The sequence below is a fragment of the Thioalkalivibrio sp. ALMg11 genome (assembly GCF_000377905.1).
In the GTDB taxonomy this organism is placed as follows: Bacteria; Pseudomonadota; Gammaproteobacteria; order Ectothiorhodospirales; family Ectothiorhodospiraceae; genus Thioalkalivibrio.
This window is the reverse complement of the sequence record NZ_KB898871.1, coordinates 427,554-528,228: the sequence shown is the minus strand read 5'-3', so window position 1 is coordinate 528,228 and position 100,675 is coordinate 427,554. Positions and strand designations below refer to the sequence as shown.

Genomic DNA, 100,675 nt, shown 5'->3' with positions numbered 1-100,675 from the left:
GGCGACACCCAGGAAGGCCAGTCCCTGTTCAGCGAAACCCAGTCCACCCACGATGGCAGCCTGCGCTTCGCAGTGCCGGAACCGGGCACCCTGGCGCTGATGGGCCTGTCCCTCCTGATCCTGGCCGGCTTCATCGGGGTCGGTGGCATCCGCCGCCGCTCCGCCTACCGCCAGGCGGCATAACCGACGCTAGAACGATTTCTAGTCTTGATGGCCCTCCCCCCGGGGCATCGAGTTGAGGGCTCCCTTCGGGGAGCCCTTTTTTTGTTCCGCAATCCGGGCCCGGAACTACAGCTCTCACTGACCCTCGCGCGAACCCGGCGCTGCCCTTACGGCACCGCCGCCAACCATCCGGCGACCGCGCATGTTCGGACTCGCGCCACCCCGGACCGGTGCTCGACCCCCTTCGGATGTCCGCCGGGCCTACTGACGGATACGCCCTCTCGAGCCTGAGGCCCTTTTGCTCGCTGACAAGGCGCGGTGAGCGATGCGTAGCCAAGCTTCATCCGCGAACTGCAACGCCGTCAGCAAGCAAAGCCGCCTCAAGCCCCGTCGCTCGATGGCGTGTGGGGATGGTGCCCCATCCCCCATCTTTCCGAGCACCTGCGGCGCCCCGAAGAAGACGAAAAGGGACTGGCAACACCACGACCGGACTGCGCCGCCGAGCCGGGTCGGAATACACAGGGCATCAACGCGATGCCGGCACATTCATGAACCTCTCCCAGGCACCTACGGAGACTCCAGGGGTGCGGCAATGGGCCGTAGTCGAGGGGACGGATAACCCGGCCCCGAAACAGAGGCATTGGCTCACCCTCGCCGACATCCGGTAGCGGGCCGGGCCGACCGCCGCGAGCGAGTCCCCCGTCCGGACGCAGCCGTCAGAAACCATACATCGAAGCAATGCCCGGGCCGGCCCGGGATTACAGGGCAGGCCGGACGGATGGATGTGCGGCGGCCAGGCTGACGCACACAAAAAAGGGGCTGCTCTCGGCAGCCCCCTTGATCGACCGGTTCCGCCGGGCCTACAAGCGACCGAGCAGCGCCTCGGCATCCGTCCGCTGGGGGAACTGGTCGTGCGCCTCCAGCAGGCGACGCAGGCGTTCAGCGGCGGCTTCGCGCTCGCCCTGTTCGCTTTCCGCCCAGGCCAGGTGGTACTGAATGCCCGGATCATCCGGGGCAAGCCCGCTGGCACGGCCAAGGATGTCCGCGGCCTCTGCAGGCTCACCGGCGTGGATCAGTACCGCACCCAGGGTATCCAGCACCGGAGCCGCCTCCGGTGCCAGCTCGGCGGCCCGGCGCGCATGCTCCAGCGCCTGCCGGGTATCACTCTCGCGCAACGACCATGCGAGGTTGTTGAGCGCAATCACATCGTCGCCATCCTGCTCGACGATCCGACGGTACGAATCCACCGCTCCGGGCCGGTCGTCCGCCGCCATCTGCTGCGCCGCGTGGATATGCCATGTCGCCAGGTCCTGCGGATTTTCGTCCAGCCAGGCGGCCAGCGTGGCCCGTCCGGCATCGCCATCCCCGGCTTCGCGCTGCGCCTCCGCCAGTGCATGCACCCAGTCCCGACGCTGCGAACCCGGGTCCGCCAGTGCAGCCCGGTAATGCTGCACAGCGGCTTCCGGGTCGCCCCGCTGCATGGCCGCGCGGCCCAGCAAGGCCTGGACCTCGCTGCGGTCCTCGTAGCGATCTTCCAGCCGCGCCAGATGCGGCTCGGCATCGCTCATGCGCTCCTGGTTGACCAGGCCCCGGGCCAGCAGAAGGCGCGCCCGGTAGTGGTCGGGCTGCTGCTCCAGGAGCTCGCGAAGCGTGCTCTCGATCGCGGCATCGTCACCGACCTGCGCATGCGCACGGGCCAGGGCGAGACGCAGGGTCACGTTGTCCGGCGCCTGCTCGACAGCCGCCGCGAGACTCTCAACCGCGGCATCCGGACGATTGAGGCTCTGCTGGACGTCCGCCAGCGCGTACAGCAGGTCCGGATTCCCGGGATGATGCTCGCGCGCGGCCAGGAGCGTCTCCAGGGCCTGTTCCGGTTCGCTGGCCTGAAGCTGGATCTGGGCCAGGGTGAGATGCGGCGGCAGCAACTCGGGCTGCGATTCGATGGCCGTTTGCAGCCAGTGAGCCGCCCCCTGTTGGTCGCCGTCCTGCAGGCTCATGCTGGCCAGGCGCTGGGCCGAGCGGGCATGCCCGGGGTGGCGCTCCTGAAGCTCTTCCAGCACCTCGCGCGCCGCCCCGCGGTTGCCGACCTGGAGTTCCAGGCCGGCCAGGTTCATCGCCACGGATATATCGTCCGGGTCCAGCGCGGCGCCCTCACGAAACGCCGCCCGGGCCTCGTCGATTCGCCCCAGCCCCATCAGGGCAGCGCCCTGCAGGCTCAACGGACCGGCCGCTTCCGGCTGGAGCTCCTGCAGACGCTGTGCGCGCTCGAATGCCTCGTCGTAGCGTCCTGTCTGCAACAGGTACAGCACCAGCGTGGTATCCACCTGCTGGGCCGAGGCCTCGCCGCCTCCGGCGGCGCGCAGCGCATCCAGACCTTCTTCGGTCTCGCCGCCCCGGAGCAGCGCCACCGCCAGCAATTCCTGGAGGCCCTGCGAACCCGGGCTCGACGCAGCCGCGTCGCGCAACGCGTCGATACCGGCTTCGGAATCGCCGGCAACCAGCAGCAGTCGCCCGCGCAGCTCGGCCATGTCGGCCGGCTCACCGGTGTAGTCGCGGCTTGCCCGCTCGACGAACTGCAGGGCATCCTCCACGCGATCCTGTTCCAGATAGATCGCCGTCAGCGTACGAATGCCCTGCAGCGATCCGGGGCTCTCCTGAACATGACGGTTGAGGTTGTGTTCGGCCTGCTCCATGTTGCCCAGACTGCGATGAGCCAGGCCGAGGCCCAGAAGCGCCGGGCTGTAGGAGCGATTGCTGGCCAGGGCCTGTTCGAAGCTCGCCCGCGCTTCGCTATGCCGCTCCTGCTCCATCAGGAGCATCCCGTCCAGATAATGCACGCCCGGATGGGACGAGCCGCCTTGCTTCAGGCCGTCGACATCCGCCCGCGCACCCTCGTGATCGCCGGCATTCAGGCGCACCATCGCCCGCGCCATGTGATCCCGCCCCGAGGCCGGGCGCACTTCGATGGCCCGGCTGAAGGCCTCTTCCGCACCCTCCGGATCGCCGGCGATGCGCCGATAGTCACCCAGGAGGCTCCAGGCCTGTCCCAGCTCGGGCTGCAGGTCGAGCGCCTGCTCCAGGGATGCGATCGCGTGCTCGGCATCGCCCTGGGCCATCGACAGGTGGGCCTGCGCCAGGGCCTGTAGCGGTTCCTGCTCGCGCTCTCCAACCTGCGCCAGTTCGCGTTCCGCCGCCTCGCGCTCGCCAACCCCCGCGAATGCGACGGCCCGCAGTGCGTGCAGCCGCGGCCGCTCCTCCGCCGCCAGGTCCTCCGGCACATCCTGCTCGCGGATGCGCGCAAAACGATCGGTCGCGAACCATGCCTCGGCCAGCGGCAACGCCACCTCAGCCTCCGGGATCCCGAGCGACTGCGCGCGCTCCAGCTGACGCAGCGCCTCCTCGGGGTTGTTCAACTGCAGGTACACCACCGCGAGCCTGTGCCGGGTGGCGGGGGCATCGGTATTCAGTTGCAGGGCATTGCGGTACTCGATGCGTGCGCCCTGGTAGTCGCCCCTCTCCTGCAGGGCCTGGGCGCGTTCGAGGTAGTCCTGTTCGCTGCCCGCCCCGATCTGGTCGCAGCCGGCCAGACCCACCCCGGTGGCCAGCACCACGGCCAGGGCCAGGGGCTTCAAACGCCCGTTCGGTATCCGGATGGGACGGGGCCGGGCGAGCCCGGAGTCTTCTTGCATATATCGGGTAGTCACTATGGTGCTCCTCATCTGAGCCCGTACTTGTCGAGCAGGCCGTAGAGCGTTGGACGGGTAATGCCGAGGGTGTCGGCTGCCTGGGCGATGTTGCCGTTCGTGCGGCCCATCGCCTTGATTACGGATTGGTATTCGGCCCGGTCACGGGCCTCGCGCAGGCGCTCCGGCGCCGGATCCTGATCCCGGTCCTGCAAGCCGAGGTCTTCCGCGGTCACCAGATTGCCGTCGGCCATGATTACGGCGCGCCGGATCAGGTTCTCCATCTCGCGCACGTTGCCGGGCCAGTCGTGGCCCTCGATCGCCCGCAGCGCATCGGCGGTGAAGCCGCGGCGCGGCTTGCCCTGCTCGCGGGCGAAGCGTTCCAGAAGCGCGTGCGCCAGCAGGGTTGCGTCACCCTGACGTTCACGCACCGGGGGGATGTCGATGGCGATCTCGCTGATGCGATAGAACAGGTCCTCGCGGAAGTCGCCCGAGCGGATCAGCGCCTGGAGGTCCTGATTGGTCGCACCGATGATGCGCACGTCCACCGGGATCTCGTTGCGCCCGCCCAGCCGCTCGACCGTGCGCTCCTGCAGAAAACGCAGGAGCTTCGCCTGCAGGCTCTGCGGAAGGTCGCCGATCTCGTCCAGGAACAACGTGCCCTTGTCGGCGTGTTCGATCTTGCCGATGGTCTGGCGGGTAGCACCCGTGAAGGCGCCCTTCTCGTAGCCGAACAGCTCGCTTTCCAGGAGGTTCTCGGGGATCGCGGCGCAGTTGATCGCAACGAAGCGCTCCTTGGCGCGGTTACTCAGGTCATGGACGGCGCGCGCCAGGACCTCTTTGCCGGTGCCGCTGTCACCCAGCAACAGGACCGTCGCGTCGGAGGGCGCCACGCGCTCCACCATGCGGCAGACCTGAAGCATGCGCGGATCCGCGGTGATGAGCCCGGACAGCGAAGAGATGCCGCCACGGGCCAGGCGCCGATTCTCCTCCTCGAGCCCGTACAGCCGCGCGGCGCGGTCCACGATCAGACGCAGGAGTTCGGCGTCCACGGGCTTGATATAGAAATCGTAGGCCCCCAGGGCGACGGCCTTCAGCGCGTTCTCGCGATCATCGTTGCCGGTGACCACGATCACCTTGACCCCGGGATTGAACGCCAGGATCTCCTCCAGGAGTGCCAGGCCCTCGGTGGCGTTTGCGGGGTCGGGGGGCAGACCCAGGTCCAGCGTGACCAGCTCGGGCTCGTGGCGGCGCATGTGGGCCATCGCGCTGGCACGATCCTGGGCCTGGAGGATCTCGTAGCCGTCCAGACACCAGCGCAACTGGCTTTGCAGGCCGGTGTCATCCTCGACAATCAGAAGCTTCAGCATCGACTCCATTACATTGCACCCGGCCCAGGGAGGACGTGATGGTGGACGGCAAGAAGGATCGTCATGTGCTGTACTGCGGCAGGCGAAGCGTGAAGGTGGTCCCCTCGCCGACGCGGCTGGAAACATCGATCCGACCGCCCATTCGGACCACCAGGTCGCGGGCCTCGTACAGCCCAATACCCATGCCGGCGTTTCCCTTGGTGGTCTGGAACGGACGGAACAACCGCCGACGAACGAAGTCCTCGTCCATGCCGGACCCGTTATCCTTGATTCCGATAATGACCCATTGGTCCCGGGTTTTCAGGGTCAAGGTTATATCGCCGTTATCCGGTGTAGCCTCCTGCGCGTTCCGCACCAGATGCAGCAGCACATTCCTCAGCGCATCGCGGTTTCCAAGGACTTCGGCCGGGGCCTCGATCGCCACTCGGGGCACCGGATGGATCTCGCGGCTATCACCAGCGACCTCGTGCAGCAGGGCGTCCATGACGATCGCCTGACGCGGGCTGTCAGCACCCGGTTGCGCCTTGCGCAACTGCGCCAGGGTGCGCTCCAGACGCTCGCGCGCATTGCCGACGGTGCGGAAGGCGTCCGCCACGAACTCGGGGTTGTCGCGGTGACGCTCGGCGTTGGAGCTGATCAGGGACAGCTGGGCCGATACGTTCTTGAGGTCGTGGACCAGAAACGCCGCCAGCCGGTGGAAGGTCTCGAACTGGCGCGCCTCCAGCAGCGCCTCGTCGGTCTGCACCAGGGCCACGTAGACCGCCAGCTGGCGGCCCGCGGTCTTCAGCAAGTCGCGCTCCTCCCAGTCGATGCGATGCCGGGCCCGCGGCTGGGCGAGCACGACAAAGCCCTCCAGTCCGTCGCTTTTCAGGAGCGGCACCACGGCCCAGTGGCGCGGGTTATCCACCAGCCACTGCGGCAGCTCGAGCCCGTGATAGAACGCCGGATCGCGGCGGAACTCGTCGATATCGATCACCCAGCCGGACTGGGTCAGAAACGCCACCAGCGGGTCGTCCGGTTCCAGCGCCGGGTAGTCGGGCTCGCCCAGATTCAGCACCCCGTCGAGGGCGAAGGTGGTGTCGTCACGACGAACCCACAACAGCCCTCCGGGGCTCTCGACCAGCTCGCCGATGGCCTGGATGGCGCGCTGGCGAAACGGGGTCTCGTGGTCGGTCTGCGCCAGGGTGCCGGTAAACCGCAACCACTCCTGGCGGTAGTCGTAGCGATAGTTGAAGAAGTGCTTGGCCAGCCAGACGCGCAACTGGGCGCGGACGCTGCCGGAAAAGAGCACGATCGCCAGGAGCAGCACGGCCCCGAACAGCAGGGTGACCTGCAGCAGCGCGCCCAGATCGCCCCCGTGGTGACGCAGGTAATACCCCGCGCCCCCGACCGCCAGCAGATACAGCCCGGCCCCGAACAGCGATGCGGTGTGAAACAGCAGATGGCGGGACAGCGTGGGCCCCTCGCGGTGCGGCAGGCGCCGACTCACCGCAACCCCGAGCAACGGGACCACCAGCGCGTTGACGAACCCGCGGGCCTGCCAGGACGGGCTGTCGATCGTCTGGAACAGGACCAGATCCGCAAACAGGAACAGGTCGAACGCGAACAGGCCGCCCAGGCCCAGACAGAGAAACTTGATCTCCCAGCGATTCTGCGGCGGCGTGTTGCGGTAGACCTGCTCCACCAGCACCAGTCCGGCAATCGCCATCAACAGGGTTGCCAGCCCCGGCCAGATGGCGCCCAGCAACTGCGGCCACAGCATCGGCACCAGGATGAACAGCAGGAACGCCGTGGTGGCCGCCCCCCACCAGCGCAGCGCACGCGGCTCCACCCCGGGGCGGCTGCCACTGCCGGCGAGCAGCGCCAGCAACACCGCAAACCAACCGGCATTGCGCGCCACCTCCATCACCCCACCGGAGATCGCAGCGCTGGTCCCGTAGTGCCAGGCGAGAAAGGCCAGATATCCGGCCCATCCCACCGACAACAGCGAGGCCAGCACTACCCACAGGGCCGAGGGGCGATTGCGCCAGCGCACCACGGTCACAACGGCCAGGACCAGGAACGCAAGTGCCGCCGTCAGATAGCTCGTCGCGGCCAGGGGCATCAGCATCGCGGATTCAGCGGGCCCCGCGGCCGAACAGCACAACCTTGACGGTCTCGAACAGGATCAGGATGTCCAGAAACAGGGTGTGATTCTTCACGTAGTACAGGTCGTACTGCAGCTTCTGCCGCGCATCCTCGACCGAGGCCCCGTAGGGATACCGCACCTGAGCCCAGCCGGTGATACCCGGCCGGATGGTGTGGCGCGCGGGAAAATAGGGGATCTGCTCGGTGAGCTGCCCGACGAATACCGGCCGCTCCGGGCGCGGTCCGACGAACGACATGCTGCCCTCGAAAACGTTGATGACCTGCGGCAGCTCGTCGATACGCAGCTTGCGGATGAGGCGCCCGACGCGGGTGATGCGGTCGTCGTCATGCACCGCCCAGCGCGCGACGCCATCGACCTCGGCATCCTCGCGCATGCTGCGGAACTTGCAGACCTCGAACGGGGCATTCCCCCGGCCCACGCGGGTCTGCCAGTAGAACACCGGGCCACGACTCTCCAGCTTGATCGCCAGGGCGGTGGCCAGCATCACCGGCAGGGTCACCAGCAGCAGCGTGGCGCTGGCCAGCACATCGAACGTCCGCTTCACCGCGTTGCGCGTCCAGTGCTGCCGGAAGCCTTCGCCGAAGATCAACCAGCTGGCGTTCAGCGAATCCAGCTGGACCTTCTGCAGTTCACGCTCGAAGAAACTCGAGACGTCGGTAACGGCAACCCCATTGAGCTTGCACTCGAGCAGCTGCCCGATCGGCAGGTTGTGGCGTCGGTCGCGGATCGCGACCACGATCTCGTGCACTCGGTGCTCGCGCGCCATGTCCAGCAGGCTGGCATCGCGCCCGAGCTGGAAATGGCGCCCCGGATCCCGCGCGTAATCCTTTTCGCCCAGGGTAGCGATGTACCCGATAACCCGGTACGGCAACTCTTCCGAATACTTGTCCGGATGGATCGTGTCGATCGCGCAGGCCCGGCTGCCGGTGCCCAGGACCAGGACCCGGCGCTTGAAGGCATCCGCCTCGGAAAAGTTGCGCCAGAGCGTCCTTTCGGCGACCAGACCGGTCAGCAGGAGCAGCACGCCGCCGCCGACTGCGGTCGGCGAAAACAGCGCAGCCGGGACCATGGCGCCATAGGCCAGCAGCAACCCACCCACAACCAGGATGGCCGGAACCAGGCGCAGCAGCGACCGCAGCGTGCTGTGGGTCGCGAGGTAGTCGGATTCGTACAGGCCGGCCAGAGTCAGTACCACCAGGACGACCAGCGTCGCCACCATCAGCTGGGGGTCCAGCAGACTGAGAGCCTCCGGCTGAAAGGGCGGCAGGGTCAGCACCGCATAAAGGCACAGATACGCCACCAGCAACTCCGCGCCCGCGAGCATCAGGACGCGGCGGCGGATGTAGTGGCCGAAGATGCGCACGACTAGCCCCCTCGCCGAGGCGCGTACACAGAAGAGTTGTTCATCCTTTTCAGGGAATCCATTGCTACCGTCCCCGAGCCCGATCAATGGGGGCGGTTGTTCCCGGGCGGCGCCTCAAAGGCCCACCCACCCGGAAACCGGCCCCCCGTTCCGGGTTCGTCAGAAGCGTCGTTCAGGAATGATCAGCGTGTCACCGGGCAGCATGTCCACGTTGGCCGAAATATCGCCACCGTTGACCAGGTCGTCCAGGCGCACCCCATATTGCTTGCGCTCGCCATTCTCGTTGCGCACGATCACCGCGCGATTGCCGGCGGCAAAATCGGTAATGCCGCCCACCGCGATCATCACGTCCATCACGCTCATGTCTTCGCGGTATTGCAGCGCCTGCGGCGCGGCGGCCTGCCCGATCACGCGGATCTGGCGACTATAGGGCCCGGCAAAACTGGTCACCATCACCGTGACGATCGGGTCACGCAGGAAACGGGACAGCTCCTCCTCCATCACTCGGGCCAGCTCCGTGGGCGTCTGCCCGCTCGCCTGGATATCCTCGACCAGCGGGGTCGTGATTTGCCCGTCGGGGCGTACCGACACACCGGTGGAGAGGTCCGGGTTGCCGCGCACGGATACCTGCAGGGAATCGCCGGGACCGATGATGTACTGCTCGATCACCGTGCGCTCGATGGAGGTCGGGGCCTCCGGATAATCCGTCGTGGCACAGCCTGCCAGCAACAAGGCCGGCAGCAGGATGACGAAGCCAAACCTTGGCCCGGACTTCGACCCGGCCTTTGGAGCATTGATCAGGGACATCACGACTCCCCCTTGGAGATTCTGGCGGTTGTTAGAGGCTTCACCCGACCGGGAACGGGGCCCGCACCGCACCCCAAAGGTCGCGGAAACTGGCTACGCTTACCGGGGATACCGGATTCCACAAGCAACTTGATGTTAGGCCTCGAGTGTGAACAGAGTCCACGTAAGGTCTTCATTCCCGGTGCTCCCGGACTAACGTTCGTGTTACGGCGAAGCCGGGCCGTCTACTTCCGCCAAACAGGGGTGTTCCGTGGAGTTTCTGTCTCTCCGTTTCCTTGCCGACTGGTTTCTGCTCCCGCCCAGCGGGCCGCTCCTGCTGGCCCTGGCGGGCCTGCTCCTGTACCGGACCCTGGCGGGCAAGGCCCTGTTGACCGGCGGGCTGCTCCTGACCTACGCGTTCAGCATCCCGCCCGTCAGTCACGCCCTCATGGCCCCGCTGCAGGCCGCCTACTCGCCACCCGACACGGCGGCACTGGAACGCGCCGAGGCCATCGTCGTGCTCGGCGCCGGGTATCGCAGTGGTGCGGTGGAATTCTCCGGCGAAACGGTCAACGACCTCGCCCTGGTGCGACTGCGCTACGCCGCCGCCCTGCACCGGCAAACCGGCCTCCCCGTGGTCGCCACGGGGGGCGGCCCGGAGGACCGGGAACCGGAAGCCCGCTGGATGGCCGAGGTCCTGGAGGAGTTCGGCGTCAGTCCGGTGTGGCAGGAAACCCGTGCGCGCGACACGGAAGGCAATGCCCGGCACTCGGCCGCGCTGTTGCACGAACGCGGCATGCAACGCGTCCTGCTGGTCAGCCACGCCCACCACCTGCGGCGCGCCACAGCGGCGTTCGAACGCGCCGGGCTGGAGGCCATCCCGGCCCCGACCTGCGCCTTCGTGGCCCATGACACGAGCCTCTCGTTAGGCGCCTTCAAACCGCAGGCTAACGCCATGCGCACCAGCTGGCTCGCCATGCACGAGTACCTCGGTATTCTGTGGTATCGCTGGCAATACGGCCGTCGTCCGGCACCACCGGACACCTGACGCGCCCCGCCAGCCCCAACCCATAGAAACCCGGGGGCGACGGATGAAACTGCTGGTAACAGGCGGCGCCGGCTACATCGGCAGCCACGTCACGCGACACCTGCGAGAAGCGGGGCACGCGGTTACGGTGTACGACAACCTCAGCACCGGCCACGCATGGGCCGTCGGGGATGCCGAACTGGTCGAGGGTGACCTGGCTGAGACCGAGCGCCTCCGGGAACTGCTGGAGCGCGGCTTCGACGGCGTACTGCACTTTGCCGCGCACATCGTCGTGCCAGAATCGGTCACCGACCCGCTCAAGTACTACGGCAACAACACCCGCAACACCCTCAACCTGCTGGAGGGCTGCGCCGCCACCGGCGTGCGCTACTTCGTGTTCTCCTCCACCGCCGCCGTCTACGGCATCCCCGACACCGTCTCGGTCGCGGAAGACGCACCGCTACAGCCGATCAACCCCTACGGCGCCTCCAAGATGATGTCCGAACGCATGCTGATGGACCTGGGCGCCGCCTCCGACCTGCGCTACGTCAGCCTGCGCTACTTCAACGTGGCCGGCGCCGACCCAGAAGGTCGCCAGGGCCAGGCGACCCCCGACGCCACCCACCTGATCAAGGTCGCCTGCCAGGCCGCCACCGGCCAGCGCGACGGCATCACCGTGTTCGGCGACGACTACGACACCCGCGACGGCACCTGCGAACGCGACTACATCCATGTCGAGGATCTCGCCGCCGCCCACGTCCGCGCCCTGGAACACCTCGACCGCGGCGGCACCTCCCAGGTGCTCAATTGCGGCTACGGCCACGCCTACAGCGTGCTCGAGGTCATCGACGCCGTGAAACGCGCCAGCGGCGTGGACTTCCCCGTCACCCTCGGACCGCGCCGCGAAGGCGACCCGCCCGCCCTGATGGCCGACGCCCGCCGCATCCGCCAGACCCTTACCTGGGAACCGCAATACGCCGACCTCGACCTCATCGTCCGCCACGCCCTCGCCTGGGAACAGAAAACCGCGCCGCAGCCAGCCTGATCCGCATCGCCCTCGCCGTACTCCCCGGCAGGGAGGTTTCCATCAGCGACTGGGGCCGACTCCGCGAGCACATCGAGAACCTGCGCACCCTCTACACCTTCGACCTGGTTGACATGACCGAGGTCCGCGACGAGTTGCGCAAGGAAATCGAAAGCGAGGGAATCCCGCTTTGAACGCGGTCCAGCGCAACCGCGTTACAGGACGGTCCGACGGGCGAGGTGCAGGAGCCGGGCGGGCAGTTCGTAATCCAGCTCCCAGACGATGCTCATCGGCTTGCTACCTTCGTGGTTCTGGTAGCGAACCGGGCCACAGAAGGTGAATGGCTCGCTGAGGCCCGTCACATCACGTTTAGCGCGCCGAATGAACAGCATGGGGGTGTAGCCGAGCTCTTCGTGATGGATGTAGCGCTGCCCGGTTTCCGAGCTGGGCGAGGTGGCGGACTGCGACTGCCAGTGGAACCGCCGCTCGTTGAGAGCGTAGTCCTCGTACATGGTGGTGGGGGAGAACTCCTGCTCGGATTTTTCCAGGGTGACGAACAGCGCATCCACGCGCTTTTCCGGTACGTGCCGGACACCTTCCTGCTGGGTGATGGGCTTTTCCAGGCTCCCGAGCCCCAGCGCCAGCAGGATCTGCTCGCGGGTGTAGGACGCATGCAGCTCCAGCGGCCCCGTCTGCTCAGAGAAGGTGATGCCGCTGGCGGGCACGATGCGCTCGTGTCGCCAGGCGGCGACCTCCTGGAGATCCCGGTAAAGGGGGCGCTGTTCGCGGACGAAGCCGTCCACCGCGGAGAGATCCCCATCCCCCGGTCGTGTCTTGCCCCATAGCGTGCTGTGGACGAGGGCCAGTCGGAGCCGATCCTCTTCGGCAAGCTGCTCCACGTTCGCCGCCGGCTGCGCCAGATGGGTCTGCAGGGTTTCCAGCAACTGCCGGTCGTCACACCGAGCCAGGCGCTGCAGCCCGCGTTTGAGGCTGCTGGCATAGGGCCCCAGCGCCGCCGCCGATTCCCCTCCGCAGTCCGCGCGCAGCCGGGAGGGCAAGTCCTTGCGCAGCAGGTCTTCGGCATCATCCATATGCAGGCAGTCGAGCATCTTGGGCAGGCTCGCGGAGTCGATGTCCTCCTGGAAACAGGCCTTCAGCTCGCGCACGATCTGCGGGCGCTGGCGGTTGATCTGTGCACGGATGTTGTCGAGGACCCGCTGGGTGGCCAGGCGGTCGAGGTGGATCAGGCAACCGCTGGGCAGCCAGGGGAAGCCCTCCTGGATCTGGTGATCCACCCGCTTCTCCGGCCGCGCGCTCAAGGCCCGGAACCGATCGGCATAACGAAAACGCCGATCCTGCGGCGCCACGAAATCCAGCACAGTCAGGTGCGGCTTGCCCTCGTGCAACCGCAGGCCGCGGCCCATCTGCTGCAGGTAGACCGTCAGGCTCTCGGTCGGGCGTAGCAGCAAAACGGTGTCGACCTCGGGCAGGTCCACGCCCTCGTTGTAGAGGTCCACGGTAAAGATGAAGCGGATGCGCCCCTCGCGCAGGTCGCGCTGCACCGTTTTACGTTCGTGGTCCGGGCTCTCGCCGGTCAGCACCGCGCTGGGCACCTGCTTGGCCGAGAAATGCTCGGCCATGAACCGGGCATGGGCGCGACTGATGCAAAAGCCCAATCCTCGGACCGAGCCGAGATCGGTGGCGTGTTCCTGGGCCTGCTGCAACACCCAATCGGCCCGCGCCCGGTTACCGGTAAACACCCCTTCCAGCTCTTCGGCGTCATAGCCCCCGCGCTGCCAGCTCACCCGGCTCAGGTCCACGGACTCGTGGTCGGCCACGCCGAAGTAATGGAACGGTACCAGTAGGCGCCGTTCGATGGCGTCTGGCAGGCGGATCTCGTGGGTGTAGCGGTGGCCGAAGTGTTTGCGGATGTCGTCGGCATCCGTGCGCTCCGGCGTCGCGGTCAGGCCCAGCAGGCACTTGGGCCGCACATGGTCGAGGATGCGCTGGTAGCTGCCGGCGCTACTGTGGTGCGCCTCATCCAGCACCACGTAATCGAAATGCTCCGAGGCCAGCCGGTCGAGGTCCCGAGCATTCCAGCTCTGCACCGTGCAGAACAGGTGGCGGTCCTGACTCGGACGCGTCCCGCCCACCAGCACATCGCCAAACTCGTGGTCCTGTAGTACCTGCCGGAAGCTCGCCATCGCCTGACGCAGGATCTCCTCGCGGTGGGCGATGAACAGCAACGACGGGCGCCCTTGATCCGCCTGCTCACGCGCAAAGCGCCGATAGTCGAAAGCGGCGATCATGGTCTTGCCGGTCCCGGTGGCGGCGATCACCAAATGGCGGTCGATGCCCGAACGGCGCTCGCGCTGGATGTCCTCCAGGATCTCCTGCTGAAAAGCGTAAGGACGCAGATCGAAGAACGCCGTGGCGTCTTTCTGAGCCCCAGGCCCCGAGCGGGATTCCGACTCCAGCGCCTGCTGCAGGCGGGGGAGGTCATCCGTTGTGAGCGGTTCGAACTCCGCTGGGTCTGCCCAATGCGCCTCGAACGAGGTCTGGATCTGGCGCCACATGTGCGGCAGCTCGTATTCACTGACCTTGGCCGTCCACTCCAGCCCCTCATCCATCGCCACCCGCGAGACATTCGCCGACCCGATATAGGCACTACCGAACCCCGTGCTCCGATGGAACAGGTAGGCCTTGGCATGCAGGCGCGTGCGGTGCGTGTCGTAGGAGACCCGAATCTCCGTGTTCGGCAGGCTTAGCAGAAACTCGATCGCCTTCAGATCGGTGGCGCCGAGGTACGAGGTCGTCGCGATCCGCAGCCTGGGCGATCCATCCCCCGTCGGAGTCTCCGTAAAGCGCTTCAGCGTCTCGCGCAGGGCGCGAATCCCGCTCCATTTGATGAACGACACCAGCCAATCGGCCCGGTCCGCACTGGCCAGCTCCTTTTCAATCTGCGTGACCAGGCTGGGAGTACGATCCGAACCGGTGAGCAGGCTGGATAGGGCAAGCGGAACGTCCGGCCTTGGCGTCTCCTGCTGCCCGACCTGGTCGGCGGCCGGGGAACGCACCTCCAGCAACTGCCGAAATGGCGGCTGCGGAAGGTCTTCCTCGATCCCGGACAGCGGATGCCCCGCCGCCGCCAGCGCATCCGCCAGCCCCTGCACGGCCCGGGTCCAGTCTTCGTGTCCCTTTTCGCGCAGCTCACCCGCGCGCTCCGCGAGCCGCTGGGCCAGCTCGGCGACCAGGCTCATCGCCAGATCGTCGCCCTCCAAACCCTGCCCCCAACGGGCGTGGTCCTCCAGCCCCAGGGCCTCCAGCGCCTGTCGTACCCGCGGCGTATCCAGCCGTTCATGCAAGCCGACCCATTGCACCCCAGACAGGGATTTGGCGGCGTCCTCTCGGCTCATGCGGGACGTCCCGCAATAAAGGCTTCCAGCAACGGGATATCGGCGGGCGCGAGCTCGAGCCCGCGAGCCTCCAGTGGCGACACCCAGCACCAGCGATCGTGCACCGTCAGCACCGGGCTCTCGTCATCCGTCCACGCGCGCAGCGCCACCAAATCAAGGCTTCCGTTACCCGGAATCGCCGTGCGCCCGATCTCCTCCCCCACCCGGAGCTCCATCGTCAGCTCTTCACGAAATTCGCGGCACAACGCCGCCTCCAGGCTCTCGCCCGGCTCCGCCTTGCCGCCGGGGAATTCCCAATACCCCGCCACCGCTTGATCGGCCCCGCGACGCGCCAGAAAGATCCGCCCCTGTGCATCCTCCAGAATGCCGCAGACCACCACCACCTGATTCGCTTCCTTGAGCGTCTCCAACACCGGCTCCCGGTTCGCCTCTGGCCGGATCGTACCAGGGAACGACGCCACAGCTCCCGCAGGAAGCTCCTTTCTCGGGCCACGCGTGGTGTCTCCGGCCATCACGCCACACTGCGATCACGGTGATATACCGATTCTGTATAGCACCGCGCTCTGTCACGCTCGTGCCGCCGATCTCCTCGTCTCAACCCAACTCAGTCCACCCGCAACCCTTTAAGGTCGGCCCCTCCGTCTCACCCACCTTGGACCGGAGGCCCCATGTGAGTCCTTGACCAAAATCCGACCATGTTCGTACAAGCGGGCGGGCCCCCTGCCACTCGACGCGAAGCCTACTACGATGATAAAAGAAGGGTTTGTCTTCAACGCTGTATCAGCGACAAGCGAACGCGCGCACAATATGCAGAATCTGCATATGATCAATATCACATATTCTGTCGAATCCACTGTTATGCATCGAAGCGGAGTGTGTGATGGCATTTGATCGACAGCAGTGGCTTGATCGACTCCTCTTGTCGAGTATTCCCCTGCGCAAAATCGACGGCAACGGGAATCCGGTCGGCATCGCGTCCGGATGCCTTATTGACTACCTCGGAGTTCGGATCATCTTGTCAGTGTTTCATGCCACAAAACGTGACGGAAACTGGGCGATCGAAGTCGGCTATGAGGCGGGAAAGGGAACTCAGCTATATAAACCCGGCGGATTTCACCATCTCGGCAAGATGAAGCTAGGTGATACTGAAATCGCGGAAGTAGATTTCTCGTACCGGGAGGTGGCGGGAGACCTGCTATCGTATTTTCAGGAAATTGTCCCGCCCGGAGCAATAAAACGCCAGGCTCTTCGAGAAGTATTTCAACCCGATTTCGATATCGCCCCAGGAGCGGAAGAGATGTATGGATTCGCCGGCCAGGTTCTCCCCGAGTTTCATGAGCCGTCGTCACTGGTTACGGAGATGCGGGTGTATCCGGGCCTGAAATATGTTGGCACCGAAGGGGACTACCACGTGTTTGAGCTCCCTGTACCACACCCGGGGCATGAGCATTTTCAAGGATGCAGCGGAGCACCGATTCTGGACACACAAGGCAACCCCGTAGCGCTCGTTTGCAGTGGCGATACGGACAGAAACGTGATTCTCGGGATTTCACTTAAGCAGTAGAAGATGGTCCTCGACATCACATATGGGTTACCGGGGAATGCATAACAAGATGCTCAAGCCGACGCTCGCAAGCTCGCGCGGCTTAGCCTCGCGTTCAATTTCTAGGGAGAGTGTGTGAGCAAACTGATAGCTTACAAGTCCAGAGGCGAATACAAAGGTGAGCCTATATATCCACACAGACATAAAGACGGAACATATGTGGCTAGCCCATCGCGATTTGAAGTTGACTATGTTCATGTAGATACGGTAGAGGAACTTGAAGCATTAGTACGGTCTGGCCTAGGGACAAGAATGTCCAGTCCTGATATCAATCAGGCGGCATCACTAATTACAGCTGATAACATCGAGTTTACTGATTCCACCTCGCCTCCGGTCACAGCGAAAAGCGTACTTCCAAGATTGAGCGAGGAAGCGGAGTTAGATTTTGATTCGATTACAAAATCAAGAAAGGAGCAAGCATTTCTTCGCGCCCACCTTTCACGCGGTCGAACCAAAGCTAAATGTGTGCTTTGTGAAAACGAGTACCCATTAGAGTTCTTGGTCGCTGCACACATTAAGAGAAGATCGGAATGTTCTAAGTCAGAGAAGCTAGACTTCGATAATATAGCTGCCTTAATGTGCAAGGCGGGCTGTGATGATATGTTTGAAAAAGGTTATGTATTTGTTTCCGGCGGAGTCGTCAAGAATAATGAAAAGCGCTCTACCACTCCTGCCTTGGATTTACTCATAAGAAAAATCGAGGGTAATATTGTGTCAAATTGGGCGGGCAGCTCAGTATATTACAAGAACCATGAATCACAATTTAACAAATAGTTGCACCGGACTCGCTATCGCTCGCTCGGTGAGCTAGGCGTCGATGAACGACCGGTTCAGCCCTTCTCCATGGCTGCCGGAGTAACCTTTGACCGCTGCCAGGAGGGGGTCTAGCGTCAAGGGAGAGGGGCAGGGAACGACCCGGCGAAATCCGTTGCAACCTCGCGGAATCGCGAAGGAGGCACATCATGCGCAGCGTAGACAACATGCCGGTCCTCGACTGGCAAGACGGCAAGAACGCCATGCGGGCGAAGCTCCAGGTGATGCACGAGGGACCGGTGGTGTTGAAGATGCCGGCCGACATGGACTGGTCGGTGAACGGGGGCGAATTCGGCTGCACGCTGGACGACAACGGCATCCCGCGTGACTGCGAGGGCGGCAGCCTGCTGCATCGTCTGGCGGAGCTCAATGACATGCCGGGGCCAGGGAAACACTGATCCATGTACACACTCGCGTTGGTACCCTAGGTTTTCCGAGACAAGGCGCGGTGCGCAGCCGGTAGTGGTTCTACCGGCAAGGGCCGCAACGCAGGATCGGGGAGCCTGGGGTGCCAACCCCACAAGCGATTGAATGCAGCGGCTCGGCCGCTTTTGCGCGCGCACGGCGTTGCGGCTCCTTTGTGCAGAATGACTGCACGGCAGTCACCGCGCCTTGTTCGCACGCAAAAGCGACTCGAGCGCGAGCGTGTACATGGGTCAGTGTTTCCCTTTAGGACATCGCGAAGGCCTGCGCCTACTCCAGCTCCCGCGTGGATATCGACGCCGCGGGCTCCCGCATCATCGTGCACGACTGACTGGGCCTAGGGCGCCGGGTCCACCCGGCGGCGATCCTGCAACCCGGAGCGGTGGTTGATGTCGGTGATCCACCACGAGATGGAGATCGACGCTGCTCCGGAGGCGGTGTTCGAGTTGATGGCCCGGGTGGAGGCGTTCGCCGCCTACAGCGAGGCCATCGAGTCCATCACCTGCGTCGGGCCCGAGCGCTACCGCTGGCGTGTGCGGGTGGCCGGGGTGCCGCTGGCGTTCGACGTAGAGGTGCTGGTCGCGGTCCCGCCGCGTCTGCTCGGCTGGCGCGCGCTGGCCGGGTTGTCCTGCGAGGGCTGTTACCGGCTGACTCCGAGTGGGCGTGGTACGCATCTGCAGCTGGCCGTGCGCTGCGGCGGCGAGAATCCTCTAACCGATGGCCTGCTCGGCCTGGCTGCGCACCCGCTGCTGGACGCGCTGGGAGCAGAGGTAGTGCGCAACGCCTGGCCGTGCCTCGGCCGGGCGTGAGGCCTACGCTTCGGCGTGGAATTCGCGGTATTCGTCGAGGAAGGCGAGGCGCGTGGTGTCGGTGAGGCGGTCGATGTAGAGCTTGCCGTCGAGGTGATCGATCTCGTGCTGGAAGACGGTGGCGAGAAAGCCTTCGGGCTCCAGGTGGCGGGGCGTTCCGTCCGGCTCGCGGTAGTCCACGGCAATGTGCCGCGGTCGCGCGACTTCGCCACGCAGGCCGGGTACGGAGAGGCAGCCTTCCCAGTAGCGCTGCGGCGTCGGGTCGAGCACGGTCACGGCCGGGTTGACGAGAACCAGGCGGCCGGTGGGCACGGCATCGGGGTAGCGGCTGTTACCGGGCTGGATCTCGATCACGGCCACGCGTTGCGGCACACCGATCTGGGCGGCGGCCAGGCCGAGCCCTTCGTTGGCGTGCATGGTGTCGACCAGGTCGTCCACCAGGGCGTGCAGCCGGGGGCTGTCAAAATCGGATTCGGGTACCGGGTCGCAGGTGCGACGCAGGTCGGGGTGTCCCATGCGCAGGATACGGCGAACGCTCATGGGGAGATGGTGCCACAGGGGGAATAATGGTGGCCGGGGACAGAATTGAACCGTCCTCAGAAGAAGAGGTAACGCACCTTTCTAGCTGCCACCTTGCCGTATTCGGAACCCGCGTCGGGATGTCGAACTTGACATACCATATTTAGCATACATACTTTATTTAGTATGTGGGATGTCTATGAGCACATGCGGGTGGAGAAGAACCTTGCAGCGGCCCCTGCTGAAGTTCAGAAGCGGTATGAGAAGTGGAAGGACATTGTCACCATCTCCGGTCCGCAGGGGTTGCGGCAGATTCGGGGCTTCAACGACGAAGCTTTATCGGGCAAGTGGAAGGGCTTCCGGTCGTCTCGTCTGAACCTCCAGTACCGCGTCATTTACCGGGTGGAGAAGAACAAGGTTCTTCTAGCTCGGATGTTTCATGAATTCGCGTGATGATCGCGCAGGATATTGGCCACACAAGGGATTTCCCGAAGGAATGCCGTATTGGGCGATACGGCCGACTGAGGAAAATTCCTTGTGTGGCCAAGAGACAAGCGAGAGCGCGTGCAATTCATGAAATATCCGGGCTCGAGGTCGAGAAGGTGACTCCCCACGACTACGGGAGGACGTGACATGAGTGATTATCGCAAGGTAAAGAAAAGGGTCGAAGTTTCGGTTGGCGAGTCGGTTCGGATCCTGCGTGAGCTTCAGGAAATGAGCCAGAACGACCTCGCGAAGGCCTCCGGCATCCCGCAGTCCACCATTTCGGCCATCGAGAATGGCCGTGTACGTCTCGGTGTTGATCGCGCCAAGGTCCTGGCAAGGGCACTGCGCTGCCACCCCGCCGTACTCGTATTCCCGGGCTGGGATGTCGAGCATGAATCGGCCGCATAGCCATCAGGCGGTTCAGAGACATTCAACGTCGGATCAAGTACCCGATCACATGCAGACGCGACGCAGGTCGGGCGGCCCATACACAGACACGGCCAACGCTTATTGATGGGGCGGATGGTGCTACGGGAAAAATAATGGTGGCCGGGGACGGAATCGAACCGCCGACACGGGGATTTTCAATCCCCTGCTCTACCGACTGAGCTACCCGGCCATACTTCGGGGGATCGTCCTGCGGACGAAGGGCGGTATTAAAGCCGTCCGGCGGCTCCACGTCAAGCGCACCGGACCGCAAGATCGATACGAGCCGCTGAAAACCGCGACTCAGGAGGCGTTCGGGTCGACGAAGCCGTCCGGCTTTTCCGAGCCGTCGCCGAACAGGAACTTCTCCATTTCTTCTTCGAGGAACTTGCGCGCCTTGGGATCGACCGGGGTCAGGCGGTATTCGTTGATCAGCATGGTCTGGTGGCTCAGCCAGGCCTGCCAGGCCTCCTTGGACACGTTCAGGTAGATCTTCTTGCCCATCTCGCCGGGATAGGGCGGGAAGTCGAGCCCGTCAGACTCTTTGCCGAGTTTTACGCAGTTAACGGTTCGTGCCATTGCCGGAATCCTTGTCGTCGTACAGATAACGCTGGATGGGGGCCGGGATGCCGACCGCCCGTGATGTGCCGGGTTTATACCAAATCACCCTGTCGCCTTCCATGATCCCACACGCGCCAACCGGGAGGTCGAAGGGCCGGATGCGCAGATCCAGGCGGTAGTGGCTGAAGCTGTGCTGGAGCCCGTGATCGGTCGCGGACGGGGTGGCACCGGGCCACTGGACGAACACCCAGTCTTCCAGGGCCTCGGCGGTTTCGGCCTCGGGCAGGCTGTAGAGCCCGCCCCAGATGCCTGCCTGTTGGCGCTGGATCAATGCGATACCCTCCGGCGCACGCAGACAGGCGGCCCAGCGCGTGCGTGTGGGCAGGTCGCGACGCGGCCGCGGCGAAGGCAGCGTGTTGGTCAGGCCCTGCTGCGCGGCGCCGCAATCCTCGTGCACCGGGCAGGCTTCACACGCGGGGCGGCTGCGAGAACAGAGCAGGGCACCCAGGTCCATGATCGCCTGAGTGTAATCCGCGCAGCGTGTGGCAGGGGTACGCGCCTCGGCCTCGCGCCACAACTCGCGCTGGACGGTGGTACCACCCGGCCAGCCGTGGATCGCCGCGTGACGGGCAAGTACGCGCTTGGCATTGCCGTCCAGAATGGCCTCGGGCGCGTCGTGCGCCTGGGCGATGATGGCGGCGGCGGTGGAGCGCCCGATGCCCGGCAGTTGTTCCAGGCCCTCGCGGTCGGCGGGGAACATGCCAGCGTGGTCCTCGACGACCACCTGAGCGGCGCGGTGCAGGTTGCGCGCGCGGGCGTAATAGCCAAGCCCGGACCATTGGTGCAACACCGCGTCCTGCGGCGCGGCCGCCAGGCTTTCGACGTCCGGGAACTGCTCCATGAAGCGGAGAAAGTAGGGGACTACGGTCTCCACCCGGGTCTGCTGCAGCATGATCTCGGAGACCCACACCCGGTAGGGCGTGCGCGGGTGCTGCCACGGAAGGTCAGTGCGGCCGTGGTGGTCGAACCAGGCAAGTAGCCGCTCGGCAAACGGATTCATGGTCGGCAGGGTTCGCGACCCCGTGCGGTACACGGGGGCGCAATGGATCAGCGATTGCGCAGACGATCAAGAAGGCCTTCGGACTCCTGATCGATGCGCTCGCGTACGCGATCTTCTTCCTCGTCGATGCGCTCGCGGGCTCGATCCTGTTCCTCGCGCACGCGCTCCCGGGCCTCGCCCTCGTAGCGCTCGCGCACGACGTCCTCCAGGTCGAGGCGGAAGCTCGGATCGGTAAACGCCCCGGTAATACGGATCGGCAGGGTCACGCCCCGCAGATCATCCAGTTCGCGGCCACCCTGGCCCTCCAGCGTGCCGACAATCGTGGTGTTTACACGGTAATCCAGCGTGTCGTCGTTCAGGTCGGCCTGGCCCTGGCCGCCTACCCGCAACAGCGGCGAGCTGGCCTCCAGATCCTCGTTGTGCACCACGCCGTCGCGAATATTGAAGCTGCCGGTCAGTTCGCTGAAGTCGGTCTGGTTGGGTTCTTCATCTTCCAGCTGCTCGCCGCGCAGGCGGGCCTCGGCCCGGCGGATGATCTGCGCCACATTGATACCGCGTACCGCACCATCCTCGAAGCGCATGTTGCCGCTGCCGTTCAGGGCACCCTTCAGCTGGCTCAGGAGTTCACCGCGGGTGGTGATATCCAGTTCCAGGTTGCCGGTACCCATCAGGCGCGCATCGTCACCCTGAAAGTCTTCCAGCAGGGCACCGATATCCAGGCCCTGCAGATCGGCCGCCAGCTCGTAACGCGGAGCGTCGTGGCGGGCATCCAGGCGCAGACGGCTGGTCAGTTCGCCGTCGTAGGCCTCGGCATTCAGGGGCTGGATATTCCAGTCACCGGCCTCGGCGCGGATCTGCAACTCGATGTTGCGCAGGACCATGCCCATCACGTCGAGGCGGCCGAGTGCCGCGCTGCCATCCACATCGACGCTGCGCAGGGCCTCCAGCGGCAGTTCGATGGCGATGTCCTCGTCGGCATCACGCTCGCCGTTACCGTTCTCCGTGCGCGCCTCTTCCAGCTCCGGCGGCAAGTAACGGTCGAGGTTCAGGCGCTCGCCGGAAACATCGAAGCGGATCAGGGGCCGCTCGCCGCTCCCGTCCCAGCCGGCGGAGCCGCTCAGCATGGCGTCGTCCACGGTGATCAGGAACGGGTCCATGTTCAGTTCCTGGAAGTTGCCCCGCGCGGAGAAATCGAGCGCGATGCGGGACAAGGCATCGGGGTCATTGGTCGCGGGCGCGTCCATCCCCAGGTCTGTCAGGACGTCCTTCAGGTTGAAGGTGTTGGTTCGCATCTCGGTGCGAACCTGCGGCTGCTCGCCCCCCAGATCGGACAGTTCGGCAAACCCGGTCATGCGCACGCTGGAAACCCCCAGTGTGAGGCGCTCCAGGCGCAGGGACATCGCGTCGGCCATCTCCAGGGCAACGTCGGTCTCCAGGGTCATGCCCACGGCGCGCGGCAGGCCGCCACCATCAAGGCCAAGGGTCGCGTTCAGGCGGCGCACGGAGTAGCGCTCGTTGAGCAAATCCACGTTCAGCAGGCCGCCGAGATCGAGCGCGAGCTCCACCGGTTCGGCCAGATCACCGCCCTCGGCGCGCACGACCGCTTCCAGATCCAGCCGCGTCTCGATGCCCGGACGGAAGCGACCAATCTGCAGCTCGAACGGCTCCAGGGTGGCCTGCATGCCGGTCTCGCGGTCATCCCAGCGCACACGGGCATTGGTCAGGGAGATCCCGGCCACATCGATGCGCTGCAGCGCCAGGCGCGTCTCGGTCTCGGTGCGCTCCTCATCATCCGCACCCACGGCGTCATCGCGCGCTTCGCCGGCGTGCTCCAGCAGGTCGTCCCAGTTGTTGCGGCCCTGCTCGTCGCGCGCCAGATTCAGGCGCACGCCGTCGGCCTCCACGCGTTGGACCTCCAGCTCGCGGCGCAGCAGCGGCATCACCGCCACCGCGACGTCCACCACGTCGATCTCGGCGAACGGCTCGTCGCCAAAGCCCTCGGCATTGCCGAAGCGCACCTCTTCCAGACGCAGCCCAAGGCTGGGGAACAGGGTCAGGCCGATCGGCCCGGAGAGGGTCAGCTCGCGACCGGTCGCTTCCTGCACCTCGGCTTCGATGCGCTCCTTGTAATCATTCGCATCGAAGGTGATCAGCAGGTAGGCGGCCACGATCACGACCAGCAGGATCAGTACGGCGATCAGGCCCAGCAGGCGCTTGATCCATTTCATTCGGAATCTCCTTTCGGTTCGGCCTGCCAGGTGCCACTGCGGCCCCCACGTTTCTCCAGCAGACGTACCCCATCGATTTGCATGCCGCGATCCACGGCCTTGCACATGTCATAAACCGTCAGCAGCGCGGTGGACACGGCGGTCAGCGCCTCCATCTCCACCCCGGTCTGGGCGTGCACCTCGCAGGTGGCCTGCACGCGCACGGCGGTGTCTTCCGTCTCCAGCTCCAGGGCCACCCGGGTCAGTCCGATCGGGTGGCACAACGGGATCAGGTCACCGGTCTTCTTGGCCCCCATGATGCCAGCCACGCGGGCAATGCCCAGGACGTCCCCTTTCGCATGACGGCCTTCGCGGATGCGCTGCAGGGTATCCGGTTGCATGTGAATGCGGCCCTCGGCGATCGCCACGCGATGGGTGACGGACTTTTCGCCGACGTCGACCATGTGCGCATGGCCTTCGGCATCGAAGTGAGTGAATTCGTTCATGCCGGCTATAATGCTTGACTCGCAGTCATCTTTACAGGGGCCGGTATGACCGTAAGCGTTCACTATTTCGCGCGATTGCGCGAGGAACTGGGCCGCCAGGGAGACGAAGCGGAGCTGCCCGGAGACAGCCTGACCGTGGGCGAGCTGTGGCGGCACCTGCACCAGGATGCGCCCCCCGAGCGCCTGATGGCCGCGGTGAACCAGGAGCAGGCGAACCTGGACACCCCGGTACGCGACGGCGACGAGGTCGCCTACTTTCCGCCGGTCACCGGGGGTTAGGATGGCGGTCGAGATCCTTCCTGGCGACTTCGACCCCTGGGAGATCGTCCGTCAGGCCGAGCAGGCCATCCCGGCGAATGCCCGCGGCGCGGCCAGTGTATTCGTCGGCCGCATGCGCGACTTCAACGAGGACGAGGACGTGACCGGCCTGTTCCTGGAGCACTATCCGGGGATGACCGAACGCGAGCTGGAGCGCATCGTCGCCGAGGCCGAGGCGCGCTGGCCGCTGCTGGGCTGCCATGTGGCCCACCGCGTCGGCGACGTGCGCCCCGGCGATGCCCTGGTGCTGGTGGCCACTTGGTCCGCCCACCGCATCGCCGCCCGCGACGCCTGCAGCGACATCCTCGAACGCCTGAAGCACGAGGCCCCGTTCTGGAAGCGCGAGACCCTGGCCGACGGCACCGACCGCTGGGTGGAGAAGAACACCCCGGGTTTCTAAACCCCTCCACCCTGTTCGCACCCCTTGTAGGAGCCTGCTTGCAGGCGAATGCCCCTGCCCGCGTCCGACTTTGGCAGGAGCTTCGCCTGCGAGCAGGCTCCCACGGGGCCCAGCTCAGGACATCGGGCATCCCGGCCGCCCCCACATCGTCATCCCGGAAACCGCGCAGCGGTTATCCGGGATCTCCACCGCCGGAGATGAGCCGGGCGTCCGCGGAGGCTCCAGCGCGGGAGATCCCGGCTCTCCGCTTCGCTGCGGCCGGGATGACAGCACGAGGGTAGGCTGCGGGCCGGGATGACAGAACAAGGGAAGGTTGCAGCCGGCACTGCGAGAACAGCGCGGGCCCTTTAACGCAGGGTGAGGTAGAGGGTCTGGTTGCCGCGACGGAGTTGCAGCTCCAGGGTCTGGTGGGCGGCCAGTTGTTGCGGCAGGTCGGACAGGCGCTGGATGCGCTGGCGATTGATGGCCAGCAGCACGTCGCCCGGGCGCAGGCCGGCGCGCGCCCCGGGGGTGCCGGGCTCCACCGCAATCACCGCCACGCGACTGCCCCCGTCACGGGCGCTGGCCTCTGACAAGCGAACACCATCCAGCCGCGGGTGCACCGCCGCGCCCTCGATGCGCCGCTCTTCCGGGCGAGCCAGGCGGGCGACGATGCGCTGTTCGGTCCCGTCGCGCAGGACATCCAGGCGCACATCGGAACCGGCGCGCAGCATGCCGAGGCGGTTGCGCAGGTCGCCGGCGCTGCGCACCGGCTGGCCGTCCACCCGCAGCACGATATCCCCGTGCAGGAGGCCGGCGCGGTCAGCAGCCGAACCGCGCACCACCCGCGTGATCACGGCGCCCTGGGAAATGTCCAACTCAAAGGCCTGGGCCAGCGCCGGGGTCAGATCCTGCATCTCCACGCCCAGCGCACCGCGTTCAACGCGACCATCCGCCAGCAGGTGGTCGCGGATCTGGCTGGCCATGTTGGCGGGGATCGCGAAGCCGATGCCGATGTTGCCGCCGCCGCGCGCGAGGATGGCCGTGTTGATGCCCACCAGCTCGCCACGCAGGTTGACCAGCGCCCCGCCAGAGTTGCCGGGGTTGATGGAGGCATCGGTCTGGATGAAGTCCTCGAAGCCGTCGCCGCCCAGCCCGCTGCGGCCCAGGGCACTGACGATGCCGCTGGTCACCGTCTGGCCGAGGCCGAAGGGGTTGCCGATGGCGACCACGAAGTCGCCCACGCGCAGGGCATCGGAGTCCGCCAGCGGGATCGCCTGCAGGTCCTCGGCGTCGATGCGGATCACGGCGACGTCGGTGGCCGGGTCGGTGCCCACCACCTCGGCCTCGTACTGGCGTCCATCGTAGAGGGTGACCAGGATCGCGTCTGCGCGCGCGATCACGTGGCTGTTGGTCAGGATGGTGCCGGCCTCGCCATCCACGATCACGCCGGAGCCCAGGCCCTGGCGTTCCCGCTCGCGCGAGCGCTCGGGGATATCGAAAAACCGGCGGAAGAAGGGGTCGTCGAACAGCGGGCTGACCGACTCCACCACCCGCGCGCGGGTGGCAATGTTCACCACCCCGGGGATGGTGCGCTCGAGCATCGGCGCCAGCGAGGGCAGGGGCTGACCGTCCACCGCGGCCGGGAGCTGGGCGGAGGCCGGTGCGGCCCCGAACAGGGCCAGGGCCAGGATCAGAAGGGGAACCAGCCGACGCATGGGCGATGCTCGATCAGGGCGCCAGGTTGGCGCGCGGGGCGAAGGACGACTCCTTGGCCATCTTGCGGTACCAGTCGCCGGCCTCGTCCTCCGGCGGGAGCTGCACCATCAGCTTCAGGTAGAGATCACCCGGCGGCTTGCCCGGCAGCCCCTTGCCCTTCAGGCGCATCTGTTTGCCCGACTGGGTGCCGGCCGGGACCTTCAGGTTGACCCAGCCATGCGGGGTGGGGACCTCGATGGTCGCGCCCAGCGCGGCCTCCCACGGGGTGAGCGGGATGTCGCGGTAGAGGTTGCGGCCGTCCAGGGTGTAGCGGCTGTCCGGCTTCACCCGGATCTCCAGCAGCAGGTCGCCGGCGCCGCCACTGCCAACGCCCGGGTCGCCCTGGCCGCGCACCCGCAGGCGCGAGCCGTCCTTGGCCCCGGCGGGGATGCGCACGCGCTGCACCCGGCCGTCGGCATCCTGGACCGAGACCTCGGTGCCCTTGAGCGCCTGATCCAGGCTGATGTCCACGCGCCCCTCGCGGTCGGCGCCGCGCATGTTGAAGCCGGCCCCGCCACCGCGGCGACGACCGCCACCCATGCCGCCACCGCCGAAGACCGAATCGAAGAAATCCGAGAAGCCGCCGGCATCGGGACCCCCGCGGGCACCGCCGTATTGTGTCCGGCCGTCCCAGCCCGGCGGCGGACGAAAGTCCTGCCCCTGACGCCAGTCGGCGCCCAGCTGGTCGTAGGCCTTGCGCTTTTCCGCGTCGCCCAGGGCCTCGTAGGCCTCGTTGACCTCCTTGATACGGGTCTCGGCGTCCGGGTCCTTGCTGACATCCGGGTGGTACTTGCGCGCCAGCTTGCGGTAGGCCTTCTTGATCGTATCCTGGCTGGCGTCGCGGCTCACACCGAGGACCTTGTAGTAGTCCTTGTATTCCATTGCTTTCCTCGAGCGGTTGCGGCTGCGTCCTCGGGTGACACCCGGATCCCGCCAGTGGTCATGATAGCCGGGATGCGGCTGTCACCCCGGGAGACACGGGCCGCAGAAAAGATCCGTGTCTCCCAAGGCTTAAAAAGACGGGGCGCCACCGCGGGCGGAACCCGGGGCAGCGCCCGTGTCTCGCCCGGTGGGGATACTCCCCGCCGGGCACGTGGTGCCGGATCAGTTCTCGATCTCGATCTCGATCCGGCGCGGCTGCACGCGGGCCTGCTTCGGGATGCGGACCTCCAGCACACCGTTTTCGCTGCGCGCGGAGATGTTTTCGGCATCCGCCGTATCCGGCAGCGAGAAACGGCGGAAGAAAGAGCCACGCACGCGTTCGATGCGCTTGTAGCCTTCCTTCTCTTCCTCGCTTTCGTGCTTGCGCTCGCCGCGCAGGGTCAGCACGCCGTTCTCCATGTTCAGCTCGATGTCCTTCGGGTCCACCCCGGGGATATCGGCATGCAGCACGTAGGCATCGGTCTCTTCGCGGATATCCACCGCGGGGGCCCAGTCGGAGGTCGCGGAAGAGTCCTCGGAGCCGGGCATATCCGGCATGCGACCGAGTTCGCGCGACAGTTGACCGAGCAGGCTGAACGGTTCGTAACGGGTCATGGTCATGGTGTTCCCTCCTGTGTGGGCGTCATCTGACTCACCCATAGAAGTAGGGGACACTTCCCGCGTTTTCAAGGGCCTGGGGAAGACGCGGATCACGCTACCCGCTTGCGCTCGAGTCAATTGTGCACAGTGATCAGTCTCTCCCCTACAGGCGCCGAAACTCCTTCAGCTTGTAGTCGTCGTCGGTGATTAGTTCGAACACGCCATGCACGCCGCGCTGATCCAGATGACTGCGCAGCAGCCGCGCCGGGAATTGCACGCTCTCGCCACTATCCGCCTGCGCAAAGACCACCGCGGCACGCCCGGTGTAGTAGTCCTCCATCTCCTGGCGCGAGATCGCCAGGCGCAAGCGAAACCGGCGCATCGGCTATTCCAGGTTCTGCACCTGCTCGCGCAGCTGCTCGATCAGGACCTTCATCTCCACCGTGGCGCGGGTGATCTCCAGGTCGTGCGACTTGGAGGAGATGGTGTTGGCCTCACGGTTGAACTCCTGCATCAGGAAGTCGAGCCGACGCCCGCTGGGCCCGCCCTGGTCCAGGATCTCGCGCACGGCCGCCACGTGGCCGTCGATGCGGTCCAGCTCCTCGGCGATATCCATACGCTGGGCCAGCAACGCGACCTCCTGCTCCAGGCGCTTCGGGTCCAGATTCAGGTCCAGTTCGCGGATGCGCGCCAGGATACGTTCGCGCTGCTCGTCGAGCATCGGCTGACGCCGCGAGTGGACTGTCCGGGCATGCCCCGCCAGGGCCTCCAGGCGCGTGCGCATGCCGTCGGCCAGGGCCGCACCCTCCGTCGTGCGCATCGCGACCATAGCCTCCAGCGCGGTATCGAAGCCAGCCAGTAGCGGTTCCGCCAGGACCTCGCCGGCATCCGAGGCGCCCTGCAGGACGCCGGGCCAGCTCAGCACGTCCAGCGGCGAGACCGGGGCCGGATTGCGCATTCTTCGCTCAATCGCCGCGCAGGCATCGATCAGCGCCTGCACGCGCTCCTGATCGAAGGTCTCCGGGGCGTTGTCCGCCTGGCCTCGGTCGCGCAGCACCACGTCCACCTTGCCGCGCGCCAGGTGGCCCTTGAGGCGTTTACGCACCTCGGCCTCCAGCGAGCGCAGGTGATCCGGAAGGTGGATCCGCAGCTCCAGGTAGCGGTGATTGACGCTCTTGAGCTCCCAGTCGAACACGCCCCCATCCAGGGTCATGGCGTGCCGCGAAAATCCGGTCATGCTGGTAATCATTGTTCCCCCCGTTGCGGTCCCTGCTGCGCAAGGCACGAGTGTAGTGCGTCGCTCACTTGGGCGACGCACTACACGCATGGCCCGTATACTGCGCCCCTCTCAAATCTAGCAAGGATCACAGCATGCGACCCAGTGGCCGAGCAGCCGACGCGATGCGCCCCGTGCGTTTTACCCGCCATTTCACCCGTCACGCGGAGGGTTCCGTACTGGTGGAATTCGGGGACACGCGCGTGCTGTGCAACGCCACGGTGGAGTCGCGCGTGCCGCCGTGGTTGAAGAACAAGGGCCGCGGCTGGGTCACCGCCGAATACAGCATGCTGCCGCGCTCCACCCACGAGCGCATGGTGCGCGAGGCCGCCCGTGGCAAGCTGGGCGGCCGCACCATGGAGATCCAGCGCCTGATCGGCCGCTCACTGCGCGCCGCGGTCGACCTCGAGGCCCTCGGCGAACGCCAGATCATCGTCGACTGCGACGTGATCCAGGCCGATGGCGGCACCCGCACGGCCGCGATTAGCGGGGCCTACGTCGCGCTGCGCGACGCCATTCGCAAGGCACGCGAACAGGGCCTGATTCGCAAGGACCCGCTGCACGGCCATTTGGCTGCCGTCTCGGTGGGCATCTTCAATGGCACCCCGGTGCTCGATCTCGATTACGACGAGGACTCCCAGGCCGAGACCGACCTGAACCTGGTGATGAACGAGGCCGGCGGGGTGATCGAGATCCAGGGCACGGCCGAGGGCCACGCCTTCCGCCGCGACGAGCTGGACCAGATGCTGGATCTGGGCGAGAAGGGCATCCGCGAGATCTGCGAGGCCCAGAGCGCCGTTTTGGCCGAAGGCTGATTTGGGCATGGCGGGCGAACCGCGGCGCGTGGTGCTGGCCACCGGCAACCCCGGCAAGCTGCGCGAGATCCGCGCCCTGCTGGAACCACTGGGCCTGGCGGTCGAGCCACAATCAGAGCATGGAGTGCCGGAGGCCGAGGAGACCGGCCTGACGTTTGTGGAGAACGCCATCCTGAAGGCGCGCAACGCCGCCCGGCACACCGGACTGCCGGCGATCGCCGACGACTCCGGGCTGGAGGTGGAGGCCCTGCGCGGCCAGCCGGGGATCTACTCCTCGCGCTACGCCGGTACGGACGCCGACGATGCCGCCAACAACGCGCGGCTGATGGAGGCGTTGCAAGGCGTGCCACCGGAACAGCGGGGTGCGCGTTTCCGCGCCGTGGTGGTGTACCTGGAACACGCCGAGGACCCGGCCCCGATCATCGCCGAGGGCGTGTGGCCCGGTCGCATCGCCGAGCAGGCCAGCGGCGCCGAGGGCTTCGGCTACGACCCGTTGTTCCTCGTTCCGGAGGAAGGCTGCACCTCGGCCGAACTGGACCCGACAACCAAGAACCGCCTGAGCCACCGCGGCCAGGCCCTGCAACAGCTCGTGGCCAGCCTGCGCAACCGCATCGGCAACCCGCCGGCCTGACATCCTGCCCCACCCGGCGCCGGGGCCCACCCAGGGAGATCGCCACGGCCCCTACGGGGCCTCGCAACGACGGGGACAAAAGCACCGTCATCGCGAGGGGCGCAGCGCCGTGGCGATCGGCGTGAAAAGCCCCGACATGGGGTGGCGCAATGGCGGGACTGGGTGCTTTCGACGCCATGCGGACCCTCGCCTATGCTTCGCACATGAACTCCGCCCTGACCCATCCGCCGCCACTCGCGCTGTACGTGCATCTGCCCTGGTGCGTGCGCAAGTGCCCGTACTGCGACTTCAACTCCCACGAGCCCCGTGGCGAGGTGCCGTTCGACGACTACGTGGCGACGCTGCTGCGCGACCTTGAGGGCCAGCTCCCGGATGTCTGGGGGCGACGGCTGGAGAGTGTGTTCATCGGCGGCGGGACCCCCAGCCTGTTCCCGCCGGAGGCGCTGGACGAACTCCTGTCCGGCCTGCGCGCCCGGCTACCACTGCGTCCGGACTGCGAGGTGACCCTGGAGGCCAACCCGGGCACCGCCGATCGCGCCTACTTTCGCGGCTACCGCGAGGCCGGGGTCAATCGGCTGTCGCTGGGCGTCCAGAGCTTCGACGATGCGATGCTCGCCCGGCTGGGTCGCATCCACGGCGCCGCCGAGGCCCGCGCGGCGGTGGAGCATGCCCGCGCCGCCGGCTTCGAGGCGATCAATCTGGATCTGATGTTCGGCCTGCCGGGTCAGTCAGTGGCGGCCGGGCTGGCGGACCTGCAGGCGGCCATCGAACAGGATCCGGGGCACATCTCCTGGTATCAGCTGACCCTCGAGCCGAACACCTTGTTCGCGGCGCGCCCACCCGAACTGCCGGAGGACGTCACAATCGAGGAATTGTTCGCCCGCGGCCAGTCCCATCTGGCGGCGGCTGGCTATACTCGATACGAGGTGTCCGCCTATGCACGTCCGGGGCAGGAATGTCGCCACAACCGCAATTACTGGACCTTCGGCGACTATCTCGGCATTGGCGCCGGGGCCCACGGCAAGCTGACGCAGGTGCACGATGGCACGATCCTGCGGCGGATGAAGCCGCGCCAGCCGGAGGCCTATCTCGCCGGGCCGCAGCAGCACAACGATCAGACCGTGCCGGCGGCGGAGCGGCCCTTCGAGTTCATGCTGAACGCGCTGCGACTGGTGGAAGGGGTTCCCGCCACGAGCTTCGAGGCGCATTGCGGCCTGCCGCTGGCGGTGCTCGAGCCGGCGCTTTCCGAACTGCGCGCGGACGGGCTGCTGGTCGCGGATACGGAGCGCCTGCAGGCCACGGAACGGGGCCTGGCGTTTCTCAATGACGTGCTGGAGCGTTTTCTTCCGGAAGGGACTCCGCAGGACTCGATCGCCACGCCGATAGCCTGGCCTGCGGGCCGGAAGGAGGGTCGATGATGCGTCCCGTCGAGTTTGTCGATTTTACCTGCCCCTGGTGCGGCGAGCCCGGCGAGATCACGGTGGACATGGTCAGCAATGACCGCGAGTGGGTCGAGGACTGCGCGGTGTGCTGCTCCCCCATCGTGTTCCGCCGCGAGGATGCCGGCGACGAGGAGATTCCGCGCGTCGCCGCCCAGCGGGAGGGCGAGTGAGCGCAGCGCCACCGTATACCCCGATCGACTGCGAGCGCTATTCCGAGCTGGAGCTGGCGATCCTGCGCGGTCAGTCCCTGCGCACGCACTGGTGCCGCGGGGAGATGGACCGGATCGCGATCGTGCGGCCGCTGGACCTGCGCACCCGACGCAGCGCGGAATACCTGATCCTGCGTGACGCCGAGGGCCGGCGGCAATGGTGGCGCCTGGACCGGCTGATCAGCTTCGAGCCGGTGTCGGGCTGAACGCCATCCGGGCTGGCTACGACGGGTGAGGTGGCTCGTCGTATCACCGCACCACAGAGTGCACAGAGGACACGGAGAAAGGTGCAGGGATTTTCGGGGGCAGTAGACACCGCTGGATCATGCACAACGCAGAAGGCGTAGACCCTTTGCGGGTACGCCCGTAACCGGGCTTCAGGCAACTTGCCATCCCCTGCGAATCAACAGCCCTGCAATCCCGCTGGACCAGGATTGTCCTTCTCTGCGTTCTCCGTGCCCTCTGTGGTGCACAAACCCAACAAACCGGGCACGGAGCGTCAGGCGGGCAGGAGCCAGGTCAGCTGCGCTTCATCTGGTCGAAGAACTCGGAATTGGTCTTGGACGACTGCATGCGGCCGAGCAGGAATTCCATGGCCTCGATGTCGTCCATGCCGTGCAGGAACTTGCGCAGGATCCAGAGCTTTTGCAGCTCGTCGGGTGCGGTCAGCAGCTCCTCGCGGCGGGTACCGGAACGGTTCACGTTGATCGCCGGGTAGATGCGCTTCTCCGCGATGCGCCGCTCCAGCTGGAGCTCCATGTTGCCGGTGCCCTTGAACTCCTCGTAGATCACCTCGTCCATCTTCGACCCGGTCTCGACCAGCGCGGTGGCGATAATGGTCAGGCTGCCGCCCTCTTCCACGTTGCGCGCGGCACCGAAGAAGCGCTTCGGGCGGTGCAGGGCGTTGGCATCCACACCACCGGTGAGCACCTTGCCGGAGCTGGGCGAGACGGTGTTGTAGGCACGCGCCAGGCGGGTGATGGAATCCAGCAGGATCACCACGTCGCGCTTGTGCTCGACCAGCCGCTTGGCCTTCTCGATCACCATCTCGGCGACCTGCACGTGGCGCTGGGCCGGCTCGTCGAAGGTGGAGGAGACGACCTCGCCCTGGACCATGCGGTCCATCTCGGTGACCTCTTCCGGGCGCTCGTCGATCAGCAGGACGATCAAATAGCACTCGGGGTAGTTGCCGGCGATGCTCTGGGCGATGTTCTGCAGCATCAGCGTCTTGCCCGCCTTGGGCGGGGAGACGATCAGGCCGCGCTGGCCCTTGCCGAACGGCGATACGATGTCGATGATCCGCGCGGTGATGTCCTCGGTGGAGCCATTGCCGCGCTCCATGCGCATGCGCTTGTTGGCATGCAGCGGGGTGAGGTTCTCGAACAGCACCTTGTGCTTGGCGTTCTCCGGCGGCTCGAAGTTGATCTCCGAGACCTTCAACAGCGCGAAGTAACGCTCGTTGTCCTTGGGCGGGCGGATCTTGCCGGAGATGGTATCGCCGGTGCGCAGCCCGAAGCGTCGGATCTGGCTGGGCGAGACATAGACGTCATCCGGCCCGGCCTGATAGGAGCTGTCGGCACTGCGGAGAAAGCCAAAGCCGTCGGAGAGGATCTCGAGGACACCGTCGCCAAAGATGGCTTCGCCACTCTTCGCGTGAGCCTTGAGCAGGGCGAAGATGATCTCCTGCTTGCGGGCACGGGACATGTTCTCGATGCCTTGTTCTTCGGCAAAGGCCACGAGATCGGCAGCGGACATCCGCTTCAATTCGGTCAGATTCATGCGTGGGATGCTGTGTTCAACGTGGATGATCGGCGACCGGGGGTGGTCACTCGGATTGACTGGAAGGAGGCAGGGAATGGCCTGGCGGCCACTCGAACTGGTTCGATGGTAAGCGAGGCGGCGGCGCGGGGCAACCCCGGAGAAACCGGACGCCTGCGAGGCCTGGCGGTTAACCGCCAGGCCCAAGCATCAAAGGTGCTGATCCAGGAACGCAGTCAGCTGCGACTTGGACAGGGCGCCGACCTTGGTGGCCTCGACATCGCCGTTCTTGAACAGCATAAGCGTCGGGATCCCGCGGATGCCGTATTTCGGCGGCGTGGACGGGTTCTCGTCGATGTTCAGCTTGGCGACCTTGACCTTGCCGGCGTATTCTTCGGCGATTTCGTCCAGAATGGGGGCGATCATCTTGCAGGGCCCGCACCACTCGGCCCAGTAGTCCACCAGGACCGGCTGATCCGCCTTCAGGACGTCCTCGTCGAAACCGGCGTCCGATGTGTACACAATTTTGTCGCTCACTCCGAGCCCTCATGACTTGGGTTGGGGGAGCAGCCCGCACCGCCGGCTGCACGGCCCTTACTATCGACCATCAACGCCGGACAGTTCAAGTAATACGCAGGAACCGAGGAACCCCATGACCGAAACCGTGCAGGACACACCCCGCTTCGACCAACTCGATCTACCCGAATCCGTCCGGGCGGGCATTCGTGCAACCGGTTTCGAAACCTGCACCCCGATCCAGGCGCAGACCCTGCCGATCGCGCTGGCCGGCCACGACGTCGCTGGCCAGGCACAGACCGGGACCGGCAAGACCGCGGCCTTCCTGATCGCGACCTTCAACCGCCTGCTGCGCCAGCAGCCGTCACCCAACCGACAGCCCACGGACGTGCGCGCCCTGATCCTGGCCCCGACCCGCGAGCTGGCGATCCAGATCCACAAGGATGCCGAATCACTGGGTGCGGAAACCGGGCTGAAGCTCGCGTTGGCCTACGGCGGCACCGGCTACGACAGCCAGCGCGAGCAGCTGGAGGCCGGGGCCGACATCCTGATCGGCACGCCGGGGCGCATCATCGACTACTACAAACAGAAGGTTTTCGGCCTCAAGCAGACCGAGGTGGTGGTACTGGACGAGGCGGATCGCATGTTCGATCTCGGCTTCATCAAGGATGTGCGCTTTCTGATGCGCGGCTGCGCGCCGGCCAGCGAACGCCTGTCCATGCTGTTCTCGGCCACGCTGTCCTTCCGCGTGATGGAGCTGGCCTACGAGCACATGAACAATCCGGAAAAGGTCCAGGTCGAGGCCGAGACCCTGACCGCCGAGCGCGTGCGCCAGGTGATCTACTACCCGGCCAACGACGAAAAGATCCCTTTGCTTCTGGGACTCGCACGCGACCTTAAGCCGGAGCGCGCGATCGTGTTCGTGAACACCAAGCACGGTGCCGAGAAGGTCTGCGACTGGCTGAACGTGAACGACCAGAAGGCCGCGCTTCTGTCCGGCGACGTGCCGCAGAACAAGCGCTCGCAGCTGCTGGAACACTTCGCCGCCGGCGAATACACCTACCTGGTCGCGACTGACGTGGCCGCCCGCGGACTGCACATCCCGGCGGTCACCCATGTCTTCAACTTCGACCTGCCGCAATCCGGCGAGGACTACGTGCACCGTATCGGGCGCACCGCCCGCGCCGGCGCCGAAGGCGATGCGATCAGCTTCGGCTGCGAGGACTCGGCCTTCTACCTGCCGGATATCGAGAGCTATCTGGGTGAGCGCATCCCCACCGCGAGCGTGGACCCGGCGCGACTGTTCCAGGATGCGGTCAAGCCAAAGCCACGCCCGCGCAAGCCGCGCGACGATCGCCGCGGTGGCCCGCGTTCCGGCGGAGGCGGCCGCCCCGGAGGCAGCCGCCCGCAGCGCAGCGGCAACCGGAGCTGAGCGGACGCGGGAAAAGCCACAGAAAAGATGGTGCCGGCGAGAGGAGTCGAACCTCCGACCTATCGATTACGAATCGGTGCCGGTGACCAAACAATGTAGAGGGCGTTACGTCAGGTGACCCGTGAGGACTGGTAAACACACCAGTACCAAGGGGCTCCATTATGACAGTCCGAATCACGACCACCTCAACCAAGGGCGGTGTGGGCAAGACCACCGTCACGGCCAATCTCGGCGCCTACCTCGCGGACCTCGGCTACAAGGTCCTGCTGATCGACGCCGACATCCAGCCCACCCTTTCCAGTTACTTTCCGGTGGACCCGGCCCTGATCGCCGCCGGGGGGCTCACGGAACTCATTACCAACGGCGACACCGACGGCACGATCACTCCGATCGACATCCCGCTCGACGGCGAGCACGACGGGGCCCTCGACATTGTGCTGTCCAACGACCCCCAGGGTCGGCTGCAGCAATGGATCCTGCACACGCCGGACGGCCGCGTGCGACTCAAACACATCCTCGCGGATTACGACGACCTCTATGACGTCGTCCTGCTGGATACCCAGGGGGCTGTCGGCCCCCTGCAGGATGCCGCCGTCCTGGCGGCAGACTTCCTGCTCTCCCCTATTCCCCCGGAAATCCTCTCCGCCCGCGAGTTCGCGCGCGGGACCGTGTCGATGCTTGATCGGCTGCGACCGATGGCGGCCATGGGCGCACCGGTCGGTCCACTTCGCGGCCTCCTCTATCGGGTAGACCGAACCGGAGACGGCCGCGCGATCGCGGACGAACTCCGGCGCGAGGCCTGCGGCGAAAGCCGAGGCCAGATCACCATCCTCGATACGTTCATCCCCTCCGCCGTGGCCTACCGAGAGGCGGCCACCCAGCAGGTGCCCGTCCATCGATGGGAGCCCCACCGACAAGGGCCCACCCTGTCCGGTGCCGAGACCATGCGCCGCCTCACCGAGGAGCTGTTGCCTCACCTGATCCGGGGAGGGGCACAACATGGGTAAGAAACAGCTGAGTTCCGAGGAGTTGCGCAGCCGCCTGACCGTCGGCCATTTCGGCGATTCGGCGGCGCAGGATCTGCCGCCAGGCGACCCTCTGACCGTCACACAGATGGTGTTGGAGATCGACCGGATCCGGCCGTATGACGGAAACCCCCGGCGGCAGCGCAACCCGCAGTACGACGAGATCAAGGCATCCATCCGGGCGCAGAAGCGGTTGAACAATGCCATTGAAGTCACGCGTCGCCCGGACGACGACCTCTATATGGTGCGCGCCGGCGGGAACACGCGGCTGCAGATCCTGCAGGAGCTGTACGAAGAGACCGGCGACGAGGCGTACCGCAAGGTCCATGTGCTGTTCCATCCCTGGACCTCGGACCAGGATGTGTTGGGTGCACACCTGATCGAGAACGAAATGCGCGGCACGATGACGCTGATCGATCGCGCCCTCGCGGTCGATCGACTGCGCGAAATGTTCGAGGCGCAGGCCGGCGAGAGTCTGAGCCGAAAGGAGTTGCAACGGCAACTGCAGGACATTGGTTACACCGCCTCCCTGAAACTACTGCGTCGATTTGAATACGCAGCAAAGACTCTACTGCCGTCCATCCCCCAGGCGCTCCATGGCGGCCTGGGTGGACAGGCCATCGAGAAGCTCCGTGATCTCCATAGGTCGGCCCATGCCGTAGGCGAGTCCCATGGGCACACCCAGGATGCGGTGGACATGGTGTTTGAGGAGGCCCTCACCGCCACCGATGCGCCCGATTGGGACCCCGGTGCCGCGCGGCAGGAACTGGAGCGGCGTCTGGCCGAAGAACTGTCCCTCGATCTGCGCACCGTGCGCATGGAACTCGATACGCCGCCGACGCAGGACCCCGAGGGGACGACGGACCCAGCCGACATGCCCTCGGACGCCGATCCCGGCGCAATGGTCCAACAGACACCGCCCGTCCACGATGCCTCACCTACCGGGACACCCGGAGCGTCCCCCGGACGTTCCGGGGCCGCAACGGATCCAGTGATCGGTGATGGGGCCGGTGCGGGTGACCCACCTCCTTCCAGCCCACCGGCCGCGGCACCGACTGAGCCCGCGCCCACGCCCGCAGCCGCGCCAACCGTGGCGGATCTGAGGCGTCGGATCTGCACGTTGGCCGAGCAGATCGCCGCTCGCTACCACTACGCCGATCAGATCCAGCCCGTAGACATCGGCTATGGCTACGTCCTCGACCTGCCGGGCGAGACGGCCGAGGAGGCGGAGGCCCGGATGAACGCGGTGGAGAACGACTATCGGCACTGGACCTGGTGGCTACTGGTCAGCTGGTCGCAGATCGGCCTCCACCCGGACCGCGTCCTGCAGACATGCCCCACCCATCGCCTGGCCTCAGCCATTCACCGAGGCGACGAGGAGGAGGTCATCGCGCGGCACATCGCCGAGCCACCCTGGCGCGGGCTGGGCTGGATGGTCAGTTCGTGCCTACGCGAGCGCGATTTCGCCGACTTCGTCGCCCTCGTCCAGGCCTGCCGGGACCTGCAGCACCAGGCGGACGCGGACGGTCTCGATCCGTGGGAGGGCTGAGCCATGAGCAGCACAACGGATCTCACCCTCCATGTCCTGCGCTACGCCATGTCCCGGCTGCAGGACGCCGACATGAACGCCCTCAGCGTATTGGGCCTCACACCCGACCAAGCCTCGACCCTCGCCGACATGACCTTCGACGAGCTGGTCGAAATCTCGCGACTCGGGCATCTGTTCATCGACCTCCAGATCGACGCTGATCGGTTCGATCAGCTCCTCGAACGCGCGCGGGACGAGGTCCAGTCGCGGCAGGTCCAGGACGAGCTGCTTAGGCACCAGGCAGACGCCCGGATGATGGAGGCGCTATTTGGCATGACCACGACGGATGTGGCCCGACGTCGGCGAGTGCTCGGACTGCCCTCGCAGCCCGGTCGGCCGCGATCACCCACGTCCGAACAGGCTCAGGCGATGTGGGACGCATGGCGGGCCGCCCCGAAGGACCTACCCGATCCGGATCGCTATCTCCACGTCGCGCGCAGCACGGGGGCCTCGGCCTCTGCGGTCTACCGGCTCGTCGCGGAGTGTCAGCACACGCTCACTGATCGGGCCCCAACGTATCCCGCCAAGACGGCGCGGCCCGTGGTCGACCTGGTGCATCACCAGTTCGGGACCCACCTCTATTCCGCCGGGGGCTCGTCATGACTGAGGAGATCACACCCCGCATCCGAGGGCTCAAGGCGTACCTGGAGGACGCCGCGCGCCAGCTACGGGATCGACCGCCGGACCCCGGCGGCGACGAGGAAGGCGCGGTCCTGTATTTCGGCACTTGGCATGACTCCCACCCCCGGGCGCTGCTATTCGCGGACGAGCTGGGGCCTACCGACAAGCTCGCCTGGATGGTGATCCAGGCGAACTCCGATCCCAAGGCCCCCGCCGGATTCCCGTCGTATGACGAGTTCGGCCGCGCGGGGCTTGGGTCCCGGCCCACCATCGCCGCCGCGATCGCCATGCTGCGCATCACGCGTTGGATCTCGCTGTGCGATCGCGTCCGTGACGGTCAGGGCCGATACCGGGGGAGCGTCTACGCGATCCACGACGAGGCGGTATCGGTCACCGAGGCGATGTACCTCGATCCGGAGTACATCACCTATCTGGAGAGCCTGACCGATCACGGCCATCGACGGGTGCGCGAGACTGCGCAGCAGGTGCTGTCCACGATCCATCAGCGCCTCGATGCCGACCGCGACCTCACGGATCCCGTGGACACCGGCGGTCGCTTTGAGCGCCGCCTCGCCACCCATAACCCCGACCCGGCCGTGCGGGCCGCCGCGAGCCCTTGGGGTCTCGCCGGAAGCGGCCAAGTTAACGAGGCTAACTCGGGTGAGCGCCAAGTAAAGAATCTTAACTCGGTCGCCGATCACCGAGTAAAGAATCTTAACTCGGTGGACCATCCCGTAGAAACTCCTTCAAAAACAGAAACTTCGTACCAAGTAAAGAATCTTAACTCGGCTCGCGCGCGCGGGGGTAGTAGTGGTTTATATAAACCTACTACTACAAAACCTACCTCTGATACAAAACCTACCTCTGAGGTATTGGAACAACCGGGCGCGCGCGGCAGTGAGGAGTCGGCCGACGCGCTGCACTATCCCGAGAGCTTCGGCGCCGATCACCGCAAGCTGGCTGATCGGTGTCTGCAGGGATTGCCCGCCGACCAGGCCCAGCAGGTCCTGGACGAGGTCGCCGGTGCCATCCGGGATCGCGCTCAAACGGATCCGATCCGCAACCCCTTGCGCTACCTGAGTGCCGTCGCCAAGCGGGCGCGCAGCGGCGATTTCCTGCCGAGCTACGCCGTGGACGCGGCCGAACGACGCCGGCGCAAGGCCGAGCAGGCGGAGCGCGAACGACGGATCGACCAGGCGAGCGTCCAGCAGGCCGAGGCGCAGGTGGTCACGGTCGAGCCCGACGCGAACAACGAACTGGTGCAGCGATTGGAGAAGGCCCGCAGCCGAAGCACCCACCGATCCAGGGAGCCAGGGGCATGATCCTCGACGAACATGACATGCCGTTCAGCCACGGCCGCGCTCGCGTGGTCCGGGACGCGCTGAATCGCGAGACGGATAAGCGATACGAGCTGGTGCCAGTGCATTGGGGCGGCCAGCAGGCGGGCTATGGCGTGGAGCAGGTCGATCCCGACGCACCACCCGAGCCCCCGCCTCGGCCACCTGACGACGAAGAACCGAGCGAATCACTGCGACAGGCCGCACGGGAGTATCGCGCGCCGGCGTCGGCCGGGGAGCCACCCCGGGACCACCCCGCCGACGCGGACGCCGAGGTGCCGACCTACACCTTGCGGCCGGCGCTGCGCAGCGTATGGCCCACGGTGCTCAAGTTTGTGCTGCTCCTCGCCGTACTGGCCTGGACGCCGGAGATCGTGGCTTGGCTGGGGCAGTTGCCCGATCCAGTAGGGGCGAACATTGCCGAGTGGCGCATGACCATCCCGGGCATCGGCGAGCTGCCCATCGTGCAGGCAGCACTGTCGATGGTCCTCGGTATCTGGATGGTGCTCACCGCGATCCGCATCGTGTTCGCGATCTACTACTACCGATTCACCCTCGACCCCGACCGCGTGACGGTCCAGACCGGGATCATCGCGCGCCATCGCCGCTCTCTGCGCTATGCCAATGCCCGGATCCCAACCCTGGAACAGGGCTTCATCGATCGCCTGATCGGCATCGGCGAGGTCCGGCTGTCCTCGGCGGGCGGTGGCGAAACCGGCGAGATCCGGTTGCATGGCGTGAGACGACCGCTGGAGGTGAAGGAGGAGATCCAGCGCCGCGTGGACGCGGTTTGGGATCGCTGAGCCAGACCAGAGGGGGGGGACACTGTCCCACCCCCCTGAGCCAGACCAGAGGGGAACGGCCGTGCCGAGGATTGCCACAGTAGACGCGGATCAGGCCCTGGATCGACTGCTGGACGTTGCGCTGAACGACAGCGGGCAGGCGCGCTCCGTCCGTCGCGTGCTGCTGGCCTGCTACAACGCGCCGGAATGGCCGCTCGACCTGTCCGATCTACGAGGACTCGATCCGGATCTCCAGGCGTCCGCGCTCACGGCAATCGGACTCTATATCGCTGGCTCCGATCTGTACGAATACCGCCCGGAAGCCCCCTGGCAGGCGATTTGGGATTTGGCCTGCCAGGAATCCGAGGGCGGTGATAGAACACGCTGACCGGGATCTCCCGGCACTCACGACATTAGGAGGCGACCATGGCCGACACGAAACCCATGCCCAACGAGGCCGACCCCATCGTGGACTGGCGTACCGCCAGTTCATCACCCGGAGGCCTGCGCGGGTCCGCCGCGATGGAGATCCAGACGCGCCAGGCGCAGCGGCTGGTGCACGGACGCGGAGCCACCGACAAGAAGGCACCCATCATCGGACTCGTGCGCTTCGCGACCACGATGCGGCGGATCTGGCGAGCCGCAGCCCTGGACGATCCGTGGGCCGACTGGAAACTGCTGCAGACCTATGAGTCCCTCACGGAGAACCGCGAGGGCATCAATGCCCTCCGGGAACAGACCGAGCGCCTCCTGGCCTCGATGCCCGGTATCGAGATCGATGTGGCTCAGAGCCAGAGTCCGTGCACCGTCCCACTGGAGTTCTCGAACCCCTACGGCTTCATGGGGGCCTACCTGATCGCCGACTTCGATCGGACCGCACGCGCCATCCTGACCGCGCGCCACGTCGGGCTCATGGGCCGGGACGAGAGCGAGCGGATGCTGTATCAGGGTGGCCGACTGGTCCGCAGTGCGTTCAACGCTCCGCAGGGATTCCAGTATCAGGGCGTGACCCGAGACGAGGTGGCCGCTGGCACAGCGAAAGCCCGGCAGGCCATCGAGACCCTCGGCCTGCCGCCGAAGGAAGTCCTGGAGGGGACGTTGCGCGCACCGGTGGCACCCGACATTCGGGACCCGAAGGCTCGCAGCGAGCCACCCCCGGGGCTCTATGACGACGAGGACGACGATGAAACCGATGCCCCTGCAGGAGAACGCGCCGAGTCCTACGGCTCGCCCGTGGCTCAGGAAACCGGGACCTGATGGACCGGCTGGCTCAGATGCACGAAGGGTAGTTATGGCCGGAGGCCTGCCACGTAGTTACGGCCTAAAGGGCCCTTTAAGGGTAAGGGGGGGGGGCACAGGGGTCATTGGAGAAGGAGACGCATGAAACTCGCCGACGCACGTAAGCGAATGCAGGTTCTCGAAACCGAGCTACGGCAGATCGATCATCAGATGGACCAGCTGGTGCAGGAGTTCAAGAACACGTACCAGCGGCCCTGGGTCGCGCATCCTGCGATCCATCGCTCCCGGCGCGAAGGCGGGTCCGTGTTCCGGTGGCGTCTACGTGGATTCGACGGCATCGGCCAGTCCTGGCTGATGTTTACGTCGGACATGCTGCAGGAGGCACTTTCCCGCGAGGGCGTACCCCTGCGAACGCGTCTGGCGTGGCTGAAGATCGAACGTCGAGGGCGGATCCTCACGTTCGAGCACCGTCGGCGGAACTACGAGCGGCTGCGCCTCAAGGACCTGGTCACCCAGCTACAGGGCTTGAACGCGCTGGAAGACCGATGGAGCCATATAACCGGTCAAGGTTCGACGAACGGCACAGACTAATAGTCCGAACCGCTCGAACCTCAGCTAACTGCGTGCGCCTCGCTTGGGGTTCCGAACCTACCCCTATGGTCACAGAACAAGACGCGCTCCACAGTTAGGGCACGAAGGCCGAGAAATCGTAGGTATCGGCACGCTCGGGTTCACCTAGGTAGTAGCCTTGCGCCGCATGAACACCAATGCATAACAGCGCCTCCAGGTCGTGTTCGTTCTCGATCCCTTCCGCGACAACCTTCGCCCCTATCTCGTCCGCGAAGCGAGCCATGGCCACTGCCAGTGCTCGCAGTTCGGCATTGGTGGCAATGCCATCGATCAGAGTTCGATCGAGTTTGATCATGTCGGGGCGCAATCGAACGATGTGGCGAAAACTGGCGTACCCAGCGCCGGCATCGTCGATGGCCAAACGGACACCACCGTCACGCAGCCCCGAGAGCGCCTTGTGGAGCAGGTCATAGTCCTCCACCGCAGCTTCCTCCGTGACTTCCAGCATGATCCGATTCAGCGGGTACTGGCACAGCAGGTCGTACAATCGCCCCGACTGGATGACCCGCGGCGAAGCGTTGAGTGAAAGGTAATGCTCTGCAGGGATATCCTTTAGATGGCGAAGCGCCTGCGCTATCAAAGCGAGTTCGAGCTCCTCCCTTAAACCCACGGTGTGGGCCTCATCCAGCCACTGGTCTGGTCCGCGCCGCGGTTCACCGCCGAAGCGTGCGAGGGCTTCGAACCCCAAGGCTTGTTTGGTCTTCAGGTCGTAGATCGGTTGAAGGACGACGTGGAACTCCTGCCTATCCAGTACCTGCTCAATGCGTTTTCGTCCTTTGAGCCACTGCTCGTGACGAGCCTCCTCTCGCTCTATCTGTTTACTCACGAAGCTCGCGAACGTGCGCATCAGGCCCAGGTCGCGTTCACTTAGGGTTTCGTCGGCCTCGCGATCGAAACAGCAGAGCGTGCCGAAGATACGGCCATCGGAAAAACAAATCGGCACGCTGATGTGAGCGCCAACGGGTATATCTTGCGTAGCCTGGATCTTGCGCGCCTCGGGTAGTTCCACCGCATTCTGGATCAGTTCCGGAAGCCGCCCGTCGAGTACACGTTTACAGTAACTTTCCTCCGCTGGATCCGAGTCTCCAACGTTCAGTTCCAGAGCACCATTCTGCTGCTCGATGTACCGGAAGAAACGGCGATCATCCTTGACCTCCGATATGAAGGCCACTTCCATCCCCATATGCGTACGTACGGCATGTAGGGCCTCTTCTAAGAGCTCGTCCGCGCTGCTCACACCCCAAACGCTTGAATGATCAAGAACTTGGTCCACCAAGGGTGGAGTACTTGGCAAATGACTCGGCTCGCTCATCGCGGTTCCTTGTGGTTCCTTCGGGTCGTGGAAGAGTCCTGGTGCAGAGTGGGCAACTTCAGCCGAAGATGTCCACCCCTGGACGAGTAATCTCCCTCCATTGCGAAGCCAATGACCGCCGTGCCACTCCAAGCCTGGGTCATGCGGTCGGGAAACGACACTTCGAGACTCGCAGAAACTTAAGGCTGCAACAAGCGAGATATGAACCAATCAGGCATCCCCGAGGCTAGGCGACGGGTGCTATACGCTGAACGAACGGATCTTCGAGATCGCTATTGTGGTCGTCGCTTTACCGACTGCATTTTGACCAGCGTCATACTTCGGGATGGGTCTTCTCGCCGGGCGGAGCGTTAAGAGGGAGGGTCACCTGTCTTCCCGCAATGACACCTCCACAGTCAGCGAATCCGCCCTTTCGGGCTAAGTGGCTCACTGCATGGACTGCGTTAAACCCCTTGTCCATCAGTGAGGATTTCCACTAGATCCCTCGACTGGCGCACCGCACTCTGACACCGAACCCACGCTAGGTGCGAATCATGTCCAACACCTTTTTCGGCCGCGGCAACCTGGGCGCGGCGCCCACGCTCCGCCATGCCGAGCGAAGCGGCGAATCGACCCCCGTCACCAACCTCCGCATCTTCTTTGATCGACCGAAGCCCGACGGCAACGGCGACTTTGAAGACAAGGGCGGGTTCTGGCTGGACGTAGCCCTGTGGGGCCCCCGTGCCGAGCAGGCCGCGCGCCTGCTGCCGAAGGGCGCTCGGGTCCACGTCGAGGGAGAGCTGTTCGAGTCCACATGGAGTGACCGCGAGACCGGCGAGGAACGATCCCGCCTCGAAGTCCGCGCGTCCGCTGTCGATCTCGACCTTGCGCGCGTCGAGGACGTGACGTTCCGGCGACGGAACGAGAGCGCGGGAGCGACCGATGCCTGAGACCCCGTTCGCCCGTGCACGCTGCGATGCCTGCATCTACTGGCACCGCCTGAGCACCAATGAAGGCTCCTGCCGACGCCACCCCCCGGGACTGCTGCAACCCGTAGGCGAGAGCGACGGACCGTTCCCCCTGACGAAGGCGATCCACTGGTGCGGCGAGTGGACGCATCCCGACGAGGCCCGCTGAGGCATGCCCTTGTATCAGGCCCAACTGGTGGAACTCGGTCGCGTGGTCGCCACGACCCGTTTCGAGGCGCACAGCGACCAGGCGGCCGGGAAGGAAGCCGACGAAAGCGCCGACTGGCGCAGAGGGCAATGGGCGGCGGTCACCCGTGTACCCACGGAGCCAGAACCCACGGTCGCCTCGCGCGTCACCGCCGATGACCCAACCAAGGAAGAAGGAGACACTCCATGACGAACGGCACGATCACCCGCACCCTCCTCGCCGGTGCCGCAATCGCGGCCCTGTCCGGCTGCATCGTGATTGAGGAGACGCGGCCGACGACATCCAGCAGCTCCACGGCTGGATCCAACAACCAGGCCTCCGGCCAACAGCAGTACGCGAACGAGGTCCTCAACTTCGAGGTCGCCACCGCGACCGACGTCGATACCGCCTTCAATCGCATCCGCCGCGAGTTCGGGTATCTGCCGCTGGAACAGCGCACCAATCGCGCCGGACAGGCGTGGCTGGAGGCCTCGGATGCGTACCATTTCCATGAAAACCCCGGATCCTTCTACTCCGTGCGGGACTACCGCGAAATCCTCGGTCACGCCGGCGTGGTCCAGATGGACATTTCCCGTGACGGCAACGGCAGTCACATCGCCGTGGAGTATTACGAAGGTACGGACCAGGTAGACGGCTTCCCCGCCACGGACGCGTTCATGGACCGCTTCCGCGCGAAAGTGCGTTCCACGGTCGAGTAGGTCCGGTCGTGCGACTGTTTCTTGCGGAAAAGCCCTCACAAGCCCGCGATATTGCGCGCGTACTCGGCGCATCGCGCAAGGAAAATGCGTTTATTCGCGGGGATGGGGTGACAGTCACCTGGTGCTTCGGGCACCTGCTGGAAATGGCCCCGCCACCAGACTATGACCCGGCGCTCAAGCAGTGGCGCGTGGAGACGCTTCCCATCCTGCCGGACCAGTGGCGGATGAACGTGCGACCCAAGGTGAAGGGGCACTTTTCCAGCATCCGGTCCCTGCTGAAACAGGCCTCCGAAGTGGTCGTCGCGACGGACGCCGACCGGGAAGGCGAGACGATTGCGCGCGAGGTGCTGGATCTGTGCGGCTACCGGGGGCCCATCCAGCGGCTCTGGCTCGCCGCGCTGGACGAGGCCAGCGTGCGCAAGGCCCTCGCCAACCTGCTACCGGGGGATCAAACCTTCCCCTTGTACCGGGCCGGCGTGGCGCGCGCCCGTGCCGACTGGCTTGTGGGCATGAACCTCACGCGGGCCTACACCCTCGCGGCTCGGGCCCGAGGCTATGACGGCGTTCTGTCCGTGGGGCGAGTCCAGACGCCCACCCTCAAGCTCGTGGTGGACCGCGACCGCGCGATCGAACAGTTCAAACCGGTGCCGTACTACGAGGTAACGGTCCGCTGCGGCCATACGAACGGCTCCTGGGAGGCCCGATGGGTGCCACCCGAGGGAGTGAGTGACTCCGAAGGCCGCTGTACCAGTCAACAGGCGGCCGCCTCTGTGGCGCAGCGTGTACAGGGGGTGCAAGGCACCGTGACCCTGGCGCAGACCGAGCGCAAGCGCGAGAACGCGCCGCTGCCCTACGATCTCTCGACGCTGCAACAGGAGGCATCGAAACGGCTGGGGATGGGGGCGCAGGAGGTCCTCGATACCGCACAGTCGTTGTACGAGAAACACAAAGCCACCTCCTATCCCCGGACCGACTGCCGCTACCTGCCCGTCAGCCAGCACGGCGAGGCACGCGACGTCCTGCAGGGACTGATGCAGAGCGACTCGACCATCGAACACCTGGTCGAAGGCGCGGATGCCGCCGTACAGGGACGCTGCTGGAATGACGCGAAGATCACGGCGCACCACGCCATCATCCCGACCACCGCCGTCGCGGATGTCCACGCGATGTCGTCGCGGGAACAGGCGGTCTACGACCTGATCCGACGCCGTTTCATTGCGCAGTTCTATCCCGCCTACGAGTACGACCAGACGCGACTGGAAGTCGCGGCCGAAGGCGAAACCTTCCGCACACAGGGACGCGTCAATCGCCGAACCGGTTGGCGTGTACTGATCCAGACGGACGCTTCGGCCGAGGAGCGCGCCGAAAGCGACCAGGCTCTTCCCAACGTACAGAAAGGCGACCCCGTCTCCCTGGCCGGCGCGCAGATCCGCGACAAGGAAACCACCCCGCCGGAACGCTTTACCCAGGGCACGCTGCTCGCCGCCATGAAGAACATCGCCCGCGAGATCGCGGACGAGCGGCTGCGGCGCGTCCTGAAAGAGAACACGGGCATCGGCACGGAGGCGACGCGCGCCGGGATCATCCAGACCCTCATGGATCGCGGTTACCTGGAGGAGCACAAGAAGAAACTCACCTCCACGTCCGCCGCCCGGTCACTGATCGACGCGCTTCCGGATCCGGTGAAGGACCCGTCCACCACGGCTCTGTGGGAACAGGCGCTGGACCAGATCGCCAAGGGAGAAGGCGAGATCAACGGGTTCCTGCAGCGGCAGTCCGAATGGGTCAAGCGACTGGTGCAGAACGTTCAACAGCAGGGCGCCGACGCGGTTCAGGTCGAGGCGCAGGCCCAGCACGCCTGCCCCGCATGCGGTTCGCCCATGCGCCGCCGCAAGGGCGGGTCCGGGGCGTTTTGGGGCTGTACCCGCTATCCGGACTGCACGACCACGCTGCCCGACCAGGGCGGGAAACCCGGCAAGGCCCCGAAACAGGGGTCAGTCGGGCAGTGCGGCTGCGCCCAGCAGGGCAGCATTAAGGAATCACCCAAGGCCTGGCAGTGCGAAGCGTGCAACGCCATTGTCTGGAAGCAGGTCAGTGGCAAGAAGCTGACCGAGACCCAGGCGCTCACGCTGTTCGCGGGGGGCCTGGTACAGCTCAAGGGTCTCAAGAGCAAACGTACTGGCAAAACCTTTGATGCCGGTGCGAGACTAACGGAAGGCAAGGTGCAGCTGCAGTTCGACTGACTGCGCCAGACTACAGGAGAGCCCATGGCGATCATCCGATTCCCCATCGAGCGCCGCGATCACTGCGCCTCCGGCGCCACTGTTCAGCACCCGGAACACGGGGTCTGCGAGGTGCTCGACATCCCGGACGACGCCCCGATGCAACGCCTGCTTTACCGGGAGCGGGATCACGCGTGGGTGGAGGCCAATGTGCGGGAGCTGCGCCAGATCGAGCGCCCGCTCGAACCGCATGAATTGACAGACGATTATTGGGAAGGATAAAACTAGAAGCGTCACACGGCTTTACCGCCCGCCTGAGCGCATCAGGCCCCTGAAAGCACCGCCCGGACCGGGTAGCGGTGCGCTGGCCCAGCCAGTCGGTCCTGCTGTATTCCATCCACCCACGCCGGGGAGAGCCTCCCCCCGGTTGGGCGCGTCTCCTTTGGCTATTCTCGAAGGAGGCGCCTTTGTGAAAAGACCCCTTATCTACATCCAGACCGTCAAGGAAGATTCGCGGAAAATGGGCGTCGGCATGATCGTCGCCAGTATCGTCGCGTTATTCCTGGAGGCGGTGCCGCTGGCCAGCGTGCTCTACGTGATCACGCTCGGAGTGATGCTCCTGGTCATCGGAAACATCCAGCTCAACGAGGAGGAGTCGTGATGGAGCCGTTCGCGCTGATCGCCACTCTAATTTTCATCGTCTTTGTCATCCTGAACGTCATTGCCTGGCGCCAGGAACGTCGCAGCAAGAAAAAGTAGCGCCTGACGCTACCTTCACCCTCCCGGGGAAACCAATCCCCGGACGGGCATGGTTTCTCCGAATTTCACTGAAACAGGAGAACCACCATGTCTGAGAACAAATACTTCGATCTTCACATCACCGGCCTTGGCTACCTGAATCGGGTGCGCGAGGTGAGCCCCAAGAAGGGGGCGTCCTTCTATGCGTGCGACATCGTCGCGCTGCATGGATCCGCCGACGCCCCCGACAAGACCCGGTTCGATTGCCGGGTCAGCGGGGCGGAAGCCGAGCGGCTGATCAAGGCTGCCAAGACCTACATCGATGAAGATCGAAAGGTCCTCATCGGGTTCAATCTGGGTGATCTGTACCCGGATCTGTTCGAGTATCAGAAAGGCGAGAAAGCCGGTCAGACCGGCGTTTCACTGAAGGCTCGGCTGCTCCGGATCGCCTGGGTCAAGGTGGACGGCGAAACCGTCTACACCGCATCTGCGGACTCGACTCAGGAACCGGAAAGCTCGGCCGCCTGAATCCGACCGACCGTTCGCCAGGGGGTCCTCTCCCCCCTGGCTGCGGGGCGTCTCCGTTGTGGGGCACCACCGATCCCTCTTGTTGCGGCAGGAGGGATCGGGGTGTCCCACAACTGACGGAGAAGCCCCATGAAAGCTCGCACCACCATCACCAAGCTCTTTCGTTCGCTCGACTCGGTTTCCGAGGCCCTCAAGTGCGGTTTCCAGGTACTGGATAGCCGCACCCTGGAGCCCATTACGGATGCCGATCTGGAACAGCTTTCCACGTCCGATCTTCACCATCTGGAAATGCGGATCGGTTGATCGAGCCGGCGCCCCTTCGGGGGCGTCATTCCCGAGGGTCGCGCGCGATCCTGGGGAATGACGGCTTTACCGCCCGCCTGAGCGTATCAGGCCCCTTAAAACCCTTCCGGATCGGGACGAAGGGTGCCGGCACTGCCGGTCGATCCATTTCCTTTACCCACCACGGGGACAACTGACCCCGTGGGGGCGGTCTGTCCCCATTACTCGGAGACAGACTCATGCGAGGACTTCACATCAGCCGGAAACACGAAGGCATGGCATTCAAGCGCGCGGGCGAACGAGTGGACCTTCGGTTCACTCAGCCCGAGTACACCAAGCGCCAACCGGCCCGGGTGACTCCACCTCCGCGTCACTGGTGCCTTGAAGCACCCTGCTGACCGACCGATGCGCCGATCCCCAAGACTTTGTCCTGGGGATCGGCTCTTCTTTCGTGGCGTCATTCCCGAGGGTCGCGCGCGCCCCTGGGGAATGACGGCTTTACCGCCCGCCTGAGCGTATCAGGCCCCTGAAGCACCCCCGGATCGGGCAGGGGTGCGCCGGCTTCGCCGGTCGATCCATTCCTTCACCCACCACGGGGAGAGCACTCCCCTGTGGGGCGCTCTCCGTTCACAGACAGGAGAGCATCGATGGACAAGGAAACCATCAAGGCGTTTATCGCCTGGCTGGAAGCGGCGACCGAACAGGAGATCCTGGACCGGCGTCAGCAAGCATTGAACGCTCAGGTGAGCACTCGGGAGGGCCGTGCCGACATCAATCTTGCGCTTCGTCTGATCGACGAGGAGCTGCTGGCACGTCTCGATCTGAAGTCGCAATCGCACTGAGCTTTACCGCGCGCGGTTTGAGTTGATCGTTGATCTGCTCGAACCGCTCGGTTTCGCCCCTGAACAAGGCGCGTGTCAGCGCCTGTTCCAGGGTGGAACGTTGACCTTCAATGACCTTCATCACCGGCGCCTCGCTGCTCGCGTGAGGACGGTCAACATACCATTTCAACCCCCGTGGGGCAGTCAGATCCCACGGGGATCGGTCTGTCCCCATTTTCATGCGCAGGAGACAGACCATGTCCAAGAAAGAAGCCTCCAAGGACCTGTACCAGGAAGTGACCGATCAAATCGTTACGGCCCTGGAAAACGGTGTCGTGCCCTGGGTCAAACCGTGGGATCGCGACAAGGCGGCACTGGCGAGTGGAATGCCGGTCAATGCCGCGACCAACCGCCCCTACCACGGGGTCAACGTCATGCTCCTGTGGATGCAGGAGGTGGCACACGGGTACTCCACCAGTCGGTGGATGACCTTCAAGCAGGCGAAGGATGCCGGCGGATCGGTGCGCAAGGGCGAGAAAAGCACGCTGGCCGTGTTCTTCAAGCCGATCGAGCGGCAGAAGACCGACCGCGATGGCAAGCCGGTGACGGACGAGAAGGGCGAGCCGGTGATGAAAACCGTGCCGATCCTTCGGGCCTTCAAGCTCTTCAACGTGGACCAGATCGATGATCTGGAGGACCGGTATCGCGTGGGTCCCACCGGGGACGCCCCGGAACCGAACTTCACGCCCATCGAGGCCGCGGAATCGGTGCTGGAGTCCTCCGGGGCTCTGATCCGACACGGGGGCGACCGGGCGTTCTATGCGCCCGAACTGGATTACATCCAGTTGCCCCCGAAGGCGTCGTTTCGGGAAGAGGCCGGTTATTACGCCACGGCACTCCACGAACTCACGCACTGGACGGGGCACGAGTCCCGCCTCGCGCGCGAGGGGATCGTGGAGTTTGACCACTTCGGATCCGAACGCTATGCGTTCGAGGAGCTGGTCGCCGAGCTGGGCGCTGCCTTCCTGTGCGCCCAGATCGGTATCCAGGGGGATCTTCGCCACGAGGGCTACATCGGCTCCTGGGTCCGGAAGCTCAAGGAGGACAAGCGGGCCATTTTCCGTGCAGCCAGTCAGGCCCGGAAAGCCGCTGAGCACCTGCGGCCGGAGGCCGAGGTGCAGTCCGAGGAGGCGGTATGAATCCCGCCACCCTGGAAGCCCTGAACCAGCTCGCCGACGCGGCGGAGTCACCGACGGGACAGGGACGGCACGTCCGTCTCTTTCTGCTCGGTCTCTTCAACGGCCAGGAATTTCCGTTCGACCTTACCCGACTCCGGGTAATCGATCCGGACCTTCAGGTCGCTGCGCTGCGCGTACTGGCGTTCGACATGCGTTCCGGAACGGAGATCGACCACTGGATCTCCGGCGGAGCCGAGCGTCTCGCCCGTTGGGTGAGGCTTGAAATCCACTCTCAACCCTGACGGCCTTCGGGCCGTCATTCCCGAGGGTCGCACGCGGCCCTGGGGAATGACGGCTTTACCGCCCGCCTGAGCGCATCAGGCCCCTGAAGCACCCCCGGATCGGGCAGGGGTGCGCCGGCTCGCCGGTCGATCCATTCACTTCACCCACCACGGGGACACCGACCCCCGTGGGGGCGGTCTGTCCCCTCCTTGCAGGAGATAGACCATGACGTTTTGCACTGAGACGGATCTTGCGATTCACCGCCACCGCGTCCCCGACCTCGAACGGATCCGGATCCTGCCGAGGTATCTCGGGGCACATGCCCTGGCATTTGAAAATAGCGTCTTCGATTCGCTGGGAACCCTGGCGGAAGCCTACAGGGGCGGCTTTTGGGAGTTCTACGAGCTTTCCAACGGCGGTTTCTACATGGCACCCGAACAGGAACGGAACCTGCGGATCGTGGTGCCCGGTAACGGCTACGAGGGCGAATTGAGTGCGGACGCGGCGGGCATTGTTGCCTGTCTGTTCGCCTTCAACGCGATGGCCTGGCGCTTTCGCGAAGATCGGCACGTCAACCTGTACCACTGGTTGAGGGATTACGCGCTGGACCACGACGAGTCCGGCGAGATCCTTCGCGCGATCGACTAGCCAACGGCATTCCATTCCCCGAAAGGGCGACGGCCCCTTTGGGGTCGGTCGCTCCTCTACACAGGAGACTGACCGTGGAATCTCGACATCACTCCATTCTTGGGGACCTGGTCCCCATGGACCGAGGGCTGTACGCCCTTGGCTCGGACGCGACCCGGATCATGGTCTGCCATGGCCCGGGCGTATTCCTGCTCAACTCGCACGCACTGGAGCCGATGGACACGTCGCCCGGCGCCCTACGTGCTCAGGCACTCGAACACCTAGCGTTTCTCGCCGAAATCGAGCCGATCGAATCGCTGGCTTTGGCGGTTGCGACCGGCAAGCAAGCCGCTTGACCACACGCCCCCCTTCGGGGGCGTCATTCCCGAGGGTCGCGGGCGATCCTCGGGAATGACGGCTTTACCGCCCGCCTGAGCGTATCAGGCCCCTGAAGCACCCCCCGGATCGGGCAGGGGTGCGCCGGCTCGCCGGTCGATCCATTCCTTTACCCACCACGGGGACACCGACCCCGTGGGGGCGGTCTGTCCCCTCCATGCAGGAGATAGACCTATGTCGATCAAACCGATTGCCCATGCGCGCATTGCCGATCTGAAGCCGATTTCCCGGGGACGATTCGAGCTGTGTCGTTCTGGCACTCGATACCGCATCGGTATTCAACCGAACGGAGCCATTCGGCTCCTATCCGTCTCGTCCGCCCGCGCGGCCTGACGGCTCTCAACCCACCACGGGGACACCGCTCCCCGTGGGGGCGGTCTGTCCCCTCCATGCAGGAGACTGACCATGCACACCTATGAACTCGCGGAGCTGTATCGGGACCCGCTGTACCAGAAACGACTGGTGGAGTACGGCACCCGTGCCGAGCTTCTCGCCTGGGCGGCGTGGAATGATCCCAATGGCGTATTTCTCGACATGGACTGCGATGCCGAGGGCCTGCCGCGACTGAATCGGGCGCAGGCCGTCCACGCGGTTTCGGGGATGCTCAATTTTCCCCGAGTCGCCGGGACACCACTCACGTCGCCGGAATATCGCACCCTGCGGGTGTCCGACGAGGGCACGCCGCTGGTAGGCGACTACGTCGCCACGCTTGCTGTTACGGACGCTCTCGGGAAACTGGAAGCGCTGCGGCAGGAAGCCATCGAGAATGGCGGCAACACTTGGGCCAACGCCCGCGCGGATGTCGTGGAGCTACCGCTCGCCGAGGGCGAGCGGATGCAGCACGTCTTCCGCTGGATCTAACCCTGACGGCCTTCGGGCCGTCATTCCCGAGGGTCGCGGGCGATCCTCGGGAATGACGGCGGAGATTCAACATTTGCAGTCTGGAGGATTGCCCAAATCGGGCCCTTGAGTTTGAATGCGTATTACACCGCCCGCCTGAGCGTATCAGGCCCCTTGCCGACGCCCGTCGGCAAAAGCCCCTACGCGCCGAGAGTGGGGGTGCCGCATTTGCCCCTTTGCGGCCCGGCGCTGTCGGCTGATCCAATTTTGTCCCTGGCTCGGGTCAGTCGATCAATACCGATCCTCGGTGGAGGTTCACAAGTCAACTCGTTGGGCCCTCCGGGCCCGGCACGAGTTCTTCTCGAATGGTTTAGGGGGGTCTCCCCACGGTCGGTGCGTAGCGCCCGCCGTGGGGAGACTCTGGTCTCCGTGATTCAAATCACTGGCCGCCCACCGCCAGATGCAGCGTGGGTCCCTTTGTGCGGTACTGCCGCGCCATTCGAGATAGATCCATCCCCCCAAAACCATGGATCGCCGGAATACGACTCGCTACTGCAGGAGGGTGAGATCGATCCGCCCTGGGGACGACTCCTATTCGACCGGGCCCTCGAACAATCGACGCGCCCGGTCCTGAAGCACCTCAATCGAAGTCAACTCGCGGATCAGCCACCCCCGACCCAACCGGGGTGGCTGGTTACGTTTTGCCCACGCCTGGCAAGTCCTTGTTCCCTCGCTTTCTTGCCCCTCCTTCCCATGCAGTTATCCCCAGTTTTTGTGGATAACTCAAAAACCCATCGCGCTCGCTTCAGGATTTTTCGTAGCCGCTACACGCGGGACCCGGAGAATTGGCGACGTCCGTTGCCTTGGCAACGGGCAGCCCATACCCCCGTAGGGCTGGTGCCCGCGCCTTCGTTGGCGCGGGCTTTATTCCAAGCAGGCGAGGCAAGACATGCGAAAACGGTTACCCGCACTCCTTGTGGCGCTGGCGTTCACCTCCTGGGGAACCGCTGCGGCCAGTGACATTCAGGTGGGTCGATACCTCACCGCTACCGATGCGCCCGCACCCGAGCAGGAGCAGCCCCTTCAGGTCACGGTCCAGATCGATTTCCCGTCGGACGTCCGGCACGTCGGCTCCGCGCTCACCTACCTCCTGACACACAGCGGGTATCGACTGGAGGACCCGGCCGAGGCGGACCCGGCCATGCGGGTGCTCCTGACCCGACCGCTTCCCGAGGTGCATCGAGAGCTGGGGCCCCTGAGCCTTGAGAATGCGCTTACCACCCTCGCCGGCCCCACCTGGCGCCTGGTCGTCGATCCCGCCATGCGGGAAATCTCCTACGAGCCGCGTGCGCCTTATGCCGAGGCCGCACGGGCGCGAGGTCACGCGATCGAGGCCAACACCGTGCGCGATGTACTCGCGCCGCAACCCCCAACAGCCCGCCTGTATGGCCCGGTTCAGCGCGGCGAGACCCTCGGTTCCGTCGCCGAGGCGATTTCGCCGGGGCAACCGGCGCGCATGGCCGCCGCGCTGTTCGAGGCCAACCCGCACGCCTTCTTCCCGACCAATGCGCCGAATCCGAATCAGCTCCGCACCGGCATCGAGCTTGAGATCCCCAGCGACGAGGTGGCCGCCCGGTACAACCCGTCCCGCGCACGGTCGATTCTGCGAGGTGATCAATGAGCACCCACGAGAAGTCTGAAAATAGTCCATCGCCTCAGCCCGTTCCTCGCTGGCTCAAGATCGCGGGGCCGGTCGCCGGCCTCGCCGTCGTGACGGGGTTGCTCCTGATGTTCCTGGGAGGTGGCGGGGCCGAAACCGAAGAGCCCGAACCCGTGTCGGCCGAACCGGTCGCCGAGGTCGATCAAGGGAACCTCAACGAACTGGAAATACTGCTCGCCTCCCTGGAGGCACGGGTCGCCAGTCAGGACGAGGATCTGCGCGCGCTGCGCTCCGAGCAACGCGACTTTCGCGAGAAGCTCGACGGGCTGGAGTCCGCGCTCGACCACCAGGGACCGGATCAGGCCGTGACCGACCGACTGGAGGCCCTGCAGGGTGAACTGATGGACCTGCGCGCCGAGGTGGAATCCTCGGAGGCCATGGAGCCCATCGAGGCGCTGAGGGGCGATTTGAACGCCACGCAGCGCCGCGTCGCCCGCCTGGAGAAAACGCCTGAAACGCCGGAACCGAACGCCACCCTGACGGGTATCGAACACTGGGGGTCTCGCCACTTCGCCATCCTGGAAGGCGCGAGTGGCCGCGAGCGTATCCGCGTGGGCGGGAGCTACGGGCAATGGACGCTGGAAAGCCTCGATCCGGATGCAGGTGTCGCGGTCCTCCGGCACCCACGCGGGTTCATGCACGCCCTCGCCATCCACGACGAGTAGGAGCAGGAGACCATCATGGGTGGAGCTGTCGTTTTGCTGTTGATTGGGGTCGGCGTCATCGCGGCCACGCACGATCCGGAACCCGAGGTGGCACCCGATCCGCCCCCCGTCGAGCCCGTCGCGATTCCCGAGCCACCCCCGACCTGCCTTGACCGGGTCGCCGAGCGGACTCGGGTCGAAGCCGATCTTTCGTCCAAATGGGAACAGCGGGTCTATTTCATTGATGGGCGACCCTGCATGCGGGGGCACCCATGACCCGGCCTCGCTACTCCGTGATCGCGTTGCTGGTCGCGGCCGGACTCTCCGGCACCGTTCAGGCCAGTTCGGTCGAGTCCGACGCGACCCGCGCCGAGGCCCGAGCGTCCGAAGGCGTCGAGACGGCGCCGGCCCGGACCCGGCATTGGGATCTCTCCGACGCCGAGTGGGAACGCTACGACGCCATCATGGAGGGTCCACGGGGACTCTGGTCGCCGGGTCTGGACCCGATATGGGTCCTGGGGATTCATGCGGAGTCGGACCGAGAGCGCCGGTACTACGCCGAACTGGCCGTGGAGCAGGAGCGCAATCGCGTCACCGGCGAACTGGCCTTCCAGCATGCCTACGATGCCGCGTGGGATCGCCTCTACCCGGATCGGGTGCTGATCGAGCCGCGTGATCGGTCCGGCGCTGCGGACGGTGCCGAACCGAGAATCAGCGAGCCGAGGCCCCCCACCCTGGACGACCTCGGTGCGGATGATCGCGTGGTTCTGGTCGCCGCCCGCGACTGCGGCCGCTGCGGGGACATCCTGGAACGCGCCGTGGAGCGCTTGCAGGACGGGGCACAGTGGCGGCTGGACGTCTTTCTGACGGATACCGATGCGGATCAGGAGGTGCGCCGATGGGCGGCGGAGAACACGGTCCCGATCGACCTGGTGCGAGCCGGTCGTATCACCCTCAATCACGACGACGGCACGCTGGCCGATCACGACACGCCCTCGCTGTTGCGGCAATCCGGGCAGCGCTGGCAGCCGGTCTTGCCCTAACGCTCGCGACCCAGGCGGCAGCCGGCGTCCCTGAAGGCTACCACCGCGTCGCTCAGGCCGAGGGTGTTCCGGCCGATGTCCTGTACGCCCTCGCCGCCGCCGAATCCGGCGCACGGCTTTCCACGGGTGCCGCGCGGCCGTGGCCCTGGACCCTCAACGTGGGTGGGCGACCGGAGCGATACCGCACGTACCGGGAGGCGCTGGACGCCCTGGAGCGCCACCTCGCGGCCGGGAAGCGGAACATCGATATAGGCCTCATGCAGGTCAACTGGCACTGGCACGAGGAGCGCCTTCAGGACCCGGCGCGGGCCCTCGACCCCTATCGCAATCTCCGCATCGGTGCCGCGATCCTGCGCGAGCAGTACGAACGCAGCGGCCACTGGCTGGAAGCCAGCGGCCTCTATCACGCGCCCTCGAACACCACCAACGCCGCCCGCCACCGGGCCCGCGTCCAACACCATCTGGAGGCTCTGCCGTGATCGTGAAGTCCCCCCTGGCCGCCCTGCTGCCCCTTCTCTTCGTCTCTGCCTCTGCGCAGGCCCTGGAGGTGATCCTCGATACGGGTGAGGGCCGTTCGGCGGCCCCCTACCTGGAACGCCTGGAGGGCGCCGAGAAGCCCACACCTCGCAATACGGCCGCACTCCCCCCGTTGAACGACGCGGCCGAGCGCATGCTGCCCATCGAACCCTCCCGCTTGCGCGTGGCACCGCTGCAGGGACAGCCGCCGGCGCATGTCCGCGAGACGCTTCAGCACATGCCACGTCCACTCTGTTTGGTGGGCTCGGATCCGCAATCGCTCGCCTGGCTGGAACACCACCGGGTCGCGCTCATGCAGGCGGGGGCCGTGTGCATGCTCGTTCAGGCGGAGGCCCCCGAGGACCTTGAACGGGTGCGCGACACCGCGCACGGGATCCCGGTCCAGCTCTCGCACGGCGATGATCTCGCCGAGCGGTTGCAGCTCGACGTCTACCCGGTCCTGATCTCGCGCGAGGGGATCGAACAATGAGCCAGCTGCCCGTCGAGGCCCTGCTACGGCCGCCGGTCGAGTTCTACTCCGCCTTTGTGGCCGGCGCCGCCGCCGTCATCGCGGTCGCCGCGCCCTGGGCCCTGATGATGACCCCCTCGATCGCCTGGGTCGCGGCGGCGATGCTCGGGGCACTGGCCGTGCACCGGGCGCGACAGGGGTGGCGGATCGTGCGGTATCACCGCCACCTCCGACAGCTGCCCGAGTTTTCCATGAGCGCGAAACAGATCCCCGTCTCGCGCCGCAAGCTCTACCTCGGACGGGGGTTCCGCTGGACACAGAAGCACACGCAGCGCCTGCGGGACACGATCCGACCGGAGGTCCAGCATTACGTGGATCCCGGCCACCTGTACCGCTGGGCGCGGCGCAAGGAGGTCCAGTGGGAGTCCACCCCCGGGCTGCGCGGCATTGCGCGCGCACTCGGGAAACGGTCCTGGTGGAACCCCCTGGCCCCTCTGCCTCCCGTGGGGGGAAAACCCGCGCTGCACGCCGTTGAGCCGGATGAGGAAGATGCCTGGACGGATCTCGGTGAGCGCGTGGGGCACACCCTCGTACTGGGTACGACCCGGGTGGGCAAGACGCGGCTGGCCGAAGTGCTGATCACTCAGGACATCCGGCGCGGCGACGTCATCATCGTGATCGACCCCAAGGGGGATGCCGAGCTGCTCAAGCGTATGTATGCGGAGGCCCGGCGCGCGGGGCGCGAAGACCAGTTCTATATGTTTCACCTGGGCTACCCCGACCACTCGGCACGCTACAACGCCGTCGGGTCATTCAGCCGCATTACCGAGGTCGCCACCCGTGTCTCGAACCAGCTCCCGAGCGAAGGCAACAGTGCCGCCTTCAAGGAGTTCGCGTGGCGATTCGTGAACATCGTATCTCAGGCGATCGTGGCGCTGGGCCGACGCCCGGATTACCAACAGATCCTCCGGCACATCACCTACATCGAGCCGCTGCTGATCGAATACTACGAGCACTGGCTCCCCAGCGTGGCACCCGAAGGCTGGAAAGAGGAAGTGGGGCGGCGCGAGGCCAACACCAACGAACGCCAGCTACCGCGCAACCTGCAGGGTCGGGACAAGCGTGCCGTCGCCCTGATGCTCTACGCCAAGGAGCAGGGGCTGTTCGACCCGGTCGCCGACGGACTGCGCAGCGCCTTCGAGTACGACAAGACCTATTTCGACAAGATCGTGGCTTCGCTGCTCCCCCTGATGGAAAAGCTGACCACCGGCAAGACGGCGGAGCTGATCGCCCCCGACTATCTCGACACCGACGATCCGCGCCCGATCTTCTCCTGGCGGGAGATCATCCGCACCGGCGGCATCGTCTACGTGGGCCTCGACGCGCTCTCGGATGCCGACGTGGCGGCGGCCGTGGGCAACTCGATGTTCGCGGATCTCTGCTCCGTCGCGGGTCAGCTGTACAAGCATGGGCAGGACGACGGGCTACCGGATGGTGGTCGGTCGGGGCTCCCGACCGTCAACGTGCATGCGGACGAGTTCAACGAGCTGATCGGCGACGAGTTCATCCCTCTGCTGAACAAGGCCGGTGGCGCGGGGTTCCAGGTCACGGCCTATACGCAGACCTGGTCCGACGTCGAGGCCCGGATCGGATCCAAGCCCAAGGCCGGCCAGGTGGCCGGTAACTTCAACACGCTGGTCATGCTCAGGGTGAAGGAGTACGAGACGGCCGAAATGCTCACCGAGCAGCTTCCGCAGGTCGAGATCAACACGCTCATGCAGGTATCCGGCACCAACGATTCGGCCGATCCCGAATCCGACCAGCACTTCTCCAGCCGCAACGAAGACCGCATCACGGTAACCGAGGTCCCGCTGCTCACGCCGTCCGACATCGTCACCCTGCCCAAGGGTCAGGCGTTCGCCCTGATCGAGGGGGGGCAGCTCTGGAAGATCCGCATGCCGCTCCCGGACAGTAAGGCGGACCCGGTGATGCCCGGGTCGCTCACCGACATCGCCGAGCGCATGCAGCGCGATTACACCACCGCCGAGCACTGGTGGCAGGACACCGCCATGCCGGTCGCCCCGCAGGAACCCGCCTGATGGCGAGCGCACGCCGGCAGACATCGAGTCACCCCGCGCAGCAGCGCGACCCGGGGCTGATCGGGCGAACGCTGAACCTCGCGGGCCAGATCGTCCTGTGGTTGCTCGCGGCGTTGCTGTTTTCCCTGGTGGCGGAATGGGTCGGCATGACCTGGATCTGGCCGGAGCAAGGCATCCAGCACAGCCAGCAGATGCTCGAACGCGAGATCGGCTACCTCAACGAGGACTTTCGTCAGTCCATGTTGACCGCGGATCCAGGGGGCTACGCGCGCAGCTTCGCGGAGGTGTCCTATCGCTTCCTGTTTGAGTACACGGGGATCCACTCGCTCGTGGAGTGGCTGTCGATTCCCGCGCACCCCGAGGATGGCCGGATCGTGCACTCTCTGCGCAACGGGTATCACTCCATTGAGCCTTATGTCCTGGCCGGCATGGCGATCACGCAGGTCTTCGCCCTCCGCCTGGGGGTGCTGACCCTCGCCATGCCGGTGTTCGTCCTGTTCGCCATGGTCGCCCTGGTCGATGGACTCGTGCAGCGCGATCTGCGCCGCTGGGGGGGTGGCCGCGAATCGTCGTTCGTCTACCACCACGCGAAACGGCTGATGGCGCCCTCGATCGCCATGGCCTGGGTGGTCTACCTCGCACTGCCGTTTTCGGTCCACCCGAATTGGGTCATTCTCCCGTTCGCCCTGCTCAATGCGATCACCATCGCCATTACGGCTTCGAGCTTCAAGAAATACCTCTGAGAACCCCACCCGCCGCTGCGAGTGTCACGAGCGCATAGCGTTTCTCCACCCCCGGACGGCCGGACGCCAAACCCCTTACCACCGACGTTCGACGCCGCACTCCCGCTCGGGCTTGCGATGCAGTCTGCTCGGCCCACCCACGTTTCACCCTCGCCAAACCCGCCCTTTCCGAAGGCTCGAATAGCACGGCGCAGGGGCTCAACCCTGGCGTCCGAAAAACCCTCGCGATCGGTTTGAGGATTTTTCGTAGTCGCCACGGCCGGGAATCAGAAGACTGTGGCTCACGCTAACGCCTCGGAGTCACACGCCATGCACAGGACCCTTGTCGCGCTCGCTACGGGCGTGGTGATGATCACCCTCACACCGGCGGCCCTGGCCGACCGCGATGCGGAACGCGAGAGCCTGAGCCGACTCGCTCACGAGATTCAGGCCCTGCACGCACTGGTTGATCAGGCGGAAGCCCATGCCGACCCCGACGCACGGATCCGCTTCCAGTACGACTGGCTGCGCCACGACCTGGATCGGGTTCAGGCCGGCATCGAGGAGCACCTCCGGGCACCGCGCGCCCAACCGCGCCGGGTCGAGCCCCTCAGTGGTGATTACCGCCGGTGAGCGGCGATGCCTCCAGTCAGTTCGAGCAGTGGGCCGGCGCGAGTGGCGCCGACCTGGGGCTCGCGATCGCGGCCATTGTCGCGGTCACCTATCTGATCTGGCTCATGTGGGTCGTGATGGGCCAATTCCGCGCCTGGAGCGATCGCGAGACACCCATGTTCGACCTGCTTTGGGTCTCTGTACGGGCCGCCGTCGTGGTGATGCTCGTGGGTTACTTCATCCGTCCATAGGAGGACTTTCCGATGCTCAATACCTGCAAACGCCAATGGGCCCGCGCCCGCCACATCCTCATGACTGGAGTCGTGGTCGCCCTCCACTCCACGCCCGCTTGGGCGCAGAACCTGCCGACGGCACCCGAGCCCGACGGAGGGTTCGAGGACGGCAACTGGATCGACCTCATGCGCGGCTACATCTTCGAGGGGGCGATCGTCCTCGGCACGCTGATCGCCGTCGCCTCCTTCCTGTGGGTGTCCTGGACCGCGCTGACCAAATTCAATGAGGCCCGCCAAGGCAAGGCCGAATGGGGCGAGGTGGGTCTGCTTGGCGTGGTGGGTGCCGTGGTGCTCCTCGTCCTGAGCTTCTTCGTCAATCAGGCCATTTCGATCATGGAGTAATGCCGCGTGGCGACACCCGGACTCGAAAACCGAATGGCCGAGCGGCTCAACGAGGAGCCGCCCATCTTTCGCGGCTGCTCCTCCAGTGAGCTGCTCGCCATTCTCGTGCTCGCCGTGATCGGCTGGCTACCCGTCGGGATCCTGCTCGGTTTCGTGGTCGGCGCTCCGATGATGGGCGTCGGATTCGCGGCGGTCGCCGTGCTGGGGACCGTATTCATCACCGCCACGATCTTCCAGAAGATCAAGCGGGGCCGCCCCACCGGCTACTACCAACAACGCGCCATGCTCGCCCTTCACCGGAGCGGCCTGCGCAAGGTCCCGGTGACGCTACGCAGCGGCACCTGGGACCTGGGGAGACGTTCGTGAGATACCGCAAGGAACTCGACAGCGCCCGATCGCACATCAACACCCTCCGGGGCGTCATTGGCGTCATGGCGCTCGTGGCCCTCGGCCTCTGGTTTGGATGGCAGCAGGCCCCCGACCGCCTGACGGTGCACATCCCCCCGGAGCTTCGCACCGGCGGGGTTCTGGAAGCCGGAGAGGTGCATCCCGCGTCGGTGTACACCTTCGCGTTCTATATCTGGCAGCAGCTCCATCGCTGGCCCGAGGACGGGCGCGCGGACTACCCGGACAACCTGTGGTCGCTGCAGGCGTTCCTGACGCCACGGTTTCAGCAAACCCTCGAAGCCGACCGCGAACAACGCGAGCGGCGCGGTGAACTGCGGGATCGCAGCCGGTTCATCCGGGAGATCGACGGCCTGCGCTACACCCCGGACCGCGTGCAGGCCACGGGGGACGGGACGTGGACGGTATGGCTGGACGTGGAGGTCGAGGAGCGCATCGACGGCGAACGCGTCAAGCAGGTCTTCATCCGCTACCCCCTGCGGGTGGTCGCCTACGACATCGACCCTGAATCGAACCCCTGGGGGCTCGCCCTCGCGGGCTTCGCCCAAGATCCCTATCGCATCGACCCGGAGGAGGAGCAGTAATGCGCCCGATCCTCGCCATTGCCCTTATCGCGGCCCTCGCGGGCCCGGTGTCGGCCACCGCCGACGACAGCTCCGACCGCATTACGTGGGACGGCTCGCCCGTTCAGGTCACCCTGCCCGTGGGGCAGGAGCGGCTGATTCGCTTCCCTGCAGGGCACGTCCGCGTGGGGCTTCCACCCCACATCGATGAGCAGGTCCGCGTGTTCTCGAACGACGGGATCGTGTACCTCAAGGCGCAATCCTCGTTCGGCCCCACCCGCGCCGTCATTGCCGACGTCGAGTCCGGGGCGACGTTCATGCTCGACCTTTCGGCCGAAGACGGGGCGCGCGCCAATGAGGTCGTCATTCATCGACCGGGGAGCCGCCGGGACCGCGCGACGGACGTCCCCGACGCCGAACCCGACCACCAGAACCTGGACTACGTGGCGCTGACGCGATTCGCGTCCCAATCCCTGTATGGCCCCAGCCGGCTCGCCCCGCAGATGCCTGGCGTGCGCCAGGTTTCGCTGAACCGGGAACCGGTCCGGCTGGTCCGGGGCGCGGCCGTCACCGCCGAACCGCTCGCGGCCTGGCGTGGCGGGCGCTGGTATGTCACCGCCGTCAAGCTGCGCAACGCTACGGAATCCGCGGTCACGCTCGACCCCCGCGACCTGCGGGGCGACTGGCTGACGGCCACCTTTCAGCATGCGCGGCTGCACCCGGCCGGCCACGAAGCCGACACGACCGCCGTGTATGTCGTGTCGGACCGCCCCTTTGACGAGAGCTTTTGGGGGGTGCGCTGATGGTTTCCACCAAGGGCAATCGACTCCTGCCGATCATCGGCCTGGCCGTCGGGGCATTGATGATCGTGGTGATGCTGCGCTCATGCGGCACCGAGCCGGCGTCCGGGGCACCGGACTCGTTGGACCAGCGGCAGGCGGCGGCGCAACCGGACGCGGACACGGCCACCGACACCATCCGCACCCTGACGGCCGAGCAGCGCGAGACGCGCCGACAGCTGCGCGAACTGCGCGAAGACAACCAGCGGATGCGCGAGCAGCTGGCCGAGGAAGCACGGCAGGAGCCGGACCCCGAGCGCCAGAGCCACCTGGAGGGACTCCTCGGGCGCATGGACCAGCTCAGTTCCCGCGTACAGGACATGGGGCAGCAGCTGGAGCAGCGCGACGAAGATCCCGACCTGGTGCCCGGGAGCGACATTCCGATCGGTCTAGGCATCCGGGAAGACGAGGCCCCGGTCATTCAGGACCGCACGCGCACGGCCGAACCCGAGTCCGCCGACACCCTGCGCTGGACGAATCCCGTGGGCTATGACCCCGAAGAAGAAGGGGGCGGGCTCCTCGATCGCAGCCGGTCGGTGGCCGGCACCATCCGGGATCGCGGCGCCGCTGGCGTGGAGCACGCCCGCGACACGGCGGCGCGCGCCACCGGCACGGATACGCCGGAGGAAGATCCCCGGTACACGGTGCCGCGCAACTCGACCCTGATGGGCTCGACCGCCATGACGGCCCTGATCGGTCGCGTACCGCACGGCGGGACGGTGGAGGACCCGGTGCCATTCAAGGTGATCGTGGGCGAACGCAACCTGGCCGCCAACGACATCGAGATCCCCAACATCGAAGGCATGATTTTCTCCGGCACCGCCATTGGCGACTGGACGCTGTCCTGCGTCCGTGGGTCGCTGGAGTCGGTCACCTTTGTCTTCCAGGACGGCACCGTTCGCACCCTGCCGGACCCCGACGGAGATTCCGGCGACGCCCTCGGCTGGATCTCCAACGAGCGGGGCGTGCCCTGCATTGCGGGTGATCGCATTTCCAATGCAGCGGCCTATCTGGCGCAGTCCACCGGCATCGTCACGGCGCAGGCCGCCGCCGACGCAGCCGCAGCCGCTCAGACCACGCAGATCGTCGGGCAGGAGGGATTCACGCAGAACATCGTCACCGGCGACACCGGGGAGTTCATCGCCGGCCGCGCGGCATCCGGCGCCGCTCGCGAACTCGCCCAGTGGCTGCGGGAACGCCAGGAAAGCCACTTCGACGCGGTCTTCGCCCCCGCCGGCGAAACGGTCGCCATCCACCTCGACCGGGAACTGAGGATCGATTATGAACTTGAAGGCAGAAGGGTCTCCCATGAAGCGTTCGAGCGCCGCTCTACCCATCGCACTCTTGATTAGTGCGGTCCTGACCGCCGGCTGCGCCTCCACTTCGGCGGACAAGGTGATCCCGAAGGACGGCCCCACGATGAACGAGGTGTATGAAGGACACTTCGAGTCCATGGGGCGCACCGATGTCGATGCCGCGCGTCAGGCGCTGCAACAGCCGATCGGCCGAGACGTCCAGGACGGCACGGCGGATCTCGCGGGCTACACCCGGTCCGCTCACGACGAAATCGAAACCCGTTTCAGTCGGGTCCCCAATCCGACCCTGGTGATGTTCGTGTACCCGCACCTGGCCGGTCGCGACGAGGTGCCCGTGCCCGGGTATTCGACGTCGTTCCCGATGTATGACCGCCACCACTATGCACTCCCCGGAGAGGCGGGAGCCCGATGATGCTGAAGATGCTCACCTCGCTCCTCCCCGGCCGTTCGGCGAGGGAGGAAGACGAGAACCAGGGGCCCGACCCGAACCTGGGCGGGTCGCGGCCGGTGACACAGGCCGAGGTCAAGGATCTCTACCGCCGGCCCAACTCGTTCACGGACCTGCTCCCGTGGACGGACTACGACCCGGCGACTCAGGTGTTCCTCCTGGAGGACCAAAACAGCGTTGGCGCCCTGTTCGAGCTGACCCCGGCCAGCTCCGAAGCGCGCACGCCCGAATACATGGAGGACCTGCGCCAACAGATCCAGGGTGCGCTGACCGACTCGGTCCCCGAGGTGGACGGTTCGCCGTGGGTGCTACAGGTCTTCGTGCAGGACGACCCCGCCCTGGGCGGGGTCACCGACCATATCCGGGCCTACGCCCGCGAGCGGTCCGAGGACAATCCGTTTCGGGACGCCTACCTCGCGGAGGTGGACGACCATCTGCACCGGATCTCGCAGGAGGGCGGTCTCTTCGTCGATCAGCAGGTCACCGGGGGCGCGTGGCGCGGGCAGAAACGTCGCGTGCGCGCCTGCCTGTACCGCCGCTCGATCTCGGGCGACCTGTCACCCGAGGAGACCCTCAACCAGGTCGCCGCCCAATGGGCGACCTCCCTGGAAGCCGTCGGGGTCGGCGTGAAGCGCTGCAAGGCGCAGGATCTGTATGAGTGGCTCGTCCCGTGGTTCAACCCGCGTCCCGAGGTGGCCGATGGCGACCCGGAGAAGCTGCTGAACGTCGCCCCTTACCCGGGTGACGAGGATCTCCCGTTCGGTCGCGACCTGGCCGAACTGTTCACCTATTCAATGCCGGTGTCGGATGCCGAGGCCGGGGTCTGGCGCTTCGACGGGATGCCCCATGCGGTCCTGAACGTCCAGAGCCTGCGTCAGGCGCCCAAGACGGGGCATTTCACGGCGGAACGCCAGGCCGGCGAGAACATCTATGCGCTGTTTGATCGCGCCCCCGAAGGCACGATCCTCTCGGTCACCATCACCATCCAGCCGCAGGACCAGGTCTCCAATCACATCGGGCAGATCCACGCCGCGTCCCGTGGGGACAACATCGAATCGCGGCTGGCACTGGAGGAGGTGGAGACGGCGCAGGAAGAACTCGCGCGCGGCAACAAGCTCTACCCCACCCAAATCGCTTTCTATATCCGCGCGGAGAACGACACGCAGCTGGTGCGCCGGCGCAACGAGCTGGCCTCGCGTCTGGTGGCGAACGGCCTCCAGATCATCGCCCGAGAGGCCGAGCTGCTCCCGCTGGACACCTATCTGCGAGCGCTCCCGATGGCCTATGACCCGGCCCTGGAGCGCGTAACGCGCCGGAGCCGCTACGTGTACGCCGACCACCTCGCCGCCCTGCTACCGCTCTACGGGCGCACGAAGGGGACGGACCACGCCGGGTTTCTGTTCTACAACCGGGGCGCCGAGCCGCTGATGTTCGATCCGCTGCATCCCTCGGACCGGAAGAAGAACGCCCACGCGTTGATCCTCGGCCCCACCGGGGCCGGCAAATCCGCCCTGCTCACCTATCTGATCCTGCAGATGGTGGCGGTCTACCGGCCCCGGATCTTCATCATCGAGGCGGGCAACTCGTTCGGTCTGCTGGGACAGTACCTGGACCACCGGGGCGTCTCGGTCAATCAGGTCTCCCTGAACCCCAAGGAGCGGGTCAGCCTGCCGCCGTTCGCGGCGGCGACCCAGCTCCTGGACGACCCCCTGGTGGACAAGAAGATCGAGGAAGAGGCCTCCGACGAGGACGACGAGGACGACATCGAGGAGGGGCGCGACCTGCTCGGCGAAATGCAGATCGCGGCGAAGATCATGATCACCGGGGGTGATCCGCGCGAGGAGGCGCACATGCGCCGCCCGGACAACACAGCCATCGCCAACGGCATACTCCGTGCCGCCAAGAACGTCCGCGCGGCGGGGCGCGAACAGGTCCTGACCGAAGACGTGGTCGCCGGGTTGCACGAGGTCGCGAAGGAAGAAGATTCCCCCGAACGCCGCAAGCGCGTCAGCGAAATGGCGCAGTCCATGGAGGTGTTCTGTCACGGGTTCGCCGGCAAGGTCTTCAACCGGGCCGGCGAGCGCTGGCCGGAGGCCGACGTAACGATCGTCGATATGGGGATCATGGCGCGCGAGGGCTACGAGGATCAGCTCACGGTGGCCTATGTCGGCCTGATGAACCATATCAACGACCTGGTCGAGCAACACCAGCACTCCGAACGCCCGACCCTCGTGCTCACCGACGAGGGCCACATGATCACGACCAATCCCCTCCTCGCGCCCTACGTCGTCAAGATCACGAAGATGTGGCGAAAGCTCGGGGCCTGGTTCTGGATCGCCACGCAGAACCTGGAGGACTTCCCGGATGCGTCCCGGAAGATGCTCAACATGATGGAGTGGTGGATGTGCCTGGTGATGCCGAAGGAGGAGATCGAGCAGATCGCCCGCTTCAAGGACCTCACCAGCGAACAGAAGAGCCTGCTGCTCGGAGCCCGCAAGGAACCCGGCAAGTACGTCGAGGGCGTGGTCCTGGCCGACCAGGTGGAAACGCTGTTCCGCAACGTCCCACCCCCGATCGCCCTGGCCCTGGCGATGACCGAGAAGCACGAAAAATCGGAGCGCCGAAAGATCATGGACGAGCTGGGGTGCTCGGAAGTCGAAGCCGCCGAAGAAGTCGCGCGCCGGATCGGAGGGGACGCATCGTGATCAATCAACACACCCTTTGGGCCGGCGACTTTGCCTGGACCGAATGGCTGCTGGTCGCCGGGGGGCGCAAAGGCCTGTTCCTGATGCCCGAGAACAAGGGTGGCCCGGAACGACTGGAGATCCACACCCTCCCTCTGCAGGGCGAGGGACAGCTGATCCACAAGGGCGGCTGGCTCACCGATGCTCAGCGCGACGTCGTTCTCATGGAACTGACGTTGCACGGGCATTCGGCCGTGACACTGGCCCGCGAGTTCGAGCAGGGCGAGGTGCTCGCGGGCCCGCTGCGGAATCTGGCGATCCGACTGGCTGAGGCAGAAGGCCGCGTGTGCGAGCGCATGCTGAACGACCCCCAACGCCGCTTCCGGGCGCAGCTTCACCTTCCCTCGACATCCAGCGCAGGAGGCCGCTCATGCGACGAATGATTGCCGTGCTGCTCCTGGTGGGGATCAGCCCCGCCAGTGCCGACCCGGGGCAGATCGAGGTCTTCGTGACCACCGGTACGACCGTGTCCACCACGCCGGCCGACCGCCGGGGGATCCCCGTCGAGATCCATCATGTGGACGCCGTGGACCGGGCAACGGAGGCCCTGAGTCAGGGGCTTCCAGCCGACCCCGAGGCCGCGGCCGCGATCGCCCAGGAGCGCCTGGACGCCCGGGCGCATCGGGATCTCGAAGACGCCTACGAGCCGCTGCTGCGCGCCTATCGTCTGAACATTGAACAAGTACCGGCCATCGTCTTCGACGGCCAGGCCGTGGTGTATGGCACAACGGATCTCGCGCGCGGCCTGCGCGAGTATGAACGGTGGCGGCCATGATCCGGGGGTCCATGCGCAGCACCGGCGCCGGAATCGTGGCCGCGCTCTGCCTGCTGGTGGGCAGCCCCGCGAAGGCCGAGGATCCGGACACCATTAGTACCTCCGAGATCACTTCACAGACGAGCAGCGCCCTCTCGTCCTGCCTGAATTGGGAGATCATCGGGGTCTGTCTGTGGCTGCGCTGCACCATTACCGGGTGCAGCGTGGTCACCACCGAACGGATCCGGCACTACGTCCCGGACGCCGTCATTTCGGCCTACCAGAACACCGGCGAAAACCCGTGGGCGGAAATCCGGGGAGCGCTGGGGTCCGCACAGGAATCCGCCGCCGAATCGATCCTGTCGTTCGATGCTTTTGTCGGAGGCGGAAACACGCTGGAGGGGCGCCATTCCCGCGATGCCCGTCAGCTTCGATTCAAGGAAGCGGATGTAGTCGGGCACCCCTTCATGGAGATCCTGGAGTACATCGACGTCCCGTACATTTGTCCGGGCGCGGCCACGGCCGAAGCCTTCCACCCCTACTACCAGTCCGCGACCAGCGTACTCGCCTGGCGCTACGCGGTGCCCGAAATGTTCTACCTCGAATCCCTCCAGGAGGGTGAACGGGAGATCGGAGAGTGGGACGACTACACCTGGGGTGCGGTGTACCCCCGGTCGGGTTATGTCTCCCAGCCGGAGGATGCCAAGGCGGCCGCGATCGTCGCGCAGCGGGCGGGCGACATTACCACTCGGGAAGACCAGTCGGGGCATGTCTACGAGCAGCTCCCGGGCGACGACGTGGTGCATGAGGACGGTTACCGCGTGTGGCTTCCCCCCGAACTGGTGGAGCGGGACGAAGAGACCGGCACGTTCCAGATGCACATGCCCACGGACACCAACGCCTGCGAGGTGTTCGGGGAGGATGACACCGAGGACAAGGAGGGCTGGTCCAGTGACAAGACCAACCTCAAGGGCAACTACGTGTGGACCCTATGGCGTCCCTACAACTGCTGCGAAATCGGGGGCCAGGTCTACCTCGGCTCTGTCACGTTCTAGGAGACGGATCATGCGGATGCGGAAAACACTGATCGCTGCTACAGCCTGCGCGGCGCTTTGGGGACCTACCGCCGGCCATGCCCTCGTGCCGTCCGAAGACGGGTTCTGGTACTACGAAGTGGGCGGTGCCGAGCCCATTTCCAATGCCCCGAATCCCAATGTCACCACGACCCGGCTGGCCTTCGGCGCGGAGGCCAGTGCGGGGTATAGCTGTGGCAGCTTCGATCCCCTGCTGAGCATCGAGAACACCCTGAACGAAGTCGCTCAGGGCATGGAAGACATGGTCGATCAGATGGTCCAGGCCGCCACGAATGCGATCGCCTCCCTGCCGGCCATGGTGCTCCAGCGGTCCAATCCGGGTCTGTACGACCTGTTCCAGAACAACCTGCTGCGCGCCGAGGCAGAGCTGTCACTCGCCACGCAGAGCTGCGAGGAAATGGAGGCCGCCATCGCCGACGGCCGCAACCCCTATCAGGAGTGGGTCACGCTCTCGAAGGGCGATGACTGGCGCGCGGCCATGGGCTCCGGGGGCGACATCGTGCAGGTCCAGGAGGAGATTGATCAGAACGCCGGGAACGATGGGGCCGAATGGATCGGGGGCCGCCGGGGCGGACAGGGGCAGGAGCCGATTGACGTGATCAGCGATACCGTCAAGGCGGGCTACAACATCACCCTGGACCGGCCCCCGAACGCCGGAACACCCTATGCAGGAGGCGGTGATACGCCCCTCCTCGCGCGGACCTGGAGCAGCCCACAGGAGGCACAGGAATGGGCAACCCGGGTGCTCGGGGACAAGCACATCCGCACCTGCCAGGGCTGCGAGAGCGAGACCACCCCCGGCGTGGGCCTCCTGCCCATCCTCGAAGAAACCAACCAGCAGGTCCGCGAAGACCTGATGCAGCTCGTCTCGGGAGCGACCAATCCGACACGGAGCAATCTGCGCGACGTCTCGGCCCCCGGCGTGGGTGTGTCGCGCGGCCTGATCGAGGCACTGCGTGAACTCCCGGAATCCGACCGGATGGTGGCGGCGGGACGGCTGGCACAGGAAGTCGCGACCGCGCGCACGATGGAGCAGGCCCTTCTGACCCGTCGCATGCTGCTGAGCGGGCGGAAGGCACCGGAGATCGACGCGGCCGGCGTCGCCCGCGAAGACATCCGGGACGGCGTCGAGGAGATCACCGCCGAGATCGACACGCTGATGATGGAGATCGAGGCGCGTCAGGCCGTGGTGTCGAATACGGCCGGGTCGATCCTGCGTGAAGCGCAGCGCCGCACCCGCTCGTCCCAGGGTACGCCATCGCCTCACCCGCTTGAGACCGCTCCGATGCGTGGCGGCGTGGTGCCACGGCCATGATCTCGCGAATCCCGCGCCACCTCCTGATCGGGGTCATCGCGGCCTTTGCGGTCGTCATCGTGGCGGGCCTCGCGTGGAACATGATCGAAGGGGCGGAGGTGGTACGCGCCCGACTGGATCGGGCTGAATGGCTGCTGGCCGGTTGGCGTTGGCTGCTGATCGCGGCGGTCGTGCTGGGTTGGCGGTACTGGGTGACCTGGCTTGGCGGGCACCTCCCGCCGGAGTCGCAACGGCGTCTGGTGGACGCGCGCTGGAGAGTCGCGGGCTGGCTCATGATCCTGGAAATCCTGCTGGGACAGAACCTGCTGGGCCGTGCCGTGGAGTTAGTGGTATGACCGTTGGGCATCCCCTCGAAGCATTCACCACCATTTTCGGTTGGATGCAGTTTCAGAACCTGTGGGACATCCTCGTGTTCTCGGGGATCGCGTTCATCCCCTTCCTGATCATCGTGATCCGGGCCTTCGTGGACAACTACACGGGACAGGAGGCCAAGGCCGGGAGCCGGAAATCCGTCCACATGATGGAGGTCGAGATCGTAAAGGCGCTCTCGGTCGTCGTACTGGCTGCGCAGCCGATCTGGCCCCTCTCGCTCAGTGAGCTGGAGTTTGATAACAGCTGCGATCAGATACCGGATGTTTCCGACATCGAAGACACCACGTACTCGGACACCTTCAACCTCACGAACGCGTCGGTCCCGGTCTGGTGGTACGCGACCATGGCGATCTCGAAGGGGATCACGGGCGCGGCGATCGCGGGGATCGGGTGCCCCGAGGATATGGTGCGGACCCGAATCGAGCTGGACCTCCAGCGGATTTCGGATCCGGAGGTGGCGCAGAACGTACAGCGCTTTATGAACGAATGTTTCGTCCCGGCTCGGTCCCGCTTCCAGAAAGACCGGCCGGACGTCTCGGCCCTTCTCGAACAGCACGGCCAGGACGATCCGGAGTTCATCGGTTCCCGGGTCTACCTGCAAACCGAAGGATTCTATGACCGCTACAGGGCCGATAGCCCCGTACACGGCTTCAACTACGTCCCGGAACGCGACGATCCAGATTACAACGAGGGCGCGGAACCGGATTTCGGACGCCCGCACTGCGCGGACTGGTGGAGCGGGAACGGAGGACCCGGTCTGCGGCAGCAGATCCTGGGCGAAATGGAGCCGACGTTTTGGGAGGGCGCTCGGGATAGCATGTCCGGCTGGTTCGGAACGCCGGACGAGGAACTAGAGGACCGCATGATCCGGCGGCTGGTCGAGGAGTCCGCAGTCCGCGCACCGCATGTGACGAGTGGCCTGGTCAACTCCGATACCAATGCCGGCCTATTCTCCCGCCTGACGGCTTCGTTCGGAATCGCGCGACAGGAAATGTTCGCTCACGGACCTCTGATGCTCACGATCCGCGAAGCGGCCCCGATCGTACAGAGCTTTCTCCTGATGGGGATCTACATGCTGCTGCCGATCTTGCTCGTGGTGTCTCTGTATTCCTGGGGGCCCGTGTTCGTCGCCACCATGGCAATCCTGACGATCACCTTCTGGAGCTACCTGTGGGCCGTCAGTCGTTGGCTGGAGGACAACATGACGGCCGCGATGTATCCGGACGGCGCAGGTGGCTTCATAGGTCCGGCGTTCGGTTCGCTGATGTCACCAGACCTGGGCATGAAGGACAGCATGATCACCATGGCCGTCGGATTGCTGCACATCGGCCTGCCCCTGATATTCAGCATGATCGTGGGATGGGCAGGGTTTAAGCTGAAAGACAGCCTGAACGCGAACAGCCAGACCACCGGATCGATGGCCGATAAGGGATCCGCCGCAGGGTCAGCCGCCGGTGGCAAACTTATGGAAGGTAGCCGACGCCGCTAATCAATAAGTAGGAGAGCGTCAGCTACCGCCATTGCGCGCAGACCACGCTCCAGAAGCGTGGGAGCCGAGAGCAGCCGCCCCGCGATAGAGCAGGCTAATCGTCTTCCTCGAAGATCGAGTCGTGCCAGAGATTGGTCGGATGCCTCCACAGATCCCTGGTCTCCTCGTAGGTGTAGAATCCCGGGATCTTCGCATCGCCGGGCATCGCTGACGTTGTCACAGAGTCATCCTGACTAACCGGCCCATCGGGTGCATCGCCGCCCGACGTATCGCTATCGGCATCACCGGTGAAACCAACAGCCTGCGCCGCGCCCGCACCCAAGCCGGCCAACCCTGCGCCATAGCGCCGTACACCCTGCGCCCAGCCATGTTGGCGCACGGCGGTCCCTACACCTGCGACCAGGAATAGAAGGATCAGAGTTAGAAGGAGGCCCATAAGCTACCCATTGTTTCTTGTGGCTATTACTACACGTTTAGCGCAGCCGAGCCATGGACGCAAGCGCGGCACACGCAGTTGATGCTCAGGCTCCGGATTCAGTAACCCGCCTCTTTCTGGTGCCGGAAGGCGAGGACATACACGGCATCGTCGGCCGGTTCGTGTCGGTACAGAGCCACAAATCCGGAGTCGCCGAAGGCAATCACCAACTCACGCAGTTCGGGGACTTCAGGATCCGGTCGCCCCATATCGGGGGCCGTTTCCAGCAGCAGGAATTGCCGCTCGATCGCCTGGCCCGCGCGCCTGGCGGCATCCGGGGCTTTAGTGGCGAGAGCGCGCCTGCATCGCTCCAAACCTTCTGCGGCGCCTGCGGTGACGATTACTCGTGGCACTCGGGCGCGGCTCCTTCAACGTCAGTGCCCCATGTACTCAACCAGTCGCGGGCTTCCTGCCCGGTCAGGTGCTGCCCGGTTTCCCGGTAAGCCGACCAGGACGCCAGGGCTTCCTGCCGGAAACTCTCGCGGGCTTCCTCGCGGTCAACGTACTGGCGGATGGCTTCCAGCATGATCCAGTGAGGCGACCTCCGGCGTTGGGCGGCGAGATCCTGGAGGCGATCTTTCAACGCGTCATCGATTTTCAGGGACGTTGCCATGGTGGCCCTCGTATTACGTGGTATTACCTTATATCAAGTTAGCGCGGTACCCGGCCCCGCGTCCACCCCGCCGATCACCGAACAGCCAGTATCAAAAACGATCGTTTTCGAGAGGGTCAGACCGAATCCAGCGATGCCACCCCATTGCTTGTGGTCAAGCATCTCAAAACTGTGTCTTGAAACTCTTTGTCGCAGAACCTAGCATGGAGACGAGTTTCGAGAGACCAAGCCTATGAAAGTCGGGTACGCTCGCGTTTCAACCCGTGACCAAGACCCATCGCTCCAGACCGATGCTCTGCGGCAGGCCGGGTGCGATCGGATCTACGAGGACCGCGCATCGGGAGCCCAGCGTGATCGCCCGCAGCTTCGCGAGGCCCTGGACTACATGCGGCAGGGCGACGTCCTGGTGGTCTGGAGACTGGATAGGCTTGCCCGATCCATGCGGCAGCTCATCACCACTGTCGGGGACCTGGAGGAGCGCGGGATCGAGTTCCAGTCCCTGACGGAATCCATCGACACCACGACACCCGGCGGCAAGCTCGTGTTCCACGTCTTTGGCGCAGTGGCCGAGTTCGAGCGCTCCATCATGCAGGAGCGGACCCGTGCGGGTCTCGATGCAGCGCGCCAGCGTGGCCGCACCGGGGGTCGTCCTCCCGCGCTCAGCGAAGAGCAGGCAGGTCTTGCACTGACCCTGATGCTCCATACGGATACATCGGTCCGAGCGATCGCGAAGCAGCTGGGCGTTTCGCCCGCCACGCTCTATCGCCACTTTCCCGGCGGCCGGGCAGCACTCCGTGACCATGCCGCTGACTGAGATTCGCCTACTCAAGGTCATCCCTGACCGAAATCAGTACCGGTTCTACCGGATGTTAATCCGTCGCGGCCTTCTCGGAGAGTTCGCGTCGACGCGTGAGTGGGGGGCGAATCGGCTACCCTGGCACGGTGCGCGACGTACTGGTGTCCGGCTTTCAAGGCAGCAGTGACTCAGCTGGAGGAAAGGGCACGCGAGAAGCCCCGTGGTGGGTATTGTGAAGGTTCCGCGTCGGACTTGGCGGTGAAATGGTAAATGAGGGGAAGGGAATGGAAGGTGAACGGCAAGGGACTTATCCAGAAAGGGAAGAAAGGGCTAGCCCCCAGGAGTTGGACGGATCAGCGAATCGTCCATCGAGCCGGATCCGTCGGCCCAGGAGCGCTGGATGAACCGGGCGCGGTCGGACAACCCCGGGGGGGACCTTCACACCGCGGGCGCCCTGTCCCCGGCCGCGCTGATGGCAGGACCAAGCGCATCCCGCCTGGGCCCCGAGGACGAACCAGCCGTGAGCGTGGCAGGCTGCCGGAACCGCGCGAGCACCCAATCGGTGCGGTGACCCCGGGAAAGGCTCCTGAGCGTCCTACAGGGGCCTGAGGGACGATCGCAAGGGTGGCCGGATGTGCCGGGTAAACCGCTCGCAAGCGGACTCTGGCAGCGAGGGCTGCGGCGGGCTTCAGAAAGGCCCATGGAATCACCGCCCTGGGCAGCGAGGGCTGAAACTGCAGAAGCTGCCAGGACGGTTCGGGGTCAACGATGCTGGCACGGCGCACCTTGGCGGCACCGTATGCAAGCGGCGTGACGGACGATCCGGAAGCATCTGCTACGCTTCGGTGTGTTCTGTCGGTCACCTATCCCTCGACGATGCGTCTGATGTAGTCGTAGTCGTTGTCCCGTACCGGAAACAGGATATGCGCCAACGCGAACCTGTCCTTATCCCAGCCCCCGTCGTCGTACTTGGTGCGCAGATCATCGAACGTTGTCGCGGAGACGATGAACGAATCGAGGACGACATCAGTCATGTTCGTCCGCGTGCACATGGCCTTCGCCAATTTCGGGAGCGATTCGTGCAGTCGCGCCTTGTCGTCGTGTTTATAAGCTTCGGCTCGGAGCATCCCGTGGGGTTCCACGAACACGATGCGTTGCTGATGGGCGGTCTTGATCCAGAGGATAAAGTCTGGGTAGAAGCCTCGCGTCTCGAAGAAGCCGATCCCCTTGCCTCGGCTCAGGTTCCGCAACAGGTAAACTTCGGCATACGCAAGGGCGCCGTCCCGCTCCGCGCGGCAGTAGGCACGTAGGTCATCGACAAATTGCCGTTCACTCGCCTTGAGACCGGGCGGATCGCTTCGCACCTTGTTGCCTCGCTCGATCAACAGCGGCTGATACAGGTGACGGTCGAAGTGGATCGTCGGCAAGCGGGTCAAATCTTGGCCGTAGATGCTATCGGCATCGTCGATCAGTTTCTGAATGGCTCCGATCAGAGTCACGTCGCCTCTGGGGACCTTGACGATGTAGTCCTGGAAGTTCGAGTCCTCGATACCCAGAGCCTTGTAGACCATATTCTCCGAGTCCCATCGCTCTTGCTGCACGCGATAGAACTTATCTGTGTACTTTCTCAGGACCGTCAGGACAGCTTCGTGAAGCAATGCGGTTCCAGCGAAGGAGACCGGCTGAACGACGTTATCATCAGCAACCACGCTGTATAGACGGGATGGCTCCTTCTTATCAAAGATGGCTCGCGGCAAATCGGGGCGGATGGCCAGGTTGCGCATGCCTTTCCGCTCTTTGTACTCCAGGAGCTCCAGGTAGACGCGCTCCCAGTCCACAAGATTCAGGCTCGCGTCGGGAACGGCCCTCTCGCAACCGGCCTTCACTGCGGCTGCGGTAAAACCGTCGACCCCGCTTTCGAACGTCTGCACCTTGAGCGACATATCGACGCGCACACGAATCGCCGGATCGACATCCAGAAGCACGGCGGCTTCGTCGGCGAAGCTTCGGTCGTCCGGAATGCGCGGTACGACCAGACCCTGTCTTAGAAAGTCATCGTTCGTCCGGATCGGCAGTGAAAGCTCGACGTGGCCTTCTGTCTCGACACCTTCTTTCTCCAGGTGCTCCTGAAACTGGGGCATGTAATTCGCACGGACCGCAAAGATGTTGAGCGTCTCCAGCACCGGCAAATGCTCGGGATGGCTGCCGTCGAGCGCAGAACTTCGCTTTAGCGTGAAGTCCTTGCCCCGTAGTCGCACGCCGCGCCCGAAAAGCTGGATGATTTCCGAGCCTTCCTTCCGGCCAATGTTGAGCAACCCCATATTGGAGACGCGCCAGGAGTTCCACCCCTCCATGAACTTCTTAGCGCCAATTAATATTTCGACGCTCGTCTCCGGCTCGTTGATGCCCTCAAAAAGCGAATCGGCAATCGCATCTTCCTCGACAGTGATGCCGGCGTCATCCACCTCCACCAGCTTTTTGAAGGCGCTGGTATCGCCGATATAGATCAGACCGAAATATTCGCCCCCACTGGCCTTTAGCCCCAGTTCGCCGGGACTGCCCCGCAGATCGCACAGATGCAGGCCGCCGCCTGTGGGCGAGTGCAGGACTTTTCCCAGCAGCTCATGGTAGGCCGTCTCCGCATCGATGCCGGCATCTTTCAGGTACTGGAACTTCTCGGCAAAGATGTCCTGTCCGTCCGGGTCCCCCTCCAGGCCGGTCTTCCCATCGAGCAGCATTTTGATCGCCTTGACCGCCCAGCCCTTCTTGTTCTCCAGCAGGTGATGCAGGAAGCGGGCGACGGTCAGCACGTCACTGCGTTTTTGCTTGTTCTCGGTATAGACAGCATTCACGCTGCTGCCGACGAACACCCAGAGCGGTTTTTCCAGGTTGTACGGCCGTAATGCCTCGCCACCTTCCTCGAAAACCCGCTGCTGCTCGTAGAACGACAGCAGGTTCCCCAACAGCAGCATCTCGGTTTTGTCCTCGACCGCTTCTTCCTTCAGGTTGAGGATACGGAAGTCCTTCCCGTATCCGTCGCCGTGGAAGTACCGGTAGGAGTAGTCGAATACTATGCCCTTACCGTACTCTTCGGTCAGCTTGTCATTCCGAGCCGCCGTCAGGGCCTGACCGAAAGTCGCACTGTACTCGAAGGTAAATCCGGTCTGCCCCAGCGCGTCGCGAAAGCTGCGCCATGCCTCGCCGCCCGAACCCTTGTGGCCTTCATCGACAAAGATCAAGTTGTTGCCCTCGAAGGCCTCGACGGGCACGCTCTGACCACCACCGCGCTTCTCTTCCACCAGTTTCGTGATCTCGATGACGCGCACGGCATCGGGCTCGGAGATTCCCAAGCCGCTTTCATTGAGGTCGAACCGGCGGCAGGGGATATTGGATGCCGTCATCTCCTCGATGTGCTGCTCGCTCAGCCCCTCGTTCGGCGTGATCAGCACGATATTGTCTAGCGGCGAGTTGTTGTATCGCAGGAACTGCCGATAGTTGATATGCATGATCAACGTCTTGCCGCTGCCGGTTGCCATCCAGTACGCCAGCTTCTTGAGGTCGGTTTCACTGAACCTGGCGTCCTTCACCTCTCCGGAGTTCTTGGAGAGATTCCGCTTCGCCACGAATTCGTTCAGAGACCGCAGACGCGCTTCCCGATAATTGAAATAGCCATCGAGGAATATCTCCGTGTAGAGCAACGCCAGATGCTGGAAGTATCGAAGCGTGATTGGATCCGACCGACGCGCATTCATCGCGCCCAGGTGCTCACGGATGTTGTCGTCGTACCGCGCTAGGTCTGCGGTCGTGATTTGGACCTTGTCACCGCGGGCAATGAGCCGGTGGCACACGTAACTGCGGCCGCTGGCGTCAAAACCCTCGCCAGCCTCGCGCAGGTCAGCCAGCAGATGACGGTTGCTTTCATAACCGAACAGGCTGTTCAGCCAGGTCAGCAGCACCAGCCGTTGTTCCAGCTTAACGTACTCCGGTTTGGCGTTTCGTCCCTGGGACATGGGTTACGCCTCCACCGGCGCGAACATCCGAGCCTTGAACACAGGCTCAAGAGCCTTGGCGTTCGGGATAAACGAGTCGCCATTGACGAACACCTCATCCGCACCTTCGGCGAGCTTCTGTTCAGCGACGAATTCCTTGTCTCGCTCTAGGTCGTTCTTTTGCCAGCTCTCCATCTCACGCCAGATAACCGCGATGCGTCGATGGTCAATGTGGCCTTGATAGACCAGGTATCGGCGCCCCTCATCGTCGCACACCTTGCGTCTGCTGACGTGCAGGCCGAGCAGGAAGTTGAAGGTCTCGGGTATATCGACCGTCCTTTCGATGGTTTCATCGCCCTTGGCGACGGTGAGCTTATAGCTGAACGGCTTGGCGAGCTGCTCGACGTTCAGGAGCGTTTCGCTATGGCGACTCTCCCAAGCCAGCATGTACTTGAGAAGGTAATCGTCAAACTCTAGCGCCGCCCCGCTGGAGACTTCGTGGAACTTGATGTTATTCAGGGCGTCTTCGTACGACTCCAAACGGATAAACTTAACGATACGCGGGCTGCGATCGGCCTCTTCGGCGGTGGCCATGCGGCTAGGCTTGCCACCATCCCACTCTGGTGCAAAGGTCACCTTTTTCATTCTCGGAACAATAGCGGAGTCAAAATACTGGCCCATCTCAACCAATATGAATCGGCGTCGCCCCCCATCACGGCGGTTCAGATTTATAACCGCGTGTCCAGTTGTCCCAGATCCAGCAAAAAAATCCGCGACCGTTCCCTCAGAACCCTCCGGGAGAGACAAAGATACTAAGTGTTCAATCATTGAAACAGGCTTTGGTCGACCAAAAACAGCCTCCCCAAGAACGTGCTCGAGCGCCGCAGTAGATTGGGATGTGGTACCAAACTGAGGCAAGAGCGTGCTTGGGGTTGATTTTGAACGCTGCTTGGTTATCTTCAACTTCCCGGAACCATTAAAGTAAAATCCGGTTACTTCCTGCCCTTTTGAATCAAAAACCGGCCTTTTGCCTGAGAAGTATTTCTCCATTTGCCGCTTTTGAGTCCACCCTGCACGCAGCGTTACTGGATATTTTAGTTTTTGCGCCTCACATATCATTTCGCCCTGAATCAATTTCACGACCTCAGTGTCGCCCCATTCCCCTTTAAGCTCTTTTCCGTCCGTGGCATACCACGGCGTTCCGGCCGGGAATTCGAAATCGCTAGCCGGGTTTGCGCTAGAAACTTTCTTCATGGCACCCGCGACGATTTCCCCGGGTTTTCCTGAAAAATTTTCATACGTTTTCGGTGAATGCGTGCAAAACACTTGCACATATTCATGATAGGGGGTAAAGAGGCCGCTCTGCTGGCTATGCTGCGTATTCCAGATAAGCTCAGCCGCAAAACATTCTTGACCGAAAATCCTCTCCCCAAGCTCACGGAGCCTAGATGTTTCATGTTCATCGATACTACAGTAGAAGAACCCATAATCTTTCAATAACTGCCGAGCGAGCTGGACGCGCTGTTCCATCATTGTCAGCCACGTGGACCGTTTGTATCCATCCTTGTAAGGGAAAACATCTTTTTCGGTATTGTAGTTTGGGTCTATGTATTGGCACTCAATTTGTTTCCCAAATTTTGGGGCAATAAAATTGAGTGCTTGCCAATTTTCGCTGTGTAACATGATGCCATCGATATTATCATCAAGGTCGCCAAATGACTCCAGCAACTTGTCATTGAAATTTTGCTCGAAATGTGAGGTGTCGATTACGAGCGTCGGGTGTTCCTTCAGGAACGCCACACGACGTTCTTGTTTCTTCTCGTCACTCGTAAAGAGATCGGCCTGCTCCTCGCCAATGCGGAAAAGTTCTTTCCATTCATCCCATTGGGCATCGCACGCAGCGATGTCGGGGTAAAAGCTTTCGTCGATAGCGCTGGCCGTGATGCAGTACTGGGTCTCGGTGACGAATTTCCGCTTCTCCCACAACATTTTCTGGAATGACTCGATCTGGTCGAGGAAGTCGATAATCCGGCCGCCCACGGCCTTGATCACCCGCAAGACCTGAAACCAGCCCTCGGAGCGGTCCTCGCCAGCGGCTTCAATTTCGTCCAGGCTCATCACTTCGTTCTTCAGATAGAAGTCCAGCTCACGCGAGAGGAAAACCTTCAAGTTCCTGTGGATAAAGAAGTCGGACGTGTTCTTGCGGGTGTACTGCCGTAGATGATGCTCCAGGAACGTGATCGGCCGGTTTTCGCTGTCCTTGCGACGCTCGGCGATAATGGCGGAGAGAGCCTTTTTCGCCTTTTTCAGGGCCTCTGGAATGGCCTCACAGGCCTCCGCGATGATTTTTTCCTGCTGGCTCTTCGTCGTGTAGGTAGCCTTCTCTTGGTCGGTCAGCGGCCGGTATTCGAAGGGAATGACCAGCTCGTTTGCCTCTTCCAGCCAGTCGGTGCTCTTGACGCGGGGCAGGAAGAACCGCTTCTCGCCCTTAACATTGTTCTGCTCGACGTTGGCGGCGGTAAGCTTGAAGTGCACGGTCACGCCTTGTGACGTAAAGGTGTAATCGTGGAAATGCTCGGCGGTCTTGACGTAGTACTGGTCCTGGTTGGCCCAGTGCAGGTAGACTTCCTCGCCGTTGTAGGGGATGGCGTACTTCTGTCGCCTGGAGTAACGGCGCTTGGAGATAAAATCACCGTCCTGGTAGTAGCGGCTGAAGAATGTGTACAGGTGATTGAAGATGGTAGCCTCCAGCGCCTCGCACCCACGGCCGCCGGCTGCCTTCGCCTGCAAGCTCAGATACTTCTTGCCGATTTCCGTCCCTTGGAACCGGACAAGATTGCCATCGGCGTCCAAAGCGTCCTTACCAAGCGTTTTGGCAATCTCCTCCGCAGTTTCGGCAAGCTCCGCTGCGGCTTGTGACTGATCGGCCAGGGCGTCACGATTCAGCTCCTCACCAATCAGCTCGGGCAGGTCGGTCGAGATGAACTTCTCGATCACGTCCCGCTTGTAATTCATGATGCGGTAGATACCGAAATCCAGGTCCGCACAGTCGAACTGAAAAAGCTCGCGCAGCAGCGCTTGAAATTTTTCTCGGTTTGTCATCGGCACGGGTTCCATTCTCTAAGATTCATGTCCGGCATTGGGGGCGGCCTGGTTTGAGTGGTCGATAGCGACCTTGCTGGCCAACATGGCCGGCGGCTACTTGGTTTGGCGGCCCGGGAAGGAAGGGGCCAGCGACGGTCTTCCCCTTGTCGTTGAAGATGTTGTGCTTGTCGCAAAGACCCCGGATCAGCGCCGCCACCATGCAGGCTATGGAGCGATGCTCGCGGACGGCGGCAGTACGCTGCACATCCTTGACGGCGAGATCAATGCGGAGGGTGACGGTCGCGGTCTTGGTGGCGGCCATCCGAGGTCTTCGCGGAGTGGCTGCAAAGTTACGGCAATGTACTGTAATCTCGCGAATCGTCCAAGGAGCGCCTGACACAACGGGCGTCAGGCGCAGATCGCGGTAATTGCTCCTTGCTACCGTGCGCCGCCTGGTGGGCGGGGCGGCGGCCGAAAGGCATATCAGCAATAAGCGGTATCCAGCCATTCCTGAGCGAGACCGCGCGCACGGGGAAACGCGACACAAATACTGAGCGTGGGCGGCGCGGAAGTACCGGAGAATGGGAGGACTATTCAGCGGCGGTTTTGGGGCAGCGACTATGGCGAGCTCGGCGCCTGGGAGGAAGTCTCTCGGTTCCCTGCTGGCCTCGAAGGCATCGATCCCCTCCCGTTGATCCCCAAATATCCCGGCGTGGAAGCTGGGATCAGGTGGGGACGCGGCGCGAACTCAACCGCGCCGGGCATTGCGCGTAACAGCGTCGGAAACTCTCAAGATCCCGCTGAGGTTTTCTCGGGGACAGTGTGCCGGGCAACATCCATCATGGTTAGCACGGTACGTCACCAACTTCCCGAGACGATCCTCCATGCTGCCGTTTCTCCGTCGCAAGCCGCCTGCTACAGCACATGCCAGTCGGCAGGAGACACCGCCGAAGGCTGGCCTGCTGCCGGTCGAGACCGCGGAAGAGCTGCTGCAGCCACCCCACCGCAGGTCACTACTGCGCCAGATCACCGGCCTTCTCGCGCTCCCGTCGGAGTGCTCCGAACGATATGTCGTTGCCAGCCTGCGCCGGTACGCGGCATTCGTCCAGGAAGTGCCCGCGTCCGAGGTTCACCACCACTCCAGCCGAGGGGGCATGCTCGACCACGGACTCGAGGTCGCGCTCAAGGCGTTGCAGATCCGCCGGGGGTACCTCCTGCCACCCGGGGCCGAAACTGAACGGCTTTCCCATGAAGCGGACGCCTGGTCCTACGGCGTCTTCTCCGCCGCTCTGCTGCACGATGTGGGCAAACCCGTCGTCGACCAGGAGATCGCCGTGTACGGCGCCTTGGGCAACCGCCTGGGGCGCTGGGAACCCTGGCACGGACCGATGATCGAGCGACCGGGTGCGCACTGGTATTCCGTGCGGTACAGGCGCGGTCGCGTTCACAAACTCCACGAACCAGCATCCAGTCTCGTCGCGCATTGGGTCCTACCGCCGGAAGGCATGTCCTGGATAGCTAAACACCAGGAACTACTGCAGGCGTGGATCCATGCAATCCACGGGCAGTTGGAGGATGCGGGGGCGCTGGGACAGATCATCCTGCAGGCCGACCGGGAGTCGGTGGCGCGGAACCTGGGCGGCGAATCACCGGACCGACTGCCCACGCCTACGAAGCCGCTTCACGAGAAGTTGATGACATCGCTTCGACACCTATTGAGCAGCGAAGATCTGCCGCTGAACCGCAATGGGGCGGCAGGCTGGCGCACGGAGTCGGATCTGTGGCTAGTGTCGAAGCGCGCAGCCGACGCGCTGCGGGCACACCTCCGCGAGGAGGGGCATTCCGGCATTCCTTCAAACAACGACCGGATCTTCGACACACTGCAGGAGCACGGATTGCTGACCGCCAACGGGGACCGCGCCATCTGGAGGGCCCGGGTTGCCAGTGACGGCTGGTCGCACGAGCTGACTCTCATCCGCCTGCCGGTGGCCCGCATTTGGTCCGATCCTGATGCGATGCCGATGGTGTTCGAGGGTACCGTGACTCCGCTTGGCGAGGCATCGGCCGAGGGGACAACGGAGTCTGGCGACAGATCGCCAAGCCGCTCTTCACCTGAAGAGCCGGCCGCCCCTGCGGCAGATCCGCCCACGGCGAGGACCGTCGTAATCCAGACAGGTCAGTCTGACGAGGTGGAGGAACGTCACTCACCCCACTGCCCGCCCGTATCCGGCGGTGTTGACGATCTGCCGCTCCCTCCGGGGCTCGACGGCGTCCTGGATGAAGCCACTGACGAGCCGACGGCCGAGCCACCGCCGCAGTCGACGGCATCCTGCGATTCGGGTGCGGACGCCCCCTTGCCTGAAGACCCGGGGGATGCCTGTCTCGAATGGATCCGACGAGGTGTCGCGGACGGGTCGCTCCTGGTGAACACGCGAGAGGCCCGGATCCACGTCGTCCCCGAGGGCGTGCTTCTCATTAGTCCCGGGATCTTCCGCGACTTTGCGAATGCGACGGGCCACACGTGGAACGCTGCCCAGAAGCGCTTTCAGCGGTTACAGCTGCACGAGAAGTCCTCCGAAGGCACCAACATCCATCGCTATGTGGTGCGGGGCGAGCGCCAGACCAGCCGTATCAACGGTCTCCTGATCCGTGACACCTCCGTTGTCTTCGGCCCGGACTGGATACCCTCACCCAACGACCACCTGACACCCGCCGCCGAAGCGTAAGCCAGCCGTCTTGCCCGGATAGTTACGGGCGTGTGACACGGGAGCAATAACGGAATATTCTCCGCAGTTTCTTCCGGAATCATAACAATCGAATATTCGGAAGAAATACAGAGGGAGCTGGCAAACGGGCAAGGAAGCAAGGAGGAGGAAAAGGAATGTTGGTTTTGACCCTGAAGGACGGGGAAGCACTGTACGTGGGGGATAGCGCCCTCGTGGTCGCGGTGCAGACCCAGGAAGCACCACTTCGACTGTCGGCATGCGCGCCCGGTCTCAATGTCGAGTGGGATACCCCAGGCAGCCGGATCACCCTTCACCACCCGGACGGCCCCGTCCGTATGGAGTACGTCGACCATCGCAAGGCGCGCCTCGGCATCGAGGCCCCCGAGAGCGTGGAGATCGTGCGCGAAGCGTTGCGGGAACGACGTCAATCCTCCCAGGAAATTTCGGCTCCATCGCAAACGGAGTAGGCGGTTTCACTGCTGGATTCGTGAGGACGCGCGCCTGGCAGGGAGCCCGTGTGCTAACTTCAGTGATGCCAGGGGCGTGACTTGAACCCGTTACAGGGGAGGCCATGCCCGCGATGGAAACCCACCGCACCCTCGACGACCTGGTGCAGATCTATCTGCGCGAGCGGATCTTGCGGCCCGATACCGCCATCCGCTACCAACAGGTTGTTCGACAGTTTCAAAACGACATGGGCGTCAGGACGCTGGACGAGATTCAGCGCGACACGCTGCTGGAATGGCGCAGCCAGGTCCTGCAGCGCGCCCGCGCGACGACCTGGAACTACTACCGTCGCCATTTCCGCGCGATGTGGCGCTTCGCCATGGAAGCGGAATGGATCAGCCATGACCCCCTGGAACGGGTCGACGCGGCGCCTGAAGATCGCCGGATCAAGACCGTTTCGCGCGACCTTCTGGATCAGGCGATCGCGGCGCTCGATGATTCCGAGAATCGTTGCCTTGAGCCCCGCTGGTTCTGGCTCGTAGTGCTGCTCACCTTCTACTACACCGGCATGCGGAGGCGGCAACTGGTGGCGCTGACGTGGGGCGACGTGTGCTGGAATCAGAACGTACTGCGGCTATCGGTGGCGGGATCGAAGACCCACCGCGAGTGGGATATTCCGGTTCCAGCGCCCTTGCTTGAGCCATTGCGGGAACTGTATGACAGGACCATCGCGCTCCGCGGGCCTCGGGGCCTTGAGCACTCGCAAGTGTTCGACCTGGGCCTGCATCGGGGCGAAGCTCGCTACCAGGGGAAGGGCATTCGCGTTGAGCAGGTCAGCGGCTTTTTCCGGAAGCTGAGCGAGGTCTTGGGTCAGCCCATTTCGCCGCACCGTCTCCGGCATACGCTGGGGACCGAGGTGGGGCGTCAGGAGAACCCTCCGCTTCGCGCGCTGCAGCACTTGCTGGGACACACCAACCTATCGACTACGATGCAATACGTGGAACCCGATATGGGGCAGCTGCGCCAGCTGGTTGACCACCTCCCCCAACCGGGCCGATCCTAGCCAGCGTGCCGGATCACCGCAGACACGCAAACCCTTGCTTGACTGTGGATTCCGATATGGGATAGTAAAGGATCGGGTGGCTTCACATGCCACCTGTAGCCAGTCAGTACGTGCCACCTGGCAGTACGCCTCGACATTCGAGCGGGGGACGCGAAAAAGAAGGGCGGTGCTACCAACACCGCCCTTCCGATGGTCCGAATAGGGCGGACCGGTCCCTGGCTCTGGTCTGTCATCGTCCCCTTGATCCGACGATGACAGCAAGTTTGGTGCCGGCGAGAGGAGTCGAACCTCCGACCTATCGATTACGAATCGATTGCTCTACCAACTGAGCTACACCGGCGAAGCGCGACATGATAGCGAGGGCCGGGGCCGACCACAATCCGGCGAGCCCGGACAATCGGCCGGCAACAGGCTCAGGAGCGGCGGCGACCCACGCGGAAGACGACGTCCACACCCTCGAGCTCCTTGCCTTCCGGCAGGGCGGGCAGATCGGAGATGTCGATCCGCGCCGGGTCCACGTCTTCCAGTTCCCCGGTATCGGTATGGAACAGGTGGTGATGCGGATTCAGGTTGGAGTCGTAGAACAGCTTGGTGGGATCGATCAGGACCTCGCGCACCAGCCCCTTCTCGGCGAACAGGTTCAGGGTGTTGTACACCGTGGCCTTGGATACCCGCGAGGCATGCCGCATTAGCTGCCCGAGGATCTGCTCGGCGCTCAGATGCTGGTGGCGGGCGAACATCACGCGGGCAATCTCGACGCGCTGCTCGGTCGGGGAGATTGCGTGTTCGCGCAGCAGTTCGCGCGCCGCGTCGACCGAGAGCAGATCCGGATTGTTGGAGTCGATGTTCATGATTCCGACGATATAACAGGGGTCTGGAGCAAGTCCATATCCCGCTTTCCGGGGATGATGCGGCCGGGAAGCCTGATAGAATGAAGGAATGGAGCGGGTGATGGGAATCGAACCCACATTAAGAGCTTGGGAAGCTCCCGTTCTACCATTGAACTACACCCGCTTGCGCCGCCGATTGTAGGCCTTGTCGGCCTCCGGCTCAACGGTAAACTGAGCAGTCGAAGAACCATGCAGATTCAGCTGAACGGCGAACCCTTCGAACTCCCCGACGATCGCGAGGCCACCCTGGCGGCGCTGATCGAGGTGCGCGGCCTTGGCGGCCGCCGTCTGGCGGTGGAGGTGAACGAAGAGCTGGTCCCGCGCAGCGAGCACGCGGCCCATCCCCTGAAATCCGGGGATCGCGTGGAGATCGTGCAGGCGATCGGGGGCGGCTAGATTGCCCATCCGCCCCGGCCTGCGACCACTTTTCAACGAAGGAATGACCATGACCGAATCGGCCGCTGCGTCCGCCGACGACCTGTTCCGCGTAGGCACGCGCGAGTTCACCTCCCGCCTGCTGGTGGGGACCGGCAAGTACCGTGATCTCGACCAGACCCGCGACGCCATCGAGGCGAGCGGGGCGGAGATCGTGACCGTCGCGATCCGCCGCACCAACATCGGCCAGAATCCGGACGAACCCAACCTGCTGGACGTGATCTCGCCGGAGCGCTACACGCTGCTGCCGAATACCGCCGGCTGCTTCAACGCCGAGGATGCGATCCGCACCTGCCGCCTGGCGCGCGAGCTGCTGGACGGCCATAACCTGGTGAAGCTGGAGGTCCTGGGCGACGAGAAGACCCTGTACCCGGACGTCTTCGAGACCGTGAAGGCCGCCGAGACGCTGGTGGCCGAAGGCTTCGACGTGATGGTCTACACCACCGACGACCCGCTGCTGGCGAAGCGCCTGGAAGACATCGGCTGCCTGGCGATCATGCCGCTGGCCGCGCCGATCGGGTCGGGGCTGGGGATCCAGAATCGCTACAACATCCGCGAAATCGTGGAGAACGCCTCGGTTCCGGTACTGGTGGATGCCGGGGTCGGCACCGCCTCGGACGCCGCCATCGCAATGGAGCTGGGCTGCGACGGCGTGCTGATGAACACCGCCATCGCCGCCGCCGATGCCCCGGTGATGATGGCCTCGGCCATGCGCCACGCGATCATCGGCGGGCGTCAGGCCTTCCGTGCCGGGCGCATGGCGCCGCGGCGCTACGCCTCGGCCTCCTCGCCGCAGACCGGCCTGTTCTTCAACTAAGCATGAACGACCAGACCAACACCGGGGCCGACGACGACAAACCGTTCTACCGCCGTATCCGCAGCTTCGTGCGCCGCGAGGGCCGGCTAACCCCCGGCCAGCAGCGGGCGCTGGACGACCTGTCCCCACGGTTTGGCCTGCAGCTCCCGGCGCCTGCCGCGCCGCTGGATCTGGCCGCGGTATTCGGGCGCACGGCACCCGTGACCCTGGAGATCGGCTTCGGCGACGGCGAGAGCCTGGCCGAGCAGGCCGCGAACCAGCCAGAACGCGACTTCATCGGCACCGAGGTCCATCGACCGGGGGTCGGGCATCTACTGCGCGCGGTGGAGCAGCGTGGCCTGACCAATGTGCGGGTCAGCGACGTCGATGCGGTGGAACTGCTGGAGCACTACCTGACGCCGGACAGCCTGGACTGCGTGCAGGTGTTCTTCCCCGATCCGTGGCACAAGAAGCGTCACCACAAGCGCCGCCTGATCCAGCCGGCCTTCGTGCGCCACCTGGCGACGCGCATCCGACCGGGCGGGCGGCTGCACCTGGCCACCGACTGGGCCGAGTACGCCGAGCACATGATCGCCGTGATGCAGGAATGCGCCCCCTGGTTCGAGCCGGACGGCCCGGTACCGGCGCCTGGCCGGCCGCCGGAGCGGCCGGTAACCAAGTTCGAGCGGCGTGGCGAGCAACGCGGCCACAAGGTCGCCGATCTGCTCTACCGGCGCACCGACGAACCTGCCTGACGATACCCGGCGCGATGCCGGGTCGGCTCAGACGTTCTTGACCACCAGGACCGGGCAGTCAGCCCCGCCGATCACGCGCTCGGAGACACTGCCCATCAGAAGGCGCTTGAGCCCGGTACGCCCGTGGCTGCCGACCACCACCAGATCGCGATGGTCGCGCGCAGCGACCTCCAGAAGGGTAATCTCGGGGCGCCCCTCCTCGAAGGTCGCATCCGCCTCCAGCCCCTTCTCGCGGGCCTCGCCCTGCAGACGCTGGATGGCCTGCACACCCTCCTGACGCCGTTCCTCGTTCTGCCCCGGGACCGCCACCGACACGATGGTGATCGGAAGCTTGCAATAGCTGGCGAGCTCGATTGCGGCGCGCGCGGCCTGGTCTCCGAGGTCAGAGCCGTCGGTGCCCACCAGCAACCCGCGATGCGGCGCCTGGGCGCCACGCGGGACAATCATCACGTTGCAGGGCGCAAGCCCCACGACCTTGCGCGTGGAGTCGCCCACCATCAGGCGCGAGAGGTCGCCGCGATCGCGCCGGCCGATGACGATCAGCCCGGCCTTGAACTCCTCGGCAATGGCGACGATCTCCTGGTGCCGGTCGACCCCGTGGCGCAGGATCATGGAGGCATCGATGCCCACTTCGCGGGCGCGCTTTTCCAGCGCGTCCAGATCGGCCTGACCGGCGACACTTGCCTCGTGGCTGCGCGGCGGAGACAACGCGTCGTGCTGGGTATCGGTGCGGATAATCCGTGCGACGATCAGGCGCGCACCACAACGCTGCGCCAGATCCAGCGCCACATTCTCGGCGGATTCGCTGAATTCGGAGCCATCCGTCGCCAGGACGATGGTCTCAAAACGGCACAGCGGGGCATCGGATTCGGACATGCGGGGTCTCCACCTGGACTTTTTTCCAAGCATAACCGACATGCCGGCAAACGCCAGTACGCGGGGCCGCGCCGGCCGAACCGCCAACCCGGCGCCGGCGCATTTTTTGCGTCCTTGCCCGCAGGATGAAATAATCCCGCGCTTTCAAGGGAAAGGCGGAATCCGTTTCCTCCGACCCGCCTCGGCGCCTGCGCCCGGCGCGAGTCCCCTTTCGGCTTCTGGCCACGCGCCGTCCGGCGCGGGTCCTCAGGACACGACTTGAACATGGAAAACCTTACGCTGACCACCGAGATGATCGTGGTGCTTGCGCTGCTCGCGTTCACGATCTTCCTGTTTGTCTCCGAGATCGTCCGGGTCGACCTGGCAGCGATCTCGGTGATGGTCCTGCTGGGCCTGCTGACGCTGGTGCCCGGACTCGGGATGCTGGTCGGCCAGGAAGAGCTGTTCAGCGGCTTCGCCTCCAATGCGGTGATCTCGATCATCGCGGTGATGATCATCGGCGCCGGTCTGGACAAGACCGGCGTGATGCACAAGGTGGCGGCGTTCATCATGCGCGTGGGTGGCACCACCGAGAAGACCATCATCCCGACGGTCTCCGGCACGGTCGGCGTAATCTCCAGCTTCATGCAGAACATCGGCGCAGCCGCGCTGTTCATGCCGGTGATGAGCCGCATCTCCAACCGCCTGAACATCCCACTGTCGCGCCTGCTGATGCCGATGGGCTTCGCCGCGATCGTCGGCGGCACCATTACCCTGGTCGGCTCCAGCCCGCTGATCCTGCTGAACGACCTGCTGCCGTCGGACATGGAACCGTTCCAGCTGTTCGACGTGACCCCGATCGGCCTGGCCCTGCTGGCCACCGCCATCGTCTACTTCGTGCTGCTGGGTCGCTTTGTGCTGCCGTCGGTGAAGACCAAGTCGGCTCAGAGCGAGAGCGCACAGGACTACTTCCAGCGCGTGTACGGACTGTCCTACGAGGTCCACGAGCTGTTCGTGCCGGAGAACGACCCGATGGTCGGACGCACCGTGGCCGAGATCGAGCGCGATACCGGTGTCGCGATCGTCGGGTCCTACGTGCGCGACGAGCTGCGCATGGCACCGTGGACCGGCTACGAGATCCAGGCGAATTCGCACCTGGCCGTGCTCGCCAGCCCGACCCGCATGGAGAAGCTGTGCGAGGGCACGCGCAAGCGCCCTACCACGCACCTCGACGTATTTGCCAACGCCCTCGACAGCGGCCGCTCCGGGGTCGCCGAGGTGGCGATCGCGCCCGGCTCGAACCTCGCCGGCAAGACCGTCACCGAACTGGCCATGCGCCAGACCTACGGCCTCTCGGTGATGCGCATCCAGCGCGGCAACGATACCTACGGCGAAGGCCTGCGCGACATCCCGCTGGCGACCGGAGACATCCTGGTGGTGCACTGCAGCTGGGAATCGCTGGCGCGCCTGGACAAGGACCGCGACTTCGTCGTGATCACCTCGGACTATCCGCACGAGGAGCTGAGCCCGTCCAAGGTCCCGCATGCCCTGTTCTTCCTGGTATTGACCGTGGGTCTGATCGTGCTCACCGACCTGATGCTGTCGGTGGCATTGCTCACCGGCGCGCTGGGCATGATCCTGACCGGCGTCATCAGTCTCGACAACGCCTACCGCGCGGTCAGCTGGAAGACGGTCTTCCTGCTCGCGTCGCTTATCCCGCTGGGGATGGCGGTGGAGAACACCGGCACCGCCGCCTGGATCGCACAGAACACGCTCGACATGCTGGGCACCGTGCCGCCCTGGGTACTGCAGGCGACGATCTTCGCCCTGGCCACGTTCTTTACCCTGGTGATGTCGAACGTCGGCGCGACCGTGCTGCTGGTGCCGCTGGCGATCAACTTCGCGATCGCCGCGCAGGCCGCGGGCATGGATGCCGACCCGCGCGTGTTCGCGCTGACCGTGGCGATCGCCACCTCGAATTCCTTCCTGATCCCGACCCACCAGGTGAATGCCCTGATCATGGGCCCCGGCGGCTACCGGGTGAAGGACTTCATGAAGGCGGGCGGCATCATGACCATCCTGTTCGCCGTAGTCGCCATGTTCATGCTCAACCTGATTTTCTAGTCTGTTAAACGCAACCTTTAGCAACCCGTTTGCAAGGAGAAATTCCATGTCCCAGAAGCATCCCGTGATTGCGGTGACCGGTTCCTCGGGTGCCGGCACCTCCACCGTCAAGCGCTCCTTCGAGTCCATCTTCCGTCGCGAGCAGATCAGCCCGGTCGTGATCGAGGGCGACAGCTTCCATCGCTATGACCGCAAGGCGATGAAAGAGGCGATGCAGAAGGCCGCCGCCGACGGCAACGATCACTTCTCGCACTTTGGCCCCGACGCCAACCTGTTCGACCGCATCGAGGGGCTGTTCAAGACCTACGGCGAGACCGGCCAGGGCGAGAAGCGCTACTACCTGCATTCCGACGAAGAGGCCGCCGAGCACAACGAGCGCCTTGGCACCAACCTCGGACCGGGCGAATTCACTCCCTGGGAAGAGATCCAGCCGGGCACCGATCTGATGTTCTACGAGGGCCTGCACGGCCTGGTCGTGAATGGCCAAGTGGACGCCGCGCAGCACGTGGACCTGGGTATCGGCGTGGTGCCGATCGTGAACCTCGAGTGGATCCAGAAGATCTTCCGCGACAACGCCGAGCGCGGCTATTCCGCCGAGGCGATCGTCGACACGATCCTGCGTCGCATGCCGGACTACGTGAACTACATCACCCCGCAGTTCGGCTACACGGACATCAACTTCCAGCGCGTCCCGACGGTGGACACCTCCAACCCGTTCATCGCCCGCGCCGTGCCGACCCCGGACGAGTCGATGGTGGTCATCAGCTTCAAGGATCCGGCGAAGTTCGGCATCGACTTCCCGTACCTGCTGAACATGATCCCGGACTCCTTCATGTCCGATCCCAAGACCCTGGTGGTCCCGGGCGGCAAGATGAGCTTCGCGATGGAGGTCATCCTGGCCCCGATCATCCACGAGATGCTGTCGCGTCGCGGCTGATCCGCAAGCCCAGAAGAAGTTCCCAAGCCCCGCTCCGGCGGGGCTTTTTTCGTTTAAGGCCGGGCATTCCGCTAGGATTCGGGCTTTCACCGACAGGACGGAGTTGGCGTGTTCGGACTTTTCGGGCCACGGCCGGCCCAACAGATGGAGCGCTTCCGCAGCCGTTACGACGGACGCTCGCTGATCGTGCACCAGGGTTTCAACGGGGACTGGCTGGAGGAGCTCATCAAGCAGCCGGGCGGCGGGGGCTACTTCCGCATGGACAGCCGACCGCTGCCGCGGCGGCGACCCACCCCGGTGGAATGGCTGGTGCAGAACCACATCCTGCCGCTGGAGCTACCCCAGCCATTGTTTCTGGACGTACGCGAGGACGCCATCCTCGTGCGCCACCTGACGCGCGGGAAGCACGCCGTGCATCCCTCCGAGATCGCCTGGTTCCTGGAAGAACTGGACACTCGCCACCACGCCCGCCTGGTGTTCGCCGAAGACGGTGGTCTGCACGTGCACACCGGCCTTCCGGTCGACGACAACGAGGCCCTCAGCATGCTGGAGCATCTCGGTTTATGACCACACCCTTTCGCAGTGCCTCCGCCCGCGGCGACGAGCCCGGGGCCCTGGCCACCGCCCTGATCGCCGAGCTCGGCGAACAGCCGGTGCGTGGCGATGATCAGGTACGCGTCGGCTTCATCTATCTCTCCGACCCCCTGAGCCGCCACGCCCGCAGCCTGCTGAAACACCTGCGCGAAGGCCTGGGGATCGATCACTTTGTCGGCGGCATGGCCATGGCGATCATCGGCCCGCACGACGAGCTCTACGAGCAGCCCGGTGCGACCCTGATGATCGGCGAGTTCCCGGCATCCAGCGTTCGGGTCATCTACCGCCCGGTACGTCGCTTCGAGGACCTGGTAAAGGAACTGGACGGGTTCCTCGACCCGCAGACCCCGGGCCGTCTGATCCTGAACGCCGACCCCCACATGGAGGGCCTGGAAGGCATACTGACCGAAATCGGCGAGCAGACCGCCTGGTTTGCCATCGGGGGCGTCAACTCCGGCGAGCCCGGCGGGGTACAGATCGCCGACGGGGTCTCCGCCTCGGGCATCACCGGGCTCGCGCTGCGCGACGATGTCGCCATCGCCGCGCGCCACAGCCAGGGCTGCACACCGCTGCCCGGCCAGCACGAGCTGACCGAGACCTGGCGCAACATCATCGTGCGTCTGGACGGACAGCAGGCCCTGCCGGCATTCAAGGGCATCATTGGCGATGTCCTGTCGCGTGATCTCGAGCGCGCGCTGGGCTACATCCTGGTCGGCTTTCCCATCCCCGGCTCGGATACCGGCGACTATCGTGTGCGCAACATCATCGGGGTGGACCTGGACCAGGAGGTACTCGCGATCGGCGAGATACTGGAACCGGGGTCGCAGATCCTGTTCGTGCGCCGCGACGGCCAGGCCGCCCGCGAAGACCTGGAACGCATGCTGGAACAGGTGCGCGCCCAGGCACCCAACGGCATTCGCGGGGCGCTCTACGTCTCCTGTGTCGGGCGCGGGCGCCACCAGTTCGGGCAGGAAGGCGCGGAGTTGGCTATCGTGCAGAAGGGGCTGGGGGATGTACCCCTGGTCGGCTTCTTCGCCAATGGCGAGATCTTCGCCAACCGCCTGTACGGCTACACCGGGGTCCTGACCCTGTTCACCTGAAACGCACCACCCCACCCCGGGAGAAGGCATGCAGTACCGCAAGCTGGGACGTACCGATATCGAAGTCAGCCTGATCGGCCTGGGCACCATGACCTGGGGCGAGCAGAACACCGAGGCCGAGGCGCACGAGCAGCTCGACTACGCGCTGGAGCAGAAGGTGAACTTCATCGACGCCGCCGAGATGTATCCGGTGCCGCCGCGCGAGGAGACCCAGGGCCTGACCGAGACCTACATTGGCAACTGGCTGGCGCAGCGCAAGAACCGCGATCAAGTTGTGCTGGCCAGCAAGGTCGCCGGCCCCGGCATGATCGACTACCTGCGCGACGGACCGCAGCTGAACCGCGAGCATATCGAACAAGCCCTGAGCGACAGCCTCAAGCGGCTGCAGACCGACTATCTGGACCTATACCAGGTCCATTGGCCGGCCCGCGCGACCAACTTCTTCGGCCAGCTCGGCTACAGCCACAAGCCGGATGATGATGCCACGCCGATCGAGGAGACCGCCGCCGCCCTGAAGGCCATGGTCGACAGCGGCCGCGTACGGACCATCGGTATATCCAACGAGACCCCGTGGGGCTTCATGGAATGGATCCGCGCGCATGACCGCGGCCTGTCCGAGCGCATTGTCTCCATCCAGAATCCCTACAACCTGCTCAACCGCAGCTTCGAGGCGGGCCTGGCCGAGATGGCGATCCGCGAGGACGCGGGCCTGCTGGCCTACTCGCCGCTGGCCTTCGGCATGCTCTCCGGAAAATACCTGGATGGCGCCAAGCCGGCAGGTGCCCGGCTGACCCTGTTCGAGCGCTTCCAGCGCTACAGCAACGCATCCGGTCTGGCCGCGACCGCCGAGTACGCCAAGCTCGCCGCCGCACACGGGCTGACCCCAACCCAGTTGGCACTGGCCTTCGTCAACCAGCAGCCGTTCGTGACCAGCAACCTGGTCGGCGCGACTACCATGGAACAGCTGCGCGAGAACATCGCCACCATCGACATCACCCTGTCCGACGCCGTGCTAGAGGCCATCGAGGCGATCCACGCCCGCTACACCTACCCCTGTCCGTAGGGGTTTGTCCCGATGCACCTGATCGATACGCATGTCCACCTGGACCTCGACGCGTTCGATCCGGATCGCCCGGCGGTGCTGGACCGCGCCCGGGCCGCCGGCGTGCAGGAGCTGGTTCTGCCCGGCGTCACGCGTGCGCGCTGGCCGGATCTGGACGCCCTGCACCGGCAGGACGCCGGCCTGCATGTCGCCTATGGTCTGCACCCGATCTTCCTGCAAGACCATGCCGATGACGACCTCGACGCGCTGGAGGCCTGGCTGGACGCGCACCCGGAGACCATCGCCGTCGGCGAGATCGGGCTGGACGGCTACCGCCAGGACCTCGACTGGGACCGCCAGTGGCGCTTCTACACCCGGCAACTGGCGATCGCCCGGGAACGCGACCTGCCGGTGATCATCCACAGCCGGCGCGCGCTTGACGAGGTCCTGAAGGGCCTGCGCCAGCACCCCGGTATCACCGGCATCCTGCATGCCTTCATCGGCAGTCCGCAGCAGGCCCGCCAGGCGGCGGATCTCGGCTTTGCACTCGGGATCGGCGGACCCGTGACCTACAAGCGGGCGAAGAAACTGCACCGCGTGGTGCGCGAGGCACCACTGGAGGCGCTGGTGGTGGAGACGGATGCACCAGACCAACCGCTGGCCGGACACCAGGGCGAGCGCAACGAGCCGGCCATGACCGCCGAGGTCAACCGCCAGCTCGCGGCCCTGCGAGACATGGACCCGGCCGAGATGGCTATAATCACGTCACAAAATGCACGCCGGGTCCTCCGGCTCCCGACCGGTTCCGCTGCATGAACTCGCCCGCTGACGCCCCGCACAATCCCTATACCGAACGCACGGATCTGTTGCTGGGGCATGACGTCACTGCGCGCCTGCGCGACCGGCATGTCTTCATCGCCGGCCTGGGCGGCGTGGGCAGCTATGCCGCCGAGGCCATCGCGCGGGCCGGGGTCGGACGCATGACCCTGGCCGATCACGACGTGGTCGGAGCCTCCAACCTGAACCGCCAGCTGGTGGCACTGCGCTCCACCGTGGACCGGCCCAAGACCGAGATCATGGCGAACCGCATCCGCGACATTGATCCCGACATCGAGGTCATCATTCGCCAGGACTTCCTCCAGCCCGACACCATCGGCGACCTGGTCCCGGAGGATGCCGACTTCGTGCTGGACGCGATCGACTCCATCGTCTGCAAGGCCGCGCTGGTCGCGACTGCCCAGGCCCGCGGGCAGGCCGTGATTTCGAGCATGGGCGCAGGCGGGCGCATCGACCCGACCGCCGTGCGCGTGGGGCCGCTGGCCGGGACCCGCGTGTGCCCGCTCGCGCGGCAGATGCGCAAGCGGCTGCGGCGCCTGGGCGCGCACCTGGACTACCCGGTAGTGTTTTCCATCGAACAGCCGCGCAAGGGCACCGAGCACCGCCCGGTCGGCGACGGCGGCCGGCCGCGCTCGGTCAACGGCACCATCTCCTACCTGCCGGCGATCTTCGGCCTGACCGCCGCCGGCCACGTGATCCAGACCCTGATCGCCCGCGACTGACGCGGACGGCCTACTCGTCGAAGACGGCCTCGATGCGGGCCTGGATGTGCTGGTCGGCGTCCGGGCCGTATTGCGTGGTGGCGGGATCGAAGCGGTCGCAGAAGGCGTAGGCGAACTTCAGGTCCTTCACGCCGAGGGCACCGAACAGGCGCGCCTCGAAGGAATGATCCTCCGGGTTCTCGATCAGGGTGGGCCAGCCATCCGCGCCCGGGGCCAGGGTAGGGCCGAAGAAGACCACGCCGGGCAGATTCTTCAAGCGCAGTGCGCAGGTGCCATCGGTTACGCCGGCCATCGGGAGGAAGTCGATGGTCCGCGACAGGCGCTGCTTGCGGTTGAAGGCGATGTCGATCTCGCCCCCCGCCGCGCGGATCGCCGGGGCCTCGGCCTCGAAGGCCAGGGTCTCCAGCCCCGCAGCGCGCCAGGCATCCAGATCCTGCGCCCCATACCGGCTGGGCAGGAACAGGTACGCGGGCTTGGTGATGGCGCGGATCGCCTCCAGGAGCGGTTCGGAATACACCGGCGCATTCACCAGAATGCCGCCGAGCTCCAGGTCGTCGATCAGCCAAACGGCCGGCTCCGAATCACCGATCCGGTAGATGGTCCGGTCGCGCAGTTCGACCAGCGGGGCGCTGATCACGGGCTCATTGGCCATGCGGCTTCTCCATCGGCGGGTTCATGGTACGCGGCTCGATCTCGGCCATGGCGGTCTCGATCCATTTTTCGGACTCGGACAGCACCTCGACCGGCTTGCGCCCGGCGGTCTCGATCGGCGCCCCCACCACCACCTCGACGGTTCCCGGGTAGCGCCGGATCCCTTTCTTCGGCCAGAAGCTCCCGCTGTTCAGCGCCACCGGCAGCACCGGATAGCCGGTACGCACTGCCAGCATCGCGCCGCCCTGACGGTAGCGCCCGTGTTCGCCCGGGGCCACGCGCGTGCCCTCGGGAAACACGATCACCCAGCGGCCCTGGTCCAGGCGCTGCTTGCCTTCGGCCACCAGGTTCTCCAGGGCCTGCCGCCCGCCCTCGCGATCGATCGGCACCGGATCGAGCATGGACAACGTCCAGCCGAACAGGGGGATACGCATCAATTCGCGCTTGAGCACCCAGGTCTGCATGGGAAAGATCGCGACGAAGGCAACCGTCTCCCAGGCCGACTGGTGCTTGGACAACACCACATGCGGGCGCGAGGGGTCGATGTGCTCGCGCCCGTGCACCCGGTAATCGATCCCGCAACTGATGCGCAGCCACCAGACGTTGAACCGGCCCCACAGGGTCAGGACACGATAGCGGACGGGGCGGGAAAACGGCCAGATCAGCGGCGGCACCAGCAGGCCGAAGACCAGGATGGAGCCGACGAACCCCAGCTGGAACAGCAGACCTCGGATCAGGGGCAGCATTGCCCGGCCCTACCCCGTCGCCAGGCGGCCGATGTCGGCCACGGTCTCGAACGCGCGACGCAGTTCGCGCAGCAGGGCCAGGCGGTTGCGGCGCTCGGCGGCGTCCTCGGCCATCACCATCACCTGGTCGAAGAAGGTGTCCACGCGATCACGCAGGCCTGCCAGTTCACCGAGCGCATGCAGGTAGTCACCATCGGCCACCGCCTGCTCGACGCCCGGGCGCACGGCCTGCAGACCCTGGTATAGCTGGCGTTCCTCGTCCAGCACCAGGGCCTCGGGGTCGAGTTCGGCCTCGGCCTCTTCGCCGGCCTTGCGCAGCAGGTTGTGGATGCGCTTGTTGGCCGCGGCCAGGGCCTCGGCCTCCGGGCGCTCGCGGAACAGGCTGACCGCGCGCACGCGACGGACGAAATCCAGTGGGGCATCCGGCGCGACCGCGGCCACCGCCTCGAT

108 protein-coding genes, 3 tRNA genes and 1 pseudogene (1 of these 112 running past the window's edge) are annotated in these 100,675 nt (G+C 64.9%); 78 read left to right on the top strand and 34 right to left on the bottom strand.

Annotation, left to right across the window (positions count from 1 at the left end):
- Window positions 1-183: PEP-CTERM sorting domain-containing protein (locus D578_RS0102615; protein ID WP_026289134.1), on the top strand; the 183-nt coding region annotated here is incomplete at its 5' end.
- A gap of 839 nt (window positions 184-1,022) precedes the next feature.
- Here D578_RS0102615 and prsT read toward each other — a convergent pair.
- The 5 genes from prsT to D578_RS0102590 form a co-directional block, all read right to left on the bottom strand.
- Window positions 1,023-3,794, bottom strand: a complete 2,772-nt coding sequence (prsT, locus tag D578_RS0102610; RefSeq protein ID WP_018948442.1) for an XrtA/PEP-CTERM system TPR-repeat protein PrsT — start codon at window positions 3,792-3,794, stop codon at window positions 1,023-1,025.
- Between the two features lie 83 nt (window positions 3,795-3,877).
- Entirely contained in the window at window positions 3,878-5,215 is a 1,338-nt protein-coding gene (prsR, locus tag D578_RS0102605) for a PEP-CTERM-box response regulator transcription factor (RefSeq protein ID WP_018948441.1), read from the bottom strand.
- Between the two features lie 61 nt (window positions 5,216-5,276).
- Complete coding sequence (gene prsK, locus D578_RS0102600) at window positions 5,277-7,325, bottom strand: XrtA/PEP-CTERM system histidine kinase PrsK (RefSeq protein WP_018948440.1); 2,049 nt, start codon at window positions 7,323-7,325, stop codon at window positions 5,277-5,279.
- A 7-nt stretch (window positions 7,326-7,332) separates the two neighbouring features.
- Window positions 7,333-8,727: a TIGR03013 family XrtA/PEP-CTERM system glycosyltransferase gene (locus D578_RS0102595; protein WP_018948439.1), complete on the bottom strand. Its 1,395-nt coding sequence runs from the start codon at window positions 8,725-8,727 to the stop codon at window positions 7,333-7,335.
- A 159-nt stretch (window positions 8,728-8,886) separates the two neighbouring features.
- Window positions 8,887-9,534, bottom strand: coding sequence for an XrtA/PEP-CTERM system exopolysaccharide export protein (locus D578_RS0102590; protein WP_018948438.1), 648 nt, complete (start codon window positions 9,532-9,534; stop codon window positions 8,887-8,889).
- A gap of 250 nt (window positions 9,535-9,784) precedes the next feature.
- Here D578_RS0102590 and D578_RS0102585 point away from each other — a divergent pair, with 250 nt between their 5' ends.
- Genes D578_RS0102585 through D578_RS16280 form a run of 3 tightly spaced genes read left to right on the top strand, consistent with a single transcriptional unit; the run spans window position 9,785 to window position 11,758 of the window.
- Window positions 9,785-10,561 carry a YdcF family protein gene (locus D578_RS0102585; protein WP_018948437.1) on the top strand — a complete coding sequence of 259 codons (777 nt, stop codon included), beginning with the start codon at window positions 9,785-9,787 and terminating at the stop codon, window positions 10,559-10,561.
- A 43-nt stretch (window positions 10,562-10,604) separates the two neighbouring features.
- Window positions 10,605-11,585, top strand: a complete 981-nt coding sequence (galE, locus tag D578_RS0102580; protein WP_018948436.1) for a UDP-glucose 4-epimerase GalE — start codon at window positions 10,605-10,607, stop codon at window positions 11,583-11,585.
- Window positions 11,501-11,758 carry a hypothetical protein gene (locus D578_RS16280; protein WP_081617318.1) on the top strand — a complete coding sequence of 86 codons (258 nt, stop codon included), beginning with the start codon at window positions 11,501-11,503 and terminating at the stop codon, window positions 11,756-11,758. Before galE ends, D578_RS16280 begins: the two co-directional genes overlap by 85 nt.
- A gap of 21 nt (window positions 11,759-11,779) precedes the next feature.
- Here the strand turns inward: D578_RS16280 and D578_RS0102575 are convergent, their stop codons facing one another.
- Together D578_RS0102575 and D578_RS0102570 are read right to left on the bottom strand one after the other, a co-directional pair.
- Window positions 11,780-14,980 (bottom strand): DEAD/DEAH box helicase, encoded by a 3,201-nt coding sequence (locus D578_RS0102575; protein ID WP_018948435.1) that lies wholly within the window; start codon window positions 14,978-14,980, stop codon window positions 11,780-11,782.
- On the bottom strand, window positions 14,977-15,393 hold the full coding sequence (locus D578_RS0102570) for a (deoxy)nucleoside triphosphate pyrophosphohydrolase (RefSeq protein ID WP_026289131.1): 417 nt from the start codon (window positions 15,391-15,393) through the stop codon (window positions 14,977-14,979). The genes D578_RS0102575 and D578_RS0102570 overlap by 4 nt, the downstream gene beginning before the upstream one ends.
- Before the next feature lie 467 nt (window positions 15,394-15,860).
- Here D578_RS0102570 and D578_RS0102565 point away from each other — a divergent pair, with 467 nt between their 5' ends.
- The 4 genes and pseudogenes from D578_RS0102565 to D578_RS0102555 all read left to right on the top strand — a co-directional run bounded on the left by D578_RS0102565 (window position 15,861) and on the right by D578_RS0102555 (window position 18,628).
- Window positions 15,861-16,544 (top strand): hypothetical protein, encoded by a 684-nt coding sequence (locus D578_RS0102565; RefSeq protein WP_018948433.1) that lies wholly within the window; start codon window positions 15,861-15,863, stop codon window positions 16,542-16,544.
- Window positions 16,545-16,658: 114 nt separating this feature from the next.
- On the top strand, window positions 16,659-17,357 hold the full coding sequence (locus D578_RS15825) for a hypothetical protein (protein ID WP_155996744.1): 699 nt from the start codon (window positions 16,659-16,661) through the stop codon (window positions 17,355-17,357).
- 188 nt (window positions 17,358-17,545) lie between these two features.
- Window positions 17,546-17,776, top strand: a pseudogene (locus D578_RS0102560) (hypothetical protein); the annotation flags it as partial.
- Window positions 17,777-18,208: 432 nt separating this feature from the next.
- On the top strand, window positions 18,209-18,628 hold the full coding sequence (locus tag D578_RS0102555; RefSeq protein ID WP_018948431.1) for an SRPBCC family protein: 420 nt from the start codon (window positions 18,209-18,211) through the stop codon (window positions 18,626-18,628).
- A 3-nt stretch (window positions 18,629-18,631) separates the two neighbouring features.
- On the opposite strand, the gene def is transcribed toward D578_RS0102555, so the two are convergent.
- On the bottom strand, window positions 18,632-19,168 hold the full coding sequence (gene def, locus D578_RS0102550; protein WP_026289130.1) for a peptide deformylase: 537 nt from the start codon (window positions 19,166-19,168) through the stop codon (window positions 18,632-18,634).
- Between the two features lie 165 nt (window positions 19,169-19,333).
- Here def and D578_RS0102545 point away from each other — a divergent pair, with 165 nt between their 5' ends.
- Window positions 19,334-19,600 carry a type II toxin-antitoxin system mRNA interferase toxin, RelE/StbE family gene (locus D578_RS0102545; protein ID WP_018948429.1) on the top strand — a complete coding sequence of 89 codons (267 nt, stop codon included), beginning with the start codon at window positions 19,334-19,336 and terminating at the stop codon, window positions 19,598-19,600.
- Between the two features lie 180 nt (window positions 19,601-19,780).
- Window positions 19,781-20,041: a helix-turn-helix transcriptional regulator gene (locus tag D578_RS0102540; protein ID WP_018948428.1), complete on the top strand. Its 261-nt coding sequence runs from the start codon at window positions 19,781-19,783 to the stop codon at window positions 20,039-20,041.
- Window positions 20,042-20,176: 135 nt separating this feature from the next.
- Here D578_RS0102540 and D578_RS0102535 read toward each other — a convergent pair.
- From D578_RS0102535 to moaC, 5 genes are all read right to left on the bottom strand, one after another.
- A tRNA-Phe gene (locus tag D578_RS0102535) sits at window positions 20,177-20,252 on the bottom strand.
- Window positions 20,253-20,362: 110 nt separating this feature from the next.
- A complete protein-coding gene (locus D578_RS0102530) occupies window positions 20,363-20,638 on the bottom strand; it encodes an oxidative damage protection protein (RefSeq protein ID WP_018948427.1) in 276 nt (91 codons plus the stop codon).
- Window positions 20,622-21,680: an A/G-specific adenine glycosylase gene (gene mutY, locus D578_RS0102525; RefSeq protein WP_018948426.1), complete on the bottom strand. Its 1,059-nt coding sequence runs from the start codon at window positions 21,678-21,680 to the stop codon at window positions 20,622-20,624. The genes D578_RS0102530 and mutY overlap by 17 nt, the downstream gene beginning before the upstream one ends.
- A gap of 47 nt (window positions 21,681-21,727) precedes the next feature.
- Window positions 21,728-23,908 (bottom strand): AsmA family protein, encoded by a 2,181-nt coding sequence (locus tag D578_RS0102520; RefSeq protein ID WP_018948425.1) that lies wholly within the window; start codon window positions 23,906-23,908, stop codon window positions 21,728-21,730.
- A complete protein-coding gene (moaC, locus tag D578_RS0102515; RefSeq protein ID WP_018948424.1) occupies window positions 23,905-24,393 on the bottom strand; it encodes a cyclic pyranopterin monophosphate synthase MoaC in 489 nt (162 codons plus the stop codon). The genes D578_RS0102520 and moaC overlap by 4 nt, the downstream gene beginning before the upstream one ends.
- A 45-nt stretch (window positions 24,394-24,438) precedes the next feature.
- Here moaC and moaD point away from each other — a divergent pair, with 45 nt between their 5' ends.
- Window positions 24,439-24,672: a molybdopterin converting factor subunit 1 gene (gene moaD / locus D578_RS0102510; RefSeq protein ID WP_018948423.1), complete on the top strand. Its 234-nt coding sequence runs from the start codon at window positions 24,439-24,441 to the stop codon at window positions 24,670-24,672.
- Between the two features lies 1 nt (window position 24,673).
- Complete coding sequence (locus tag D578_RS0102505) at window positions 24,674-25,111, top strand: molybdenum cofactor biosynthesis protein MoaE (protein WP_018948422.1); 438 nt, start codon at window positions 24,674-24,676, stop codon at window positions 25,109-25,111.
- A 347-nt stretch (window positions 25,112-25,458) separates the two neighbouring features.
- Here D578_RS0102505 and D578_RS0102500 read toward each other — a convergent pair whose 3' ends face one another.
- The 5 genes from D578_RS0102500 to D578_RS0102480 form a co-directional block, all read right to left on the bottom strand.
- Window positions 25,459-26,808: a Do family serine endopeptidase gene (locus D578_RS0102500; RefSeq protein WP_018948421.1), complete on the bottom strand. Its 1,350-nt coding sequence runs from the start codon at window positions 26,806-26,808 to the stop codon at window positions 25,459-25,461.
- Between the two features lie 13 nt (window positions 26,809-26,821).
- The gene (locus D578_RS0102495; RefSeq protein WP_018948420.1) at window positions 26,822-27,730 is read right to left on the bottom strand and encodes a DnaJ C-terminal domain-containing protein; all 909 of its coding nucleotides are present in this window, start codon (window positions 27,728-27,730) and stop codon (window positions 26,822-26,824) included.
- A gap of 222 nt (window positions 27,731-27,952) precedes the next feature.
- Entirely contained in the window at window positions 27,953-28,390 is a 438-nt protein-coding gene (locus tag D578_RS0102490) for an Hsp20/alpha crystallin family protein (protein WP_018948419.1), read from the bottom strand.
- Window positions 28,391-28,532: 142 nt separating this feature from the next.
- On the bottom strand, window positions 28,533-28,751 hold the full coding sequence (locus D578_RS0102485; RefSeq protein WP_018948418.1) for a DUF2835 family protein: 219 nt from the start codon (window positions 28,749-28,751) through the stop codon (window positions 28,533-28,535).
- A 3-nt stretch (window positions 28,752-28,754) separates the two neighbouring features.
- Window positions 28,755-29,618, bottom strand: coding sequence for a YicC/YloC family endoribonuclease (locus D578_RS0102480; RefSeq protein ID WP_018948417.1), 864 nt, complete (start codon window positions 29,616-29,618; stop codon window positions 28,755-28,757).
- 122 nt (window positions 29,619-29,740) lie between these two features.
- Here D578_RS0102480 and rph point away from each other — a divergent pair, with 122 nt between their 5' ends.
- The 5 genes from rph (at window position 29,741) to D578_RS0102455 (ending at window position 32,948) form a co-directional block, all read left to right on the top strand.
- Window positions 29,741-30,460 carry a ribonuclease PH gene (gene rph / locus D578_RS0102475; protein WP_018948416.1) on the top strand — a complete coding sequence of 240 codons (720 nt, stop codon included), beginning with the start codon at window positions 29,741-29,743 and terminating at the stop codon, window positions 30,458-30,460.
- 7 nt (window positions 30,461-30,467) lie between these two features.
- Entirely contained in the window at window positions 30,468-31,091 is a 624-nt protein-coding gene (gene rdgB / locus D578_RS0102470; protein WP_018948415.1) for an RdgB/HAM1 family non-canonical purine NTP pyrophosphatase, read from the top strand.
- 149 nt (window positions 31,092-31,240) lie between these two features.
- On the top strand, window positions 31,241-32,509 hold the full coding sequence (hemW, locus tag D578_RS0102465) for a radical SAM family heme chaperone HemW (RefSeq protein ID WP_018948414.1): 1,269 nt from the start codon (window positions 31,241-31,243) through the stop codon (window positions 32,507-32,509).
- Window positions 32,509-32,703, top strand: coding sequence for a CPXCG motif-containing cysteine-rich protein (locus D578_RS0102460; RefSeq protein WP_026289129.1), 195 nt, complete (start codon window positions 32,509-32,511; stop codon window positions 32,701-32,703). The genes hemW and D578_RS0102460 overlap by 1 nt, the downstream gene beginning before the upstream one ends.
- Window positions 32,700-32,948, top strand: coding sequence for a transcriptional antiterminator, Rof (locus D578_RS0102455; RefSeq protein WP_018948412.1), 249 nt, complete (start codon window positions 32,700-32,702; stop codon window positions 32,946-32,948). The genes D578_RS0102460 and D578_RS0102455 overlap by 4 nt, the downstream gene beginning before the upstream one ends.
- 313 nt (window positions 32,949-33,261) lie before the next feature.
- Here D578_RS0102455 and rho read toward each other — a convergent pair whose 3' ends face one another.
- Window positions 33,262-34,521, bottom strand: a complete 1,260-nt coding sequence (rho, locus tag D578_RS0102450) for a transcription termination factor Rho (protein ID WP_018948411.1) — start codon at window positions 34,519-34,521, stop codon at window positions 33,262-33,264.
- Between the two features lie 189 nt (window positions 34,522-34,710).
- Window positions 34,711-35,037 (bottom strand): thioredoxin TrxA, encoded by a 327-nt coding sequence (gene trxA, locus D578_RS0102445; RefSeq protein WP_012983830.1) that lies wholly within the window; start codon window positions 35,035-35,037, stop codon window positions 34,711-34,713.
- A gap of 115 nt (window positions 35,038-35,152) precedes the next feature.
- Between trxA and D578_RS0102440 the strand changes: the two genes are divergently transcribed.
- The 9 genes from D578_RS0102440 (at window position 35,153) to D578_RS0102395 (ending at window position 43,631) form a co-directional block, all read left to right on the top strand.
- A complete protein-coding gene (locus D578_RS0102440; RefSeq protein ID WP_018948410.1) occupies window positions 35,153-36,448 on the top strand; it encodes a DEAD/DEAH box helicase in 1,296 nt (431 codons plus the stop codon).
- A gap of 161 nt (window positions 36,449-36,609) precedes the next feature.
- Entirely contained in the window at window positions 36,610-37,455 is an 846-nt protein-coding gene (locus D578_RS0102430) for a ParA family protein (RefSeq protein ID WP_018948409.1), read from the top strand.
- On the top strand, window positions 37,448-39,022 hold the full coding sequence (locus tag D578_RS0102425; RefSeq protein WP_026289128.1) for a ParB family protein: 1,575 nt from the start codon (window positions 37,448-37,450) through the stop codon (window positions 39,020-39,022). Before D578_RS0102430 ends, D578_RS0102425 begins: the two co-directional genes overlap by 8 nt.
- A 3-nt stretch (window positions 39,023-39,025) precedes the next feature.
- Window positions 39,026-39,664, top strand: a complete 639-nt coding sequence (locus D578_RS0102420; protein ID WP_018948408.1) for a DUF2857 domain-containing protein — start codon at window positions 39,026-39,028, stop codon at window positions 39,662-39,664.
- Window positions 39,661-41,004: an STY4528 family pathogenicity island replication protein gene (locus D578_RS0102415; protein ID WP_018948407.1), complete on the top strand. Its 1,344-nt coding sequence runs from the start codon at window positions 39,661-39,663 to the stop codon at window positions 41,002-41,004. The genes D578_RS0102420 and D578_RS0102415 overlap by 4 nt, the downstream gene beginning before the upstream one ends.
- Window positions 41,001-41,822, top strand: a complete 822-nt coding sequence (locus D578_RS0102410) for a PH domain-containing protein (protein WP_018948406.1) — start codon at window positions 41,001-41,003, stop codon at window positions 41,820-41,822. Before D578_RS0102415 ends, D578_RS0102410 begins: the two co-directional genes overlap by 4 nt.
- A 61-nt stretch (window positions 41,823-41,883) precedes the next feature.
- Window positions 41,884-42,189 (top strand): hypothetical protein, encoded by a 306-nt coding sequence (locus D578_RS0102405; RefSeq protein ID WP_018948405.1) that lies wholly within the window; start codon window positions 41,884-41,886, stop codon window positions 42,187-42,189.
- Between the two features lie 38 nt (window positions 42,190-42,227).
- On the top strand, window positions 42,228-43,058 hold the full coding sequence (locus D578_RS0102400; RefSeq protein WP_018948404.1) for a PFL_4669 family integrating conjugative element protein: 831 nt from the start codon (window positions 42,228-42,230) through the stop codon (window positions 43,056-43,058).
- A 150-nt stretch (window positions 43,059-43,208) separates the two neighbouring features.
- A complete protein-coding gene (locus tag D578_RS0102395; RefSeq protein ID WP_018948403.1) occupies window positions 43,209-43,631 on the top strand; it encodes a hypothetical protein in 423 nt (140 codons plus the stop codon).
- A 94-nt stretch (window positions 43,632-43,725) separates the two neighbouring features.
- Here the strand turns inward: D578_RS0102395 and D578_RS0102390 are convergent, their stop codons facing one another.
- On the bottom strand, window positions 43,726-44,982 hold the full coding sequence (locus D578_RS0102390; protein ID WP_018948402.1) for an EAL domain-containing protein: 1,257 nt from the start codon (window positions 44,980-44,982) through the stop codon (window positions 43,726-43,728).
- Between the two features lie 533 nt (window positions 44,983-45,515).
- Here D578_RS0102390 and ssb point away from each other — a divergent pair.
- From ssb to D578_RS0102195, 38 genes are all read left to right on the top strand, one after another.
- Window positions 45,516-45,911, top strand: coding sequence for a single-stranded DNA-binding protein (gene ssb / locus D578_RS0102385; protein ID WP_018168693.1), 396 nt, complete (start codon window positions 45,516-45,518; stop codon window positions 45,909-45,911).
- The gene (locus D578_RS0102380; protein WP_018168694.1) at window positions 45,904-46,098 is read left to right on the top strand and encodes a hypothetical protein; all 195 of its coding nucleotides are present in this window, start codon (window positions 45,904-45,906) and stop codon (window positions 46,096-46,098) included. The genes ssb and D578_RS0102380 overlap by 8 nt, the downstream gene beginning before the upstream one ends.
- A gap of 3 nt (window positions 46,099-46,101) precedes the next feature.
- Complete coding sequence (locus D578_RS0102375; RefSeq protein ID WP_018168695.1) at window positions 46,102-46,326, top strand: hypothetical protein; 225 nt, start codon at window positions 46,102-46,104, stop codon at window positions 46,324-46,326.
- The gene (locus D578_RS0102370; protein WP_018168696.1) at window positions 46,323-46,835 is read left to right on the top strand and encodes a hypothetical protein; all 513 of its coding nucleotides are present in this window, start codon (window positions 46,323-46,325) and stop codon (window positions 46,833-46,835) included. Before D578_RS0102375 ends, D578_RS0102370 begins: the two co-directional genes overlap by 4 nt.
- A gap of 8 nt (window positions 46,836-46,843) precedes the next feature.
- A complete protein-coding gene (locus D578_RS0102365; protein WP_081617314.1) occupies window positions 46,844-49,078 on the top strand; it encodes a DNA topoisomerase III in 2,235 nt (744 codons plus the stop codon).
- 24 nt (window positions 49,079-49,102) lie between these two features.
- Entirely contained in the window at window positions 49,103-49,339 is a 237-nt protein-coding gene (locus D578_RS0102360; RefSeq protein ID WP_018948400.1) for a hypothetical protein, read from the top strand.
- Between the two features lie 187 nt (window positions 49,340-49,526).
- Window positions 49,527-49,718, top strand: a complete 192-nt coding sequence (locus tag D578_RS0102355; RefSeq protein WP_018168699.1) for a hypothetical protein — start codon at window positions 49,527-49,529, stop codon at window positions 49,716-49,718.
- Between the two features lie 185 nt (window positions 49,719-49,903).
- Window positions 49,904-50,323 (top strand): STY4534 family ICE replication protein, encoded by a 420-nt coding sequence (locus D578_RS0102345; protein WP_018948399.1) that lies wholly within the window; start codon window positions 49,904-49,906, stop codon window positions 50,321-50,323.
- A gap of 129 nt (window positions 50,324-50,452) precedes the next feature.
- On the top strand, window positions 50,453-50,626 hold the full coding sequence (locus D578_RS16020) for a hypothetical protein (protein WP_018158376.1): 174 nt from the start codon (window positions 50,453-50,455) through the stop codon (window positions 50,624-50,626).
- Between the two features lie 626 nt (window positions 50,627-51,252).
- Window positions 51,253-51,447, top strand: a complete 195-nt coding sequence (locus D578_RS0102335; protein ID WP_017926593.1) for a hypothetical protein — start codon at window positions 51,253-51,255, stop codon at window positions 51,445-51,447.
- Between the two features lie 236 nt (window positions 51,448-51,683).
- Entirely contained in the window at window positions 51,684-52,625 is a 942-nt protein-coding gene (locus D578_RS0102330; protein ID WP_018948398.1) for an ArdC family protein, read from the top strand.
- The gene (locus tag D578_RS0102325; RefSeq protein WP_017926591.1) at window positions 52,622-52,906 is read left to right on the top strand and encodes a hypothetical protein; all 285 of its coding nucleotides are present in this window, start codon (window positions 52,622-52,624) and stop codon (window positions 52,904-52,906) included. The genes D578_RS0102330 and D578_RS0102325 overlap by 4 nt, the downstream gene beginning before the upstream one ends.
- A gap of 205 nt (window positions 52,907-53,111) precedes the next feature.
- Window positions 53,112-53,534 (top strand): antirestriction protein, encoded by a 423-nt coding sequence (locus D578_RS0102320; RefSeq protein WP_018168703.1) that lies wholly within the window; start codon window positions 53,112-53,114, stop codon window positions 53,532-53,534.
- 74 nt (window positions 53,535-53,608) lie between these two features.
- Window positions 53,609-53,869 (top strand): hypothetical protein, encoded by a 261-nt coding sequence (locus tag D578_RS0102315; RefSeq protein ID WP_018168704.1) that lies wholly within the window; start codon window positions 53,609-53,611, stop codon window positions 53,867-53,869.
- A gap of 445 nt (window positions 53,870-54,314) precedes the next feature.
- Window positions 54,315-54,770: a hypothetical protein gene (locus D578_RS0102310; protein WP_018948397.1), complete on the top strand. Its 456-nt coding sequence runs from the start codon at window positions 54,315-54,317 to the stop codon at window positions 54,768-54,770.
- Window positions 54,771-55,725: 955 nt separating this feature from the next.
- Window positions 55,726-56,430, top strand: a complete 705-nt coding sequence (locus D578_RS0102305) for a hypothetical protein (protein WP_018948396.1) — start codon at window positions 55,726-55,728, stop codon at window positions 56,428-56,430.
- Complete coding sequence (locus D578_RS0102300) at window positions 56,427-57,134, top strand: hypothetical protein (protein ID WP_026289127.1); 708 nt, start codon at window positions 56,427-56,429, stop codon at window positions 57,132-57,134. Before D578_RS0102305 ends, D578_RS0102300 begins: the two co-directional genes overlap by 4 nt.
- A gap of 15 nt (window positions 57,135-57,149) precedes the next feature.
- Window positions 57,150-57,389, top strand: a complete 240-nt coding sequence (locus D578_RS16275; RefSeq protein ID WP_018948394.1) for a hypothetical protein — start codon at window positions 57,150-57,152, stop codon at window positions 57,387-57,389.
- Window positions 57,386-58,156, top strand: a complete 771-nt coding sequence (locus D578_RS0102290; protein ID WP_018948393.1) for a TIGR03759 family integrating conjugative element protein — start codon at window positions 57,386-57,388, stop codon at window positions 58,154-58,156. Before D578_RS16275 ends, D578_RS0102290 begins: the two co-directional genes overlap by 4 nt.
- Entirely contained in the window at window positions 58,123-58,635 is a 513-nt protein-coding gene (locus D578_RS15190; protein ID WP_081617317.1) for a transglycosylase SLT domain-containing protein, read from the top strand. The genes D578_RS0102290 and D578_RS15190 overlap by 34 nt, the downstream gene beginning before the upstream one ends.
- A complete protein-coding gene (locus D578_RS0102280; protein ID WP_018948391.1) occupies window positions 58,632-59,162 on the top strand; it encodes a PFL_4695 family integrating conjugative element protein in 531 nt (176 codons plus the stop codon). Before D578_RS15190 ends, D578_RS0102280 begins: the two co-directional genes overlap by 4 nt.
- Window positions 59,159-61,240: a type IV conjugative transfer system coupling protein TraD gene (gene traD, locus D578_RS0102275; RefSeq protein WP_018948390.1), complete on the top strand. Its 2,082-nt coding sequence runs from the start codon at window positions 59,159-59,161 to the stop codon at window positions 61,238-61,240. The genes D578_RS0102280 and traD overlap by 4 nt, the downstream gene beginning before the upstream one ends.
- Window positions 61,240-61,983: a TIGR03747 family integrating conjugative element membrane protein gene (locus D578_RS0102270; protein WP_018948389.1), complete on the top strand. Its 744-nt coding sequence runs from the start codon at window positions 61,240-61,242 to the stop codon at window positions 61,981-61,983. Before traD ends, D578_RS0102270 begins: the two co-directional genes overlap by 1 nt.
- A gap of 309 nt (window positions 61,984-62,292) precedes the next feature.
- Window positions 62,293-62,595 (top strand): RAQPRD family integrative conjugative element protein, encoded by a 303-nt coding sequence (locus D578_RS0102265; protein ID WP_038033978.1) that lies wholly within the window; start codon window positions 62,293-62,295, stop codon window positions 62,593-62,595.
- Window positions 62,592-62,825: a DUF3262 family protein gene (locus tag D578_RS0102260; RefSeq protein WP_018168718.1), complete on the top strand. Its 234-nt coding sequence runs from the start codon at window positions 62,592-62,594 to the stop codon at window positions 62,823-62,825. Before D578_RS0102265 ends, D578_RS0102260 begins: the two co-directional genes overlap by 4 nt.
- Before the next feature lie 12 nt (window positions 62,826-62,837).
- Window positions 62,838-63,209 carry a TIGR03745 family integrating conjugative element membrane protein gene (locus D578_RS0102255; RefSeq protein WP_017926574.1) on the top strand — a complete coding sequence of 124 codons (372 nt, stop codon included), beginning with the start codon at window positions 62,838-62,840 and terminating at the stop codon, window positions 63,207-63,209.
- Between the two features lie 33 nt (window positions 63,210-63,242).
- Window positions 63,243-63,575: a TIGR03750 family conjugal transfer protein gene (locus D578_RS0102250; protein ID WP_017926573.1), complete on the top strand. Its 333-nt coding sequence runs from the start codon at window positions 63,243-63,245 to the stop codon at window positions 63,573-63,575.
- On the top strand, window positions 63,572-64,198 hold the full coding sequence (locus D578_RS0102245) for a PFL_4703 family integrating conjugative element protein (protein ID WP_018948388.1): 627 nt from the start codon (window positions 63,572-63,574) through the stop codon (window positions 64,196-64,198). Before D578_RS0102250 ends, D578_RS0102245 begins: the two co-directional genes overlap by 4 nt.
- Complete coding sequence (locus D578_RS0102240; RefSeq protein ID WP_018948387.1) at window positions 64,198-64,980, top strand: TIGR03749 family integrating conjugative element protein; 783 nt, start codon at window positions 64,198-64,200, stop codon at window positions 64,978-64,980. Before D578_RS0102245 ends, D578_RS0102240 begins: the two co-directional genes overlap by 1 nt.
- Window positions 64,965-66,368 carry a TIGR03752 family integrating conjugative element protein gene (locus D578_RS0102235; protein WP_018948386.1) on the top strand — a complete coding sequence of 468 codons (1,404 nt, stop codon included), beginning with the start codon at window positions 64,965-64,967 and terminating at the stop codon, window positions 66,366-66,368. The genes D578_RS0102240 and D578_RS0102235 overlap by 16 nt, the downstream gene beginning before the upstream one ends.
- Window positions 66,325-66,744, top strand: coding sequence for a TIGR03751 family conjugal transfer lipoprotein (locus D578_RS0102230; protein ID WP_155996743.1), 420 nt, complete (start codon window positions 66,325-66,327; stop codon window positions 66,742-66,744). The genes D578_RS0102235 and D578_RS0102230 overlap by 44 nt, the downstream gene beginning before the upstream one ends.
- Entirely contained in the window at window positions 66,744-69,485 is a 2,742-nt protein-coding gene (locus tag D578_RS0102225) for a conjugative transfer ATPase (protein WP_018948384.1), read from the top strand. The genes D578_RS0102230 and D578_RS0102225 overlap by 1 nt, the downstream gene beginning before the upstream one ends.
- Complete coding sequence (locus tag D578_RS0102220) at window positions 69,482-69,907, top strand: hypothetical protein (protein WP_018948383.1); 426 nt, start codon at window positions 69,482-69,484, stop codon at window positions 69,905-69,907. The genes D578_RS0102225 and D578_RS0102220 overlap by 4 nt, the downstream gene beginning before the upstream one ends.
- Complete coding sequence (locus tag D578_RS0102215; protein ID WP_018948382.1) at window positions 69,904-70,299, top strand: TIGR03757 family integrating conjugative element protein; 396 nt, start codon at window positions 69,904-69,906, stop codon at window positions 70,297-70,299. The genes D578_RS0102220 and D578_RS0102215 overlap by 4 nt, the downstream gene beginning before the upstream one ends.
- 11 nt (window positions 70,300-70,310) lie before the next feature.
- Entirely contained in the window at window positions 70,311-71,333 is a 1,023-nt protein-coding gene (locus tag D578_RS0102210; RefSeq protein ID WP_026289125.1) for a TIGR03756 family integrating conjugative element protein, read from the top strand.
- Between the two features lie 85 nt (window positions 71,334-71,418).
- Window positions 71,419-72,687 (top strand): integrating conjugative element protein, encoded by a 1,269-nt coding sequence (locus D578_RS0102205; RefSeq protein WP_018948380.1) that lies wholly within the window; start codon window positions 71,419-71,421, stop codon window positions 72,685-72,687.
- Complete coding sequence (locus D578_RS0102200; RefSeq protein ID WP_018948379.1) at window positions 72,684-73,022, top strand: hypothetical protein; 339 nt, start codon at window positions 72,684-72,686, stop codon at window positions 73,020-73,022. Before D578_RS0102205 ends, D578_RS0102200 begins: the two co-directional genes overlap by 4 nt.
- Window positions 73,019-74,548, top strand: a complete 1,530-nt coding sequence (locus D578_RS0102195) for a conjugal transfer protein TraG N-terminal domain-containing protein (RefSeq protein WP_018948378.1) — start codon at window positions 73,019-73,021, stop codon at window positions 74,546-74,548. Before D578_RS0102200 ends, D578_RS0102195 begins: the two co-directional genes overlap by 4 nt.
- 94 nt (window positions 74,549-74,642) lie before the next feature.
- Here the strand turns inward: D578_RS0102195 and D578_RS15820 are convergent, their stop codons facing one another.
- The 3 genes from D578_RS15820 to D578_RS0102180 form a co-directional block, all read right to left on the bottom strand.
- Complete coding sequence (locus D578_RS15820; protein WP_196800654.1) at window positions 74,643-74,927, bottom strand: hypothetical protein; 285 nt, start codon at window positions 74,925-74,927, stop codon at window positions 74,643-74,645.
- A gap of 155 nt (window positions 74,928-75,082) precedes the next feature.
- On the bottom strand, window positions 75,083-75,337 hold the full coding sequence (locus tag D578_RS0102185; protein ID WP_369772753.1) for a type II toxin-antitoxin system RelE/ParE family toxin: 255 nt from the start codon (window positions 75,335-75,337) through the stop codon (window positions 75,083-75,085).
- A 26-nt stretch (window positions 75,338-75,363) separates the two neighbouring features.
- On the bottom strand, window positions 75,364-75,636 hold the full coding sequence (locus D578_RS0102180; RefSeq protein ID WP_018948375.1) for a CopG family ribbon-helix-helix protein: 273 nt from the start codon (window positions 75,634-75,636) through the stop codon (window positions 75,364-75,366).
- A gap of 232 nt (window positions 75,637-75,868) precedes the next feature.
- Here D578_RS0102180 and D578_RS0102175 point away from each other — a divergent pair, with 232 nt between their 5' ends.
- Entirely contained in the window at window positions 75,869-76,450 is a 582-nt protein-coding gene (locus D578_RS0102175; RefSeq protein WP_018948374.1) for a recombinase family protein, read from the top strand.
- Window positions 76,451-77,295: 845 nt separating this feature from the next.
- Here the strand turns inward: D578_RS0102175 and D578_RS0102170 are convergent.
- Genes D578_RS0102170 through D578_RS14725 form a run of 3 tightly spaced genes read right to left on the bottom strand, consistent with a single transcriptional unit; the run spans window position 77,296 to window position 83,827 of the window.
- Window positions 77,296-80,442 carry a DEAD/DEAH box helicase family protein gene (locus D578_RS0102170; protein ID WP_018948373.1) on the bottom strand — a complete coding sequence of 1,049 codons (3,147 nt, stop codon included), beginning with the start codon at window positions 80,440-80,442 and terminating at the stop codon, window positions 77,296-77,298.
- Window positions 80,443-80,445: 3 nt separating this feature from the next.
- Window positions 80,446-83,523 (bottom strand): DNA methyltransferase, encoded by a 3,078-nt coding sequence (locus D578_RS0102165; RefSeq protein ID WP_018948372.1) that lies wholly within the window; start codon window positions 83,521-83,523, stop codon window positions 80,446-80,448.
- Window positions 83,524-83,548: 25 nt separating this feature from the next.
- Complete coding sequence (locus D578_RS14725; RefSeq protein ID WP_018948371.1) at window positions 83,549-83,827, bottom strand: hypothetical protein; 279 nt, start codon at window positions 83,825-83,827, stop codon at window positions 83,549-83,551.
- A 562-nt stretch (window positions 83,828-84,389) separates the two neighbouring features.
- Between D578_RS14725 and mobH the strand changes: the two genes are divergently transcribed.
- The 3 genes from mobH (at window position 84,390) to D578_RS0102145 (ending at window position 87,741) form a co-directional block, all read left to right on the top strand.
- A complete protein-coding gene (gene mobH, locus D578_RS0102155; protein WP_018948370.1) occupies window positions 84,390-86,231 on the top strand; it encodes a MobH family relaxase in 1,842 nt (613 codons plus the stop codon).
- Between the two features lie 155 nt (window positions 86,232-86,386).
- Window positions 86,387-86,698, top strand: coding sequence for a carbon storage regulator (locus tag D578_RS0102150; protein WP_018948369.1), 312 nt, complete (start codon window positions 86,387-86,389; stop codon window positions 86,696-86,698).
- 104 nt (window positions 86,699-86,802) lie between these two features.
- Window positions 86,803-87,741, top strand: a complete 939-nt coding sequence (locus D578_RS0102145) for a site-specific integrase (protein WP_018948368.1) — start codon at window positions 86,803-86,805, stop codon at window positions 87,739-87,741.
- 264 nt (window positions 87,742-88,005) lie between these two features.
- Here the strand turns inward: D578_RS0102145 and D578_RS0102140 are convergent.
- The 3 genes from D578_RS0102140 to D578_RS0102130 all read right to left on the bottom strand — a co-directional run bounded on the left by D578_RS0102140 (window position 88,006) and on the right by D578_RS0102130 (window position 88,755).
- Window positions 88,006-88,081, bottom strand: a tRNA-Thr gene (locus D578_RS0102140).
- A 73-nt stretch (window positions 88,082-88,154) separates the two neighbouring features.
- Window positions 88,155-88,592 (bottom strand): Fur family transcriptional regulator, encoded by a 438-nt coding sequence (locus D578_RS0102135; RefSeq protein WP_018948367.1) that lies wholly within the window; start codon window positions 88,590-88,592, stop codon window positions 88,155-88,157.
- 89 nt (window positions 88,593-88,681) lie between these two features.
- Window positions 88,682-88,755, bottom strand: a tRNA-Gly gene (locus tag D578_RS0102130).
- A 65-nt stretch (window positions 88,756-88,820) separates the two neighbouring features.
- On the opposite strand from D578_RS0102130, the gene thiS reads away from it, so the two are divergent.
- Genes thiS through trmB form a run of 3 tightly spaced genes read left to right on the top strand, consistent with a single transcriptional unit; the run spans window position 88,821 to window position 90,617 of the window.
- Window positions 88,821-89,027, top strand: coding sequence for a sulfur carrier protein ThiS (gene thiS / locus D578_RS0102125; RefSeq protein ID WP_018948366.1), 207 nt, complete (start codon window positions 88,821-88,823; stop codon window positions 89,025-89,027).
- Window positions 89,028-89,076: 49 nt separating this feature from the next.
- Window positions 89,077-89,883, top strand: coding sequence for a thiazole synthase (locus D578_RS0102120; protein ID WP_018948365.1), 807 nt, complete (start codon window positions 89,077-89,079; stop codon window positions 89,881-89,883).
- 2 nt (window positions 89,884-89,885) lie between these two features.
- Window positions 89,886-90,617: a tRNA (guanosine(46)-N7)-methyltransferase TrmB gene (gene trmB / locus D578_RS0102115; RefSeq protein WP_018948364.1), complete on the top strand. Its 732-nt coding sequence runs from the start codon at window positions 89,886-89,888 to the stop codon at window positions 90,615-90,617.
- 27 nt (window positions 90,618-90,644) lie between these two features.
- Here the strand turns inward: trmB and D578_RS0102110 are convergent, their stop codons facing one another.
- Window positions 90,645-91,493 carry a universal stress protein gene (locus D578_RS0102110; protein WP_018948363.1) on the bottom strand — a complete coding sequence of 283 codons (849 nt, stop codon included), beginning with the start codon at window positions 91,491-91,493 and terminating at the stop codon, window positions 90,645-90,647.
- 264 nt (window positions 91,494-91,757) lie between these two features.
- On the opposite strand from D578_RS0102110, the gene D578_RS0102105 reads away from it, so the two are divergent.
- From D578_RS0102105 to D578_RS0102075, 7 genes are all read left to right on the top strand, one after another.
- Entirely contained in the window at window positions 91,758-93,596 is a 1,839-nt protein-coding gene (locus D578_RS0102105) for an SLC13 family permease (RefSeq protein ID WP_018948362.1), read from the top strand.
- A 46-nt stretch (window positions 93,597-93,642) separates the two neighbouring features.
- Window positions 93,643-94,533: a phosphoribulokinase gene (locus D578_RS0102100; RefSeq protein WP_018948361.1), complete on the top strand. Its 891-nt coding sequence runs from the start codon at window positions 93,643-93,645 to the stop codon at window positions 94,531-94,533.
- A gap of 108 nt (window positions 94,534-94,641) precedes the next feature.
- Window positions 94,642-95,100 (top strand): hypothetical protein, encoded by a 459-nt coding sequence (locus tag D578_RS0102095; protein WP_018948360.1) that lies wholly within the window; start codon window positions 94,642-94,644, stop codon window positions 95,098-95,100.
- Window positions 95,097-96,227: an FIST C-terminal domain-containing protein gene (locus tag D578_RS0102090; protein ID WP_018948359.1), complete on the top strand. Its 1,131-nt coding sequence runs from the start codon at window positions 95,097-95,099 to the stop codon at window positions 96,225-96,227. Before D578_RS0102095 ends, D578_RS0102090 begins: the two co-directional genes overlap by 4 nt.
- A gap of 28 nt (window positions 96,228-96,255) precedes the next feature.
- Entirely contained in the window at window positions 96,256-97,290 is a 1,035-nt protein-coding gene (locus tag D578_RS0102085) for an NADP(H)-dependent aldo-keto reductase (protein ID WP_018948358.1), read from the top strand.
- A 12-nt stretch (window positions 97,291-97,302) separates the two neighbouring features.
- Complete coding sequence (locus tag D578_RS0102080; RefSeq protein ID WP_018948357.1) at window positions 97,303-98,085, top strand: TatD family hydrolase; 783 nt, start codon at window positions 97,303-97,305, stop codon at window positions 98,083-98,085.
- A complete protein-coding gene (locus D578_RS0102075) occupies window positions 98,082-98,828 on the top strand; it encodes a ThiF family adenylyltransferase (RefSeq protein ID WP_018948356.1) in 747 nt (248 codons plus the stop codon). The genes D578_RS0102080 and D578_RS0102075 overlap by 4 nt, the downstream gene beginning before the upstream one ends.
- A gap of 10 nt (window positions 98,829-98,838) precedes the next feature.
- On the opposite strand, the gene D578_RS0102070 is transcribed toward D578_RS0102075, so the two are convergent.
- The 3 genes in view from D578_RS0102070 to glyS are tightly spaced (at most 9 nt apart) and all read right to left on the bottom strand, a layout consistent with a single transcriptional unit that may run on beyond the window.
- Entirely contained in the window at window positions 98,839-99,480 is a 642-nt protein-coding gene (locus D578_RS0102070) for a hypothetical protein (protein ID WP_018948355.1), read from the bottom strand.
- Entirely contained in the window at window positions 99,470-100,225 is a 756-nt protein-coding gene (locus D578_RS0102065; protein WP_018948354.1) for a 1-acyl-sn-glycerol-3-phosphate acyltransferase, read from the bottom strand. The genes D578_RS0102070 and D578_RS0102065 overlap by 11 nt, the downstream gene beginning before the upstream one ends.
- 9 nt (window positions 100,226-100,234) lie before the next feature.
- A protein-coding gene (gene glyS / locus D578_RS0102060; protein ID WP_018948353.1) for a glycine--tRNA ligase subunit beta crosses the window boundary here: on the bottom strand, window positions 100,235-100,675 show its end. The gene runs 1,641 nt beyond the window's last position; only the last 441 of its 2,082 coding nucleotides appear in the window; its start codon lies beyond the right edge, outside the window; its stop codon occupies window positions 100,235-100,237.

Bases quoted from the DNA above. Each gene is read 5' to 3' on its own strand.
- prsR (WP_018948441.1), bottom strand. From the start codon at position 5,215: ATGCTGAAGCTTCTGATTGTCGAGGATGACACCGGCCTGCAAAGCCAG.
- prsK (WP_018948440.1), bottom strand. From the start codon at position 7,325: ATGCTGATGCCCCTGGCCGCGACGAGCTATCTGACGGCGGCACTTGCG.
- D578_RS0102590 (WP_018948438.1), bottom strand. From the start codon at position 9,534: ATGTCCCTGATCAATGCTCCAAAGGCCGGGTCGAAGTCCGGGCCAAGG.
- galE (WP_018948436.1), top strand. From the start codon at position 10,605: ATGAAACTGCTGGTAACAGGCGGCGCCGGCTACATCGGCAGCCACGTC.
- D578_RS0102575 (WP_018948435.1), bottom strand. From the start codon at position 14,980: ATGAGCCGAGAGGACGCCGCCAAATCCCTGTCTGGGGTGCAATGGGTC.
- D578_RS0102565 (WP_018948433.1), top strand. From the start codon at position 15,861: ATGGCATTTGATCGACAGCAGTGGCTTGATCGACTCCTCTTGTCGAGT.
- D578_RS0102555 (WP_018948431.1), top strand. From the start codon at position 18,209: ATGTCGGTGATCCACCACGAGATGGAGATCGACGCTGCTCCGGAGGCG.
- def (WP_026289130.1), bottom strand. From the start codon at position 19,168: ATGAGCGTTCGCCGTATCCTGCGCATGGGACACCCCGACCTGCGTCGC.
- D578_RS0102545 (WP_018948429.1), top strand. From the start codon at position 19,334: ATGTGGGATGTCTATGAGCACATGCGGGTGGAGAAGAACCTTGCAGCG.
- D578_RS0102540 (WP_018948428.1), top strand. From the start codon at position 19,781: ATGAGTGATTATCGCAAGGTAAAGAAAAGGGTCGAAGTTTCGGTTGGC.
- D578_RS0102530 (WP_018948427.1), bottom strand. From the start codon at position 20,638: ATGGCACGAACCGTTAACTGCGTAAAACTCGGCAAAGAGTCTGACGGG.
- mutY (WP_018948426.1), bottom strand. From the start codon at position 21,680: ATGAATCCGTTTGCCGAGCGGCTACTTGCCTGGTTCGACCACCACGGC.
- D578_RS0102520 (WP_018948425.1), bottom strand. From the start codon at position 23,908: ATGAAATGGATCAAGCGCCTGCTGGGCCTGATCGCCGTACTGATCCTG.
- moaC (WP_018948424.1), bottom strand. From the start codon at position 24,393: ATGAACGAATTCACTCACTTCGATGCCGAAGGCCATGCGCACATGGTC.
- moaD (WP_018948423.1), top strand. From the start codon at position 24,439: ATGACCGTAAGCGTTCACTATTTCGCGCGATTGCGCGAGGAACTGGGC.
- D578_RS0102505 (WP_018948422.1), top strand. From the start codon at position 24,674: ATGGCGGTCGAGATCCTTCCTGGCGACTTCGACCCCTGGGAGATCGTC.
- D578_RS0102500 (WP_018948421.1), bottom strand. From the start codon at position 26,808: ATGCGTCGGCTGGTTCCCCTTCTGATCCTGGCCCTGGCCCTGTTCGGG.
- D578_RS0102495 (WP_018948420.1), bottom strand. From the start codon at position 27,730: ATGGAATACAAGGACTACTACAAGGTCCTCGGTGTGAGCCGCGACGCC.
- D578_RS0102490 (WP_018948419.1), bottom strand. From the start codon at position 28,390: ATGACCATGACCCGTTACGAACCGTTCAGCCTGCTCGGTCAACTGTCG.
- D578_RS0102485 (WP_018948418.1), bottom strand. From the start codon at position 28,751: ATGCGCCGGTTTCGCTTGCGCCTGGCGATCTCGCGCCAGGAGATGGAG.
- D578_RS0102480 (WP_018948417.1), bottom strand. From the start codon at position 29,618: ATGATTACCAGCATGACCGGATTTTCGCGGCACGCCATGACCCTGGAT.
- rph (WP_018948416.1), top strand. From the start codon at position 29,741: ATGCGACCCAGTGGCCGAGCAGCCGACGCGATGCGCCCCGTGCGTTTT.
- rdgB (WP_018948415.1), top strand. From the start codon at position 30,468: ATGGCGGGCGAACCGCGGCGCGTGGTGCTGGCCACCGGCAACCCCGGC.
- hemW (WP_018948414.1), top strand. From the start codon at position 31,241: ATGGCGGGACTGGGTGCTTTCGACGCCATGCGGACCCTCGCCTATGCT.
- D578_RS0102460 (WP_026289129.1), top strand. From the start codon at position 32,509: ATGCGTCCCGTCGAGTTTGTCGATTTTACCTGCCCCTGGTGCGGCGAG.
- rho (WP_018948411.1), bottom strand. From the start codon at position 34,521: ATGAATCTGACCGAATTGAAGCGGATGTCCGCTGCCGATCTCGTGGCC.
- D578_RS0102440 (WP_018948410.1), top strand. From the start codon at position 35,153: ATGACCGAAACCGTGCAGGACACACCCCGCTTCGACCAACTCGATCTA.
- D578_RS0102430 (WP_018948409.1), top strand. From the start codon at position 36,610: ATGACAGTCCGAATCACGACCACCTCAACCAAGGGCGGTGTGGGCAAG.
- D578_RS0102425 (WP_026289128.1), top strand. From the start codon at position 37,448: ATGGGTAAGAAACAGCTGAGTTCCGAGGAGTTGCGCAGCCGCCTGACC.
- D578_RS0102420 (WP_018948408.1), top strand. From the start codon at position 39,026: ATGAGCAGCACAACGGATCTCACCCTCCATGTCCTGCGCTACGCCATG.
- D578_RS0102415 (WP_018948407.1), top strand. From the start codon at position 39,661: ATGACTGAGGAGATCACACCCCGCATCCGAGGGCTCAAGGCGTACCTG.
- D578_RS0102410 (WP_018948406.1), top strand. From the start codon at position 41,001: ATGATCCTCGACGAACATGACATGCCGTTCAGCCACGGCCGCGCTCGC.
- D578_RS0102400 (WP_018948404.1), top strand. From the start codon at position 42,228: ATGGCCGACACGAAACCCATGCCCAACGAGGCCGACCCCATCGTGGAC.
- D578_RS0102395 (WP_018948403.1), top strand. From the start codon at position 43,209: ATGCAGGTTCTCGAAACCGAGCTACGGCAGATCGATCATCAGATGGAC.
- D578_RS0102390 (WP_018948402.1), bottom strand. From the start codon at position 44,982: ATGAGCGAGCCGAGTCATTTGCCAAGTACTCCACCCTTGGTGGACCAA.
- ssb (WP_018168693.1), top strand. From the start codon at position 45,516: ATGTCCAACACCTTTTTCGGCCGCGGCAACCTGGGCGCGGCGCCCACG.
- D578_RS0102380 (WP_018168694.1), top strand. From the start codon at position 45,904: ATGCCTGAGACCCCGTTCGCCCGTGCACGCTGCGATGCCTGCATCTAC.
- D578_RS0102375 (WP_018168695.1), top strand. From the start codon at position 46,102: ATGCCCTTGTATCAGGCCCAACTGGTGGAACTCGGTCGCGTGGTCGCC.
- D578_RS0102370 (WP_018168696.1), top strand. From the start codon at position 46,323: ATGACGAACGGCACGATCACCCGCACCCTCCTCGCCGGTGCCGCAATC.
- D578_RS0102360 (WP_018948400.1), top strand. From the start codon at position 49,103: ATGGCGATCATCCGATTCCCCATCGAGCGCCGCGATCACTGCGCCTCC.
- D578_RS0102345 (WP_018948399.1), top strand. From the start codon at position 49,904: ATGTCTGAGAACAAATACTTCGATCTTCACATCACCGGCCTTGGCTAC.
- D578_RS16020 (WP_018158376.1), top strand. From the start codon at position 50,453: ATGAAAGCTCGCACCACCATCACCAAGCTCTTTCGTTCGCTCGACTCG.
- D578_RS0102335 (WP_017926593.1), top strand. From the start codon at position 51,253: ATGGACAAGGAAACCATCAAGGCGTTTATCGCCTGGCTGGAAGCGGCG.
- D578_RS0102330 (WP_018948398.1), top strand. From the start codon at position 51,684: ATGTCCAAGAAAGAAGCCTCCAAGGACCTGTACCAGGAAGTGACCGAT.
- D578_RS0102325 (WP_017926591.1), top strand. From the start codon at position 52,622: ATGAATCCCGCCACCCTGGAAGCCCTGAACCAGCTCGCCGACGCGGCG.
- D578_RS0102320 (WP_018168703.1), top strand. From the start codon at position 53,112: ATGACGTTTTGCACTGAGACGGATCTTGCGATTCACCGCCACCGCGTC.
- D578_RS0102310 (WP_018948397.1), top strand. From the start codon at position 54,315: ATGCACACCTATGAACTCGCGGAGCTGTATCGGGACCCGCTGTACCAG.
- D578_RS0102300 (WP_026289127.1), top strand. From the start codon at position 56,427: ATGAGCACCCACGAGAAGTCTGAAAATAGTCCATCGCCTCAGCCCGTT.
- D578_RS16275 (WP_018948394.1), top strand. From the start codon at position 57,150: ATGGGTGGAGCTGTCGTTTTGCTGTTGATTGGGGTCGGCGTCATCGCG.
- D578_RS0102290 (WP_018948393.1), top strand. From the start codon at position 57,386: ATGACCCGGCCTCGCTACTCCGTGATCGCGTTGCTGGTCGCGGCCGGA.
- traD (WP_018948390.1), top strand. From the start codon at position 59,159: ATGAGCCAGCTGCCCGTCGAGGCCCTGCTACGGCCGCCGGTCGAGTTC.
- D578_RS0102270 (WP_018948389.1), top strand. From the start codon at position 61,240: ATGGCGAGCGCACGCCGGCAGACATCGAGTCACCCCGCGCAGCAGCGC.
- D578_RS0102265 (WP_038033978.1), top strand. From the start codon at position 62,293: ATGCACAGGACCCTTGTCGCGCTCGCTACGGGCGTGGTGATGATCACC.
- D578_RS0102255 (WP_017926574.1), top strand. From the start codon at position 62,838: ATGCTCAATACCTGCAAACGCCAATGGGCCCGCGCCCGCCACATCCTC.
- D578_RS0102250 (WP_017926573.1), top strand. From the start codon at position 63,243: ATGGCCGAGCGGCTCAACGAGGAGCCGCCCATCTTTCGCGGCTGCTCC.
- D578_RS0102240 (WP_018948387.1), top strand. From the start codon at position 64,198: ATGCGCCCGATCCTCGCCATTGCCCTTATCGCGGCCCTCGCGGGCCCG.
- D578_RS0102230 (WP_155996743.1), top strand. From the start codon at position 66,325: ATGAAGCGTTCGAGCGCCGCTCTACCCATCGCACTCTTGATTAGTGCG.
- D578_RS0102225 (WP_018948384.1), top strand. From the start codon at position 66,744: ATGCTGAAGATGCTCACCTCGCTCCTCCCCGGCCGTTCGGCGAGGGAG.
- D578_RS0102215 (WP_018948382.1), top strand. From the start codon at position 69,904: ATGATTGCCGTGCTGCTCCTGGTGGGGATCAGCCCCGCCAGTGCCGAC.
- D578_RS0102210 (WP_026289125.1), top strand. From the start codon at position 70,311: ATGCGCAGCACCGGCGCCGGAATCGTGGCCGCGCTCTGCCTGCTGGTG.
- D578_RS0102200 (WP_018948379.1), top strand. From the start codon at position 72,684: ATGATCTCGCGAATCCCGCGCCACCTCCTGATCGGGGTCATCGCGGCC.
- D578_RS0102195 (WP_018948378.1), top strand. From the start codon at position 73,019: ATGACCGTTGGGCATCCCCTCGAAGCATTCACCACCATTTTCGGTTGG.
- D578_RS0102180 (WP_018948375.1), bottom strand. From the start codon at position 75,636: ATGGCAACGTCCCTGAAAATCGATGACGCGTTGAAAGATCGCCTCCAG.
- D578_RS0102175 (WP_018948374.1), top strand. From the start codon at position 75,869: ATGAAAGTCGGGTACGCTCGCGTTTCAACCCGTGACCAAGACCCATCG.
- D578_RS0102170 (WP_018948373.1), bottom strand. From the start codon at position 80,442: ATGTCCCAGGGACGAAACGCCAAACCGGAGTACGTTAAGCTGGAACAA.
- D578_RS0102165 (WP_018948372.1), bottom strand. From the start codon at position 83,523: ATGACAAACCGAGAAAAATTTCAAGCGCTGCTGCGCGAGCTTTTTCAG.
- D578_RS14725 (WP_018948371.1), bottom strand. From the start codon at position 83,827: ATGGCCGCCACCAAGACCGCGACCGTCACCCTCCGCATTGATCTCGCC.
- mobH (WP_018948370.1), top strand. From the start codon at position 84,390: ATGCTGCCGTTTCTCCGTCGCAAGCCGCCTGCTACAGCACATGCCAGT.
- D578_RS0102150 (WP_018948369.1), top strand. From the start codon at position 86,387: ATGTTGGTTTTGACCCTGAAGGACGGGGAAGCACTGTACGTGGGGGAT.
- D578_RS0102145 (WP_018948368.1), top strand. From the start codon at position 86,803: ATGCCCGCGATGGAAACCCACCGCACCCTCGACGACCTGGTGCAGATC.
- D578_RS0102135 (WP_018948367.1), bottom strand. From the start codon at position 88,592: ATGAACATCGACTCCAACAATCCGGATCTGCTCTCGGTCGACGCGGCG.
- thiS (WP_018948366.1), top strand. From the start codon at position 88,821: ATGCAGATTCAGCTGAACGGCGAACCCTTCGAACTCCCCGACGATCGC.
- D578_RS0102120 (WP_018948365.1), top strand. From the start codon at position 89,077: ATGACCGAATCGGCCGCTGCGTCCGCCGACGACCTGTTCCGCGTAGGC.
- trmB (WP_018948364.1), top strand. From the start codon at position 89,886: ATGAACGACCAGACCAACACCGGGGCCGACGACGACAAACCGTTCTAC.
- D578_RS0102110 (WP_018948363.1), bottom strand. From the start codon at position 91,493: ATGTCCGAATCCGATGCCCCGCTGTGCCGTTTTGAGACCATCGTCCTG.
- D578_RS0102105 (WP_018948362.1), top strand. From the start codon at position 91,758: ATGGAAAACCTTACGCTGACCACCGAGATGATCGTGGTGCTTGCGCTG.
- D578_RS0102100 (WP_018948361.1), top strand. From the start codon at position 93,643: ATGTCCCAGAAGCATCCCGTGATTGCGGTGACCGGTTCCTCGGGTGCC.
- D578_RS0102090 (WP_018948359.1), top strand. From the start codon at position 95,097: ATGACCACACCCTTTCGCAGTGCCTCCGCCCGCGGCGACGAGCCCGGG.
- D578_RS0102085 (WP_018948358.1), top strand. From the start codon at position 96,256: ATGCAGTACCGCAAGCTGGGACGTACCGATATCGAAGTCAGCCTGATC.
- D578_RS0102080 (WP_018948357.1), top strand. From the start codon at position 97,303: ATGCACCTGATCGATACGCATGTCCACCTGGACCTCGACGCGTTCGAT.
- D578_RS0102075 (WP_018948356.1), top strand. From the start codon at position 98,082: ATGAACTCGCCCGCTGACGCCCCGCACAATCCCTATACCGAACGCACG.
- D578_RS0102070 (WP_018948355.1), bottom strand. From the start codon at position 99,480: ATGGCCAATGAGCCCGTGATCAGCGCCCCGCTGGTCGAACTGCGCGAC.
- D578_RS0102065 (WP_018948354.1), bottom strand. From the start codon at position 100,225: ATGCTGCCCCTGATCCGAGGTCTGCTGTTCCAGCTGGGGTTCGTCGGC.